Below are 89,884 nucleotides of genomic sequence, written 5' to 3' on the forward strand. Positions count from 1 at the left end.
CTCGCCGGCGGGATCGACGCGGCTGTCGAGCCTCGGCACCTATTCGGCCGCCTTCAGCTCCGTGCCGAAGCGGACCTTCGGCAGCGTTCCCATATATTTGCAGATGATCGAGAGCATCACCTCGTCCGCGCCCGCGCCGATCGAGGTGAGGCGGCTGTCGCGGTACATGCGGCTGATCGGCGTCTCGTTCATATAGCCCATGCCGCCATGGAACTGCAGGCAGGTGTCGGCGACCTCGCGCAGCAGGCGGCCGCACTTCAATTTGGCCATCGAGGCGAGCAGGGTCGCGTCCTCGCCGCCGACGAACTTGTCGACCGCGCGGTAGACGAGCGCGCGCAACGCCTCGACCTCGGTCTTGAGCTCGGCGAGGCGGAAATGAAGATACTGGTTGTCGATCAGCGGCTTGCCGAAGGCGACGCGCTGGCTGGTATAAGCGATCGTCTCGTCGATCGCGATGTCCATGCCGCGGAGGCTGGTGGCCGCGCCCCACAGGCGCTCCTCCTGGAACTGGAGCATCTGGTAGACGAAGCCCATCCCCTCCTGCCCGATCAGGTAACGCTGCGGCACGCGCACGTCCTCGAAGAAGATCTGCGCGGTGTCGGAGGAATGCATGCCGAGCTTGTCGAGCTTGCGCGCGACGGTGACGCCCGGCGTCTTCATCGGGAGGACGATCAGCGACTTGTTCTTGTGCGGCGCGCCCTCGGAGGTGTTGGCGAGCAGGCACATATAATCGGCCTGGGTGCCGCTGGTCGTCCACATCTTGCCGCCGTTGATCACATAGTCGCCGCCGTCCTTGCGGGCGACGGTCTTGGTCGAGGCGACGTCGGAGCCGGCGCCGACCTCGGAGACGCCGAGGCACCAGACCACCTCGCCGGCGATGGTGGGCGGCAGCAATTCGGCCTTCAGTTCGTCCGATCCGAAGCGGGCGAGCGCGGGCGTCGCCATGTCGGTATGGACGCCGATCGCCATCGGCACGCCGCCGCAGCGGCAGGTGCCGTAAGCCTCGGCCGCCGCGGCGGCATAGCTGAAGTCGAGCCCCAGGCCGCCATATTCGACAGGCTTGGTGATGCCGAGCAGGCCGGCCTTGCCGAGCTTGGGGAACAGCTCGTGCGCCGGGAAGATGCCGGCTTTTTCCCATTCGTCGACATAGGGGTTGATCTCGTCCGCGATCACCCGCTCGACGGTGCGGGAGAGCTGCTCATGCTCGGGGGTCAGGCGCATTCAGACGCTCTCCACTTTCTCGCGCAGCTCGCGCCGCAGGATCTTGCCGACCGGGGACTTGGGAAGATCGGCGACCAGCTCGAACTGCTTGGGGACCTTGTAGGCGGTGAGCTGCTCCCGGCAATGCGCGCGCAGCTCCTCCTCGGTCAGCCCCGCGTCGCCGGCGACGACGAACGCCTTCACCCGCTCGCCGGCCTCCGGGCAGGGGATGCCGATGGCGGCGCATTCCACCACCTTGGGATGGCTCGTGATCACCGCTTCCACCTCGGACGGGTAAACGTTGAAGCCGGACACGATCACCATGTCCTTGGCGCGGTCGACGATGCGCAGCACGCCGCCCGGCTCCTTGACCACGATGTCGCCGGTGTGGAGCCAGCCGCCGGCCAGCGCCTTTTCCGTCTCCTCGGGCATGTCGAGATAGCCCTTCATCAGCTGCGGACCCTTGAGCAGCAGCTCGCCCGGCTCGCCGTCCGGCACGTCGTTCCCGTCCTCGTCCACCACGCGGATGTCGATGCTCGGCAGCGGCTTCCCGATCGTCCCGGTATAGTCGCCGCCGTCGAGCGGGGTGCAGGTGGCGAGGCCGCATTCGGTCATGCCGTAAAGCTCGTGGATGGGCACGCCGGTCAGCTCGCGCCAGCGCCGCTGCGTGGCGGGCGCGAGCGGGGCGGCGCCGCTGAGGCAGAGCTTGAGATCACGCGCGAAGGGAAGGAACCACTCCTCGTTCATCAGATTGGCGAAGAGGGTGGGAACGCCCGGCAGGAAGGTCGGGCGGAACTTCTCGAACGCCGGCTTCAGGTTGGTGAGCGGGCGCGGGTTCGGGATGAGGATGATGTGCCCGCCCTGCGCCGCCGCCTGCAGCATCATGCCCATGCCGAAGACATGGTAGAAGGGCAGCACGAGCAGGGTGCGCATCTCGTTGCCCGCGCGCCAGGGGCCGCCGAGATGCTCGACCAGCTGGTCGATGCTCGACACCATCGCGCCGTGCATCTGCATCACGCCCTTGGAGCGGCCGGTGGTGCCGCCGGTGAAGGACAGGCCGACCAGATCGTCCGGGCCGATCCCGGCCGAATAAGCGTCGATGCCGCGGCCGACCCGCCGCGCGTGTCGGCGGCCGGTCTTCAGCACGTCGCGGAAGCGGCGGTGGGGGACCCGGGTGGCCGGCACCATCTTCTTCACCCGGCGGAGCATGAAGTCGATCAGCCGCGCCTTCAATGCCGGGAACAGGTCGCCGACCGACAGTGTCACCACCTCGATCGGGCCGGTGCGGGCGACCACCGCCTCGAGCTCGCCCGCCAACGCGTCGAGCACGAACAGCACCTTGGCGCCCGACATCTCGATCTGGTCGGCGACTTCGCGGACCGTGTAGAGCGGATTGATGCCGGTCGGGACCATCCCGGCCTTCACCACGCCCTTGGAGATGGCCGGGAAGGCGAGGCAGTTGGGCGCCTGGACCGCGATCACGCTGCGGGGCGGAAGCTTCAGCTCCTCGCGCAGGAAGGCGGCGACCGCGTCGGCGGCGTCCTCCAGCTCGTCATAGCTCAGCGTCGCCGACATGCCGTTGGGCAGCACGCAGCTCACCGCCGGCTTGCCCGAATTGCGCTCGGCATAGCCGCGATAGAGCTCGACCAGGTTGCGCGGACCTGAAGCCTCCATATCCTCTCTCCGATCGGCCTTTTCGAGAACCGTTTTGCAAGCAGGATGGATTGCAAAATCGCCCCGGTCAACGCTTTCCGGCAGGGACCGAGGAGCAGCTACTTACCAGCAAATCATATTGTAATTGCCCGGGCGGCGGCGCAGATGTGCCCCTATGGAGGCACAAGCGAGGCAAAGGCGCAGCCAGCAGGAGCGGAGCGCCGCTGCGCGGCGGCGGCTGTGCGAGGCGACGATCGAGGCGCTCGCCCGCCACGGCTATCGCGGCACCACCACCCAGCGGGTGGCGGAGCTGGCCGAGCTGTCGCGCGGCGCGATGCAGCACCATTATGCGTCCAGGGTGGATCTGGTGGCGGACGCGGCCGAGCATCTGCTGAACGGGGCGCTGGCGCGGACGATCGAGGCCGCGCGCCGCCTCCAGCCCGGCAGCGCCGATCCGTTCCGGATCCTGGTCGGGGAGCTGTGGCAGCGGCTGGCGTCCGACTGGCGCTACGACGCGTCGCTCGAACTGTTCGTGGCGCTGCGCAGCGACGCCGAGCTGCGGGCGCGGGTGCAGCCGATGATGGGAAGGCTGGCGGACGCGCTGGCGGAAGGGATCGGCGGCCTGTTCAGGGCGCGGCGGCCCGGCGACGATCCGGAGCTGCTGGTGCGGATGACCTTCACCCTGCTGCGCGGCCTCGCGCTCGAGGCGCCGGTGCAGCGCGACCCCGCGGTCCTGCGCCGGATGCTCGATCAATGGGCGGACCTGCTCGGCGACCGCCTCCGCCTCGCCGGCGAAGCGGAAGTTTAGGAAGGTTCCGCGCTTGGGAAAAATTCCGTCGATCAATCGCGGGGAATTGATCAACCGGATCGATCGAGCGGGCGGAAGAGCGCGCGGGCAACCGCCCCCCTGCGGCCGGGACGGCGCGGCGTGCGACTCGGACGGGCGGGCGAGCTTCATGAGCGACAGAGAACCACATAGGTTCGCCTGTAGGAAAGCCCCCAGTTGCGCTCCGCCTCCTGCCGCCTCAGGCGGCGAGGCGGGCCGTGGTGGCGGCGCAGCCGCCGGCGAAGGCCGCGATCGTGTCGAGCACCTTCTGGGCCGCTTCCTTGCTGAGGCCGTAGAATTCGGTCAGCACCTTGCCGATGTCGTCGACCCCCTCGACGAGCTTCGAGGCGATCGCGCGCGCCCAGAAGTCGACGTCCTTGAAGAGCTGCTCGAGCCATGCCTTGACGGCGTCGAGGATCTTGCCCGGCAGCGCCTTCAGCGTGTCGACCGAGACGTCGAGCGACACCGAGCCCGAGAAGCTCTTGCCCATGAAATCGAGGCCCACCTCGAACTTCGCCCACATGTCGGTCGGCGAAACTCCGATGTCGGCCGCGGCGTGGACATAGGTTCCGACGTTGATCTTGCCCAGCGGACCCAGGTCGATCGTGCCGATACCGACCTTCACCGAGCCCGTGCAGCTCATGTCGGTGACGCCGGCGAAGGAGCCGTGGAAGTCGTAATCGATCCCGACGATGAAATTGCCGGACATGTCGAAGACCGCCCGGCTCGCTCCGACGCTGACATAGAGCCGGCGCGTCAGGCCGAGCATCGTCAATTGTCCGTCGATCAGGACATGCGGGTCCTTGAACGGCGGCGCGCGGTTCGGCTGCTGGTAGGTGGACACCGAGAGTATGGGGCCGGCATCGCCGGCGCTGTTGGTCAGCGAGAAGAGTTCGGGCGTGCCGATCACCACTTCGCTCATCGTGCCATCGACCGCGATGCCGTTCGTCGTGTCGACGCTGACCGTGGCCGAGGCTTCGAACGTCAGCACCTCGACCGCTCCATTCACGAGAAAACCCTGCGGATAGGTCGTGTTGGCGATTTCGACCTTTTGCGGCGCGACGTAGAGCTGCGGATCGAGGGTGACGACGATCCCCGCATCCGTCTTCGTCGCCGTATAATGGCGCATCTGGTTGGCGAGGTTGGTGACGAACCAGTGTTCGCCCGGCGTGCCGACGTTGACGAGCACCTGCGCGGTGGTGGTCGGAAGCGGCACGCCGGCATTGACGAAGGCCGCGGAAATGGCCGGGATGTCCATCTTGTCCAGGCTGTCGGCGGTCGCGGCGGGAATCGTGAAGGCCTGCGTTCCCTTGAGCGCGATCTCCTTCAGCACCGCCTCGATATCGGCGGGTACGTTGCCGTCGCTGAAGGCGTCGACGACGTCGGCCAGGGTGAGGTCGCTGATCGAGCCCGCGAGCAGCGACTGCTTGGGATCGGCGCTGTTGAAGAAGACCGCGACCGAGGAATGAAAGTCGCCGGCGGTGATCGCCCCGGCGGCGCTCACCGAGGGGATGCCTTCCCAATCGACGCCGATGACGAGCCCGAGGTTCGACAGCTGGATGCCGTCAAACGTGACCGTGCCCTTCATCCCGCCCATGAACAGGATGCCGGTCGGGAAGACCTGGAGCGAGAGCATCCAGGCCTGGGCCTGGCCGCCGATATGGGTGACGAGCGTTCCGTCGATGAAAAGGCTGACGTCCTCGTCGAGGATGCGTCCGCCGAAGCGCCCGGTGAGGGGCATGCCGCACAGCGTGGTGTCGATCGACAGGAACAGTGCGCTGTTGCTGGACGGCACGGCGCCGACCTGAAGCGTGATCGAGACGACCGTCTTGAGGCCGAGCAGGTCGCGCATCAGCTTCTGGTCCTGGGCGGACAGGTCGAGCGTCCAACGGCCGTAGGCGTTGAGGCCGCGGATCACGCCGCCCTTAGCGATCTGGACGCCCGGGCCCGGAGGCAGCGAGGGCGTGTCGAACGCGGAGGCGGGGACGAACTGGAAGGCGGGATCGTCGAACGACGAGACGAGCAGGAGGAGCTCGTCCATGTGGAACACGCTCTCGAGCGGCGCCAGTCCGCCGAGGCCGGGCAGCTTCGACAGACGCGGGTCGACGAGGTCGAGCCCGAAGGCGAAGCCCCAGGTGCCGCTCGCCCGCCGCGCCTCGAAGCCCACCCAGCCGAGACCCTCTATGTCGGTGGCGAGCAGGAATTTGAGATCGGCGCCAACCTTCTCGATCATCGCGACATTGTCGAGCAGGACGATGTCGAAGCCGCCGGGCAGGAAATCGAGGCTGCTGCCGGTGAGGTCCTTGGCGAGGCCGACCAGGGAGATTTCGGGGAATTCGCTGCGCAACAGGAAATCGCCCGGGCTCTGGTAGCTCACGCCGAGCTTGACGCCGGCGATCGTGAGCGCGCCGCCGAAACGGGCGGACGCCGTGCCGCCGGCCGGCCGGACGATGCTCGCCATCACGTCCGAGACGGTGAGGCTCGTCGGGCCGAGGGCGATCGTCCAGGGCGGATCCTGCGCCGCGGCGACGGCGAAGGCGACCGTGCCCGCCTTGTCGACGTAGAAATCGAGCGCGTTGAGGGTCAGATCGGGCAGCACGTCGGGAACGTCGAAGCCCACATATTGGGCGACCTTCGACAGCGGGATGGCGGCCGGAGCAGCAAGGCTCGCCCGGGCCGACACCTCGGGATAAGCGAGGTCGATGTCGAAGACGGCGCCGAACAGCTCGACCCGGCCGCCGATCGTCAGGGTGATGGCGCGATCGCTCCCGAACGGATCGGCGACGCTGAAGCTGGCGATCAGGCTGTCGATCGTGAAGCCCGGGAGCACCTGGGTGTCGAGATCCGGGATGCCGACCGCGATCGAGACCGATTCGACCTTCAGCGAGGGACCGATGTCGAGCACCGCCGCGATCAGGCTGAGCTTGCCCAGCGTCTTGGCGAGGCCCGCCTGGACGTCGGACGGGAGAACGCCGGCGAGGTCCTGGCCGCCGACGGCGTCGGTCATGTCGGCGAGCTTCTGGAAGTTCACGCCGCTGAACGCCCCGATGGCCGAGACCCGGCTGGCCGACAGGGCGCCGATCAGCGTCACGTCCGCCGCGATGCCGGCGCTCGGGATCGACAGCGTGGCGCTGCCGGCCGCGATCGGGGAATAGGTCGGGTTCGCCGCCATCCAGTCGGCGTCGGTCGGCGAATAGAAGCGGATGCCGACCGCGTCGAGGCCGAGCTTGTCGCCGAGCGTCGCGTGGCCGATCTCCGCGAACAGGTCGATCCCGGGCGACGGCCAGGTCGTCTGCCAGGGCATCGTCGGGATCGGCGCGGAGGGGAGCGGCGGCGTCGTCTCGCCCTTGAGCGGGATGAGGACCGGTCCGACCAGCGGGATCTGGAGGGTGGAGGGCGGGATGAGCTTGCCGAGGATGCCGAGCATGCCCGCAGGCTGGAAATCGCCGGCGAAGCTCACGCCCACCGGCAGCTCGGCCCCGGTCACCGGATCCTGCTCCCCCTGCGCGGTGGCGATGAAGAAAGCGGGGGTGGCGATCGTCAGCCGGTCGAGCAGGCTTGCGCCGTTCGATCCGGCGCCCTGCGACCCTCCGGCGAACGGCGGCAGCGAGGCGAAGCTGTCCGAGAAATGCCAGCCGTCGGCGGCGGCGAAGCGGGCGTTGAGGCTGGCGCCGTCGCTCAGCGCGGTGGCCGAGACCGTTGCCTTGACGCTCCCGCCGAGCAAGGTGGCGTTGCCGACCACCGTGACCGTCTCGCCGTCGACGCTGCGGTCCGCGCCTGTGACCAGGATCGGCTTGCCGCCCGTGAGTCGCTGCAGCGCGTCGGCCATCACCGGGCCGAAGCCGTCCGCGCCGAGCGTCAGCGTGCCATCGACGACTGGAATCAACTGGCTGGGATCGGTCATCTCGGTCTCCTGGAAAGGGGAGGACGGGGAATAAAGGTCGGATCAGATCGTCGCGCGGATCGCGGCATGATCGGAGGCGAAAGCGGCGCGCGACTGGGCGAACACGCGCACGTTGGCGAGCGGCACCGGCGCCGGATTGCTGAGCAGCCAGTAATCGTAGCAATTGACCGCCGTGGTGTTGACGAGGGCGCCCGCGATCGCGTCGCCCACCCGCTGTGCGCGATAGGTGAGCAGCGGCATGTTGCCGCGCCGCTTGCGAAGATCGCGGGGAAGGACGTTGTAGTCGCCGCCGATATAGATCGTCGCCGCGGCATAGGGGCCGGGCAGGGCGTTCCGGATATTTTCCGCGCAGGACTGGAGCCCGGAAAAACCCGTGGAGCGATCACCGAGATTGTACATGTTGTGCATGAACATGACGACGACGTTGCCGTAGCCGCCGGCCAGCGCCCCGGCGATGAAGGCGGGCCCGCGGCTGTCGACTGCCTGGAACGGAGCGCCGGGGATGGTCAGCACCGGCGCTGCCGGCCCCGCCGGCGGTGCCGGGGACACGTAGGGCGTCCAGGTCCGCGTCATGTTGTTGTAGACGACCATCCCCGCATGGGTCGCGGCGAGTTGGACCGGGTCCCAGGTGATGCCGATATATTCGGTGAGGCCGAGCGCCGAGGTGCCGACCTGCATCACCGCGATCCGGGTGAGGCCCGCCCCGAGGATCGCGGAAAACCCGAGCAGCCGGTTCCTGAGCGTCAGGTTCGGATTGCTGATCTCGGTGAAGCCGGCGACGACGACGCCGGCACCGACGCCCGCGGCCATCGCCCCGAAGGCCGCCGTGAAGGCCGCGTTGCGGCCGGCCGATCCGCCGCCGAAGGTGCGCATGTTCTGGTGGAAAATGGCGGTCATGTCGGCACCTCCGCGTGGAAATGGGAGCAGGGACGGATCGCGTTCACAGGACGAGCCCGATGCCCGAATGGTCGGACGCGTTGGCCACCCGCGTCTGCGGGAAGACGTGGGCGTTGGCGGCGGCGACCAGCGGATCGGTGACGAGCCAGTAATCGTAAGGATTGGCCGCGGTCGTGTTGATGGGAACGCCGAACGCCATCGCCGCGCGGGCGTAGAGATCGACGCCGCGGCCGTTGGCCATGTCGTGCGGCTCGGCGTTGAAGTCGCCGCCGATCAGCACCGGCGCCGCCCAGCGCCGTGCGCACCATCGCCGCACAGCGGCGCAGGCCGGAGAGGCCGCCGCTCCGGTCGCCGAGATTGTACATGTTGTGCATGAACATGAAGATGCCGGCGACGCCGCCGATCGTGCCCGCCACCCAGGCCGGCCCGCGGCTGTCGAGCGCGCCATAGGCCATGTGCGGGGCGGGGATGTAGGCGTTGGCGAAGGGCGCGAGTTGGCCGTTCGCGACCCACGAGCGCGAGAGATTGTCGTAGGTGACCTGGCCCGCCGCCGCCACCGCGATCTGCAAGCTGTTCCACGTCACCACGATATATTCGGTGGTCCCGAGCGCCGTGGTGCCGACCTCCATCACCAGCAGGTTGTCGATGCCGGCGTCGAGCGTCGTCGCGAGCACCGCCATCTGCGCCTGGAGGCCGATCCCCGCCCCCGTGATCTCGGTGAAGCCGGCGACGGCGACCGCCGCCGGAAGCACGGCCGCGATGCCGCCGAAGCAGACGCCGTAGACGGCGTTGCGGATCGCCGAATGGCCGCCGAACACCCGCATGTTCTGGTGGAAGAGCATCGGCATGAGGCGGGGTTCCGGTCGATCCGCGCGGGGGGGGTTGCTCAGCTCGCCGTCACGTCGGCGTTGCCGGTGAGGACGAGCTGGCTGCCCTGTCCGGCGACGGCGAGGTCCCTGGGCGTCAGCGTGATGTTCACGCCTTCGAACGCGCCGTTCAGCACCGGCACGTCCATCAGGGTCCGGTTGAGGTTGCCCCGGATGCTGTCCTGGATCTTCCCGCCGATGACGTCGTTGAGGATGGCGGTGATGATCGCCGTCACGATGCCGCCGCCGATCGTGTAGACCCAGGCCAGCCAGTTGGACGGATTGAGCGAGACGCTCGGCCGCGAGACGTCGCCGCCGCGGATGACGAGGCTGCGGCCGTCGACCGCGATGTTGAGATTGACGTTGACGGTGCCGATGTCGATGTCCCAGTCCGCCCCGGCGGAGCTGTAGGTCCCCGAAAGGTGGAGGTTCAGCCACAATTGCCCGTTGGCGAGGCCGGCCTCGTAGCCGTTGAGGTGCACGTCGGCGCCGCTCGCCGAATAGTCCTTGGGCACCTGGGCCCAGAAGGTGGTCTGGACGATATATTGGAGGAGCGGCTGCGAGATGTAGGCCGCGAAGTCGGTCGAGAGCCCGGGAGTGGGGGGGATGGTGACCGGCATCTGGAGGCCGCCCGCGGCCGCGCCCTGGCCTTGCCCGATCTGCAGCGCGTAGCCGGCGAAATGGACGCCGTCGATGACGTTGAGCTGGATTGCGAGGGTGGAGACGAAGTCGTTCACCTGGGCGGTGATGTCGGCTTTCTTGGCGTTGAGCACCGCCTGGAGGAACGGGTCGGCCGAGGTGAAGCTGATGTCCGCGACGCTGAACTGCACGCTGCCGGCGGCCACCACGATCGCGCGGCAGCTCGCCACCACGTCGCTCGTCCCCTGCTGCGACGGCCCGCCGTCCGGCGTGGTGGTGACGTCGAGCGGCATGGTGAGGGTGAACATCTGTCCGCCGCCCGCGCCGGTGAACTGGAACTGGGGCGGCGCGCTCACGCCCCAGGAGACGGTGAGCTGCATGGACGGGATGGTTCCCGAGCGGCTCATCTTCGGCTGAATGGCCGGGAAGACCGACTGGCTCGCCCGGTTCAGGAACGCGGCCGAGAAGGACAGGATGAAGTCTGCGGACATGGTGGGGATCTCCTTTTCAGCTCGAGCCGAGCGCCGCGCGCGCCTCTTTCGTCGCCACTTCGGACAGGCTCGAGAGCACCGCCTGGCTCGAAAGCTGCGCGTTGACCTTGTCGAGGAAGCTTGCCTGCATGTCGGGCTGGTTGAGGATGTGGTTGATGGTCTGCTTGAACACGGTCGGGAGGTCGACCGCGATCGTCATCACGCCGGCGGGAAGGTCGAGCGCGATCGACAGGGAGGTGAAGGCGATCTCCACCGTCGAGAGGCCTCCATCGCCTTCGGTCGCGGTGAAGACGCCGGTCAGGTCCTCGACGGCGCTGATCGTGAGCAGGATCGTCCCGGGCGGCATCGGCTGCCCGGCGATCGTGACGTCGAGGTCGCCATGGGCGGCTGCGACCGCGGGGACGTCCGGGGGACGCGTATAGCCGGGTTGCTCGTTGGGCAGGACGGCGTGGAAGGTGACGGTGTCGCCGTCGACGCTGATCTCCGGATTGCCGTCGGCGTCGAAGGCGACCTGGACGTTGCTGAGCCCGCGCACGACGAGGTTGCGGATGACAATGCCGATCTGCACGCCCTGGATGTCGATGGTGCCGAGATCGATGCTGTCGATCGTCCGCGGGTCCAGCGCGCCGCCGTTCGGATCGTGCAGGATGGTCGCGATGTAGAAGTCCGAGCTGGGCGTCAGCAGGATGTTCTCGATCATCTCGATGAGCTGGTTGTCGTCGGCCATGATGTTCAGTTTCCAAGTTGCGAAAGGATCGCGTTGCGGGCGATCTGGGTGAACTGTTCCGAAATCGCCCCCTGCTGCTCGGCGAGGGCGGTGTTCAGGGCGGCGAGGACCTGCTGCTGGACGTCGGACTTGGCGAACAGGGCGTCGAGTATCTGTTCCAGCGGGCCGTTGGGCGGATCGAGCGAGACCGAGGGCGCGATCCGCGCCGCGCTGACATCGGCCGAGACCTGGCTCATCGTCATCGTCAGATGATCGACGTCCGCGCCCGAGGGCGTCATCGTCAGGTTCACGAAGACGTTCTCGATGGTCGCCACCAGGGTGCCCTTCAGCGGGACCGGCTTGAAGCCCTGCTGGACGAGCGAGAAACGCGCGGAGAAGGTGAGCGGCGGTGCCGGCGGCACCGGCATCGAGACCGAGCCGCCCTGACGCGGAACCTGGTGCGCCGGACCTTCGGGCAAGCTCCCGAGCGCGACCCGCGTCGAAAAGCTGGTGGTCGCGAGGATCGTCTGGTCGAGCGGCGCGGCGGCGTTGGAGGCGCCGGCTAGCAGGACGTCGGTGAGGACGATGCCGCTATAGACGAGCCCCTTTATCGTCTGGTCGGGAACGTCGACCTGCGGGTTGGAATAGGGCTCGAGCACCGGGTCGTCGCTGCTCGCCAGCTGGAGGGGAAGGAACCAGCTGCTGCCGGGATCGGCGAGCGACAGGCGGACACGGTCGAACAGGAATTGATCGACGGGCGTCAGCGCTTTCTGATCAGGCCCATCGACCGGCAGGCCGGAGGCGGGCAGCGGACCGAAGATGCCGTCGAGCACGCCCGTCGTCTTGTCCGAGAGAAGGCGATTGACGCTTTCCAGATTTTCCTGCGCGGACAGCATCTCGTTGATCGCCGAGAGGAAGGCGCCGGCCGCCTGCGGATCGCTGAGGGCGTCCTGGATCGTCGCCATCAGCTGCGCCTTCTGCGGCAAGTCGTCGTCGAGGGTGAGGTTCGTGAAATTCAGAGCCGGTCCCGTGGGCGACGTTCCGACGATCTCGAGAGCGCTGACGGCGATCGTGTTGACCCGGCCGGCGCCGGTTCCCGAGATCGTCGCGCCCGCCGTCGCGACCAGCTTGCAGTCCGTCACGACCACCGTGAAGCTGCCATGGCCGGTGATGGTCACTTTCTCGCCGGTGGCGATGACCTCGAGCTTCTGCTCGATCTCGTAGCGCCCGCTGAAGGTGAGCGGAGGCATGGGATTGCCGCCGACCTCTCCCTGATAGGCGTCGAAGGCGAGATCGATGTGCACGACATAGCCGTCCGGCGTCGGCTGGTTGCTCGTATCGGCGAGCTTCATGTTCTGAAGCCCGTCCAGGGTGACGTTGGGCAAGGTCAGCAGCGGAAACATCGCGTCCGGGTCGGGTTTGGTGTCAACCTGGTTCATGATCGAATAGACGCTGTTGAACGTATCGGCGACGAAGCCGCCGTTGGTGCCGGTGAGCGCGCCGAGATCCTGCCGGCCGGCATGAATGGGCAAGGTCGGGCTGCCGTCGTCATTGCGCAGCTGCATCAGCAGCGCCGGAAGCCACATCCTGGTGTTGGCGGGATCGTTGACGCGCGGCTGAACGGTATTGAGGATGAATCCCATGAGGGTGGTCATGATCGGCCTTCCTCCTAACGGTTGAGCGGCCGGTCGACGGTGTCGCGGGCGATCCGCCGCAATGCGTCGCGAAACGGGCTCGGTGGGAACGGCTCAAGGTAGAACAAAGCGTCCTCGGCCTCGCGGCGCGCATCGGCGTAAGCGGCATCGACGGCCCCGCAATCCCGCAGCATGTCGAGCGTGTCCTCGAGCGCGGCGCCTTCGGGCGCTCCGAGGCCCCGCATCGCCCTTCCGACCGGCGAGTCCGGTCCAAGCCGATCATATGCATAGAGGAGAGGCAGCGAATGGCGGCCGAGCGCGAGATCGACGCCGGCCGACTTGCCCGCCATCGCGTCGAGTTCGACGATGTCCCGCACGTCGTCCATGATCTGGAACGCGCGGCCGAGCGCGCGCCCGAAGAAGCCGCCGCGGCGGATGTCGCGCGTGCGGCCGCCGGCGAGATCGATCCCCGCCTGGCAGGCGAGGCGGAACAGGGCCGCGGTCTTGCGGTCGATGGTCTTGAAATAGCGTTCCCGCCGCTGCTCGCTGGTTTCGGGAAGGAAGCGGTCGAGCTCGTCGAGCTCGCCGCGGCAGACGTCGAACGCGGCGTCCATCACGCGCCTCACCAGCGCCATGTCGCTTTCGGTCTCGACCGCGGCGGCGAAGCCGCGCAGCGCCTGGACGAACTGGAGATCGCCGACGAGCACGGCGATCTTCGTGCCGCGCGCGGCGGAGACGCTCGGCAAGCCGCGGCGCATCGGCGCCTCGTCGATGACGTCGTCGTGGATCAGGGTCGCGACGTGCAGCATCTCGAGCGACGCCGCGCCCTTGTAGACCTTGTCCGGCAGCGGCCCGGTCCAGGCGACCAGGCGGGCGGCGAGCAGCATGACGCGCGGCCGGATCTTCTTGCCGTTGGCGAACATCGAGAATTCGAGCTCGGTGAGATAGGGCGCCTGCGGGTCGAGCGCCGCCTCCACCTCGGCGCGGAAGCGCGCCATGTCCGCTCGCTGGAGCTCCTCCGCGTCCGCCGCGCGGTCGCGGGTCAGCACGGCCTGGCCGGACCCGGTCACGCCGGATGCGCCGCGAGCCCGCGCACCAGGCGGGTCAGCTGGCTGTTGATCCGATCCTCGATGATGCCGCGCAGGAAGGCGGCGCTTTCGAGCCGCTCGCGCGCCACTTGGCCCGCCTCGCCCGGCCATTGCGCGCCGCCATAATCGAGCCCGTCGAGCGAGAGGGTCGACTGGACGAGCTTCACCGTGATCGCCCCGTTGGCCTGGCGGGTCAGCCGGAAGCGGTAGGCGGTCCGGCCGACGGCCACCGCGCAATTGCCGGCGGCGATGGTGAGGCGGGCCGCCGGATCGCGCACGCGCAGCGATTCGGCATAGATTTCCTGGAGCGCCTGCACCTCGTCGTCGTTGAGGTCCATGCCGCGTGCCGCCAGCATGTCGAGATGGCGCTCGTCATGGCTGTTCTGGACGATGCTGAGCAGCGGCGCATGAAGCGGATGTTCCTCGGGCGAAGCCAGGAGCATGACGAGAGGAGCGGGCTTCGTCTCGTTGACCGTCGAATAGACGTCGTCGCCGGTCATCGGATTGACGTTCGTCTTCGAGTTGCCGGTGCCTTCCACCGTCGTGCCGAACTTCAAGGCGGCCGCCGCAGCGTCCGGATTGCTGTTCACGCAGGCCGCCCACACGTTCAACTTCTGCTGAAACGCGTTCATGTTGTAATTGACGCCGCTGGTGCCGAACGTCTTGTCGGGCGGGTTCACGACCGTGCCCTGATCGAGCGCGTCCGACGTGTGGTCGCTCATTTCCGCGACCGCGCCATTCGCCGACCAGTGCTGACGGAGATAGGCATTGCTCTTGAAGGCGTCGTGATAGACGTCGTTGAACTGGTTGTAGGCGTCGAGCATTTGCTGGCCGGCCGCCGATTGGGCGAGCTTCGGCTTCTGCTCGTTGGCCTGCATGATCTGGTCGTACTGCTTCTCCGTGATCGCCGGCGGATCGTCGGTCGCACCGGCCACCGCGCCCAGGCTGAGCGCGTCGAGCGCGGGAAACGGCCGGACGGCGCCGCCGATATCGAGATCGATGCTGGGCGACTCCAGGCCGAACAGCTCATAATGCCCCTGAAGCTGGGCGGCGCCGAGCGTGACGGTGACCTCCTGCGTGCCTTCGTCCTCATCGGGTCCGAGCGCCACGTCGGCGATGGCCAGCGGTCCGAATTCGAGCCTGGCGAACTCGATCATCAGCGAGCCGCCGATCTCGCTTCCGGGGACGGCGACATGGCCCGCGAGCGGGAAAGGTCCGGCGCTCGTCACCGAAAAATGAATCGGCAGCGCGCCGGCGAGGGTCCCCGGACCGCTGTTCGCGGAAAGACGCGTGAAGAAGGACTGGATCGAGGCCATCAGCCGTTGCTCCCGCTGGTTGGATTGACGGCAACCGAGAGGGTGGCGGTCACCTTGAGGTAGTCGGTTCCGCCGAGCGTGGCGCCGCCGAGCGCGAGCCCGCTCGCGGTGATCGTCACGTTATCGACGGGGATGGGCGGGATTTTGCCCAGGTTCATCGTCTTGCCCTGCAACATGTCGCGGGGCTTGGGATTGACGGCGGCGACGATCAGCTCCGCGATCGGGATCAGCACGGCGGAGATGATCTTCTGGACGAAATTGCCGGAGGGCGTCAGCGACAGCCCGATGTCGGGGACGTTCGTGACGGTCGCCGTGAGCGCATCCTCCACCACCGTGACCGAAATGCCGATCGTGGCCGGAGACGGTTTGAACGAGACGTCGTAGGAAATGGCGTCGGACATTTCGGCATCCCTCTCCGGTTCAGATTGCGAGCAAAGCGGCGCCGGCGGCGCAGCCGACCGCCGCGAGCGCCATGCCCGCCGGCGTCAGCGAGCCGCCGACGTTGAGACTGGCCGTGATCGAGGCGTTCACCGTCAGCGGCGACAGGGTGCCCACGGTCGCGCTGATGGAATCGAGGCTGCCGTGGTAGTTCCAGTCGGCCAGGCCCTTGAAATTGCCGCTGTCGCTGAACGTCTGGCCGACATAGGGCTGCACGCCGGCCGCGAGTGCGGAATCGATCAGCGGCTTGCTCGCCAGCACGAAGACCGGATCGGTCGGCCATGCGACGCCGCTTGTGTCGAGCGGCGCGGCGTTGGTCGTGAGCGTGGCGGCGGCGACGAGCTGGTTGCCTGAAAGCGCGATCTGGAGCGGATTGAGCGAGACGCCGTGCCAGCTGAGCGCCGGCACGTGGATGACGCCGAGCATCTCGGTCACCGCCTTGAACAGGGCGGGGACCAGCATGGTGTTGAAGATGGCCTTGTCCCAGGGCGCGAAATCGCTCTCGTCGATCTTCAGACCGACCAAAGTCACATCGATCTCGCCCGCCGGAAAGGCCAGCGTCGCATAAGCGACGACGTTCCAAGTCTCTCCGCCGACCGGATCGATCCCGGGAGCGGTGTAGCTCGCCGTCATGTCGGGGATGGTAAGCGCCGCCATCGGGCCGGTCGGCAGCGGTTTCTTGTCGGCGCCGTTGGTGTTGCCGGCCGAATCGAGCGAAGCGTCCCAATCCGCTTGCGACGGCGCTCCGAAGGCGAGGACGGGCGCGTTTTTCAGCTTCCAGGTGACCGTCACGTCGCCGAGCGGCGGCACGTTCTTCGTCGTCGTTCCGTCGAACGGATTGTTGCCGGGCGCAGCCTGTTCGGCGGACGAGTAATATTGTGAAAGCAACGAGTTCAGGGGATCGAGCCCAATACCTCCCGCGGCGTCGAAATTCGCCATTCCCCCCTCCCTGTACGCAGCGCGACATCTTTAAGCCGTCACTGGAGCCAGTGACGGGCCGAGTCTTTTCGTCGACATGCCTGTGATTCGGGACGTTAAATCTTTGAACGCGGCGTTTCAAGCGGCTCTGGCAGATTCTTTACTGCAGTTCTTCTAAAGCGGAAAAGTTGTGGTGGAGGAGGTGAGGAGATGAAGGTCCATGATTATGCTAACGTCTTCATAAACCACTTTTGTTCTGAGGGTGGCGGTACAACATTCATGACATGTGGGCGATCGGGTGACTTGGGAGCGCAAGCATGCCGATGCTGAAACCCGCCTGACGCGAAGTCGTAACGGGGCCGCGCCTTCAGCCCGGCTGGCCGCTTTCGCTCCGCTCGACCAGCGCGCGGACGATCTCGTCCACCGTCCGCTCGTGCGGGGCGCCCTGGCTGCGGATGCGGATATGGGCCTGGGCGTAGAGCGGGTTGCGGACGGCGGCGAGGTCCTGGAGGACCGGCAGCGGATCGCGGTTGCGGAGCAGCGGGCGGTGGTCGCGCCGGCCGACCCGCTCGGCCAGCGTCGCGGCGTCGGCGTCGAGCCAGACGGCGACGCAGCGGTCGAGGATGAGGGCGCGGGTGGCCGGGTTCATGAAGGCGCCGCCGCCGGTCGCGATCACCTTGGTCGAGCCGTCGATCAGGCGGGCGATCACCCGCCGCTCGCCGTCGCGGAACTGCGCCTCGCCGAAGCGGTCGAAGATTTCGGCGATGCTGCGCTGGGCGGCGCGTTCGATCTCCTCGTCCGCGTCGACGAAGGGGAGGCCGAGCCGGCGGGCCAGCCGCCGCCCCACCGTCGTCTTGCCGGCGCCCATCAGGCCGACGAGCACGATCGGGCGGCCAAGGCGGGGAAGCGCTGAAGTCATTGCTTCTGGGGCTATACATAGGCCCGCCTCGTGGGGCAAAAGGCCCGCCATGCGTAGGACCACTTTCGCCCCGACGCGGCGGCGGCGCTCGCCGTTGCCGTTCCTCCTCCTGCTTGTGCTCGTTCTGCTGATCGGCGGCGCGATCTGGCTCTCCACCGTCGACACAGAAGTGCCGCAGTCGCGGATCGAGCAGGACGTCACGAATGAGATTCAGGGCTAAGCTTCTCCTGCTCGGGGGGGCATCGTCGCTTCTCCTCGCGCTCCCGGCGCTGAGCCAGAGCGCGCCCGAATCGCTGCTTCCGCCCGGCTTCGGCGATCCCGAGCGGCCGGCGCCGGCGCCGACGCCCACGCCGCGCGCCGAAACGCCGCCGCCGGGATTCGGCGATCCGGAGCGGCCGGAGCCGGCGCCGCGCGCGGCCCCGCCGCCGCCGCCGCCCGCCGTCGAAGCCGCGCAGCGCGACCTCGTGGTGGTGGAGCCGATCTCGCCGCGCCAGTTCGACATTCCCGACAGCGCCCGCCGCCCGGTCGAGGTGGTGGGCGTGCTCGGCCCCGGCAATTGGGGCGTCGGCGCCGATCCGTGGGGAGGCGCCAATGGCGGCTTCCTGTCGACGCTGATGCGGCGGCTGGACGCGCCGCTCCCGTCGCGCTGGACCTCCATGCTGCTGCGCCGCGCGCTGCTCACCCGCGCGCCGGCGCCGTCGCTGGTCGATCCGGTCGACTGGGTCGCCGACCGCGCCTGGCTGCTGGTGCGGATGGGCGAGGCGGACGCGGCGCGGATGCTGGTCGAGGCGGTGGACGTCGACCGCTACACGCCGCGGATGATCCAGGTAGCGGTGCAGACGGCGCTCGCCACCGCCGATCCCGCCGCGCTCTGCCCGCTGGTGGAGCCGGGGCGGGCGGGCTCCAACGAGCCGGTCTGGCCGCTGGCCGACGCGATGTGCGCGGCGCTGGAAGGCGAAGCCTCGCGGGCGAGCGCGCTCATCGACCAGGCGCGGCGGCGCAGCGGCGCGCGCGGCATCGACCTGCTGCTCGCCGAGAAGATCGTGGGGGCGGGCACCGACACCCGGCGCGCCGTCACCATCCAGTGGGACGAGGTGGACAGCATCAACAGCTGGCGCTTCGGCCTCGCCAGCGCCACCGGCATGGCGATCCCGGACCGGCTGATGGCGGCGACGGGGCCGCAGGTCCAGGCCTGGCTCGCGCGCGCGCCGATGGTGCCGCTGCAGCAGCGCATGGACGCGGCCGAGGTCGCCGCCTCGCTCGGCGTCTTCTCGCATCAAAGCCTGGTCGAGATGCACAGCCTGATCCTCGACGGCACCGATCCGGCGGAGGCGGGCGGCACCACCGCGGCGCGCCTGCGCCAGGCCTATGTCGCCGCCGCGCCGGGCGACCGGATGGCCGCGATCCGCCGGCTGTGGGACGAGGCCGAGGCGCCGCACCAGCGCCACGCCCGCCGCATCCTCACCGCCGGCGCCGCGGCGCGGCTGGAGCCTTCCGAGGAGCTGGCCGAACATGCCGGCGAGCTGATCGCCTCGATGCTGATCGCCGGGCTCGACCAGCAGGCGGCGCGCTGGGCAGAGATCGCCGACGCCGCGTCGGGCACGAACGGCGACCGCGCCTGGGCGCTGCTGGCGGTCGGCGCGCCGAATGCGGCGGTGGACGTGTCGGCGAGCCGGATAGAGGCGTTCCGGGGACGCGACAACAGCCGCGACCAGCACCGCTCCCGCATCCTGCTGGCGGCGCTCGCCGGGCTCGACCGGATCGACCGCAACGCGGCCGGGCGGCTCGCCGGATCGATGGGCGTCGATCTCGGCCGCGACAGCCCGTGGAGCCGGGCGCTCATCTCCGCGGTGCGCAACCAGCAGCGGGGCACCGTGATCCTGCTGTCGGCGGTCGGGATGCAGACCGGCGACTGGCGCGGCGTGCCGCCCGAGCATCTGTTCCAGATCGTGCGGGCGCTGCGGGTCAGCGGCATGGAATATGAGGCGCGGATGATCGCCGCCGAGGCGCTGAGCCGGCTGTGACCAGCGGGGCCGGGGATCGCCAGCTGATCGCCGCCTTCCTGGAGATGATGGCCGCCGAAGCGGGCGCGGCGCGCAACACCCTGCTCGCCTACGAGCGCGACCTGCGCGGCGCGTCGGAGCTGATGGACGGCGGCCTCGCGGCCGCGCCGGCCGAGGCGCTGAAGCGGCTCGGTGAGGCGTGGCTGCCGCTCAGCCGGGCGACGGTCGCCCGCAAGGCGGCGGCGCTGCGCCGCTTCTTCGCCTTCCTGCACGAGGAGGGGCACCGCGCCGACGACCCGTCCGCCGCGCTCCCCCGCCCGGCGACCCGGCGGCCGCTGCCCAAGGTGCTGGACCGGCAGGCGGTGGACAGGCTGTTCGCCGAGATCGAGCGGCGGAAGGCGGAGGAGGGCGGACCGGCGGCGCTGCGCATGGCGGCGCTGGTCGAGCTGCTCTACGGATCGGGCCTGCGCGCGACCGAACTGGTCTCGCTCCCCCGCAACGCCGTCTCCCCCGACCGGCCGTTCCTGATCCTGAAGGGGAAGGGCGGGCGCGAGCGGCTGGTGCCGATCTCCGACCGGGCGCGGGCCGCCGTCGCGGAATATGCGGGGCTGGTGCCGAAGGACAGCCTCTGGCTGTTCCCGTCCGGCAAGCGCCATCTCAGCCGGGTCCGCCTCTACCAGCTGGTGAAGGAACTCGCCGCCGCGGCGGGGGTGCCGCCGGAGCGGATCAGCCCGCACGTGCTGCGCCACGCCTTCGCCACCCACCTGCTGGAAGGCGGGGCGGATCTGCGCGCGCTGCAGCTTCTCCTCGGCCATGCCGACATCGCGACGACGCAGATCTACACCCATGTCGATTCGCGCCGGCTGATCGATCTGGTGAACAGCCGCCACCCGCTCGTTGACGTGAAGCGCAAGGGGGCCTAACCGGCCCGCTCCATGGCGACCACCTTTCTCGACTTCGAAAAGCCGATTGCCGAGCTCGAGGCCCGCGTTGCGGAGCTTCGCGAGACGGCCGAAGGCACCGACATCAACATCGACGCCGAGATCGAGCGGCTGCAGGGCAAGTCCGAACGGCTGCTGCGCGACATCTATGCGCGGCTGACGCCGTGGCAGAAGACGCAGGTCGCGCGGCATCCGGAGCGGCCGCACTTCAAGGACTATCTCACCGGCCTGGTCGAGGATTTCGTGCCGCTGGCGGGCGACCGCAACTTCGCCGACGACCAGGCGATCATCGGCGGGCTGGGTCGGCTCAGGGGCCGCAAGGTGATGCTGATCGGCCATGAGAAAGGCGACGACACCGCCTCGCGGCTCAGGCACAATTTCGGGATGGCGAAGCCGGAAGGCTATCGCAAGGCCATCCGGCTGATGCGGCTCGCCGACGATTTCGGGATCCCGGTGGTGACTTTGGTGGACACGGCCGGCGCGTTCCCGGGCGTGCAGGCCGAGGAGCGCGGCCAGGCGGAGGCGATCGCCCGTTCGACCCAGCAATGCCTGGAGCTACGCGTGCCGCTGGTGGCGGCGATCGTCGGCGAGGGCGGATCGGGCGGCGCGGTGGCGATCGCGGCGGCCAACCGGGTGCTGATGCTGGAACATTCGATCTATTCGGTGATCTCGCCCGAAGGCTGCGCCTCGATCCTCTGGCGCACCGCCGACAAGGCGGCCGAGGCGGCCGAGGCGATGCGGGTGACGGCGGACGATTTGAAGCAGCTCGGCGTCATCGAGCGCGTCGTGCCGGAGCCGGTCGGCGGCGCGCACCGGCGGCCGGAAGAGGCGATCTTCACGCTCGGTCAGGCGATCGGCGAGGAGCTGGACGCGCTCGGCAAATTGTCTGGCGACGAGGTGCGGGCGCAGCGCCGCGCCAAATTCCTCGCCATCGGCTGAGGCGACGGCAACGGAACTGCGGGGCCGAAACGGTGTTCAAGCCGCGACGGCGGCGTTTGGCCGCCCCGCGTTAGGAGTACCGTTCCCATGAAGATGAAAGCGCTCATCGCGCTCTCCGCCTCGTTCGCGGCCATCGGCTGCGCGACCGGCGGGCTGGTCGGCACCGGCGACCAGCGTGCGATCTCTCCCCAGGTCGCCCAGCAGGCGGCCCAGCAGCACCCCCAGATCGTCCAGGAGTTCGGCGGCGAGCTCGGCGGGCAGCGCGGCGCCTATGTGCAGGAGGTCGGCCGGCGCATCGGCGCCCAGTCCGGCATCCAGGGCGCCGGAACCGGCGGCTACAACTTCACGGCGCTGAACTCCCCGGTGATGAACGCTTTCGCCGTTCCGGGCGGATATATCTACATCACCCGCCAGCTGATGGCGCTGATGAACGACGAGGCGGAGCTCGCCTCGGTGCTCGGCCACGAGGTCGGCCACGTCGCCGCCGACCATGCGCGCGGCCGCCAGCAGCGCGGCATTCTGACCCAGCTCGGCGCGCTCGCGGTGGGCGTGCTCACCGGCTCCGGCCAGCTCGCGCAGATCGCCGGCACCGTCGGCCAGGGTGTGCTCAACACCTATTCCCAGGCGCAGGAATTCGAATCGGACGCGCTCGGCATCCGCTACATGACCGCGGCGGGCTACGATCCGATGGCGTCGCCGTCGATGCTGGCCTCGCTCGGCGCGCATTCGGCGCTAGAGGCGCGCTTCACCGGCCGCCAGGACGACCAGCGCGCGACTCCGTCCTGGGCGCGCACCCACCCGCTGAGCGCCGACCGCGTCGCGCGCGCCACCCAGCAGGCGCAGGCGACGGGCCGCGCCGGCCAGGGCGAGCGCAACCGCGACCGGCATCTGCAGATGATCAGCGGCATGATCTTCGACGACGATCCCGCCCAGGGCGTGATAGAGGGCCGCGACTTCCTGCATCCGGACCTCCGCCTCGCCTTCACCGTGCCGCAGGGCTTCGGCATGCAGAACGGCACCCGCGCGGTCGCCGTGATCGGCCAGAGCGGGCAGGCGCAGTTTTCGACCGGGCCGTTCCAGGGCAATCTCGGCACCTATATCGGACAGGTGTTCCAGGGGCTGACCGGCGGGCAGGGCCAGGCGCAGGTGCCGCAGGTCCAGTCGACGACGGTGAACGGCATCCCCGCCGCCTTCGCCACCACCCGGGCGCAGACGCAGCAGGGTCAGGTCGACGTCACCGTCTTCGCCTATCAGTTCGAGAACAACCGCGCCTACCATTTCGTCACGCTGACCCAGGCGGGGACCGGGCTCGGGCCGTTCAGCTCGATGGTGCAGTCGGTCCGGCGGCTGACCGCCCAGCAGGCGGCCGCGATCCGGCCGCGCGTGGTCCAGATCGTGACGGTGGGCGCGAACGACACCGTCCAGAGCCTCGCCAACCGGATGGCCTATACCGAGCATCAGGTCGACCGCTTCCGCGTGTTGAACGCGCTCGGGCCGAACGACGGCGTACGGGCCGGCCAGCGGGTGAAGCTGGTCGTCTACGGCAACCGCTGAGGCGGACGCGAAAAGGGCGGCGGAACCGGGTTCCGCCGCCCTCATGCTTGCCCCGAAGGACGAAGGCTTAGTTGCTGAAGCCGCGCGAATTGGCGTCGGACATCTCGTTGCCGACACCTTCGAAGGTCTCGGTCAGCGTGTTGCCGAGGGCGCCCATGGCGGTGATCGCGGCGACGGCGATGAGGGCGGCGATCAGGCCGTACTCGATCGCGGTGGCGCCTTCTTCGTTCTTGATCAGCTTGCGAAACAGTTTCATTTTCCGGTCTCCTTGGTTCCAACCTGTGGAAGTCCACACTTCCCCGCCGCCCGCCTCTTCTTCGGGTCAGCAGTCCGGGTTTAGGGGAAGGAAGTTTCCAAACATTTAAGCGGCGCGAGGGGATTCGACGGCTTTGCGGACATCGGCGGGGCGGCGCGCGACCGTCCGGGCGCCCCGGCGCGTCTGCGCCAGCGCTTTCAGGTCGTGCAATCAACGAAGCATTTCGCGAAGGATCAGTCGCTCGCCGCGACGACGTCGTTGGAGACGCCCATCCACATGTTGATGACCACGTCGGCGAAGGAATTGACGGCGCCCACCATCGCGAGAAACACGAGCGCCAGGATGAGGCCATATTCGATGGCCGTGGCGCCGCGCTCGTCCTTGAAAAGCTCACCGAAACGACGCATCGCAATAGGCCCTTCGCGGCGGGCGGCCAGTCGCCCATCCAGAGCCGGAATAGAACGGGCGTCGTTAACGATTCGCTAGCGCGGAGGGTGAACCTGCAAAATTTTCCGACAATGACGGTGGTCGCGGCGGCGCTGATCGATGGGGAGGGACGCATCCTCCTTCAACAGCGGCCGCCCGGGCGGGCGATGGCCGGCCTGTGGGAATTTCCGGGAGGCAAGGTGGAGCCGGGCGAGCGGCCGGAGCAGGCGCTCGCCCGCGAACTCGGCGAGGAATTGGGGATCGAAGTGGCGGAGGACGATCTCGCGCCCGCCTGCTTCGCCAGCGCGCCGGTGGGGGAGCGCCACATGATCCTGCTCCTCTATCTCTGCCGCTCCTGGCGCGGGGGCGATCCGCGGGCGCTGGAGGCGACGGGGCTGCTCTGGCGACGCCCGGCGGAGATGCGCGGCCTTGCCATGCCGCCGGCCGACGCGCCGCTGATCGACCTGCTCGAAGCTTTGCTGGGCGCGTGAGCTAGCGCCCGATCGCCCGGGCCAGCGAAGCGGTGGCGCTGCCGCGGCGCGCGGGTTTGGGTTGATCCGGCGAGGGCGCCCAGCCGGACAGATAGAGAATGTCGAACCGCTCGCGCACCTTGCCGTCGGCTTCGGCATGGGAGTCGAAATCGGCGATGGCGGCGGCGAGGCCGAAGCGGCCGACCGGCCGGCGCGAGCGCCCGGCGAGGACGTTGGTCGCGCCCATCGCCCGCAGGTCCGCGACGAGAACGGGAAGGGCGGGGTAGCGCACTTCCACCGTCTCCGTGTCGACCACCGGGAGGGCGAAACCGGCGCGGGTGAGGAGGTCGCCGGCCGCGCGCACGTCGATCTGCGGGTGGACGCGCGGCGACACGCCGCCTTCGGCCGCGTCGCCGGCGAGCATCGCGGTCTTGAGCCGCGGCAGGCTTCCGGCGCCCGCGAAGGCGGCGAGGAACAGGCCGTCGGGCCGCAAGGCGCGGCGGACCAGCGTCAGCGCGCCGGGCAAGTCGTTGACGCTGTCGAGCGCGCCGACAGAGACGACGAGATCGAAGGCGCCGTCGCCGAACGGCAGCCGGTCCTCGTCGCACTGGACGCCGCCGGCGCCGGCCGCGAAGCGCGCGCCCGGATCGGCGGGAAGCACGTCGAGCCCGCGCGCGCGCAGCCGCTCCGTCAGATAGCCGCCGGCACAGCCGAGATCGAGCGCCCGGCGGAAGGGGCGGGTGACGAGATCGAGCCGCTCGACGATCTCGTCGGCGGCGCGGCGGTGCAGGAAATCGGCCGCGGCGAAGCGCGGCGCGGCGCGGTCGCGGCGGAGCCGGCGCAGTCCGCGGTCGAAAGGGGTGTCGGCGCTCACCGGCGCCTCTTGCTCCGCCCGCCGCTTCGCCGCAAGCTTCGCCGCGCCATGCACGCCCCCGCCGTCCTCGCGCGCGCCGCATTTCGCCGCCTCGTCGATCTGGCGCTGCCGCCGCGCTGCCCCGGCTGCGGCGCGGTGACTCGCGAACCGCACAGCTTCTGTCTCGCCTGCTGGTCGGCTTTGTCCTTCCTCGGAGAGCCCTGCTGCGGCCGATGCGGCCTGCCGTTCGAATATGACGCCGGCGACGGCGCGCTGTGCGGCGGCTGCCTGAAGGCGCCGCCCGACTTCGACCGGCTGCGCGCCGCCGTCGCTTATGGCGACATTTCCCGGAAGGTGGCGATCCGGCTGAAATATAGCGGCCGGCCGGGGATCGCCGTCACCATGGCGCATTTCATGGCGCGGCATGTCGGGGAGGGCGATCCGCCGATCCTGGCGCCGGTGCCGCTCCACCGCTGGCGCATCTGGAAGCGCGGCTACAACCAGGCGGCGCTGATCGCCTCCGCGCTCGCGCGGCGGTGCGGTGGAGAGGTGGAGCTGGCGCTGCTGGAGCGGGTGAAGGCGACCCCGCCGCTCAAGGGCATGAACCGGCGCGAGCGGGCGCTCGCGGTGCGCGGCGCCTTCCGCGTCGCCGGAGAGGCGAAGGCGCGGATCGCCGGACGGCGGGTCGTGCTGGTGGACGACGTCTATACCAGCGGCGCCACCGCCAATGCCTGCGCGCGGGCGCTGCGCAAGAGCGGCGCGGGGCGGGTGGAGATCGTCTGCTGGGCGCGGGTCGTGCGCGGCGGCGATCATTGACAAGCCGGGCCGCCCGCATCACCTCCCCGGAACAGGGGGCAGCGCTCGGGAGCGAACATGGCACGCGTTGAAATCTACACCAAGTTCCTTTGCCCCTATTGCAGCCGGGCCAAGAAGCTCCTCGAGACCAAGGGCGCTTCGTACGAGGAATATGACATCTCGATGGGCGGGCCGAAGCGGCAGGAGATGATCCAGCGCGCCAACGGCCGCACCACCGTCCCGCAGATTTTCATCGACGACCGCCATGTCGGCGGATCGGACGATCTCGCCGCGCTCGACCGCGACGGCAAGCTCGACCCGCTGCTCCAGGCCGGATGAAGGTCGCGCTCTACCAGGCGCGGACCGGGATCGATCCCGCCGCCAATGCCGACAGACTGGTGAAGGCCGTCCGCGACGCCGCGGCGGGGGGCGCGGCGATGCTGTTCACGCCGGAGATGAGCGGGCTGCTGGACCGCGACCGCGCGCGCGCCGCCGCGCATCTGCGGAGCGAGGCGGAGGATCCGGTGCTCGCGGCGGTGCGGGCGGCGGCGGCCGAGGCCGGGATCTGGGTCCATCTCGGCTCGCTGGCGCTGCGCGCCGAAGCGGGCGACAAGCTCCTCAACCGGGGTTTCGTGATCGACGCGGAGGGCAAGGTCCGCGCGCGCTACGACAAGATGCACCTGTTCGACGTCGATCTTCCGACCGGCGAGAGCTGGCGCGAATCGGCCGCTTATGCCGGCGGCGAGCGGGCGGTTGTGGCGGACACGCCGCTTGGGATCCTCGGCCTTTCGATCTGTTACGACCTGCGGTTCGCCGGGCTCTACGGCGCGCTCACCGATGCGGGCGCGACGGTGCTGAGCGTGCCGGCGGCCTTCACGGTGCCGACCGGCGCGGCGCACTGGCACGTCCTGCTGCGCGCGCGGGCGATCGAGGCGGGCGCCTTCGTGCTCGCCGCCGCCCAATCGGGCCGGCACGAGGACGGGCGCGAGACCTACGGCCACAGCCTCGCCATCGATCCCTGGGGCCGGGTGCTGCTCGACATGGGCGAGGGGGAGGGGCTCGGCTTCGCCGAACTCGACCTTGGCGAGGTGGACGAAGTGCGCGGGCGGCTTCCCGCCATAAGCCATCGCCGGCCGATCCCGGCGGCGGAGCGGGCACCATGATCGTCTTCGACCTCAAATGCCCGTCCGACCATGTGTTCGAAGCCTGGTTCGGATCGAGCGGGGATTATGAGGCGCAGAAGGCGCGCGGCCTCGTCTCCTGCCCGATCTGCGGCGCGGGCGAGGTGGACAAGGCGGTGATGGCGCCGAACGTCGCGCCCAAGGGCAATGCGGGCGGCTATTTCTCCTCAGACCCGGCGGAGGTGAAGCGGATGCTGGCGACGCTCGCGGCCGAGCAGAAGAAGGTGGTCGATTCCTCGGAATATGTCGGCGACCGCTTCGCCGACGAAGCGCGCGCCATCCATCTGGGAGACTCCGCCGCCCGCTCGATCTACGGCCGCGCCACCCGCGCGCAGACCGAAAGCCTGCTCGACGAGGGCATCCCGGTCGCCCCGCTTCCCTTCCCGGTGGCGCCGCCCGGCGAGGAGAATTGACGCAGGGCCGCTGCTCCGCCGCCCGACTTGCCGCAGCGGCGGGATGGCTGTAGCGAAAAGCCGTCAAGGTGCGGCCCCGTAGCTCAGCAGGATAGAGCGACTGATTCCTAATCAGTAGGCCACAGGTTCGAATCCTGTCGGGGTCACCACCACATCTCTTATTATTCCCAAGCGCTGGCAGGTCGTCCTTTCCTGCGCGACAGCTCGTTCTTTACGCCCCGTGCCATGCTCTCTAGGACGGCGGGAGGATCGGCGGCGAGGAAGCGGGCGATGTGCGAGCGGGATCAGCTTGAGGCTTGGCCAAGCGGCGGAGCATCGGACTGGGCGGTGAACCGGCGGCAGGCCGCGCTGGCGGGCCTTGGCGCGCTGGCCGCCTGCGCGACCGGGCCGGGCGATCCGGGCCGCGGGCTGACCGAGGATCGGGTGCGCTTCGCCGGGGCGGACGGCACCGTCGACGGCTTTTTCGTCGCTCCGGCGCGCGGCGCGCATCCGGGGATCGTCACCTGGCCCGACGTCGCGGGGGTGCGGGAGGCGTTCGAGATGATGGCGCGGCGGCTGGCGGCGCAAGGCCATGCGGTGCTGGCCGTGAACCCTTATTACCGGCACGCGCCCGCCCCTCAATTCGCCGATTTTCCCCAGTTCCGGGCCTCCGGCGGGTTCGAGAAGGTGGCGCCGTGGCGCGCGGCGCTCACGGCCGAAGCGATCGGGTGGGACGCGCGCGCCGCCATCGCCTGGCTCGACGCGCGGCCGGAGGTGGACGGCGCGCGCGGCATCGGCACCCACGGTTACTGCATGGGCGGGCCGTTCGCCGTCTGGACCGCCGCGGCCGTGCCGGAGCGGGTGCGGGCGGCGGCCTCGCTCCACGGCGGCGGGCTGGTGCGGGCCGACGATCCGCGCAGTCCCCACCGGCAACTCGCGGCGAGCCGGGCCGGCTTCCTGTTCGCGATCGGCCGGGACGACGACGCCCGCGCGCCCGAGGTGAAGACCGCGCTGCGTGAGGCCGCCGCCGCGGCCGGGCGGGAGGCGGAGGTGGAGGTCTATCCGGCGGACCATGGCTGGACGGTGCCCGACAGCCCCGCTTACGACACCGCCGCCGCCGAGCGGGCCTGGGCGCGCATGAGCGCTTTGTTCGCCGCACTCTAGCTGGAGGTTCTGGGTCCCGAGCCAGGCCGGCCGCGGTCGTGGAAAACTGGCGCGCCCGGCAGGATTCGAACCTGCGACCCCAAGCTTAGAAGGCTCGTGCTCTATCCAACTGAGCTACGGGCGCCCGGCCCGATGCTCTAGCGCGCTTTGCGGCTGAACGGAACCGCGCTAACGGTCGGGCATGGACGGGGGAGAGGTAAGGGCGCTGCCGGCGGCGGCGATCGAGGGGCGGCGCCTCCTTTATTTCGATTATGTGATGGCGGCGTTCGTCACCATCCTGCTCCTTTCCAACGTGATCGGCGCGGGCAAGGTCGCCGTGGTGGGCCTGCCGGTGATCGGCGACTGGCCGTTCGGGGCCGGCATTCTCTTCTTCCCGATGGCTTATGTGATCGGCGACGTGCTGACCGAGGTCTACGGCTATGCGCGGGCGCGGCGCTGCATCTGGGCGGGCTTCGCCGCCTTGCTGTTCATGGCCGGCATGGCCTGGGTGGTGGTGGCGCTGCCGCCGGCCGCGGGCTGGGGCGGGCAGGCGGCCTATGAAGCGGTGTTCGGCCAGGTGCCGCGCATCGTGCTCGCCTCGATCATCGCCTTCTGGGCCGGCGAGTTCGTCAATTCCTATGTGCTCGCCCGGATGAAGGTGTGGACCAGGGGCCGGCATCTGTGGACCCGGACGATCGGCTCGACCATCGCGGGGCAGGGGGTGGACAGCCTGCTCTTCTACCCGATCGCCTTCTACGGCGTGTGGGACAACGACACGCTGGCGATCGTGCTGGTGACGCAGTGGGTGCTGAAGGTCGGCTGGGAAGCGGCGCTTACGCCGGTCACCTATCTGGTGGTCGGCTGGCTGAAGCGGCGCGAGGGCGTCGACGTCTATGACGAGGCGACCGACTTCACGCCGTTCCGCACCCGCGTCTAGCGCGGCCATCGGCTAGGGGCTTTCCCTTACGGGCATCTTCGTAATGCGGGCGGCGGGGCGGCCGGGCAGAAGGACGTGCATCCAAGGTCCAGCCAGCAAGGAAGCCTGCCATGGTCGTCCATCAGTCCGCCCGCGAAATCTCCCGCCATGCGCGGATCGTCCCGGAGCCCGTGCTTCGCCCCAATCGCGGCACCCGCGTCTTCGACCTCCACCCGGCCGTTCATCTGATGGTCGCGGGGGCGTGGTTCGCCTTCGTCGCGATCCTCGCCACCGCCTTCATGAACGCCGAGTTGGTCGTCCCGGCGGCGATCTTCGCGATCGGCGTCGTCGCTCTGTTCGTCACCCCCGCTTTGTGGAGCCGGGTGGTGCCCGAGGACGGGCTGCGCCGGCCGAGCTGGTCCGAATTCCTGGCCGAGGGGGTCGATTGCCACACCGGCCGCCTGACCTCCGGTCAGGCGCTGGCGCAGATCCTCGTCCTCCCGGCGATGCTGCTCGGCCTCGGCCTGTTCTTCGCGGTGCTGAAGGCCTTCGTCTGAACGCTCACTCGGCCGCGGCGGCGCGGGCGGCGAGCGCGGCCTGGACCTCGGCGAGTTCGCCGGGGCCCAGGCGCCAGCGCGCGACCACCCAGGCCGCCGCCGCCATCAGCAGCACCGGCGGGAGGACGAACAGCACCGTCATGCCCAGGATCGCCCCGTCGCTGTTGCCCGCCCCCGGCCGGGGATCGAAGCCGATCAAAGCGAGCAAGGGATAGATGAGCGCCACCGGCGTGGCATAGGCCACCTTCTGGGTGGTGGTGAGCACCGCCTGGAGGAGGCCGTTGCGGTCGAGGCCCGTCTCCAGCCGGTCGGCGTCGGCGACGTCGGCGAGCATGGCGCGCAGCAGGAAGGGGGCGGCGGCATAAGGCACGCCCGCGATCATCATCGCCGGCAGCGCCACCCAGAAGCCCGCCGAACCCAGCAGCCCCAGCGATCCGTGCGCGACGCAATAGAACAGGCAGGCCGCCGCCATCGCCTTGTGCTTGCCGATCCGGCGCGACAGGCCGATCCAGAGCGGCGCCGCCGCCAGCCCGGCGAGGAAATAGACGAGCAGCAGCAGGCTCGCCTCGCCCGCCGCGAAGCCCAGCCGATGTTCGAAATAGAACAGGAACATGGCGCCCGTGATGCCCGGCGCGACGCTCGCCAGCACGTCGAGGAGGAGCAGGCGCAGGATCAGCGGGTTGCGGGCGAGGGCGCGGAAATCGGCGAACGTCGCCTTCTGCCGCTCGGCCGCGTGCGGGCGCTCGGGAAGGCGCGCGGCGGCGTAGAAGGCGGTAAGGGGGGCGAGCAGGATGATGAACCAGCCCATCGCGTGAATGCCCGCCGACGCATCCTCTCCGCCCGCCATCCGCACCGCGAGCGGCGCGATCGCGAGGATCAGCACCATCGACAGGATGGTCGTCGCCTGGAACCACCCGAACACCCGCGCGCGCTGGTGGTAGTCGTCGGACAGGGTCGCGCCCCAGCCGAGCAGCGCCACCACCATCAGCGAGAAGCCGAAATAGAGCAGCATCAGCTGCGCGAAGGCGAGCCCCGCCGAAATACCGGGCGCGGCCATGAAGACCAGCCAGGTGCCGAGCGCCATGACGAAGCCGCCCGCCACCAGCCAGGGGCGGTAGCGGCCGAAGCGGCTGCGCGTCCCGTCCATCAGATGGCCGAGCAGCGGATCGAGCGGCAGATCGAGCAGGCGCACCAGGAAGAAGATGAGGCCGACGACCGCGAGGTCCATGCCGAGCGTCCCGGCATAATAAGGCGGAAGATAGACGATCAGCGGCAATCCGATCGCCCCGACGGGCAGCGAGGGCGCCGCGAAGGCGAATAGGGTCGATCGCTTCAGCACGCTGCCTCCCCGGCCCACAGGTCAGGCGACAACTATGCCCGCCCGAGCGGCGGGCGCAAGGGGCCCGGGGAAGGGCTGCGGGATCAGGCTTCGAGCCGGACCCAGGTCGGCGCGTGGTCGCTCGCTTTCTCGCGGCCGCGATAGTCCTTGTCGACGCCGGCGTCGGCCAGGCGATCGGCGGCGATTGGGCTCAGCAGCAGATGGTCGATACGAAAGCCGGCGTCGCGCTGCCAGCATCCGGCGGTATAGTCCCAGAAGGTGTAGACCGGCCCGTCCGGGTGCCGCGCGCGGATGGCGTCGGTCCAGCCCTGATGGAGGATGCGGCGGAAGGCTTCGCGGCTTTCGGGCTGCATCAGGGCGTCCTTGGCCATGGCGCGGGCGGAAAAGACGTCGTCGGGCTCGGGCGTCGGGATGACGTTCCAGTCGCCCGCCAGCACGACCGCGCGCTCCTCGCGCAGCAGGTCGGCGGCGTGCAGGCGCAGCCGCTCGAACCAGGCGAGCTTGTAGGCGAACTTCTCCGTGCCGACCGGATTGCCGTTGGGCAAATAGATGGACGCGACGATCGTCCCGTCGACCTCGGCCTCGATATAGCGGCTGTGGCTGTCGTCCGGATCGCCGGGCAGGCCCATCCGGCGCAGCGTGGGCGCCGTGTCCCCGCGGGACAGGATGGCGACGCCGTTGAAGCCCTTCTGGCCGTGCCAGACGGCGCGATAGCCGGCGGCTTCGATGTCGGCGGCGGGGAAGGCCTCGTCCGCGCATTTCAGCTCCTGCAGGCAGACGATGTCCGGCTGCTGCTCGGCCAGATATTCGGCGAGCCGATCGGCCCGCGCGCGGATGCCGTTCACATTGTAGCTGACGATCTTCATGACCGCAGCGCTTAGCCCCTGCGGTGCGGGCGCGCCAGTCAGACGCTGAAGCTGGTGCCGCAGCCGCAGCCCGAAGCGGCGTTGGGATTGCGGACCTGGAAGGCGGCGCCGCCGAGCGATTCGACGAAGTCCACCGCCGCGCCGCGCACGAGATCGAGGCTGATCTCGTCGACGACCAGGGTGACGCCGTCCCGCTCCGCGACCGTATCTTCCGCCTCGACGCCGTCGGCGAGGCCGAAGCGATACTGGAACCCGGCGCAGCCGCCGCCTTCCACCGACAGGCGCAGGATGGCGGGTTTGCCCTGCCGCGCCGCGATGGCGGCGACCCGCGCCGCGGCCGAGGGAGTGAGGTCGATGTCGCGTGGCTCGCTCATGCCTTGCGAGATAGGATGCGGCGCGGCCCGCCACAAGCGCGCCCGGCTTGTGCGCCGGAGCGCGAGCGGCCATATGGCGCGCATCCCCGTTCGCGCCTCAGGAGATCCTTTGCCATGAAGACCCGCGTCTACGTCACGCTGAAGAACGGCGTTCTCGATCCGCAAGGCAAGGCGATCCACCATGCGCTCGAGGGACTCGGCTTCAGCGGGGTGAACGAGGTGCGCCAGGGCAAGCTCATCGAGCTCGATTTGGCCGATCATGTCGGCGACGAGGAGGTGGAGGCGATGTGCCGCAAGCTGCTCGCCAACACCGTCATCGAGAATTTCCGCATCGAACGGGGCGACGCGCGATGAAGAGCGCGGTCATCGTCTTTCCCGGGTCCAATTGCGACCGCGACATGGCGGTGGCGCTGCGCGAGGTGACGGGCCGCGCGCCGCAGCTCGTCTGGCATCGCGAGACCGAACTTCCGGAGGGGCTGGACCTGATCGCGGTGCCCGGCGGCTTTTCCTATGGCGACTATCTGCGCTCGGGCGCGATGGCCGCCAATTCGCCGGTCATGCGGGAAGTGAAGGCGGCGGCGGGGCGCGGGGTGCCCGTGCTCGGCGTCTGCAACGGCTTCCAGATCCTGACCGAGGCCGGCTTGCTTCCCGGGGCGCTGATGCGCAACGCCGGCATCAGCTTCGTCTGCCGCGACGTGCCGATCCGGGTGGAGAACAGCCAGTCGATCTTCACCTCGCGCTACGCGGCGGGGGAAGAGATCGTGATCCCCGTCGCCCATCATGACGGCAATTACCAGGCGGACGCGGCGACGCTGGACCGGCTGGAAGGCGAGGGCCGGGTGGCCTTCCGCTACGCCGCCGGCTGCAACGGCTCGGCCCGCGACATCGCCGGCATCCTGAACGATGCGGGCAACGTGCTCGGCATGATGCCCCACCCCGAACGCGCCGTCGAACCCGCCCACGGCCGCGAGGACGGCCGCCGCCTGTTCGAAGCCCTGATGGAAGCCGTCAGCGAACCCGCCTGAGCCGGCCGGGTCCCGATCCTGAACCCTGGCGGACGGTGGCGTTCAGGGGGGCGTCACGCGTCTGTGGATAAATGCAGGTTGGTGTTGCTCCGGCATTTCCGGCTGCGTTATCGTCGCGGCGGGACGGGGAGGGTGATGTGAACCAGTGCGTCAGGGACTTTATCGAGCTTGGAGATGCGGTGTCGCTCGATGCCGCGATCGACCGGCTGACCGCGCTTCGGGCGCAGCTCGGGCCCGATGCGCGGGCCGAGCTGTCGGTGCGTGGCGGCGGGCCGGACGGTCCCCGGATCGGCGTCGCCTTCGACCGCCCGCAGACGGCCGAAGAGGAAGCGCGGGACGCGCGCTATGCCGCCGCCTATCGCGAGGCGCGGGCGCGGGAGATGCGGCTTCTCGGCGAGGCGCTGGGCGGCGCCCGCCGCCGCAGCGTCGCCTGACGACCGGCGCCGGCGTTGGATCGCCGGCGCAATCGCTTACCTTTCACCGACAGCGCAGATCGTTGTTCTGCTCGACCGCGCGGCCGAGCAGCGCCCCGAGCGCGCCGCCGATCAACGTGCCGGCCGCCCGGTTGCGCCCGCCGTCGATGACGTTGCCGAGGATGCCGCCCGCCGCGCCGCCGATGACGAGGCCGGTGGTCCCGTCCGAGCGGCGGCAATAGTAGCGTCCGTCCGAGCCGCGATAGACTTCGTCCCGTGCGGTCAGGGCCCGCTCGGGCGCGCGCGGGTCGTGGCGATAGTCGCGCGCGGCGTCATAGTCCGTCGCAAAAGGGTCGCCATAAGCGGAGCCGGCGCGCCCGTCGCGGTGGCGCGCCGCCTCGTAACGGTCGCGCTCCGCCTCGTAGATGCTGCGCTCGCGGTCGAAGCGGCGCTGGGCGTCCTCCCAGCGCTGCTGGTCCGCGCGGCTTTGCGCCGCGGCGGGCGCGGCGAGGCCGAGCGTGGCGGCGGCGGCAAGCACCGCGGCAATGGTGACCTTCTTCATGCCCTTTCCTCCCTCGTTTCGCCTCCGCATCGAAGCCGATCCCACATGAAGGAGAGATGAAGAAGCGTCGGCAGTCGCCCTCGTTGTGGCAAGGCCGGCGTACCTGTATACCGTAGTAAGCCGTCCGACCCCGCACTGGCGGTCGCGGCCGGCAAGCTGCGCGCCCGCACCCGGCGCCTCGGCCTGTCGCTCGGCGACCGCGCCTGCCTGGCGCTCGCGATCGCGCGGGGAGCGCCGGCGGTGACCACCGACCGCAGCTGGGCCACGCTCGACATCGGCGCGGACGTGATCGTCGCGCGGGGCTGAGCGACGATCGTCCGGGCGGCTTTCAAGCTGAGGCGGAGAGGCGCGACGCCGGGCGACGCGCGTTAGACCAGCTCCACCGCCACCGCCGTCGCTTCGCCGCCGCCGATGCACAAGGTGGCAACGCCGCGCCTGGCGCCTTGCTGCTGGAGGGCGGAGAGGAGGGTGGCCATGATGCGCGCGCCGGAGGCGCCGATCGGGTGGCCGAGGGCGGTGGCGCCGCCATGGACGTTGATGCGGTCGCGCGCGATGTCGAGGTCGCGCATCGCGATCATCGCGACGCAGGCGAAGGCCTCGTTCACTTCGTAGAGGTCGACGTCGCCCGCGCTCCAGCCGGCTTTGTCCAGCAGCTTGCGCACCGCCGGCACCGGCGCGGTGGTGAACAGGTTGGGCGCCTGGGCGTGGGCGGCATGGGCGACGATGCGGGCGACGGGCTTCGCGCCGAGCCGGTCCGCCACCGACTGGCGGGTGATCACCAGCGCGGCCGCGCCGTCGGAGATGCTCGAGGCGTTGGCGGCGGTGATGGTGCCGTCCTTGGCGAAAGCGGGTTTCAGGTTCGGGATCTTCTCCGGGTTCGCCTTGCCGGGCTGCTCGTCGGTCGCGATCTCGACGTCGCCCTTGCGGCTCGAGACGGTGACCGGGACGATCTCGCGCTCGAAGGCGCCGGACCGGATCGCGTTCGTGGCGCGGCTCAGCGATTCGATCGCATATTCGTCCTGCGCGGCCCGCGTGAACTGATATTCGCGCGCCGCGTCCTCGGCGAAAGTGCCCATCGCGCGGCCGCTGTCATAGGCGTCCTCGAGCCCGTCCATCATCATATGGTCGTAGACCGTGTCGTGGCCGATGCGGGCGCCGGCGCGGTGCTTCTTCATGAGGTAAGGCGCGTTCGACATCGATTCCATGCCGCCGGCGACGATGAGGTCGGCCGATCCGCCGGCGATCATGTCGTGGGCGAACATCGCCGCCTGCATGCCCGATCCGCACACCTTGTTGACCGTCGTCGCCTCGACGGAGCGCGGCAGCCCGGCGCCGAGCGCCGCCTGACGCGCCGGCGCCTGGCCGAGCCCGGCGGGCAGGACGCAGCCCATGAAGATCTTGTCCACCGTCTCGCCCGCGACTCCCGCCCGCTCCACCGCGGCCCGTACCGCGGTCGCACCGAGCTCGGTTGCGCTCGCGCCGGCGAGACAGCCCTGGAAGCTCCCCATCGGGGTGCGGGCATAAGAGAGGATGACGATGGGATCGGTGGTCATGAACGGGCTCCTGAATCGATCCTCCCCGAGCTTGCTCGGGGAGGTGGCAGCGCGAAGCGCTGACGGAGGGGCAGGCGCGCCGGGGATCGCCCCTCCACCATGCTTCGCATGGTCCCCCTCCCCGAGCGAGCTCGGGGAGGAATTGAAGTGCCCTTAGCCCTCCACCCCGCCTTGTTCAAACCTTTCGCCCTCTGCTAGGGCGCTCGCCGAACAGGAGGAACTTGCATGTCCGACACGGGCCTCGACTTCGCGCTCGGCGAGATGGCCGACACGATCCGCGACACCACGCGGCGCTTCGCGGAGGACCGGATCGCTCCGCTCGCCGCCCGCATCGACGAGGAGGACTGGTTCCCCGTCGAGCTGTGGCCGCAGATGGGCGAGCTCGGCCTCCACGGCATCACCGTCGAGGAGGAGCATGGCGGGCTGGGCCTCGGCTATCTCGAACATGTCGTGGCGCAGGAGGAAGTGGCACGCGCCTCGGCCTCGATCGGCCTCAGCTACGGCGCCCATTCGAACCTGTGCGTCAACCAGATCCGCCGCTGGGCGAACGACGAGCAGAAGAAGAAATATCTCCCCAAGCTCATCTCGGGCGAGCATGTCGGCAGCCTCGCCATGTCGGAAGCCGGCGCGGGCTCCGACGTCGTGTCGATGAAGCTCAGGGCCGACAAGGTGCAGGGCGGCTATGTGCTGAACGGCACCAAATTCTGGATCACCAACGCGGCCTATGCCGACACCCTGGTCGTCTATGCGAAGACGGGCGAGGGATCGAAGGGCATCACCACCTTCCTCATCGAAAAGGACATGCCCGGCTTCTCCATCGGCCAGAAGATCCCGAAGATGGGGATGCGCGGCAGCCCGACGGCCGAGCTCGTCTTCAACGATTGCGAGGTGCCCGAGGAGAATGTGATGGGGCCGCTGAACGGCGGCGTCGGCGTGCTGATGAGCGGGCTCGATTACGAGCGCACCGTGCTCGCCGGCATCCAGCTCGGCATCATGCAGGCCTGCCTCGACGTCGTGCTGCCCTTCGTCCGCGAGCGCAAGCAGTTCGGCAAGCCGATCGGCGCCTTCCAGCTGATGCAGGCCAAGGTCGCGGACATGTATGTCGCGCTCAATTCCGCCCGGGCGTATGTTTATGCAGTGGCCAAGGCGTGCGACGCAGGGAAGACGACCCGTTTCGATGCGGCGGGCGCCATCCTTTATGCATCCGAGAACGCCTTCCGCGTGGCGGGCGAGGCGGTGCAGGCGCTGGGCGGCGCCGGCTATACCAAGGACTGGCCGGTCGAACGCTTCCTGCGCGACGCCAAATTGCTCGACATCGGCGCGGGCACCAATGAGATCCGCCGCATGCTGATCGGCCGCGAGCTGATCGGGGCGGCATGATGAGGCGCAACGCGTCATCCCGGCGCCACGCGTCATCCCGGCCCCACCCGTCATCCCGGCCCCACCCGTCATCCCGGCGAAAGCCGGGATCTCGTGGGGTGAAGAGCGCGGCGCCTTCGCGGCCTGAGATACCGGCTTTCCCCGGGATGAGGGGGGTAAGATGACCTTTCCCGAAATCCTCGAATGGTATGCCACCATCTCCGGCATCGTCGCCGCGCTGATGATCGCGGCCGACCTCAATCGCAAGGTGACCGGCTGGGGCTTCGTGCTGTTCTGCACGATGAACGGGGCGTGGATCTGGTTCGCCCTGATCGACGAGACGGGCGGGCTGATGACCCAGAACATCGTGCTCTTCTTCATCAACGTGCTCGGCATCTACCGCTACCTGATCCGCAGCAAGCCGGTGGAGGCGCCGCTGTGACCGTCCTCACCTCGAAGGTCGACGACGGATCGGACTCGTTCCGCCGCCATTCCGCGCACAATCGGGCGCTCGTCGCCGAGCTTCGCGACAAAGTGGCGCGGGCGGCGCTGGGCGGGCCGGAGAAGCATCGCGAGCGGCACGTGTCGCGCGGCAAGCTGCTGCCGCGCGACCGGGTGCGGCGCCTGCTCGATCCGGGCGCGCCCTTCCTCGAAATCGGCCAGCTCGCCGCCGGCGGCATGTATCGCGACGAAGCGCCCGGCGCGGGGATGATCGCCGGCGTGGGACGCGTGTCGGGCCGCGAGTGCATGATCGTCGCCAACGACCCGACGGTGAAGGGCGGTGCTTACTTCCCGATGACGGTGAAGAAGCATCTGCGCGCCCAGGAGATCGCCCGCGAGAACCGGCTGCCCTGCGTCTATCTGGTCGACAGCGGCGGCGCCAACCTGCCGCACCAGGCCGAGGTCTTCCCGGACAAGGAGCATTTCGGGCGCATCTTCTACAACCAGGCCAACATGTCGGCCGAGGGCATCGCCCAGATCGCCTGCGTGATGGGGAGCTGCACGGCCGGCGGCGCCTACGTCCCCGCGATGAGCGACGAGACGGTGATCGTCCGCAACCAGGGCACGATCTTCCTCGGCGGACCGCCCTTGGTGAAGGCCGCGACCGGCGAGGTGATCAGCGCCGAGGATCTGGGCGGGGGCGAGCTTCACGCCCGCCGCTCCGGCGTGGTCGACCATCTCGCGGAGAATGACGATCATGCGCTGGCGACGGTCCGCTCGATCGTCGCGCGGCTGAACGGGGTGAAGACGGTCGACCTCGACCTCGCCGATCCGGTCGAGCCGAAGCACGATCCGAGCGAGCTGTACGGTATCATCCCGGACGATGTGCGCACGCCCTATGACGTGCGCGAGGTGATCGCCCGCATCGTTGACGGATCGGAGCTGCACGAGTTCAAGCCGCTCTACGGCACCACCTTGGTGTGCGGTTTCGCGCGCATCTGGGGCATGCCGGTCGCGATCCTGGCGAACAACGGCATCCTCTTCTCGGAAAGCGCTCTCAAGGGCGCGCATTTCATCGAGCTCGCCTGCCAGCGACGCGTGCCCTTGCTGTTCCTTCAGAACATTTCCGGCTTCATGGTCGGCGGCAAATATGAAGCGGGCGGCATCGCCAAGGACGGCGCCAAGCTGGTGACGGCGGTGGCGACGGCGCAGGTGCCCAAGGTCACCGTGCTGATCGGCGGCAGCTTCGGCGCCGGCAATTACGGCATGAATGGCCGCGCCTACGGCCCGCGCTTCCTGTTCACCTGGCCGAACTCGCGGATCAGCGTGATGGGCGGCGAGCAGGCCGCATCGGTACTCGCCACCGTGCATAAGGATGCGGACAGCTGGACCCCCGAGGAAGCCGAAGCCTTCAAGGCCCCGATCCGCCAGCGCTATGAAGACGAGGGCAACCCCTATTACGCCACCGCCCGCCTGTGGGACGACGGCATCATCGATCCGGCGCAGACCCGCGACGTCCTCGGCCTCGCCTTCAGCGCCTGCCTCAACGCGCCCATCCCCGAGCGCGCGCGGTTCGGGATTTTCCGGATGTGATGGGGGAGCAGGGCACCTCTTCATTCCTCCCCGAGCTTGGCTCGGGGAGGGGGACCGCCCGGCGCAGCCGGGTGGTGGAGGGGCAGGCGCGCCGCCGCCGCCGCCATCACGCCACGCAGCACCGCGTCGAGATCTTGCAATATTTCCACGGCCGGTATGCGCAGCGTCTCGACCCCTGCCGAACGCAGCCAACGATCGCGTGCTTCGTCTCGAGCGGGACGGTCGCCCCAATCATGGGCTTGTCCATCCACCTCGATGGCGAGCCGCGCATCGCTGCAGAAGAAATCCAGGACGTAAGGTCCGGTCGGATGCTGCCGGCGGAAATTCAGTCCCTCCGGACTGCTGCGCAGCACCTGCCAAAGAAGCACTTCAGGCAAGGACAGGCTGCGGCGGAGACGGCGCGCCCGGCTGGTGGTGAGCTTTCTCGGCTTCGGCGCGACGTTCCTGAACATGGTGCTTGCCCCTCCACCATGCTTCGCATGGTCCCCCTCCCCGAGACAAGCTCGGGGAGGATTTGCGGAGCCTTCCAATGATCGCCCCTTCTCTCCCTCGCACCCAGGCGGAATCATCCGATGGGCCCCGGAAATCGCTTTCCTACAGTGGGTCAGTGGCTGCAGGATCGGCGGCTATGGCTCGGCGGTTCTCATCCAGGATGCTCACGGGACATGCCCGGAACTGCGTCTCCCGTCCGAATGCGCCATTCCCGGGGAACTTTGAGAACTTTCGCGGGGAAATGTCCGCATGATCGCCTCCCTCCTCATCGCCAATCGCGGCGAAATCGCCTGCCGGATCATCCGCACCGCGCGCAGGCTCGGTATCCGCACCGTTGCGGTCTATTCCGATGCCGATGCGCGGGCGATGCATGTGCGGGAGGCGGATGAGGCGGTGCATATCGGGCCTTCCGCGGCGCGGGACTCCTATCTGGTCGGCGAGAAGATCATCGCGGCCGCCCGCGCCAGCGGCGCCGAGGCGGTGCATCCGGGCTACGGCTTTCTCTCGGAAAATGCTGAGTTCGCCGAGGCGGTGCAGGCGGCGGGACTGGTGTGGGTGGGGCCGAACCCGGCCTCGATCCGCGCGATGGGCCTCAAGGACGCGGCCAAGAAGCTGATGCAGGAGGCCGGGGTGCCGGTCACGCCCGGTTATCTGGGCGAGGACCAGTCGCCGGAGCGGCTCCGGCGCGAGGCCGACGCGATCGGCTATCCGGTGCTGATCAAGGCGGTGGCCGGCGGCGGCGGCAAGGGCATGCGCAAGGTGAACCGCGCGGCCGAGTTCGAGGAGATGCTGCAAAGCTGCAAGCGCGAGGCGGCCGCCTCCTTCGGCGACGACCGGGTGCTGATCGAAAAATATATCGAGCGGCCGCGCCACATCGAGGTGCAGGTGTTCGGCGACGGCCACGGCGATGTCGTCCATCTGTTCGAGCGCGACTGCTCGCTTCAGCGGCGCCACCAGAAGGTGATCGAGGAAGCCCCCGCGCCGGGCATGGACGACGCGACCCGCGAGGCGGTCTGCGGGGCGGCGGTGAAGGCCGCGCGCGCCGTGGACTATGTCGGCGCCGGCACGATCGAATTCATTGCCGACGCCTCGGAAGGTCTTCGCGCCGACCGCATCTGGTTCATGGAGATGAACACGCGTCTCCAGGTCGAGCATCCGGTGACGGAGGAGATCACCGGCCAGGATCTGGTCGAATGGCAGCTGCGGGTCGCGAGCGGCGAGCGTTTGCCGCTGCGCCAGGAGGAGTTGGCGATCCGCGGCCATGCCGTGGAGGCGCGGCTCTATGCCGAGGATCCGGCGCACGAATTCCTGCCGTCGACCGGCCGGCTGGACCATTTCGTGCTCGGCCGCGGCGTCCGGGTCGACACCGGCGTCGAGGAGGGGGACCGGATCAGCCCCTGGTACGACCCGATGATCGCCAAGCTGATCGCGACCGGCGGATCGCGCGAGGAGGCGATCGACCGGCTGGTGGCGGTGCTGGAGGAAGTGGAGGTGTGGCCGGTCCGCACCAACGCCGCCTTCCTGGCGCGCGCGGCCGACGATCCCGACTTCCGCGCGGGCGAGGTCGACACCGCCTTCATTCCGGGCAAGATCGACGGGCTGGTGCCCGATCCCGCGCCGTCCGAGGCGGTGTGGAACCTCGCTGCGACCGCGCTGCTCCATTCCGATTTCGGCGCGGCGGCGGAAAGCGATCCCTGGTCGGCGCTGCAGGGCTTCCGCGCCAACGCTCCGGACGATCCCGACGTCAGCCTCGCTCATGGCGGGACGGTGCGGACGATCGCCGTCAGGCCCGGCGCGGCGCTCGAGGGGATCGCCACGGCCGAAGGGCAGAGCGTGCTCGCTTTCTCCCGCGGCCAGGCCTTCGCCTTCACGCTCCCGGGCGCCGGCGGCGCGGCGGGCGGCGCCGCCGCCAGCGACGGCGCCATCCTGTCGCCGATGCCGGGCCGCGTCATCGCGGTCGCGGTCGGGCAGGGGGAACGGGTCGTCAAGGGCCAGAAGCTGGTGACGATCGAGGCGATGAAGATGGAGCACAGCCTCGCCGCGCCGTTCGACGGCGTGGTGGCCGAGCTCGACGTGACGCAAGGCGCGCAGGTGAGCGAGGGCGATCTGCTGGCGCGGGTGGAGAAGGGGGAAGGGGAATGAGGCGAATGTTTCTCACTCCTCCCCGGGACGGGGAGGGGGACCAGCCGAAGGCTGGTGGAGGGGGCCCGCCGTTGTGCCGCCCCCAGCGCTGGGCCCCCTACACCGCACTTCGTGCGGTCCCCCTCCCCGTACCGGGGAGGAATTGATGCCCGGCCGCTTCTATGACGAATGGACGATCGGCGACCGGCTGGAGCACCAGCCGCACCGCACGGTGACGGAGACGGACAATCTCCTCATCTCCACCCTTACGCACAATCCGCAGCCGCTCCATCTCGACGCCGAATATGCCGGCGGCACCGAGTTCGGGCGGATCGTCGTCAACGGCACCTTCACCTTCGCCTTGCTGATCGGCCTGTCGGTGGGGGACACGACGCTCGGCACGCTCGTCGCCAATCTCGGCTACGACAAGGTGCGGATGCCCAAGCCCGTCTTCGTCGGCGACACGCTGCGCGCGGAGACGGAGGTGATCGGGCTCAAGGAGTCCCGCTCCCGCCCCGACGCGGGTATCGTCACCTTCGTCCATCGCATGTACAATCAACGCGGCGAACTGGTCTGCGAAACGGAGCGCACGGCGCTGATGCGGCGGAAGAAGGCGTGACGAGGGGGAGGGATTAAGTGAGACTTCGCTCGTTGCTGTTCGTGCCGGGCGACCGGCCGGACCGGATGGAGAAGGCGCTGGGGCTCGGCGCCGACGCGCTGATCCTCGACCTCGAGGACGCGGTCGCGGCGGAGCGCAAGGCGGAGGCGCGGCGCCAGGTGGCGGCGTTCGTCGCGGCGAACCCCGCGGCTCATCTCTGGGTGCGGATCAATCCGCTCGACGGATCCGATTGCGACCGCGATCTCGACGCGGTCCTGTCCGCCCGGCCCGACGGCATCGTGCTGCCCAAGGCGGAGGGCGGCGCCTCGGTCGCGGAACTGGTCAAGCGCCTTACGCAGCGCGGCAACGTCACCGCGCAGGTGCTTGCGATCGCGACGGAAACGCCTGCCGCCATCTTTCAGCTCGGCAGCTATGGCGGCGCCAAGCGGCTCGCCGGCCTGACGTGGGGCGCGGAGGATCTTCCGGCGGCGATCGGCGCCTCCACCAGCCGCGAGGGGGACGGGCGCTTCACCCCGCCTTACGAGCTCGCCCGCTCGCTCTGCCTGTTCGGCGCGGCGGCGGCGGGGGTGGCGCCGATCGAGACCGTCTATCCCGCCTTCCGCGACCTCGACGGGCTTGCCGATTATGCCGCCCGCGCGCGCCGCGACGGCTTCACCGGCATGATGGCGATCCATCCGGCGCAGGTGCCGGTGATCAACGCGGCCTTCACGCCCAGCGCGGAGGAGGTCTCCCACGCCGAGGCGGTGGTCGCGGCCTTCGCGGCCAATCCGGGCGCCGGGGCGCTGTCGCTCGACGGCCGGATGATCGACCGGCCCCATCTCGTCCAGGCCCGCCGCACCCTCGCCGCCGCCGGCCGCTGACGCCTCCTGATCGCCGGCAAGGCTCCCGTTCCGCACCGGAACGGGGCCCCTGACGCGCGCATATTGTCGGTCGAGTCGCAAAGGTGTAATCTCCGCGTCACAGAAATGTCACGGATGGATGTGGAGAACGATAATGAGGATGCCCGCAACCGCCGCCCTCCTGGCTTCCCTCGCGCTGTCGGCCTGCGCCACGGGTCGTCCAGCGCCGATGGTCGAGAATGGCTATGCGCCCGGCGCGCTGGCGCTCGCCGCGATCGAGCGCGAGGACTGGGCGACCGCCGAGCGGCTGCTGACCAGCGGCCGCGGCGCCCAAGCGGACGATCCCGCGCGGCTCATCAATCTCGGCCGGGTCTATATGGCGACCGGCCGGACCGGCGAGGCGCTGTCGACCTGGCGCCTGGCGCTCGCGTCGGACCGTCACGACGATGTGGAGACCCGCGACGGGCGGATCGTCAACACCGCCGATCTTGCCCGCGAAGCGCTCGCCCATCACGACCGGGCGGTCCGCAGCGCCACCCGCTGACGGCGCCGGGAGGCGTTGAACCGGCTCCCTTGCACGCCTAGAGCGGAGGCGAAGGGAGACTGTACATGATGCGCATCGGCGCCATCTGCGCCCTGGCGGCGCTCGCCGCGGGCTGCGGCCCGGCCGCGGAAACCAACGAAAGCGCCCCGGCCCTGGTCGGCACCGCGCGCGACGCGGCCGAGGCCGAGAAGATCGCGATGGAGCGGCGGCAGGCGACGCGCTTCGACTGGGAGGGCCGCTTCGCCGCCACCGCGGAGCTCTGCGAAGGCGGTGTCTGGAACATCCGCCGCGACGGCATCGCCACCGACGGCGAGACGTCCTGCGAGGTCCGGAACATCGACAGCGGCGCGGATCGCGTCGACCTCGATCTCGCCTGCACGGCGGAGGGCATGGCGAGCGAGGAGCGTTGGACCCTGACGCCGCGTGACGGCGGCGGCATGCGGGTCGTGCGCGCGCCCACCGGCGGGGCGATGGTCGCGGTCGATCTTGTACGCTGCTGAATCCCTCATTGCCGAAAGCCTGTGGCTGCGTGCGGCGGCCGGGCTGGTGCTGGGCGCGATCGCGGGGAGCTTCGCCGCCACCATCTTCGTGCGCTGGCCGGAGCGGCGCAGCGTCATGCGCGGCCGTTCGCGCTGCGACATGTGCCATGCACCGCTTGGCGCGCGCGATCTGGTGCCGATCGTCTCCTTCTTCGCGGCGCGCGGCATGTGCCGCCGCTGCGGCGCGGCGATCGATCCGCGGCACATCGTGGTGGAGCTGGCGGCGGCGGCGCTCGGCATGCTGGCGCTGGTCGCCCATGGCGGCTGGCTGGGCCTCGTCGGCGCGCTGCTCGGCTGGTGGCTGCTGCTGATCGCTCTGCTCGACCTCCAATATCAATGGCTGCCGGACCGGCTCACTTTGCCGCTGGTGCCGCTGGGCCTGGCCGCCGCCTGGGCGGGACTCGGACCGCCGCTTCTCGATGCGGCGATCGGCGCGGCGGCGGGCTACACCGTTTTGTGGCTGATCGCTTTTCTCTACCGCCGGCTGCGCGGACGCGAGGGGATGGGCGGCGGCGATCCGAAATTGTTCGCCGCCATCGGCGCTTTCCTCGGCTGGCAGCAGCTGCCGCTGGTGATGGTGGGGGCGGGTCTGCTCGGACTTTTCGCGCTGCTGCTGATGCGGGCCCGGGGCAAAGCGGTCTCGCGGCTGGACAGGCTTCCGCTCGGCACCTTGATGGCGATTGCCGCCTGGCCGGTCTGGCTCATCGCCCAAGGCTGATTTTCATTCAGGCTGCAGCCAGAAAAACCATGTAGAAGAGCATCTTGAGGGCGGCGTTTTTCCCTAGAGACGCCGCCCGACCCTTTTCCCGCCACGGCTTCCATCGCGAATCGAATCGGCTTGCGCCCGGGTGCGAAAGCTGTGAACCTCCCCCGTCCAGCGACTCTTCCGGGGGGAAGGGGCTTTTCGACGCGGTTTCAAGAAGATGGAGGGGCCCTGTCGCTCCACTGTCTTAAATCGGTCATCAGCCCGGAATAGGCGAACTGGGTGAGCGCCGGGGTGGGGATTCGCTGATGCCGTCAGCCATGGGACAAGGTGCGGGGCGCCTGCTGCGGCGGCTGCCGCGCACGACCGCCTTCTCGCTCGTCGAGCTGCTCCTGCTCACGCTCCTTGCTTATCAGTGCGCCAGGCTTCTCTGGGCGCTGGTGACTCCGATCGGCCCCGTCGGCGACTGGAAGGCGGCGAGCCGCATCGGCCCGCCCGCCACCGCCGCCCTCGGCGACTTCGACCCCTTCTTCCGGCTGAGCGGCGCGGCCGGGCCGGCGGTCGTCACCTCGCTCGACCTGAAGCTGTACGGCGTGCGCGAAGACCGCGCGTCCGGCCGCGGCTCCGCGATCATCGGCTCGGCCGACGGCGCGCAGTCCAGCTATGCGGTGGGCGATGAGATCATGCCCGGCGTGACGCTCGCCGCCGTCGGCTTCGATCATGTCACCATCTCCCGCGGGGGCGTGCTGGAGCAGATCTACCTCGATCAGTCGCCGGAAGCCGAAGTCGTCGCGACCGAGCCGGCTGCCGCCCCCGCGACCGATCTCGCCGCGCCGCCGGCGCAGGCCGAGGCCGCGCCCGCCCCCGGCGGCCGCCCGATCAACTTTCGCCCGCGCCAGAGCGGCGGCCGGGTGACCGGGATACTGGTCGCCCCCGGCGGCGACGGCAGCGCCTTTCGCGCCGCCGGCTTCCAGCCGGGCGACGTGATCGTGGCGGTGAACGGCCGCCGCATCGAATCGGCCGATCAGCTGCGGGCGCTCGGCGCGGGCGGCGAACTCAACATCCTTGTCGAACGGGCGGGCACCGCCGTCCCCTTGCGCGTGAGGCTCGATCCGTGAAGCGTTTCCATCTGCTCGCCGCCCTCGCTTTGTCCGCCGCCTTGCCGCTCCAGCCGGCCGGGGCGCAGCATGTGCTGAACCTGCGCGATGCCGACGTGCGCGCCTTCATCCAGGACGCGGCGCGGGTTACCGGCCGGACCATCATCATCGATCCGGCGGTGCAGGGCCGGGTGTCGGTGGTGACCGACCGCCCGGTGTCCCGCTCCGAATATTTCGAGCTGTTCCTGTCGACCCTGCGCGCGAACGGGCTGGTGGCGGTGCCGGTCGCGGGCGGCGCGCTGCGGGTGCAGCCCGTGGCGGGCGCGGCCCAGACGGCGCCGGCCGGCGGCGCGCGCGGCGCCAGTCCGCACAATTTCGTGACCGAGATCATCCGCGTCCGCAACGTCGAGCCCGCCTCGCTGGTGGAAAGCCTGCGCCCGCTGGTGAGCGCGTCGGGATCGATCACCGCCAGCCGCAATTCGATCGTCGTCGCCGACTTCGCCGACAATGTCGCCCGCATCCGCCAGCTCGTCGGGCGCATGGACCAGGACAGCTCGGCGACCCGCGTGCTGGCGCTGCGCAATGCCGGCGCGCGCGAGATCGCGGAGTCGCTGACGGCCCTCGTCGGCGAGGATCGCGTGTCGATCGTGGCGGTGGACAGTTCCAATTCGCTCGCCTTCCGCGGCGATTCGGCGACGGTCGCCCGGCTGATGGCGATCGCCGAGGAGCTGGACCAAAGGGCGGCAAGCGGGACCGAGATCCGCGTCATCTTCCTGCAGCATGCCGACGCCGAGCAGTTGCTTCCGGTGCTGCAGCAATTGCTCGGCCAGCCGGCCACCCCGGCGGGGCAGCGCACCGCGCTCGGCGCCCGCGGCGAGGCGCAGTCCGCCCGTCCGGCCGCGGCCCAGACCGCGCCGCCGCCGCCGCCCGCCGCCGCCGGCGGGACGGGCGGCGCGATCGGCGCGTTCGGCGCCCGCAGCGCGGTCGTCACCCGGTTCGAGGGCGCCAACGCCATCATCATCGCCGCCCCGCAGGACGTGCAGCGCATGCTCGGCGAAGTGGTGCGCCAGCTCGACACGCGGCGCGAGCAGGTGCTGGTCGAAGCGATCATCGTCGAGATTTCCGACAGCGCCGCCCGCCAGCTCGGCGTTCAGCTGCTGCTCGCCGGCCTCGAGGGAAGCAACATCCCCTTCGCCGTCACCAATTATTCCAACGCCGCTCCGAACATCACCACCGTCGCCGCGGCGGTGGCGGCCGAGCGGCTGCGGCGCAACGGCAGCGAGTCGCCGATCCTCGACACCATCCAGGAGGCCGCGCTGGCGCAGATCAGCGGGGCGACGGGGGGGATCGGCGGGGTGGCGCTGCGCAGCGGCAACGCGATCTTCGGCGCGATCATCAACGCGGTCCAGTCCGACACGGAATCGAACGTGCTGTCGACGCCCTCGATCATGACGCTCGACAATCAGGAAGCCCGCATCCTCGTCGGCCAGGAAGTGCCGGTGACCACCGGCGAGGCGCTGTCGCCCAATTTCGACAACGCCTTCCGAACCGTCCAGCGGCAGAATGTCGGCATCTCGCTCGAGGTGCGGCCGCAGATCAACGCCGGCGGCGCGATCAAGCTCGACCTGCGCCAGGAAGTGAGCTCGATCGCCGGGCCGGTGTCGCGCAACCAGGCCGATCTCATCCTCAACAAGCGCGAAATCCAGACCACCATCACCGTCGACGACGGCGAGATCGTCGGGATCGGCGGCCTGCTCGACGACAATGAACGGCGGACGCTGGAGCGGGTGCCGGTGCTCGGCGACATTCCGGTGGTCGGCAACCTGTTCCGCTCGCGCGGGCGGGCGCGGGCGAAGACCAACCTGATGGTGTTCATCCGGCCCACCATCCTGCGCACGACCGAGGATGCCCGGCGGCTGAGCGGCCAGCGCTGGGACTATGCGCGCGGCCGCCAGGCGCTGCAGAACCCCAACCGCGAGCCGAGCATGGACGAGCTGTTGCGCGAGTATATGCTGGCGCTCCCGCCGTCCGCGCTCACCGCGCCCACCCTGATCGGGCCGGGCGACGAAGTGGTGACCCCGGTCCCGCTTCCCGAAAGCCAGGTGCCGCAATGAGGATCGCGCGCGGCGGCGAGGATGCGGCGGCGGAGCCGCTTTCGGCCCCACCGGCGCCGCGCATCCCCTATGCCTTCGCCAAGCGGTTCGGCGCCGCGGTCGTCGGGGAGGAGGACGGCGCGCTGGCGGTGGCGCTGCGCGAGGGCGGAGACCCCCGGCGCCTGATCGAGGTGCGCCGCTTCCTCGGCCGCCCGTTCGCGATCTCGTTCGCGGCGCCTGAACAGTTCGACCGGATCCTGTCCGACCGCTATGCCGCCGACGGCCAGGCCGCCGCGGAATCGCTCGGCGTGGGCGACGATCTGCGCTCGCTCGCCTCAGACCTGCCGACCGCCGACGACCTGCTCGACAGCGCCGACGACGCGCCGGCCATCCGCCTCATCAACGGCATCATCGCCGATGCCGCGCGCCAGGGCGTCTCCGATATCCATATCGAACCCTATGAGACCGGGCTGGTCGTTCGCATGCGGATCGATGGCGTGCTGCGCGAGACCTTGCGCATGCCGCCCCACGTGGCGCCGGTGGTGGTGAGCCGGATCAAGGTGATGGCGCGTCTCGACATCGCCGAGCGGCGGGTGCCGCAGGACGGGCGGATCGGCCTCACGCTCGGCGGCAAGCTGCTCGACGTGCGCGTGTCGACGCTGCCGAGCCGGGCCGGCGAGCGGGTGGTGCTGCGCATCCTCGACAAGGAGAATGCCGGGATCGGGCTCGACCAGCTCGGCATGCCGGAGGCGGTGAACCGGCTCTACCGCGAGGCGCTTGGGGAGCCGAACGGGATCGTGCTCGTCACCGGCCCGACCGGTTCGGGCAAGACGACCAGCCTCTATGCCGGCCTTCGCCTGCTCAACGACGGCAGCCGCAACCTGCTGACGGTGGAGGACCCGGTCGAATATGCGATCGAGGGCGTGGGGCAGACGCAGGTCAACGCCAAGGTGGGGCTGAGCTTCGCGGCCGGGCTTCGCGCGATCCTGAGGCAGGATCCGGACGTGGTGATGGTGGGCGAAATCCGCGACCGCGAGACGGCGGACGTCGCCGTCCAGGCCGCGCTCACCGGCCATCTGGTGCTTTCGACCGTCCACACCAACGACGCCGTCGGGGCGATCACGCGGCTGCGCGACATGAAGGTGGAGCCGTTCCTGCTCGCCTCCACCATCCGCGCGGTGATCGCGCAGCGGCTGGTGCGCCGGCTCTGCCCCGCCTGCAAGGCGCCGGTCGAAGCGGGGCCGGAACTCGGCGCGCTCGGCATCGCGCCCGGCACCCTCCTGTTCGAATCGCGCGGCTGCGGCGAGTGCGCGCAGTCCGGCTTCAAGGGCCGGATCGGCGTCTTCGAGGCGGTGCGGGTGGACGATACGATCCGCCGCCTCGTGAACCACGGGGCCGACGAGACGGAGATCGCCGCCCACGCCTTCCGCGACGCGCCGAACCTCGCCGCCGCGGCGCGCGACCTGGTGCTGGCCGGCGTCACCACCGCCGGCGAGGCGGTGCGGATCACCCGCCGCGAGGACGGCAATGTCTGAGTACGACTATCTCGCGCTCGACCCGGCCGGGCGAGAGCGGCGCGGATCGGTGCGCGCGCCCAGCATCGAGGAAGCGCGCGCGCGGCTCGGGGCGCGCCGGCTGTTCGTCGTGCGGATCGAAAGCGGCGGCGGCCCCGGCGGAGCCGCGCCACTCGCCTCCCGCCGTGCCCTGTTCACGCCGCGGCTCGGCGCCAAGCAGCTCACGCTCTTCACCCGCCAGCTGGCGACGCTGACGCAGGTGAGTCCGCTCGAGGAAGCGTTGCGCACCATTGCCCGGCAGGACGAGCGCGAGGCAGTGCGCCGGATCCTCGGCACCGTCCACGCCGCGGTGCTGGAAGGGCGCCGCCTGTCCGACGCGATGGCGCGGGAGCCGGCGAGCTTCCCGCCGCTCTATCGCGCGATGGTCGCGGCCGGCGAGGCATCGGGCACGCTGCCGCAGATCCTGGAACGGCTCTCCGCTTTGCTCGAACGCCAGGCGGAGGTGAGGGGCAAGGTGCTGTCCGCGCTTGCCTATCCGATCGTGCTCGCCTTCGTCGCCTTGTTCGTCGTCATCGCGCTGATGATGTTCGTGGTGCCGAAAGTGGTGGAGCAGTTCGACACGATCGGCCAGCAGCTGCCGCTCCTCACCCGCCTCGTCATCGGCCTGTCCGGCTTCTTGACGAGCTGGTGGTGGGCGCTCGCCCTCGCGCTCGGTGCGGCGGTCCTGGTCGGGGTGCAGGCGCTGAGGGACGAGGCGCTGCGGCTGAAGTTCGATACGGCCTGGCTGCGGCTGCCGCTGATCGGCCGGCTGACCCGCGACCTCCACGCGGCGCGGATGGCGCGGACCTTGTCGACGATGGTCGCTGGGCGGCTGCCTTTGCTCGAAGGGCTGAAGCTGACCACCCAGACGGTGCACAACCGCGCCCTTCGCGCCGCTTCGGCGGACATCGCGGAGGCGGTGCGGACCGGCGGCAGCCTGTCGGCGGCGCTGCGCAAGGCGGGCATCTTCCCGCCGCTCCTCGTTTACCTCGCCACCAGCGGCGAGGCGTCGGGCAAGCTCGACGTGATGCTGGAGCGGGCGGCCGACTATCTGGAACGCGAATTCGACGGCTTCACATCGACCGCTCTGTCGCTGCTGGAGCCGCTCATCATCATCGTCATGGGCGCCGTCGTCGCGCTGATCGTGCTGTCGATCCTGCTGCCGATCCTGCAGCTCGACACTCTTGCCGGAGGAATGTGAGATGAAGACCCTTCGCCGAGCCCTGCGCCTTCGCCACGCGCGCGCCGCGCGCCGCTGGGAGGCGGGCTTCACCCTGGTCGAGCTAATGGTGGTGATCGTGATCATCGGCCTGCTCGCGACCGTGGTGGTGATCAACGTCATGCCCGCATCCGACCGCGCGGCGGCGACCAAGGCGCAGGCGGACATCGCCACGCTCGAACAGGGCGTCGACATGTACCGGCTCGGCAACATGCGCTATCCGACCAGCGCCGAAGGGCTGCAGGCCCTGGTCGACGGCGGCTACGTCCGGCGGCTGCCGGACGATCCGTGGGGCAATCCCTATCGCTATGCGGCGCCCGGGCGCGACGGCGCCGCTTATGAGATCTATTCCTATGGCGCCGACGGCCGCGAAGGCGGCGAGGGCGAGAATGCCGACATCGGTACCTGGAACCGCTGAGCGCGGCTTCACGCTGGTGGAGCTGATGGTGGTGCTCGCCATCTTCGGCTTCGTCTCGGCCGCCGTGGTGCTCACCATGCCTGATCTGCGCGGCAGCGTGACGGCGGAGGCCGAGCGCCTCGCCGCACGCACCAAGGCGGCGCAGGACCAGGCGGTGATCGATGGCCGGGCGACGGCGCTGCGGTTCGACCGGACCGGCTACGTCTTCGAGCGCCGGTCGGGCGGCGAATGGGCGCCGTTCGGCGAGGGCCGGGCGTGGGAGACGGGCACCGAGGTGGCGCCGGCGGAGGGCAGGGTGCTGTTCGATTCCGCCGGGTTCGCGGAGCCGATGCGCCTCACGCTGTCCCGCGGCCGGGACCGGGCGGCGGTGGAGATCGGCCAGGACGGGCGGCCCCATGTCCGGCGATAGGGGTTTCACCCTGGTCGAGATGCTGGTGGCGCTCGCCGTCTTCAGCCTGGCGGCGCTTGCCCTGCTGCGCCTCGGGGGCGCCACGGCGGGCAATGCGGCGCGGATCGAGGAACAGGCCTTCGCGCAGATCGTCGCCCGCAACATCGCGGTCGAGACGCTGACCGACCCGGCGCCGCCCGCGTTCGGACGGGAGAACGGAGAGGTCGTCAATGCCGGCCGCCGCTGGCGCTGGAGCCGGGAGGTCGGCCGCTCCCCCGAATCGCGGATCCAGCAGGTCGAGATCGCGGTTGCCGGGGTCGACACGCCCGGTACGGCGCGGCTCACCCTGTTCCGGAGGGCCGAGCCATGAGCGGCGACCGCGAATCCGGCTTCACCCTGGTCGAGATGCTGATCGCCTTGATGATCTTCGGCATGCTGGCGGGTTCCAGCGTCGTGCTGCTCGGCTTTGCGATGCGGGCGCAGGAGACGGCCGATACGCGCCTCGACGGGGCGGCGGCGCTGCGGCGGCTCGGCGCCCTGATGGGCGCGGATCTCGCCCAGGCGGCGCCGCGGATCAACCGCGCGGAAAGCGGCGAGATGCGGCCGGCCTTCATCGGCACGCGTGGCGAGGCGGGGCAGCCGCTGCTCGCCTTCGTCCGGCGCGGATGGGATCATGGGGGGGCGGACGAGCGGCCGGCGATCCAGAAGGTGGAATATCGGCTGACCGCCGGCCGGCTGGAGCGCGTCGCCTGGCCGATGGTGGACGGCGCGGCGCCGATGGAGCCCGTCGCTCTGGTGGACGGCGTGCGCGGGCTGCGGCTGCGCTTCCGCGACGAGGCCGGCAACTGGCACGTCGCCTGGAACCCGGAGGATCCCACCCTGCTGCCCCGCGCCGTGGAGCTTGCGCTCGACCTGGGGCAGGGGCATGTCGTGCGCCAGCTGTTCCTCGCCGGGAGCGACCTGTGATGCGGGTGCCGGAGAAGGAGCGCGGGGCGGCCCTGCTGGCGGTGCTGCTGCTGGTCGCCGTTACCGGGGCGCTGGCCGCGGCCGGGATGGAGAAGCTGCGGCTGTCGACGGCGCTCGCGGTGAACGGGGCGGCGCTCGATCAGGCGCGGGCCTATGCGCTCGGCATCGAACAGCTCGCCGTGCTGGCGATCGGCGACGCGCAGGCGGCGAGCCCGGACAAGACGACGCCCGCCGGCGGGTGGATGGACGCGCCGCGCCGCTACCCCTTTCCGGACGGTTCGGTCGCAACCGCCCGCATCCGCGACGGCGGCAACTGCTTTAATCTCAACAGCGTCGCCATGGGCGACGACCCGGCGGAGCTCAGCGCCCGACCCGCGGGCATCGCCCAATTCGCGGAGCTGCTGCGGCTGATCGAAGTTCCCGAGCGGGAGGCGGAGCGGATCGCCGAGAGCGCGGGCGACTGGGTCGACGCCGACGACCGGCCGAACCGGCTCGGTGCCGAGGACGGAGTCTATGGCGCCCGCGCGCGGCCCTATCGCGCCGCCAACACCCTGTTCGCGGACGTCAGCGAGCTGCGCGCCGTCGCCGGCGTCACGCCCGAAATTTTCGCGAGGGCGCGGCCGTTCCTCTGCGCCTTGCCGGTCGCCGAGCTGTCGCCGATCAACGTCAACACGCTGACGCCGGATCAGGCGCCCTTGCTCGCCATGCTGGCGCCGCGGCGGCTGGGGGTGGACGGCGCGCGGCGGATCATCGCGGCACGGCCGCAGGCGGGCTGGGACGATGTGGGCGCTTTCTGGCGTGTCGGCGGGCGCATGGCCGCCGACCTGCCGTCCGACATATTGGGGCAGGTGAAGGTCGCGACCTCCTGGTTCGCGCTGGAGACGAGAGTGGAGACGGAAGGGGCGGAACTGGTGCAGACGGCGCTGATCGACGCGCGTTACCGCCCCGCGCGGGTGGCGGCGCGGCGCTGGGGAGCGGCGGAATGAGCGTCCTGCTCCTGTTCGCGGGCCGCGCGGGCGGCATCGAAGGCTGGTACCTGGCCGAAGAAAGCGGGGTGACCGGCCGGGGCACCGGCGCGGAACCGCCGCCGCGCGCGGACCGCACGGTGCTGGTCGTCCCCGGCGAGGATGTGGCGCTGCACTGGCTGGAGCTTCCGTCCGGCCTCACCCGCCCGCAGGCCGCGGCGGCGGCGCGGCTGATGGCGGGCGAACTCAGCGCGGAGCCGATCGGCGAGATGCACGTTGCGGTCGGGCGCGAGCCGGAGGAGGGCGCGCGCCGCTGCACGGCGCTGGTGCCGAACGCGCGCATGGCGGCCTGGGTGGCGCTGGCGCCCGAAGCGGACGCGGTCGTCCCCGAGACGCTGCTCCTTCCCGCGCCGGAGACCGGGTTCGTCCGCTATGACGGCGGCCCGGTGCCGGTCTTCCGCGGCCCGGACGAGGCGTTCGCGATGGAGCCGGAACTGGCGGCGCATCTCGTCGGAGCGGCCGAGGTGCGGACGCTGGAGCAGAAGGACTTCGAAGCGGGTCTGGCGGCGGCGGCGCTTCGCCCCGACCTCGACCTGCGCCAAGGCGCGTTCGCGCGGAAGCGGCAATGGGGGCTCGACTGGCCGCGGATGCGGCGGGCGGCGCTGCTGGCGCTGGCGCTGGTCGGCGTCACCCTCGCCATCCAGATCGTCACCATCCTCCGCTACACCTACGACGCCGACCGGCTGGAGGCGGAGGCGAGGACGATCGCGGGCGGGGAGGATCTCGGCAACCGGATGGACGCCCTGGGCGGCGGCGGGGGCTATGGCGCGGCGGCGTCCGCGCTGTTCGCGGCGGTGCGGCAGACCGGCAATCTGGAACTCGGCGCGATGACCTACGATGCCGGCGTTCTGCGCGCGACGCTCCTCGCCGACCAGCCGGCGACGATCGCCGCCGCCGGGGAGCGGGTGGAGGCGCAGGGGCTTGCCGCGGATATCGGGCCGCTGCGCACGGTCGAGGGACGCAGCAGCGCCGAAATCTTGGTGAGGACGCGATGAACGAGGCTTTCCTGCGCTGGTGGCAGCAGCGCTCGACGCGCGAGCGGCGCCTGCTGGTCGGCATGGTTGTGCTCGCGGTGCTCGTCCTGCTGTGGCTGCTGGCGGTGCGGCCGCTGGGGCAGGGCCTCGCCGAGGCGCGCCAGCGCCATGCAGTCGCCGTGCTGCGCCTCGCGGAGACCCGCGCCGCCGCCGAGGCGCTGCGGCAGATGGAGACGGCCGCGCCGGCGCCGCTCGGCGAGCCGGTGGAGGGGCTGCTCAGCCGCTCGGCCGCCGAAGCGGGGCTGCCGATCGCGAGCCTCACCGCCGACGGCCCCGCCGCGGCGCGCATCGCCATTCCGGCCGCCCGTCCGCAGGCGGTGTTCGCCTGGGTGGCGGACATGGAGGCGCGGGGCCTCTCCGTCGAGCGGCTCAGTGCCACGCCCAACGAGGACCGCACGCTCGCCGTCGAAGCGACGTTCCGGGCGCGGGGCGGCTGATGCGGGTCCGGCTTCCGGTGGGGCGTACGCTCTTCTTCCTCGGCGCCTTCGCGCTGGCGCTGCTCGTCTCGCTGCCGCTCCGGCTGGCGCTCGACTGGCTGAACCTCGGCGACCGCGGCCTCGCCGCGCGCGAGGCGCGGGGAAGCGTCTGGTCAGGGCGCCTGGCCGAGGCGCAATATGGCCATGTGCCGCTCGGCGACGTCGATGCCGGCCTGTCGCCGCTGCCGCTCGTCATCGGCCGGGCGCGGGTGGAACTGGAGCGGGGCGGGCGGGAGCAGGGCTTCCGCGGCGCGGCCACGGTCGCGTCGGGCGGCTTCAGCCTCGACGACCTGCGCGGGCGGATCGCGATGGGAGCGGCGCTGGCGCCGCTGCCGGTCGCCGCGCTCGACCTGCGCGACGTGACCGCCCGTTTCGCCGACGGCCTGTGCGCCGCGGCGACCGGCGCGGTGGAGGCGACGCTGACCGGCGACGCGGCGGCGCTGATGCTCCCCGCGACCCTCACGGGCACGGCGCGCTGCGCGGAAGGCGCGCTGCTGCTCCCGCTCGCCAGCCAGTCGGGCATGGAACAGCTCAGCCTTCGCATCTGGGGCGACGGCCGCTTCCGCGCCGATTTGATGGCGCGGCCGTCCGATCCCGCGCTGTCGGCGGGGCTGGAGGCGGCGGGCTTCCGCCCGATGGGCGGCGGCTATGCGGCGCGGGCCGAAGGTTCGTTCTGAGCCGCCATCCGGCCGGCGATCCAGGCGCAGACGATCAGCTGGACGGTGTGGAAGACCATCACCGGAAGGATGACCAGCCCCGCCGCCGGCCCGGGGAAGAGGATGCGCGCCATCGGCACGCCGCTCGCCAGCGACTTCACCGAACCGCAGAAGAGGATCGCCGCCCGGCTCTCCCGCGAAAAGCCGCCGAGCCGCCCGATCGCCACCGTTCCGCCGATCACGAGAGCGAGGATGAGGAGGCACAGGCCGATCACCAGCGCGATCTGCCCCGGCGGGATGCGTGTCCAGATGCCTTCCACCATCGCCGCCGAAAAGGCGCCGTAGACGGCGAGCAGGATCGTGCCCTTGTCCACCAGAGTGGTGAGGCCCGGCCGGTCCTTGATCAGCGGGAAGATGAAGCCGCGCAGGGAATGGCCGAGCAGGAAGGGAAGGAAGAGGAGGGGCACGATCTTGCCGACCCCGCCGAGCGAGACCTGGGCGCCGCCCGCCTGCAGCATCAGGGCGATGAGGGCGGGGGTGAGGAACACGCCGAGCAGGTTCGATCCGGCCGCCGCCGCGACGGCGCACGCGACGTTGCCGCGCGCCATCGAGGTGAAGGCGATCGAGCTCTGCACCGTCGAGGGGAGCGCGCACAGGAAGAGGATGCCCGTCCACAGCTCCGGCGCGAGCAGGCCCGGAAAGGCGGCGGATAAAGCGAGGCCGATCAGCGGGAAGAGGGCATAGGTCGCCGCGAGGATCGCGACGTGCAGCCGCCAGTCCGCGATCCCCTTCACCATCGCCTCGCGCGGGAGCCGGACGCCGTGGAGGAAGAAGAGGGTGAAGATCGCGGTGAGCGTCAGCGCGTCGACGGCCGCCGCCGCCGCGCCGGAGACGGGCAGCAGGCTCGCGAGCGCGAGCGTGCCGAGCATCCAGAAGATGAAGCGATCGGGGAACAAGCGGGCGAGCACGCCCGCCGCTGTGGCGGGTGAGGCGGCGGCGGGCAAGCCCCGAGCCGCCGCCTGCCCCCTCTAGAAGTTGATGCTGAGCCCCAGGCTGAACGAGCGGCCGAGGCGATAGCTGTTGGTATCGATGCGGCTGTCGTTCAGCGTCTGGAACTCCTCGTAATTCTCTCCGGTGAGGTTGCGCGCCTCGAACTTCAGCTCGCCCTCGACGCCGAACAGGCGGACGCCCTCGCGCATCACGAAGTCGAGCTGGATGCCCGGCTCCTCGAACAGATCGGGCTGGCCCGAGGGGCCGCGATTGGTGACGCGGCGGCTCGCGTAGGTGAAGAGGATCGTCTGTTGCGACAGCCGGTCGGTATTTTCGAGGCCGAGCTGCAGGTTGACGAGGTGGCGCGACTGGCCGGTGAGCGGCGTTCCGTCGATGAACAGGTTGAACGCCGGCACCGGCACGCCGCCGCTGCCGACCGGCACCGTCGTGTCGCCGTCGCGCACCCGGATCTTGGAGTCCGAATAGGTGTAGTTGCCGATCACCACCGCGCGGCGGGCCGCGAAGAAGGGGGCCTGCGACAGATGGTCGAGCGCGAAATATTTCTGCAGCTCGAGCTCGGCGCCGTAGAGGGTCGCCGTCGGCGCATTGGCGAAGGTGGTGAAGAAGGTGCCGCCCTGCTGGAACGCCACCGCCTCGATCGGCCGATCGATCTTTTTCCAGAAGCCCGCCAGGCTGAAGCGCTGGTCGCGGTCGAAATACCATTCGTAGCGCGCTTCGGCGTTGGTGAGTTCGCTGTCCGACAGGAACTGGTTGCCGAAGAAGGTGCGGCTCGTCTCGGTGTCGAGATATTGCTGCGGCGCCTGCTCGCGGAATTGCGGGCGGGCGATGGTCTTCGAACCGTGCAGCCGCAGCTGCTGATCGGGCGCGAAATTCCAGGTGACGGTGGCGGCCGGCAGCCAATAGCTTTCGTTGATCCGGCTCGGCAGGATTTCCGGTCCGCCGAGGCCGAACAGATCGAGCGGGGTGACGCTCTGGCGGCCGTCCTCGTAGCGGACGCCCGCGACGACGCGCACGCCGCTCACCGGCTCCGCCTCCGCCTGGAAATAGCCGGCATGGACCCGCAGGTCCGCCTCGTAGGCGGCGACGCCGGCCGAACCCGACACGTCGGTCAGGAGGATGCCGTAGGTGTAGACGTTGTAGTCGGACAGCAGGAAGTCCGGCCGCTGCTGCGCCACCGCGAAGGGAAGGGCGGTCAGCGGATTGTAGCGGAAGTCCCGCCGCGTCGAGTTGCGGACATTGTCGAGATAGGCATAGCCCGCCGACAGGACGAGGTTGGAAAGTTGCGGCAGCCGGTAGCTGAGATCGGCCGCGCCGGAGACGACCGTGTCGTCCAGCTCGCTGAAGGCGATGCGTGCGAACTGGCCGTTGGAGCGCAGATCGTTGACGAAGTCTTTCGCGATGTCCGACCAGCGATAGCTGATCTGCCGCTCGTAGGGCGAATTGCGCTGCGACTGCGCCCAGGCGCCGCGCAGATCGACGCTGAGGTCGCCGAAGCGAAGCTCGCCGACGCCCTGGGTGGAGACGAGTTGGCGCTCGAACCAGGCGGTGTTCGAGATGTTGACCCGGTCGGAGCCGACGTTGATCTCGTTAACGCCGTCCTGGATGCGCGCTTCCTTCAGGCTGTCGCGAATGTAGAGGTTGGTCCAGCGCAGGCGGTGCGGGCCGAATTCGAGACCGACGCCGAACAGGCCGTTAACGACGATGCGGTTGCGGGTGCTGAGGAAGCGATAGTCGATGTCCGGCTGCAGCGTGTCGATGCCGTTGATCGGGGTGAGGCCGGCCGCGACCTGCTGCAGGCCGCCGCGGGTCGACCAGCTGTTGCTCCAACCCGCCGCGCCGACGAGGCCGAGCGTCGCGCCGCCCAGATCGAAATTGGTACCGGCGGACAGGTTGACGCCGAAATTGGCCGGGATGTTGTTGTTGCGCTGGATGAGGGTGGTGCGGGCGTTCGACAGGCTGGCGGTGATGTCCTGGATGTCGCGGACGCTGAAATTCTGGCCCGGGACGATGAGGTTGCCGCTGTCGAGCGCGGCGCGCAGCGGGCGCGGAACGGACCGCTCGCCGCTGTCGAAGCCGGTGAAATCGGTGGGGCTGCCGAAATAGGTGTAGCCGAGCTGGCCCGTCGTCTCGGTGTCGCCGCCTACGCTGAAGCCCAGGTTGATGAAGCTTTCGCGCGGGATGGCGCGGGTGGTGAGATTGATCACGCCGCCGCCAAACTCGCCGGGATAGGCGACGGAGTAGCTCTTCTGCACGACCGAGCTCGCAATCACGCTGGTCGGGAAGAGGTCGAGCGGGACGACGCGGCGCAGCGGCTCGGGCGAAGGCAGCGGCGAGCCGTTGAGGAGCGCGAGCGAATAGCGCTCGCCAAGGCCGCGGACGTAGACGAAGCGGCCCCCGACCACGCTGAGGCCGGTGACGCGCTGCAGCGCGCCGGCGATGTCGCCTTCGCCGGTCCTGGCGATGTCGGCGGCGGACAGGACGGAGATCACCTCCGGCGTGCGGCGGATGGCATTGGGGATGTTGCGGCCGGTGACGACGATCTCGCCGCCGGCGGCAGCCGCGCCGGGACCGGAAATCTCGACATCCTCCTCGGTGTCGGGGCCGGCCACCGGCGCGTCGGGCGCCTGCAGCTCGGGCTGGACCGGCGGGGTGGCGATCGGCGGGGACTGTGCGGGCGGGGAGCCCTGCGCGGCGGCCATGGCGGCGGGCGCGGTGAGCGCGGTGGAAAGGAGGAGCAGGCTCCCGAAAGCGGCGTGCCTCATGGCAAGAACCCCCGAATTTTGCGTCAGCTTGGTAAAGCGGCGGCGGCCGGAGCCGCCGCCGGTCGTCAATTCGCGTCGATGCCGATCAGCCGCTGATCGGCGAAGCGGCGCAGGACGGCGTGTTGAAGCCGAGGCCGCACGCCCAGCCCTGGAACCAGAGGTCGGCGGCGTCGCGAACGGCGCCGATATAATTGACGTTCTGGAAGAAGCTGCTGATCGTCGACGCCTGGAAGGCCGGGCGGGCGCTTTCGTTGGCGCCGTTCACGAACACGTTCTGCAGCGTGGTGGTGCCGCGGGCGACGTTGTTGGAGCCCGAATTGAAGATCGTCTCCAGCTGGGCGGCGCTCACGTCCGCGCGGTCGCGGAACGGCGAGGGGCAGCCGAAGAAGACCGATTCGAAGCGCGGCGGGCCGGCTTCGTCCAGCGCCGGATTGGCGGCCTGGACCGTCACCTGCTCGTCGACGCGCAGGCAGATCGGGCTTCCGGTGACGACCGAGTTCACCAGCGCGAAATCGGTGCCGCCGCGCAGGTGGAGCGCGTCGTTGCTGGTGCGGCCGACCATGGTTGCGTTGGCGATCTTCGGGAAGGAGCGCGGCGTCGCGTTGCCGTTGCCGGTCGTGTCCGCTTCCAGCATCTTGTCGCCGCCGGCCTGACGCTGGACGACGATCGCGAACTGGATCGCGCCCTTGAAGCCGAAATCGGTGTCGAGGCTGTCGTCGTCGGCGCCGGTCACGACGATGTAGCGCTGGTTGACGGTGCCGCCGAACCACTCGAAGCCGTCGTCGGAGCTGTTGTGCACCTGCACATATTCGATGGTGGTGCCGGTGCCGACGCCGCCCAGCGTGATGCCGTTCAGCTCGTTGCCCGGCGACACTTCGAAGCCCGGGAAGCGGACCTGGACGTAGCGCAGGCGGCCGGAATTGTCGTTCGGCGACGCGCCGCCGTAGAAGGCGTTGCTGGTGCCTTCGATCTGCGACTGGCAGCCGACGGTGCCGCCCTGGACGTTGCCGATGCAGCGCTGGATCGGCGCACGGCCGAGCAGGACGAGGCCGCCCCATTGCCCGATCGAATCCGGGCCGGTCTGGCCTTCGATATTCTGGCGGCTGGTGAAGATGATCGGGCTGTTCGCCGTGCCTTCGGCGAAGATCTGCGAGCCGCGGTTGATCACGAGGAAATCGGCGCCGGAGGAGCCGAAGATCACGACGCCCGGCTCGATGGTGAGGATGCCCTGCGCGCCGCCGGCGAGATTGCCGTCGCCACCCACGTCCCGGCCCACGTCGACGCGGCCCGACAGCGAGTAGACCACGCCCGGCAGGTTCTGGATGACCCGGTTGCCGACGATGACGCCCGAGATCTGGCAGTTGCGGCGGTTGGCGATCACGCCGACATTGGCGGTGCCGTCCGGGCAGCCCGCGGCGGGTCCGCCGGCGGGCGGCGTCGGCGTCGGTGTGGGCGTCGGAGTCGGCGTCGGCGCGGGCGCCGGCGGGGCGACGATCACGCCCTCGCCGGGCGAGGCGACGTCGTCGGCGCCGCAGGCGGAAAGGCCGAGCGCGGTGGTGGCGAGAAGCAGCAGGCGAAGCTTGGACATGATTGCCCCCTTTTGGTTGACCGTCGTTGCGGGAGACGACTCGGCTTTTGTCCGGTCCGTCCTCAGGGGCAGCAGCTAAGCGGCTTCTGTGATCCGGCTGTGACGGTTATGCGTACGTCCACAGTAATGTTGCGGTCATTCGCCTGAAGCGGTCGCGTAACGGGGATGTAACAATCCCGCTCAGCGCGGGTTGACCACCAGCGTGCGCGTCATCCTGCGGCCGCCGCGCTCGATCTCGAAGGTGGAAGTCACCGAACCGGCGATCTCGTCGTGAAGCTCCAGCACCTTTTCCTCGCTGTCGAACGCCTGGCCGTTGACGGAGAGCAGCACGTCGCCGGGGAGAAGGCCCGCGCGGGCAAGGACGGGCGGCGCCCCGGGGCGCAGGGTGAAGCCGGCGATGCGGCCCCCGTCGCGCCGCGGCTCGAAGGCGAGGCGATAAGCGAGCTTGTCCTCGGCCCGCGCGCCGCCCTCGGGCGCCGACGCTTGCTGCGCCGAGGGCGTAGAAGGCGGGGAGGGCTCGGCGTCGGCGAAGCCCAGCCGGATCTCTCCGCCCGGATGGGTGAACAACGCGTGGTCTTGGGCGACCGCCGCCAGCGTCAGCCCGCCCGGCAGCGTACGGCCGACCGGCACGAACGTTTGGCCCTGCCCCGGCGCCGACAGCACCGCTCCGCCGGCGAGCAGGCCGTGCAGCACATAGCCGTCGAGCGAAGGGGAAGGGGGCGCGGGCTCGGCCATCGCCGGAGGGGGCGGCACGACGGACGCCGGCGACTCCGCCGCCGGCTCGGCCACGGCCGTGCTTTCGGGTGCCTCGGAGCAGCCGGCGAGCGCCGCGAGCAGCAGCAGTTCAGGCCGTCTCATCGTCGAGCGCGTAGCCCGCGGAGCGGACGGTGCGGATGAGCTCCGTGCCCCCGCTCGTACCCAGCGCCTTGCGCAGGCGGCGGATATGGACGTCGACGGTGCGCGGCTCGATATCGGCGTCGCGGCCCCACACCGCGTCGAGCAGCCGCTCGCGCGAGAAGACGCGGCCGGGATGTTCGAGGAAGTGGCGCAGCAGTCGATATTCGGTCGGCCCGATCGGCACCAGCCGCCCGTTGCGCCGGACCTTGTGCGCGACGAGGTCCATGTGGAGGTCGGCGAAGGCGAGCTGCTCCCCGGCAAGGCCCGGCCGCACCCGGCGCAGCACCGCGGACACGCGCGCCACCAGCTCGCGCGGCGAGAAAGGCTTGGCGACATAATCGTCGGCGCCGGTCTCAAGCCCGCGCACCCGGTCGGTCTCGTCGCCGCGCGCCGTCAGCATGATGATCGGCACGTTGGCCGTGGTCGCGCCGCGGCGCAGGCGGCGGCACACCTCGATCCCGGACAGTCCCTCGATCATCCAGTCGAGCAGCACGATGTCGGGCGGCGTTTCCTGCGCCAGCATCAGCGCCTCGTCGCCGTCCGGTGTATGCTCGACGTCGAAATCCTCGCGCTCGAAATGCCAGCGCAGCAGCTCAGACAAAGCGGGATCGTCCTCGACCAGCAGCATGCGTCCGCGCGCCATGGCCTCACTCCTCCTCCGCGTAGGAGCCGGTCGCCGCGAAGCGCACGATGCGGGCCATGGCGGCCGCATGGTCGCCGATCCGCTCCAGCTTCTGCGCGACGAACAGCAGATGGGTGCCCGACGTGATGCTGCTGTGGTGGCGGGTCATATGTTCGACGAGGGCGCGGAACACGGCGGCGTAGAGGGCGTCGACCTCGTCGTCGCGGGCGATCACCTGGGCGGCGGCGACCGGGTCGCGCGCGGCGAAGGCGTCGAGCGCGGCCTTCACCATTTCCAGCACCCGGCGCTCGAGCTCCGGGATGAGCCGCAGATGGCCGACCTCGGCGCAGCCCGACAGCGCGTCCACGCGACGGGCGATGTTGAGCGCGCAGCCGCCCATCCGCTCGGCAAGGCCGGCCATGCGCAGCGCCGCCACCACGGCGCGAAGATCGTCGGCGACCGGCGCGCGCGTGGCGATGATGCCGACCGCGCGGCGCTCGATCTCCTCGGCCATGGCGGTGATGCGCGCGCCGTCGCCGACGATCGCGGCGGCGCCGTCCACGTCGCGGTTGCGCAGCGCCGCCATTGCGCCGCCGATCGCGACTTCCACCCGGCCGCCCATTTCGCACATCGCTGCGCGCAGGTCGTCGAGATCGCGGTCGAACACCTTGACCGTATGGGCGCCGGGCGCGGCGCCTTCCCTTATCCGTTCCAGACCTGCCTCCATCGAGCGGCTCACCTTCTCCGCCTAGACGGGCTCGGGGGAAGATCAGTGACGTTCGCGTTACGGTTCGATGACCGCCGCTCGCGGAGCGAGTCTTCTGCGTGCAGGGAGGGGAGGGAGGTGAGGTCGGCCATTGCGGAGCGTGCGTTCCCATCCTAGGCGGCCGCATGTCCCGATCCCCCGCAGCCGCTCCGGAACGCTTCGACGCGATCGTCCTGGGCGCGGGCGGCGCCGGCATGATGTGCGCCGCCATGGCCGGCCAGCGCGGGTGCCGGGTGCTGCTGGTCGATCATGCCGACCGGCCGGGCAAGAAGATCCTGATCTCGGGCGGGGGGCGCTGCAACTTCACCAACCTCCACACCGCGCCCGATCGCTACCTCTCGGCCAACCCGCACTTCGCCAAATCGGCGCTCAGCCGCTACCGCCCGGCCGATTTCCTGGCGCTGGTCGAACGGCACCGCATCGCCTGGCACGAAAAGACGCTGGGCCAGCTCTTCTGCGACGGCTCGGCGCGGCAGATCGTCGACATGCTGCTCGGCGAATGCGCGGCCGGCGGGGTGGAACTCGCGCTCGGCGCGGCGATCGGCGCGGTGGACCATGCCGACGGGCGTTTCCGCGTCGCGTTCGGCGGGCGGACGGCGGAGGCGCCGGCGCTGGTCGTCGCCACGGGTGGCCCCTCCATCCCGAAGATGGGCGCGACCGGCTTCGCCTACGACCTCGCCCGCCGCTTCGGCCTCAAGGTTGTGGAGCCGCGTCCCGCGCTCGTCCCGCTCACGCTGGGCGGCGAGGAGGTGCTGTTCCGCACCCTCTCCGGCGTCTCGGCCGATGTCGTCGCGCGGGCGGGCAGGGCGTCCTTTCGCGAGGCGGCCCTGTTCACCCATCGCGGCCTGTCCGGCCCCGCCATCCTCCAGATTTCCTCTTACTGGCGCCATGGCGAGGAGATCGGCGTCGACTTCCTGCCGAAGAGGGAGGCCGGCTGGCTCGCCGCGGCGAAGCGGAGCGCGCCCAGAACAAACCTCCGCCGCCTGCTCGGCGCGGCCTTGCCCGACCGGCTCGCCGACACGCTCGCGGACCGGATCGGCCTTGCCGGCGATCTCGCGAATCTTCCCGACCGCAAGCTCGAGGAGGCGGAGCGGCGCCTGCGGGACTGGCGCTTCCGCCCGAACGGCACGGAGGGCTTCGCCAAGGCCGAAGTGACGCTCGGCGGCATCGCCACCGCGGAACTTTCCTCTCGAACCATGGAGTCGCGGCGCGTCCCCGGTCTCTACGCGATTGGCGAGGCGGTGGACGTGACCGGATGGCTGGGCGGCTACAATTTCCAATGGGCCTGGGCCAGCGGCTGGGCCGCCGCCCAGGCGCTCCCGCGCGACGACGCAGCCGCGTGAGGTGGCGCTTCACTCGATCGGAACGGAGCGCCCTACCGTTTCCGTATCAGGTCGCGGACAACGAGGCAGGTAAATCCCAACAGGGCAGCGGTTATCGACACGTAAACGATGGCGCCGAACTCGAACGAGGCGAGCGCAGACACGAACCTCCAGAAGTGAGAAGGAGTGTCGAAAAGGATCAGTGTGAGCAGCGCCCAGAACAGGACGCCGCAGCCGACGCATCCCAGCTGATCCTTGGTGGAAAAGTCGTCGTCTTCTTCTTCAAGTCGGCTAGTCACTTGCAACAGGCGCCATGGGCGCGCTCCCCTGTCTGGCGTGATGCGGGCCTTGTAGTAATACATGCCGAGTTCCGGGATCCAGGTCTGCCCCGTATCGAGCAGGCCGCCCTGTCCCCCGGACAGGGCTGCGGACTGCCGGGGGCAGTCCGCACCTGCTCGATTGGAACCGCCCGATGTTGGTCGAGGCCGGAATGCCATTGAGCAGGCCGCCCTGTCCCCCGGACAGGGCTGCGGACCGCCGGGGGCAGTCCGCACCTGCTCAATTCATCGTATGCGTTGATCGCGATCGCGGCGCCCGTGCCGTTCGTCACCGCCACGATCGAGCCGCGTTCGTCGGCGTGGAGCCAGCGGCGGTCGCCGGTGCCCGCGCCTTCGTACCAGACCAGCGGCTCGTCCACGCCCGGGCCGTGGACGTAGCGGCGGGCAATGAAGGGACCGCCATATTCCAGGATCAGGTTAGGGCCATCATAGTAGTAGCTGCTCTCCTGTCCCGTCACATAGCTCAGGGTCGCCCGCAGCCTCCCGACCGGGTCGTAAAGCATCGCGATCCGCCCCGGGCTCATCGTCAGCTGGTTGGTCGCCGTATAGATGTAGCTCGCCGGACCCGCCGAGGTGAGGTTGCCGCGCGCATCGTAGGTCGGCGTCACCCCGCCCGCCGCCGTATATTGGTTGAGTCCGTTCGACGTGTAGGGCCGGTTCACGTTGTAGTGGCTCGTCCAGGCATAAGCGTCGTTCGAACGCGTGTTCTGCGCGATCTGGCCGGCCGGGTTGTAGGTGAAGCCGAGCGTCGTGTCGTGCGCCGTCCCCGCCAAATTCTGGGTCAGCGACGTGAGGCGCGAGGCGGCGTCGAAGCCATAGCTCGTCACCGTCCCGTTGCCGCGCGTCAGCGAGGTGCGGCGGCCCAGATTGTCATAGGCGAACGTCGCCAGCACGTCCGCGCCGCTCGTCGCGCCATATTCGCGCACATGCGTCATATCGTTCGCCAGGTTCCAGTCATATTGGACCCAGAACCGTCCGGATAAGTGAGCCGCGTGCGCCGCCCGGCAAGGTCGTAAAGATAGGACACAGTGCCCGCCGCGGTCGTTTCCGACACCTGCCGGCCCAGCGCGTCATAGCCGTAGAGGATGCTGGTCTCGCCCACATTGTGCGGTTTGATGCGTTACTTGAAGGTGCTTGAGGTTTCAGTCATGGAAGCTTGCAGCAATTCTAATAATATGCCGAACGAGTATGTAGATCAAAACCATACCCGGAAGTATTACAATCAAAGATACCACATCTACTAGGTTGTATCCCATTCCCAATTCAAAAACATAATCACTCAGTACGACAATGAAAAAAAACAAGCTCAGAGGAAACATAAACATTATGAGCCGGTCTGCGGCTCGTTCTCTTTTCCTGAAGAAATCTTTCATGACTACATCCTATGGGCCGAGTTGCAAATCGTCCACGCCCGGGCCGTGGACGTAGCGGCGGGGCGATGAAGGGACCGCCATATTCCAGGATCAGGTCCTGCCCGTCATAATAGTAGCTGCTCTCCTGTCCCGTCACATAGCTCAGGGTCGCCCGCAGCCGCCCGACCGGGTCGTACAGCATCGCGATCCGCCCCTGCGTCATCTCGTTCTCTAGGTTCCAGTCATACTGGACCCAGAAGCCGTCCGGAAGGTGAGCCGGGTGCGCCGCCCGGCAAGGTCATAAAGATAGGACACGGTGCCCACCGGCGTTGATTTCGACAACAGCCGGCCAAGCGCGTCACGAGCGAAGTAGTATCGTTCCCAAATCTACCGTTCGGTGACCGACTGATGTAGCATCGCTTCGCAGCAAACCGGACATTTCTCGAGGACCTTCAGATCAAAACCTTTCACGTAGGGCGCGATCCGCTGATCATAAATAGGAGTGCGGCAGTTTCGGCATCTAATTAAAAATATCGGAAACAAAACAATGGTCAAAAATATGGTTGTAAAAGCCGTTCGGACAACAAAATATTCTATAAACAACACGACTATCAAAATCGCTGCTATTCGAACGAGAGTTCTGGCTTGTCTGATTGAGTATAACATTATCGGCAGCCTGGAGCGATGCGAAACGCGGTTCCACCCCGAACACTCAGATTGGCATTCGCACTGAGGCCGCCTCCGGCCCGAACTCCACCATTTAATCCGTTATATCGCGGATTGAACCCGGAGTGGGCAATCAATGTTGCAGCTGCGCCAAAGCGAGTTGGCCCTGCAGAGATTGCCGCATTCGCGCCGACGCTTCCAAAAACGGCATCGCTTGAAATGCTCCGACCTGTGTTGGCAGAACCCGCAGCTGAAAAACCGACACCTACACCGACGTTCAGCCCACCGGAAAGAGAGACTCGCCCGCTGCTCGGATCGAACCCGAACTCACCTGTAACTCCACCCCCTAAGCCAGCATAGCCTCCAGCGGTCGCGCCTCCCCCGAAGGAGGGTAGCGAGCAGTAGAGACGCTTAGCTTGATCTCGCAGCTCTCGGATGAGCGGCTCCAATATCAGGTCTGTAGGAACTGCACTCGGCGGGCCATATTCTCGTCCCAAAGAGGGGTCGCCGTATTCGACTCTCGGCGTCCAATCCGCGATGTTGAACGTGAACGTGGGGATGCAGACGCTGCCAATCATTATGCCTCCGCATCCGGTAACGACGATCGTCCCGCCGTCGACCGGCTTGACCGCCAGCAATTCGTCTAGCGTTTGAAATCTCAGCCCGCTCGGGTCGATGCGGTTCACCGGATCGCCGCCGACATAAGCGTAGAGGTTCATGCCGTCCGCATAGCCGACCGGATCGGTCTGCAGGAACCGGCCGAGCGTCGGCGAGTAGATGCGGGGCCGCGCTCGTCGGCGTGGAGCCAGCGCCGGTCGCCGTTGCCCGCGCCTTCGTACCAGACAAGCGGCTCGTCCACGCCCGGACCGTGGACGTAGCGACGGGCTGCGGAAAAGGTGATCTCAATCACCGTCCCGCTCGGAATTCAGGCTGCCGGCAGGCCTTCGCCGGCGAACAGTTTTCCAGATGAGGAAGATGAGTTCGCAAGCCCCGATCCAGAGCGCCACACCGAGAATCACCGTCGCGGCAACCGACAGGGTGTCGAGGCAGGCCAGTCCATAGATTCAGCCCCTCCTGTCCCTGCGGCCCGATCACGCAACCTGGTAGCCGTCCCTTCGCGCGCACCTTTGCCGAGCGCCGGGCCGGGACGATATGTTACAAGCTACATGTTTTTGGCGTGGTGAGTTTTTCCGCTTGCATTTCCGGTACAAATGTACCTAGGTACAAATGTAACGGGGAGAGTCGCGATGATCGACCGTATACCGCCACGCGAACGACAGGTCTTCGAGACCCTGTTGTCGCTCGGCGACGCCACCGTCTCGGACATCGAGGAGAATATGCCGGACGCGCCGACCAGCTCGGCGATCCGCGCGATGCTCGCGAGGCTGGAGCGCAAGGGCTTCGTCAGCCGGCGTCTCGTCGAACAGAAGAATCTGTGGTCCGCGGTGGTCCCCGAGGCGGCTGCGCGCCGATCGGCGCTGAGCCAGCTCGTCCGCACCTTTTTCCAGAATTCCCCCGCCAGCGCCGCCACGGCGCTGCTGGGCATGCAGGAAAAGATCGAGCCGGAATATCTGGACGAGCTTGAGAAGCTCATCCGGAAGGCGAGGGAGGAGCAGGCGTGATGGGAATGGAACTGTTCCTGGAACTGGTGTGGAAGAGCAGCCTGTGCGCGGGCCTCACCCTGCTGCTGCTCCGGGCCATGCGCGGCCGGTCCGCCGCCGAAAAGTCGATGGCCGCCCATTTCGGCCTGGTCACCGTGTTGCTGCTTCCGCTCGGCACCCTGCTCCTGCCGCGGGTCGAGCTGGCGGCGCCGACCGCCATCGCCGACACGCTGGCGATGTTCCCGTCCGAGTCGCAGCAGCTGGGCGAGGCGATCGCGCTCCCCGCCGCGGCCGAGACGCTGGCGGCGATCGACTGGTCCGGCCTGATGGCCGTCGCCTATCTGCTGCCCGCCGCCGGTTTGCTGCTGTTCACGCTGGCGGGCCTGTTCCACCTTGGCCGCATCCGCGACCGCGCGCAGCTGGTGATGGACTCGCGTTGGCTGGAAGCCCTGGCCGGCGCGCAGAAGCGGCTCAATTCCGACCAGTCGGCCGAGCTGCTGGCGAGCGGCGAGCTCAAGTCGCCGGTCAGCTGGGGGCTGCTGCGCCCGGTGATCATCGTCGATGCCGAAGGCGCGAAGGATGCCGCCAGCGCCGAAGCGATCATCGCCCATGAACTCGCGCATTTGTCGCGGCTCGACTGGCTGAACCTGCTGATCGCGCGGCTGACGACGGCGCTCTACTGGTTCAACCCGCTCGTCTGGGTGCTCGCCCGCACCGCCGGCGAACTGGCCGAGCAGGCCGCCGACGATGTGGTGCTGCGCAGCGACATCGGACGCGCCGATTATGCCGAGTTGCTGATCAGCGCCGCCCGCCACGCCAATGGCGGCAGCCTGCGCCACGCCAACGGCATCGCGCCGGAGGCCCGCGCGCTCGGCCGCCGGGTGATCGGCATTCTCGATCCCAAGCGCAGCCGCGTGCCGGCCCGGCTCGGCTGGTCGGCCGCCTGCCTCTCCGGCGCGCTCGGCGTCGGCACCTCGCTCGCCGCGGTGCAGCCGACCGTGTCCGCCGCCGCGGAGGAGCTGGCCGCGATCGGCACCCGCCAGGTCGAGGCGATCGCGCCGCCCGTGCTCGTCAAGACGATCGAGGCGCTGCGTCAGGACAAGCCCGCCGTCGCGCCCGTCGCCGACCTGGTGGTCGTGGCGCGGCGCGAGGCGCCCGCGGCCAAGCCGGTCGCGGAGAAGACGGTCGCCGCCGTCTCGGCTGAGGCCAAGACTGTCGCCAAGCCGGTCGTCCCGCCGATCGTCGATGCGCCGGTCGCGCCGAAGGTCGCCGCGGTGACGCTGGCGCCGCCCGCGCCGCAGCTTCCGCAGCCGGAGCCCGCCCCCGCGCCGCCCGAGCCGCGCGTCGTGGAAGCCTCCGCGCCGGTCCAGAAGCCCGCCACCATCACGCTGGAAGGCACGCCGGACGACCATCCGGATTGGCAGCGGGTGACCTGCCGCCGCTATGCGATCACCGGCTCGCGCACCCAGTTCGAGCGGATCTGCATGACCCAGCAGGAATGGTTCAAGCGGGAAGGGCGTATCCGGGACGACTGGCGTGGCAACACGTCGGCCCGTCGCAGCTAGTCAGGGAGAGCGCAGATGTTGACCGAAACCATCATCATGAAGCGGACGGAGTATCTGATGGCGGCCAAGGACGTCGAGCCGATCCTCACCCGCCGCCAGCTCGAATGCCTGAGCTGGGTGCAGAAGGGGAAGAGTTCGCCGGTGATCGCCGAGATCATGGGGATCGCGGCCGCGACCGTCGACGAACATGTCTCCGAAGCCTGCCGCCGGCTCGGCGTCCGCACTCGCATCCAGGCGGTGATGGAAGCCTATAAGAGAGGCCTGATCGACTGATCCGCGCCTCCCGGAAAACGGCCGCCGCAGCTGATCCCGGCGGCCGCCTTTCCGGAGTTCCCGCCGGCTGAACCCCGGCTTACATTTCCGTTCAGGGCCGAAACATTCTCCCTCGACTATTTCTCGCTTCATGAGTGTGAGTGAAGGAGTAGTTCAGATGCGTAAATTCTTGATTTCGGCCGCTCTCGTAACCGCCACCGCGATCTCCGCGCCTGCATCCGCCCAGCCTTGGGACCAGGGCCGCCACGGCTGGTCGCAGCCCGCGCCCCGCAACGCCGAGCGCCAGATCCACCGCGACATCGAACGGCTGGAGGAGCGTATCCTGCGCGCCCAGGACCGCCGCCGCCTGCACCCGCGCGACGCCGTTCAGCTGCGGCGCGAGGTGAATCACATCCGCCAGCTCTTCTTCCGCTACAGCCGCAACGGCCTGTCGCATCGCCAGTTCGTCGAGCTGCGCCAGCGGATCGACCAGGCCGAGGAGCGGCTGCGCTGGCTGCAGCGCCGCTAAGCCTGCGGGCAGGGGCAGAAGGGAAGGGCGGTCCCCATCGGGGGCCGCCTTTTTTCGTGCGGTTTCCTGGCCAGGCATCTGAATAGAAGCTGTCGGGCGCGTTCAGCCCCGCGGCAGCCATCATCAGCTACTTAGATGCCGTCAGTTCAGTTCGAGGAGCAGTGTCATGCGTAAGCTCGTTCTTTCCGCCGCTTTGGCGTCGGCCTTCGCTCTCTCCGCGCCGGCCGCGGCGCAGGATTGGGGCCGTCATCCGGGCGGCCAGCAGAATTACGGTCAGTCGCGGCAGGCCGAACGGGAGATCGGCCGCGATCTCGGCCGGCTGGAGGACCGCATCTTCCGCGCGATCGATCGCCGCCAGGTGTCGCGGCGTGAAGGCGAGCGGCTGCTGCGCGAGCATGAGCGGATCGCCGACCGCTTCGATCGCTTCCGCTACGATGGGCTGTCCCGCTGGGAGTATCAGGAACTGAGCGGCCGGATCGACGCGTTGCGCCAGCGGCTGCGGTTCGAACGGTGGGACGATCGCCGCGATCCGTGGGAAGAAGAGCGGCGGTGGGACGATCGCCGGCCGGACGAGCGGCGCCGCTGAGCTTCGCGCCGGGCGTCGCCCCGCGTTGACGCGGCGCCCGGCCCCTTCCTATAGGCGGGCCGATCCCACGGCGGCGCAACGCCGCCGTCACCGTGCGACCGTCCGCCCGCGAAGGAGCTTTTCATGGCCATCACCCCGCTCATGCCCGTCTATCCGCGCTCCCCGGTGCGGCCGGTCAGAGGGGAGGGGGTCTATCTCTACGGCGAAGGCGGCGAGAAATATCTCGATTTCGCGAGCGGCATCGCCGTCAACCTGCTCGGCCACGGCCATCCGCATCTGACCAAGGCGATCCAGGAGCAGGCGGCGACGCTGATCCACGTCTCCAACCTCTACGGCTCGCCGCAGGGCGAGGCCTATGCCCAGCGCCTCGTGGACCTCACCTTCGCCGATACGGTGTTCTTCACCAATTCGGGCGCCGAGGCGGTGGAGGGCGCGATCAAGACGGCGCGCCGCTACCACCATCATCACGGCAATCCGCACAAGCACACGCTCATCACCTTCAAGAACGCCTTTCACGGCCGCACGCTCGGCACGATCAGCGCGACCGACCAGGAGAAATTGCGCGACGGCTTCGCGCCGCTGCTGCCCGGCTTCAAGGTGGTCGCCTTCGACGATCTCGACGCCGCCCGCGCGGCGGTGGACGAGCATACGGCCGGCTTCCTGCTGGAGCCGGTGCAGGGCGAGGGCGGCATCCGACCGGCCAGCCCGGAGTTCATCCGCGGCCTTCGCGAAACCTGCGACGAAAAGGACCTGATGCTGGTGTTCGACGAGGTCCAGTGCGGCGTCGCGCGCACCGGCAAGCTCTACGCCTACGAACATTATGGCGTCGAACCCGACATCCTCGCCACCGCCAAGGGGATCGGCGGCGGCTTCCCGATGGGCGCCTTCATGGCGACCGAGAAGGCGGCCGTCGGTATGGTGGTCGGGACCCACGGCTCCACTTATGGCGGCAATCCGCTGGCGATGGCCGCCGGCCAGGCGGTGCTCGACGTGGTCGCGAACGAGGAGTTCCTGGCCCACGTGTCGCGGATGGGCGAGCGGCTGCGCGGCGCGCTGGAGCAGATGATCCCCAATCACGACCATCTGTTCGAAAGCGCGCGCGGCATCGGCCTGATGCTCGGCGTCAAGATGAAGACCGACAGCCGCGCCTTCGTCACTTATTTGCGTGAGCATGGCCTCCTCACCGTCGCGGCGGGCGACAATGTGATGCGCGTGCTGCCGCCGCTGGTGATCGAGGAGGCGCATGTGACGGAGTTCGTCGAACGCCTGTCGGACGCCGCCCGGCGATATGAGGCGCCGCGGGCGGGCTGAGCGCCGCGGATATTGAACGCAGCCGCGGCGTTGCCACATGGCAGCCATGTCCTATTCCGATCCCGAAGCGTCGGCGGCCGTTGCCGCCAATCTCGACGAAGCCGTCGGCTTTGCCCTCCCGACCCGCAGCGCGCGGGGCCGGCTGGTGCGGCTCGGCCCGTTGCTCGACGACGTCCTCTCCGCCCACGATTACCCCGCGCCGATCGCGCGTATCCTGTCCGAGGCGCTGACGCTCACCGCCTTGCTCGGGGCGATGCTGAAGGATGCCGGCGGCCAGCTTACCATGCAGGCGCAGACGGAGGCCGGCATCGTCGACCTGCTCGTCTGCGACTATAAAGCCGGCGAGCTTCGCGGCTATGTGCGCTTCGACAAGGAGCGGCTCGCCGAGGCGGCGGGCTTGCCGACCCTCGCCTCCCTGTTCGGCAAGGGATATCTGGCCATCACGTTCGACCAGGCCGTGACCAAGGAGCGCTACCAGGGGATCGTGCCGCTGGAGGGCGACAGCCTGGCCGATGCCGCGCAGCACTTCTTCAGCCAGTCCGAACAGATACCGAGCCTCGTCCGCCTCGCGGTCAACGATACCGGCCATATCGCGGGCGGCATCCTCCTCCAGCACCTGCCGGAGGGGGAGGAGGGGCGCGAACGGCTCCACACCCGGCTCGACCATCCCGAATGGGAGCATGTCCGCATCCTCGCCGAGACGATCCGGGCGAACGAGCTGTTCGACCAGGAGCTGCCGCTCGAGAATTTGCTGTGGCGCCTGTTCCACGAGGAAGAGGAAGTGCGGGTGCTGAGCGCGGTGCCGCTCCGCAAGGGCTGCCGTTGCAGCTTCGAATATGTGCGCGACGTGATCGGCCGATTCGGCGCCGACGAGCGCGCGGACATGGTCGACGAAGACGGCTTCATCAGCGTCGATTGCGAATTCTGTTCCCGGGTTTTCCCGATCAAAATGAGCGACTTCGGCGATCCCGCCTGAGCGCGCGGCCGCATTGTCGCCAGCGGCGCCCACTTCTGCTATGGGCGGGCTGTCCGGGCGGTCGCCCCTCCGGACGCTTCTGGGCGGGGGGCTCCGCCTTATTTGGAGTGGCCGATGGCCAGAGGGAACGGCAGCAGGCGCCGGGCGATGATCGCGCTCGCCGCCCTTTTGACGGCCGCCGCGCCTGCCGCGACGCAGGCGCCGGGCGGCCTGGCCGTGCTCGCCCGCATGGAACCGGGGCTGTGGACGCTGAAGGACCGCGACGGCGCGCGTCCGCTGCCGTCCATCTGCATCGCGCAGGACCGCGGCATGCTGATGCAGATCCAGCATGGCAGCGCCGCCTGCACGCGGCTGGTGATCGCGCAGGACGCGAAGAGCGCCACCGTCCATTATACCTGCCCGGGCGCCGGCTTCGGCCGCACCAGCCTTCGGCTCGAGACGCCGCGGCTCGCCCGGATCGACAGCCAGGGCATCCATGACGGGGCGCCCTTCGCCTTCCGCGCCGAGGCGCGCCGCGCCGGTCCGTGCCCGCGCGGCGGCGGACGGCGTCCAGCCCGTTAACGGCCCGTTTACCATGGCCGGCCTATAAGGAGGGTGTGCCGCGCGAGTGCGCACGCTTTCCTCCCTAGAAGGCTTGCACAGCCTCACTGGGCCGCCCTCCGGGCGGCCCGCTTTTTTGAGCAAGCCGCCCTTCGGGCGACCCGCTTTTTTGGGGCAAGCCTTGCGCCCCGCCGTGCCGAAGTCTAGCCGCGCCTGCCATGAACGAAACCGCTCCCATCGCCGTCTGTCTCCTGTCCGGAGGGCTCGACTCCATGGTGTCGGCTGCGATCGCGCGCGAGCGGGGTTTCCGTCTCTACGCGCTGACGATCGACTACAATCAGCGCCACCGGGTGGAGATCGCGGCCGCCGGGCGGATCGCCGCGGCGCTCGGCGCGGAACGGCACATCGTCCTGCCGCTCGACCTGACCGCGTTCGGCGGATCGGCGCTCACCGCCGATCTGGACGTGCCGAAGTGCGGGGTCGTGGAGGGCGCGATCCCGATCACCTATGTGCCCGCCCGCAACACCATATTCCTCTCGCTGTCGCTCGGCTGGGCCGAGGCGGCGGGGGCGTCGGACATGTTCATCGGGGTCAACGCGCTCGATTATTCCGGCTATCCCGATTGCCGCCCCGACTTCATCCGCGCGTTCGAAGAGCTCGCGGCGATCGCCACCGCCGCCGGGGACCGCGGCGCCCGCTTCACGGTCCACGCCCCGCTCCAGCATATGAGCAAGGCCGACATCGCCGCCGAGGCGGCACGGCTCGGCCTCGACGCGGGCATGAGCTGGTCCTGCTACGATCCCGCTCCGGACGGGCGGCATTGCGGCCTGTGCGACAGCTGCCGGCTGCGTGCGCGCGGCTTTGTCGAGGCGGGGCTTCCCGACCCCACCCTCTATGCGGCGGCGCCATGAGCTACGCGGTCAAGGAGATCTTCCTCACGCTGCAGGGTGAGGGGATGCAGGCGGGGCGCCGCGCCGTCTTCCTGCGCTTCTCGGGCTGCAACCTGTGGACCGGGCGGGAGGAGGACCGGGCGGAGGCCCGCTGCCGCTTCTGCGACACCGACTTCGTCGGGATGAACGGCGTGAATGGCGGCCGCTACGAGGCCGACGCGCTGGCCGCCAAGGTCGCGGAGCTGTGGGGCGAGGCGCCGCGCCCGCTCGTGGTGATGACCGGCGGCGAGCCGCTGCTGCAGGTCGATGCGCCGCTGATCGCCGCGCTTCGCGCCCGCGGCTTCGAGCTGGCGGTCGAAACCAACGGGACGATCGCCGCGCCGCCGGGCATCGACTGGATCTGCGTCAGCCCCAAGGCGGGCAACGAGGTGGTGCAGCGTCGGGGCAACGAGCTGAAGCTGGTCTGGCCGCAGCAGGGCATCGATCCGGCCGAGCTGCTCGGTTGGGACTTCGACCATTTCCTGATCCAGCCGATGGACGGCGCCGACGCCGCCACAGCGCGGGCGGCGGCGATCGACTACGTCCTCGCCGATCCGCGCTGGCGCCTGTCGATCCAGACGCACAAGCTGCTCGGCCTTCCCTGAGGCGGGATCAGGCCTGCGCCTCGCACTGGCGGCGCTGACGGCCGCGGAGCCCGGAACAATCGGGCAGCGGGATCACCCGCGGAATGGTCTGCGTGACCAGATAGGGATTGTAGACGCCGAGCCGCGGATGCGCCGGAACGAGGCTGCTCCGAAGCTCGCGCATACGCGACACCGCCACCTGGTGGAGATCGCCCTTCGGCTTGGTCAGCGCTTCCTTGGTGATGGCGGACGCCGTCTGGCAGAAACCCTGCTGCGCGTAGAGCGTCGAGAAATTGTTGTAGGTGGTCGTCGTATAATCGTCGAACATCCGCAGGCCCTCGCGCTGGCCGTGGACGCGCCGGAAATAGGCGATCATCGTGTTGTAGGCGGTGGCAAGCTCGCCCGAATGGTGGGCGAGGAGGGCATTGTAGTTCGGCACGGCCCGCAGAAAGGGCGAGAATTGGCACTGCAGCGCCGCCACGTTGAGGCCGGAGCGCAGGTTCCACAGCAGATGGGCGCGATATTCGGCCGGGGTCGCGCCCGGGATCGGAAGCCCGACCAGCGGATCGCTCGGCTCGATCGGTCCGCGCTCGAAACCCGGATCCTCCAGGAACAGCTGGGCCCCCGCCGGGCCGGGATCGGCAAGCGCCGCCGAGCTGGCGAGCGCGATCGCGGCCGCCTTGATGCCGAATTTCAGAGACTTCATGTTACCACCCCTCCGCGACGCCGGCGAACTGCTTTTCCGCCCCTGCGCCTGTCCTTAGGATTAACCATGCCGGCGCCGCAAGCCAGCATTTTCGCTTGGAATCCATCGCGCTAGGAAAACGGCTCGTCGGACGCGAGGGTGGAACCGCGGACATGAAGAGGCCCCGGAAGACGGATCGGCGCCTACGCCGTCCGTGTTCCGGGGCCGTGCCTTGCGGGTCGGGCGCTCGGCCCGACCTGTTACATGCCGACGGTGTTGCCCTCGGTCGTCTCGTTGCCGGCGGCGTCGGTGGCGTTGCCGGCCGGCTGGGTGCCCACGCCGGTCCCGACATTGGTGGTGGCCGGCTGGCCGCCGAGCAGCGGATCGCCGGTGCCGCCGCCCGCGGCGTCGATGGCGGTGACGTCGTTGCCGACCGTGTTGTCGAACATCGGATCGGTGTCGATGCCGGTCGCGGCCTGATTGTTCGCGGCCGTGTCGTCGGCCCCGCCGCCGCAGGCGGAGAGGGCGAGCGCGGCGCCGGCGATCAGCGATCCGGCGAGAATTTTGGGAAGACGCATGTCGATTGCCTCCTTGGCAGTGGGGGAGCGGCTGCTCCTTGGATCATGACGGCGGCGCAATGTCCAGCCGGGAGGAGAACGATCGCGCCTCCTCCCAAAAAAGGAAGGGCTGCCGGGTTTCCCCGGCAGCCCCGCCTGAATTCGGACATATCCGAAGCGCGATTACTGCGCGTTCTGGAGTTCCTGCTGGGCGTTCTGCAGGTGGTCCTGGGCATTGTCGATGGCGTTGCCGCCCATGTCGTTGCCCATGCCCATGCCGGTATTGTCCATGCCCATGCCCATGTCGTTGCCCATGCCCATGTCGTTGCCCATGCCCATGTCATTGGCCCACGGGTCTTCGGCGCCGACCGCCGTGTTGTTCGTGGTCGCGGTGTCGTTGCCGCCGCCGCAAGCCGCGACGAGGAGGGCCGCGCCGGCGATCATCGAACCGGTGATGGCTTTCGAGAAAATGTCACGCATTTGAGAAAACTCCCTAGATTGGTGATTTGGTTGGGATGCCCCTTGTTCTGGCCAAATCGGTTTGCACGATAAACGGAAAGGATGCGGCTCTCAACCCTCAGCGCCACTCCCCCCCAGAGACGCGAGGAACCGGTGGAGCCTTCGCTTCAGTGCCAAGTCGAAACGCAGCTGTCCGTCGGACACTCCCATCTCAGTCATACTGGTCACTGGAAACTCAGCGATACCGCAGGGCACTATGCCTGAGAAGTGAGAAAGTTCCGGCGCCACGTTGACGGCGAAGCCGTGCATCGTGATCCAGCGCCTCACGCGGACCCCGATTGCGCCGATTTTCGCCTCCGTCCCGTTCCGGTCCACCCAGATGCCGATCCGTCCGGGCGCCCGCCGCGCGGCGATGTCGAGATCGCCGAGCGCATCGATGAGCCAGCCTTCCAGCGCATGGACGAACGCCCGGACGTCGCGTCCGCGCGCGCCGAGATCCAGGATCAGATAGCCGACCCGTTGTCCCGGTCCATGATAGGTATAGCGCCCGCCTCGGCCGGCCTCGTAGACGGGAAAGCCGTCGGGGTTGAAAAGTTCCCGGGGATCGGCGCTGGTGCCGGCGGTATAGAGCGGCGGATGTTCGAGCAGCCAGACGAGTTCCGGCGCCCGGCCTTCGAGCACCGCGGCCGCCCGCTCCTCCATCTCGGCCAGCGCGTCGGGATAGGGAACGAGCCCGGGAGAGACGCGCCACTCGACGCCGCCGGTTTCCACCGTTACCTCCGCGTCCCGATGCGTTGCGCCTGTCATCGGGGCCGCGCATAACAAAGCAGCGCGGCCGTGGGGAGAGAGAAGAATGTCGAGAATTTCGGTGAGCGACGCCTGGAGCGAGAGCGCCGCCTTCCTGCGGCGGGAGGCGCGCCTCGTGCTGCCGGTCGCTTTCCTGCTGGTCGCGCTGCCGCAGGCGCTGGTCCAGTCGCTGAGCGGCGGCGCCGTTCCCGGCCAGCCGCAGGCGGAGCCGAGCGTGGTCGGGGGTCTGCTGATGCTGCCGATGATGTCGGTGACGCTGATAGGAACGATCGCCTTGTGCGCCCTCGCGCTCCGCCCCGGCCTGTCGGTGGGCGAAGCGATCCGCGTGGGTGGGCGCCGCTTCCTGCCCTTGCTGGGCGCGCTGCTGCTGGCGGCGCTCGGCCTTGCCCTCCTTTTCCTGCCGATCTTTGTGGTCATAGGCTTCAGCGCAGCCAGGGGCGCGACGGGCGCCGGGGCGGTCGTCGCCGTTTTGCTGTTGATCGCGGCCGGCGTTACGATCGGCGTGCGGCTGCTCCTCACCACGCCGGTGGCGGCGGTGGAGCCGGGCGGCCCGATCGCCATCCTGAAGCGCAGCTGGAGCCTGACCGGCCCGGTCTTCTGGAAGCTGCTCGGGCTCCTCCTCCTCGTCCTGCTCGCCATGCTGGTCGTCATGATGGCGGTCGGCGCCGTGTTCGGCTTGCTCGTCATCCTCGTCGCCGGCCCGCCCCAGCCGGGCGGCGGCTTCGGCTCCTTCCTGATCCTGCTGGTGACGGCCGTGATCCAGGCGCTGGTCACCGCCTTCATGATGACGCTCTTCTCGCGCGTTTACGCCCAGCTGGTGGGCGGCGGCCCGGACGATATGGAAGGCATTTTCGGCTGAGCTGCACCGCGGCGGCGTGAAGGTCCGCGCTTGCGCGTGCCGGTCTCCACGGGCACGCTTGCAGGATGGTGGCTCACTTCACGGCTGGCATGGCGCGATCCTCCCGCAATTTGCGGTTGGCGGGACTGGTCGCGTTCGCGGCCCTGATCTCCGGCGGTGCCGAGGCTGCGCCGATGGCGGCGGCACTGGAGCGGCTCGGCAAGGAAGGGATCTTCACCGGTGCCGTGGTCGTCCGAAACGCCGACGGCGTGCGTTTTTCAGCCGCACACGGCCTTGCCGATCCCGTTTCCGGCGCGGCCTTCACCGCCACCACGCCGGTCGACAGCGCGTCGCTGGCCAAGCCGATGACGGCGGCGGCCGTCCTGTCGCTGGTTGTCGAGGGACGGGTGCGGCTCGACGCGCCGGTGCGGGACTATGTCGCCGAATATCCGCACGCCGACACCCGCGTGCGCGATCTGCTCGCCCATTCGGCCGGCCTGCCCGATTATGAGCCGCTGCAGCCGGTGGCGGGCAGGACCAATGCCGACCTCCTGTCGCGGATCGGGGAGCTGGAGCCGGCGCCGCGCTTCGCCCCCGGCAGCGCCTTTTCCTACTGCAACATCTGTTACGACACGCTGGCGTTGATCGCCGAGCGGGTGACCGGCCGTTCTTATGTGGAGGTCCTGCGCGAACATGCCGGGTTGCCCGACGGCATCCGACCACGCCCGGTCGCGCTGGCGGACTGGAGCGGCAGGGCGGTGGGCCATCGGCGGATGGCGGACGGACGCAGCGAACCCGCCGACAGCGGGGAGAATGAGGCCTTTTACGGTGGGAGCAACGTCAGCGTCAGCGCCGCCGCGCTGGCCGAATGGGGCGCGGCCTGGTGGTCCAGCCTCGCGCATTTGCGCCCGCTCGCCGCCGCGCCGGTGGACCTGCCGGGAGGACGCTCGGGCCTGACGCTGGGAAACTGGTATTGCGCGGCCGACCGCCGCCGCTGCCATTATGTCGGTCACCATAGGGGCTTCCACCACATGCTCTATTGGGATGCCGAAGCCCGCATCAGCGTCGCGATGGTGACCAACAACACACTCGCGCCCGAGTGGCAGCAGCGGCTGCAGCGGGCGCTCGTCGCGTTCGCCGCGGACAAGGGGGAGGCGGCGGAGGCCGAACTCGCCTCGCCGATACGAGGCGCGGCGGCGGCGCCGGGAACCTACCGGACGCCTGCGGGCGAGATCGTCGTCCTGGAGCCGGGCGAGGGGCCGGTCCTTCAGCTCTCCCGCGCCGGCGTGACTTACGCCGTCTATCCGGTCGGCGAGGGCATCGGCTACGCACCCGGCCTCGACATCTACGTCTCGGGCGCCTCGGGCGGCGGCCTGCACCTGCTCAGCTTGTACGAGGATTCGCGCGCCGAACCCGAGGTTCGATGATCAGCGGATGACCGGGATCTGGGGGGCGATATCGGCGGGCAGCAGCCCGGCGAGCCGCGGATCGGGAAAGGTTTCGAGGGCGCGGCGAAAGGCGGTGAAGCCGGCCTTCAGGTAAGAGGGCAAGGCGGCCGCGTGGTCGAGCGAGCAGGTCGTGACATGGACCCGCTCCACGCCCTCGCGCCAGGCGAGCGCCATCACCTGCGCGAACAACCATCGGCCGTGGCCCTTGCCGGCGAGTTCGGGGACCAGGCCGAGGAAGCGGATCAGGCATTCGCCCGCGGTGCGGAAATCGAGCTCCAGCATGCCGACCTCGACGCCCCTCGGATCGATCACCGCATGGACCTCCGCCATGTTCGCCCGCAGCGTCGCATCGTCCATCGCGAGGCGCGAATACCAGAGCCAGCGCCCGCCCACCCGCTCGAACAGCAGCCGGTAGCGCGCCGGATCGGGGTCGTGCCACCGGGCCATGCGAAGGGGGGACGACGGCACCGGCCGGGGGCGCGGCCGTTCGCGCATTTCGAGAAAGGTGACGACGGTGGCGACATGGCCGCTGGGCACGGGGCTGAGCATCGGATCCGCGGCGGTCAGTTCCAGGTCGCGACCGGGGGAAGGCTCATCAGGATGGCGTCGACATTGCCGCCGGTCTTGAGGCCGAACAAGGTGCCGCGGTCGTAGATCAGGTTGAACTCGGCATAGCGGCCGCGATATTCGAGCTGCCGCGCCTTGTCCTCCGGCGTGAACGGCGTCTCCATCCGCCGCCGCACGATCCTCGGGAAGACGTCCAGAAAGGCCTCGCCCACGTCGCGGGTGAAGGCGAAGGTCTCTTCGAACGGCCCTTCCAGATGGTCGTAGAAGATGCCCCCCACGCCGCGATGGACGCCGCGATGCGGGATGTAGAAATAGTCGTCCGCCCATTTGGCGAAGCGATCGTAGAAGGTCTGGTCGTGGGCGGCGCAGGCGGCGCGCAGGCGGGCGTGGAAGGCGGCCGTGTCCTCTTCATAGGGTATGGGCGGGTTGAGGTCGGCGCCGCCGCCGAACCAGCGCCGCGTGGTGGCGAGGAAGCGGGTGTTCATGTGGACGGCCGGCACGTGCGGGTTCGCCATATGGGCGACGAGGCTGATGCCGGTGGCGAAGAAGCGCGGATCGTCGGCCGCGCCGTGGATGGTGCGCGCGAACTCCTCCGAAAAACGGCCGCCGACGGTGGAGACGTTGACGCCAACCTTTTCGAACACTTTGCCCTTCATCAGCCCGCGCACGCCGCCGCCGCCCGGCGCGCCGTCCGGATCGGTCCGGTCCCAGGACGTGTAGCCGAAGGCCGCGTCGCCGCCCGCCTCCCGCTCGATCGCCTCGAATTCCGCGCAGATGCGGTCGCGCAGGGTTTCGAACCATGTGCGGGCGCGCTGCTGTTCGTCGTCCAGTTCGATCATCACTGCCTCCAGCCCTTGCCGATGCCGCGCCCGGGCCCGGGATGCAAGCCGCCGGCGGCCGGCGCGCGGATCAGGTCGGGAACTGCCGGTTCTCGCGCAGCACCTCGCCGGCGAGGTAGAGCGAGCCGAGGATGAGGACGATCGGCGGGCGGGCGCGGTCGGCGTGGCGGGCGATCCAGCCGAGCGCGTCCGCGGGCGAGGCGGCCTGGAGCGCGCTCATCCCCGCCTCGCGCGCGCGGGCCGCCAGATCGGCCGGCGCGTGGCAGGCGTGGCCCGGCACCGGAATGGCGTGCAGCGTGATGGCGCGGCCGCGGAAGGGCTTCAGCACCCCGGCCGCATCCTTGTTGGCGAGCAGGCCGAAGACGATGTGGAACGGCCGGTCGGCCGGCACGTGGGCGCGGAAGAAATCGGCGACGGCGCGGGCGGCGGCGGGATTGTGGCCGCCGTCCAGCCACAGCTCGGCATCGCCGGGGAGGAGATCGCGCAGCGGTCCGGGGCCGAGCCGCTGCAGCCGGGCCGGCCATTCCGCCCAGCCCATCGCCGCCCGCAGCGCCGCCTCGCCCACCGGAAGCGCGCGCTGGTGGCGCAGCATGGCGATGGCGAGGCCGGCATTCGTCGCCTGGTGCGCGCCGGCCAGGCGCGGCAGCGGCAGGTCGAGCCGGCCGGCCTCGTCGCGATAATGGAGGCGCTCGCGATAAAGCGCGGCGTCCCACCGGCCGCCGCGCGGCAGCCAGTCGGCGCCGGCGCCCGCCGCGGCGGCTTCGATCCGTTCGGCCATTCCCGGCGGATAGTTGAGCGTGACGAGCGGAGCGCCGGGCTTGGCGATTCCGGCCTTTTCCGCGGCGATGTCCTCGATCCGGTCGCCGAGAAAGGCCTGGTGGTCGAGGCCGAGCTGGGCGATGCCGCAGACCAGCGGATCGGGGACGACATTGGTGGCGTCGAGCCGGCCGCCGAGCCCGACCTCCACGATGCAGGCGTCGGCCGGAATGCGGGAGAAAGCGAGGAAAGCGGCCGCGGTGGTGGCTTCGAAGAAACTCACCTCCATGTCGCCCGCCGCGTCCAGCACTTCGGCCAGCAGGGCGGCGAGCGCCGCATCCTCGATCAGGCGGCCGGCGATGCGGATGCGCTCGTTGAACCGGACGAGATGGGGGCTGGTATAGACATGGGTCTCCAGCCCCGCCGCCTCGATCGCGGCGCGCAGGAAGGCGCAGACCGACCCCTTGCCGTTGGTCCCGGCGACGTGGAGCACGGGCGGCAGGCGCCGTTCGGGATGGCCCAGCCGCCCGAGCAGCGCGGAGACGCGGCCGAGGCCGAGCGTGTCGGCCCCCGGCGACAAGCGGGCGAGCCGGTCGAGCTGCGCCTGGACGGCGGGATCGTCGGAGACGGCGCGGTCCATCTAGCCGCGCCTCGCGGGCGGCCGACGGGATCTCTTCGCCGTTTCCGTTCCCCTCCGACGGAGGGGGGGCGGGTTCACGCCGCCTCCCGCTCGGGCGCGAGGTAGGAGATGAGGAGGGACAGGCGCTGCTTGAGCTCGTGGCGGTGCACCACCATGTCGACCATCCCGTGATCGAGCAGATATTCGGCCCGCTGGAAGCCCTGCGGGAGCTTCTCGCGGATGGTCGATTCGATCACCCGCTGCCCCGCGAAGCCGATCAGCGCGCCGGGCTCGGCGATCTGCACGTCGCCCAGCATTGCGTAGGAGGCGGTCACGCCGCCGGTCGTCGGATCGGTGAGGACGACGACATAAGGCAGGCCCGCCTCGCGCAGCTCGGCGATCGCGACCGTGCTCTTGGGCATCTGCATCAGCGACAAAATGCCTTCCTGCATCCGCGCCCCGCCGGCGGCGGTGAACACGATGAAAGGTGCCCGGTCGTGAATGGCGGCGCGCGCGCCGGCGACGAAGGCGGCGCCGACCGCCATGCCCATCGATCCGCCCATGAAGGCGAAATCCTGCACCCCGACGACGGCGCGCCGCCCGTCGATGGTGCCGCGCGCGTTGAGGAAGGCGTCATGCTCGGACGTCTTCTGCCGCGCCTCGCGGATGCGGTCGGTATAGCGCTTGGTGTCGCGGAACTTCAGCGGATCCTCCTTCACCTGCGGCGGGGCCAGCAGGGTGAAGCCCGGATCGAGCAGCATCTGGAAGCGCTGCCGGGCGCCGATGCGGCCGTGATGGTCGCAGCGCGGGCAGACGTTGAGATTTTCCTCCCATTCGCGGGTGAACACCATCGCGCCGCATTCGCGGCACTTGTGCCACAGATTGTCCGGCGTCTCGCGCTTGGGAAGGAAGGGTATGCTGTTGCGGACTCGGTTGAGCCAACTCATCGGGTCGTCTCCTCGGGGAGGCGGATAAGGCGGGGGAGGAGGCGTGTAAATCCTCCCTGCGTGCAGGAAGGGGAGAGTGGAGACGAGGGCTCCTCCTCGATCGCGTGGGTGGCGTGCTCGGGATCCTGGGTGGTGGTGATCGGGCGGCCGCCCACCAGCACCGACGCGCCGGCGTCGAGCGCCTGGCGCGGGGTCACCACCCGCTTCTGGTCGCCGACATGCGCGTCGGCGGGCCGGACTCCGGGCACGACGAAGAAGCCGTCCGGCCACAGGCGCCGCGCCGACGCCACTTCGGCTCCCGAACAGACGACGCCGTCGAGGCCGGCGGAGCGGGCAAGGCCGGTCAGGCGCTCGACCTGGCCGTGCGGATCGCCGGAAATGCCGGTCGCGGACAGATCGTCGGCGTCGAGACTGGTGAGGACGGTGACGGCGACCACCTTGGTGCCGGTCGGCGCGGCGGCCTTGGCATCCTCCATCATCGCGCGACCACCGGCGGCGTGGACGGTCAGGATGGCGGGCTCCAGCGGGCGCAGCGCCTGCACCGCCTTGGCGACGGTGTTCGGGATGTCGTGCAGCTTCAGATCGAGGAAGAGGGGAAGACCGAGCTCCGCCATCTCGCGCACGCCGGCGCGGCCGTTGGCGCAGAAGAATTCGAGGCCGAGCTTCAGCCCGCCGACATGGTTGCGCACGCGGGCCGCGATGGCCCTGGCGCGGGCGAGGTCGGGCGTGTCGACGGCGACGAAGATCGGGCTCTTCATCGCGCCGGCCAGACGTCGCTGTCGGTCGCAATCCGGTCTTCGTCGGCGGGGGAGGCGGTGGCGGGGCGCGGGGCGGGCGGGTTGACCACGGTCACCCGGTCCTGCGTCTCCTGCCGCCTCCGGATCGACCAGAGCTTGGCGCGGTGCACCGCGAACATCGGCAGGAAGCCCAGCAGGAAGGCGGCGATCACCAAAGCGGGCAGCTTCACGTCCGCCTCGAGCCCGCCCCACAGGCGGATCGTCACCGGGACCCAGTTGACGCTCGCGAACAGCACCAGGCCGACCGCCACGACCACCCAGAACAGGGTCTTCAGAAACTGCATCGCAAAGCCTCCCGAGCGGCCCTACCTCTATCAAAATCGCCGGTGCGTCCAGTGCGGCGTGGCCATCGCCGGCTAGCCGATCTCCCGATCCAGCTCCTCGAACAGGGCGGGGACCGAGGTGAGGCGATCCTTCTCCTCCTCGAGGATCGCGCGGAACGCCTGCCGCTTCAGCTCCGTCGTTCGTCCCGGCGGGAGGTGGACGCCGTCGGGCAGGGCGGAGACGGCGATGTCGATCAACCGCTCCGCGCCGTGGAGCCGGCCCCACAAATAGTCGTTCTCGCGATAGGCGCGGCTGAAGAAGGCGCCGAAGCTGTTGAACTGGATGCCCTTCAGCGTGGCTTCCGCGCCGCCCGACCGGATCGCGGTCGCGTCGTCCGGGGAGATGCGGTCCACCTTCACCGGATCGAATTCGTCGAGGCCTTCGCCCTGCAGCAGCGGCAAAGTGGCGATGTCGTAGACGGGATAGCCGAGATAGGTGAGGATGAGCGCCCTCCGGTCGGCGCGGCTCAGCCCGGTGAGGGCGGCGGTGAAGCGGGCGTCGGCCTCGTCGTCCAGGTGGCGCAGGTCGAGCGTTCGGGCGAACGCCACGAGCGCCGCCTCCGGCGCTTCCGCCACGGCGGCGAAATCGGCGCGGGCGGCCGCGTCGGCACGGCCGCCGTCGGCCGCGTCGCGGTAGCGGCCGATCAGGTCGTAGAGCGTGCGCCGCACCCGTTCGCGCGCCTCGGGCGGCGAATCGAAGCCGTGATCCTCCTCGGTCAGCTGCCGGGCGACGAAGCGCAGGCGGCGGCTGCGGAAGGGAAGATCGAAATTGCGCAGGAATTCGACGACGTCGACGCGCGCGCCCGTCGCGGTCATCGCGTCCGGCGCGGTGAGGCGGGCGGCGCGCACGGCGTCCCAGATCGCCTGGCGGACGATCCGGCACCGCTCGGCGCTGCCGCCGCCGCCCAGGCGGAAGATGCGGGCGGCGACTTCCTCGACCACGTTGGACATCTTGAGCTGGCCGTAGGCGGCATAAGCGAAGCCCGCGCCGCGCGCCGCCTCGACCTGCGCCCTCGCCCGCCAGGCCGCGAAGCGCCTCGGCGTCGGGCTGGCGAGGAAGAAGGTGGTGCCGAACGTGCGCTCGATCGCCGCCTCCACCTCGGGGCGCATCGAGGCGACGATCCGCCGCAGCCGGCGGATGCGGGACGAGCGGCGGTCGATCGCCTCCAGATTGTCGCGGATCGGCTGTTCGCGCGGAATGTCGGACATCGCGCCGAAGATGGTGGCGAAGAAGCCGGGAAGGTCGTTCTCGCCGGTCGCGCCGAGCCGGACGCTGAACAGCCCCGGGCGCGGATCGATATAGACGAAGCGGCGGTCCACCTCGCGCCGGGCCGGCCGGTTGTGGAGCGCGGCCATGGCCGGGCCGAAGGGCGCGTTGGCGAGCACCGACCCGTCGATCAGCACCGCCTGCTCGGCATCTCCGACGGCGGCGTGGCGGGGGAGGGCGCGGAGCAGGAAGTCGGTGCGCCCGGGCCATGCCCGCCCCCGTTCCTCCAGCACCGCGTCCAGTTCGCCGACGCGGAAGGGCGGGAAGGCGCCCGGGAAGCTGGCGGTCGCCCGGGCGGCGAAGGCGAGCTCCGCCGCGTCGGCGAGCCCCCGCTCGGCACCGCCGGCGTCGCGGAAGGAGAGGGTGAGGCGGTGTTCGGTCTCAATCACTTCGGGCGGTGAGTTGAGGCGCAGTCGCTGGGGATGGCCGTGAAAATCGGTGACGGTGACGAACAGGTCCAGCGGCTGGTGATCGGGCAGCAGCGGCGGCCCCTGCGGCCCGGCGCGCATCGCGTCGAACGCGTCGAGCAGCAGCCGGGTGAAGCCGGCCCCGCCGAACGGCGGCGCGAACCAGCGCGAGCGCACGAAATTGGCGAGCTTGGCCCGCACCTCCTGGCGGTGGTCGGCCTCCACCGTCTGCTCGACCGCGCCGCCGCGGCGGGCCGAAAGCGCCCAGGCGAACGGCACCGCCGCCGTCTTGGCGAGCCGCGAGACCTTGCTGACGTCGGGATCGATCAGCCGGTCGACATCCGCCGTCTCCAGCCACAATTCGGTGAGCGGTTCCAGGGACCGGCCGGTCGAGACCGCGTCGGCGAGGAAGATGGCGTTGATCCCGCCCGCGCTCGCGCCGGCGAGGATGTCGGTGAAGACGCGCAGCTCCAGCCCGCATTCCTCGGCGAGCGCTTCCAGCAGGCGCCGGTAGACGCCCTCGCTGCCCTCGCGGCGCGGCTCGCGCGCATGGTAGGCGCGGCTCGCCCGGGCGAGGTGCCAGATCTCCTTGGTGATGCCGTGCATGTAGACGGCAAGGCTGATCCCTCCGTAACAGACCAGCGCCAGCCGCAATTCCTTTTCCCGCATTGCGCGAGCGTGGCAAAGCGGCGCCCCGCTGTCGAGGTGCCGCGTCTAAACCCTTGCCACCGGACCTATCTTTCGGCGGCCGCCGGGTCTAAGGGCAGGAACCGGGAGCGGCCGCGCGGGGGCGAACCGCCGGGGGGAGAGTTGAGAGGGTGTCGGTGCGGCGTTTTGCCTGGATTTTCGTACCGGTTCTGTTGTTCGCCGGCATCGTCTGGGCCGCCACCGGTATCCGCTTCGTCGAGCCGGACGAGGGTCCCAGCGCGGTCGAGCAGGAGATCGAGCGCGCCACCGCCGATCCGGGCAGCTTCCAGGCGACGATCGGCGAGGCGGCCCACGCCCGTCCGCGCGGCGCCATCGACTATGCCCGCATCGATGCGCGGCTGCGGCTGCTGATCGAGCGCAACAATATGGTGGGCCTCGCCGTCGGCATCGTCGAGGACGGGGAGATCCGCTTCCTCAAGGGCTATGGCGAGACGATCGCCGGGAGCCGCGATCCGGTTACGCCCAACACGGTGTTCCGCTGGGCCTCCCTGTCCAAGGGCGTGGCCGGCGACATGGTCGCCTTGCTCGCGGAGGAGAACAAGCTGTCGCTCCACGAGCCGGTCAGCCGCTATTCCTCGACGCTCAGGCTGCCGGAGGGGAAGGAGCAGGTGGCGACACTCGCCGACGTGCTCGCCCACACGCTCGGCATCTTCGCCCATGCCAACGATTCCAAGCTCGAGGACGGGCTCGATCCGCGGATGCTTCGCGCTTCGCTGAACGAACTCAGCCTGATCTGTCCCGTCGGCCAATGCCATGCCTATCAGAATGTCGCGTTCGACGCGGCGGCCGAGGCGGTGGAGCGCGCCACCGGCAAGACCTATGCCGATGCGGTGCGCGAACGCTTGTTTCTGCCGCTCGGCATGACCGGCGCCTCGATGAGCATGGAGGGGCTGATGACCGCGCCGAGCTGGGCGCGGCCGCATGTCGGCGGCAGGAACTCGAAGCCGGTCGAAGTGACGGAGCCCTATTACCGTGTGCCGGCCGCGGGCGGGGTTAACGGATCGATCAAGGATCTGGCCATCTGGCTGCGCGCGCAGATGGGGGCGGAGCCCGAGGTTCTGAACGAACGGGTGCTGGCGCTCGCCCACGCGCCGCGCACCGCCACGCCGGGCGAACGGGCGCGGCGCCGCAAGTATCAGGAGCGGATCGCCGATGCCCGCTACGGCCTTGGCTGGCGCGTCTTCGACTATGCGGGGAATGAAGTGGTGGCGCATCGCGGCGGCGTCCGCGGCTACCGGTCGCTGATCATGTTCGATCCGCGGCGCCGGTCGGGCGTGGTGGCGCTGTGGAATTCGTCCGCCTCGCAGCCGGGCGGGCTCGAATATGAAGTGATGGATATGCTCTACGGCCTGCCGTTCAGGGACTGGCTGGAGCTGGAGAAGTTCGCGCCGCGAAGCGCGGAAGAGCCCACCGAGGTGGTGGACGAGGGTGGAAC

The 89,884-nt window shown here is 69.6% G+C and carries 95 protein-coding genes, 2 tRNA genes and 2 pseudogenes (1 of these 99 only partly in view); 54 read left to right on the top strand and 45 right to left on the bottom strand.

The annotated features are described in order from the left end of the window. The 3 genes in view from ACK4K7_RS10715 to ACK4K7_RS10725 are tightly spaced (each overlapping or abutting the next) and all read right to left on the bottom strand, a layout consistent with a single transcriptional unit that may run on beyond the window. On the bottom strand, nt 1–39 hold the start of the coding sequence (locus ACK4K7_RS10715; RefSeq protein ID WP_431865892.1) for an acyl-CoA carboxylase subunit beta. The gene continues 1,578 nt to the left of window position 1, outside the view; the window shows 39 of its 1,617 coding nt (coding positions 1–39); it begins with the start codon at nt 37–39; its stop codon lies beyond the left edge, outside the window. Then, nucleotides 40–1,221 (bottom strand): acyl-CoA dehydrogenase family protein, encoded by a 1,182-nt coding sequence (locus ACK4K7_RS10720; RefSeq protein ID WP_431865893.1) that lies wholly within the window; start codon nt 1,219–1,221, stop codon nt 40–42. Continuing rightward, nucleotides 1,222–2,874 (bottom strand): AMP-binding protein, encoded by a 1,653-nt coding sequence (locus tag ACK4K7_RS10725; RefSeq protein WP_431865895.1) that lies wholly within the window; start codon nt 2,872–2,874, stop codon nt 1,222–1,224. Between the two features lie 154 nt (nt 2,875–3,028). Between ACK4K7_RS10725 and ACK4K7_RS10730 the strand changes: the two genes are divergently transcribed. Then, nucleotides 3,029–3,661: a TetR/AcrR family transcriptional regulator gene (locus ACK4K7_RS10730; protein ID WP_431865897.1), complete on the top strand. Its 633-nt coding sequence runs from the start codon at nt 3,029–3,031 to the stop codon at nt 3,659–3,661. Between the two features lie 217 nt (nt 3,662–3,878). On the opposite strand, the gene ACK4K7_RS10735 is transcribed toward ACK4K7_RS10730, so the two are convergent. From ACK4K7_RS10735 to ACK4K7_RS10785, 11 genes are all read right to left on the bottom strand, one after another. Next, entirely contained in the window at nt 3,879–7,583 is a 3,705-nt protein-coding gene (locus tag ACK4K7_RS10735) for a hypothetical protein (protein WP_431865899.1), read from the bottom strand. A 42-nt stretch (nt 7,584–7,625) separates the two neighbouring features. Continuing rightward, nucleotides 7,626–8,480: a hypothetical protein gene (locus ACK4K7_RS10740; protein WP_431865900.1), complete on the bottom strand. Its 855-nt coding sequence runs from the start codon at nt 8,478–8,480 to the stop codon at nt 7,626–7,628. Continuing rightward, complete coding sequence (locus ACK4K7_RS10745) at nt 8,477–9,328, bottom strand: hypothetical protein (protein WP_431865901.1); 852 nt, start codon at nt 9,326–9,328, stop codon at nt 8,477–8,479. Before ACK4K7_RS10745 ends, ACK4K7_RS10740 begins: the two co-directional genes overlap by 4 nt. A gap of 38 nt (nt 9,329–9,366) precedes the next feature. Continuing rightward, entirely contained in the window at nt 9,367–10,476 is a 1,110-nt protein-coding gene (locus ACK4K7_RS10750; RefSeq protein WP_431865902.1) for a hypothetical protein, read from the bottom strand. A 16-nt stretch (nt 10,477–10,492) separates the two neighbouring features. Beyond that, nucleotides 10,493–11,203, bottom strand: coding sequence for a hypothetical protein (locus ACK4K7_RS10755; RefSeq protein WP_431865903.1), 711 nt, complete (start codon nt 11,201–11,203; stop codon nt 10,493–10,495). A gap of 5 nt (nt 11,204–11,208) precedes the next feature. Further along, entirely contained in the window at nt 11,209–12,837 is a 1,629-nt protein-coding gene (locus tag ACK4K7_RS10760) for a hypothetical protein (RefSeq protein ID WP_431865904.1), read from the bottom strand. Between the two features lie 14 nt (nt 12,838–12,851). Next, nucleotides 12,852–13,886 carry a polyprenyl synthetase family protein gene (locus ACK4K7_RS10765; protein ID WP_431865906.1) on the bottom strand — a complete coding sequence of 345 codons (1,035 nt, stop codon included), beginning with the start codon at nt 13,884–13,886 and terminating at the stop codon, nt 12,852–12,854. Further along, nucleotides 13,883–15,220, bottom strand: coding sequence for a hypothetical protein (locus ACK4K7_RS10770; RefSeq protein WP_431865908.1), 1,338 nt, complete (start codon nt 15,218–15,220; stop codon nt 13,883–13,885). The genes ACK4K7_RS10765 and ACK4K7_RS10770 overlap by 4 nt, the downstream gene beginning before the upstream one ends. Further along, on the bottom strand, nt 15,220–15,621 hold the full coding sequence (locus tag ACK4K7_RS10775; protein ID WP_431865910.1) for a hypothetical protein: 402 nt from the start codon (nt 15,619–15,621) through the stop codon (nt 15,220–15,222). Before ACK4K7_RS10775 ends, ACK4K7_RS10770 begins: the two co-directional genes overlap by 1 nt. A gap of 19 nt (nt 15,622–15,640) precedes the next feature. Next, nucleotides 15,641–16,597, bottom strand: coding sequence for a hypothetical protein (locus tag ACK4K7_RS10780; RefSeq protein WP_431865912.1), 957 nt, complete (start codon nt 16,595–16,597; stop codon nt 15,641–15,643). A gap of 346 nt (nt 16,598–16,943) precedes the next feature. Then, the gene (locus ACK4K7_RS10785) at nt 16,944–17,495 is read right to left on the bottom strand and encodes a shikimate kinase (RefSeq protein ID WP_431865914.1); all 552 of its coding nucleotides are present in this window, start codon (nt 17,493–17,495) and stop codon (nt 16,944–16,946) included. A gap of 49 nt (nt 17,496–17,544) precedes the next feature. On the opposite strand from ACK4K7_RS10785, the gene ACK4K7_RS10790 reads away from it, so the two are divergent. The 5 genes from ACK4K7_RS10790 (at nt 17,545) to ACK4K7_RS10810 (ending at nt 22,932) form a co-directional block, all read left to right on the top strand. After that, nucleotides 17,545–17,715 carry a hypothetical protein gene (locus ACK4K7_RS10790; protein WP_431865916.1) on the top strand — a complete coding sequence of 57 codons (171 nt, stop codon included), beginning with the start codon at nt 17,545–17,547 and terminating at the stop codon, nt 17,713–17,715. After that, nucleotides 17,699–19,519 carry a hypothetical protein gene (locus tag ACK4K7_RS10795; RefSeq protein ID WP_431865918.1) on the top strand — a complete coding sequence of 607 codons (1,821 nt, stop codon included), beginning with the start codon at nt 17,699–17,701 and terminating at the stop codon, nt 19,517–19,519. Before ACK4K7_RS10790 ends, ACK4K7_RS10795 begins: the two co-directional genes overlap by 17 nt. Further along, nucleotides 19,516–20,421, top strand: coding sequence for a tyrosine recombinase (locus ACK4K7_RS10800; protein WP_431865920.1), 906 nt, complete (start codon nt 19,516–19,518; stop codon nt 20,419–20,421). The genes ACK4K7_RS10795 and ACK4K7_RS10800 overlap by 4 nt, the downstream gene beginning before the upstream one ends. 12 nt (nt 20,422–20,433) lie before the next feature. Continuing rightward, nucleotides 20,434–21,378, top strand: a complete 945-nt coding sequence (locus ACK4K7_RS10805; RefSeq protein WP_431865922.1) for an acetyl-CoA carboxylase carboxyltransferase subunit alpha — start codon at nt 20,434–20,436, stop codon at nt 21,376–21,378. 93 nt (nt 21,379–21,471) lie between these two features. Next, nucleotides 21,472–22,932 carry a M48 family metalloprotease gene (locus ACK4K7_RS10810; protein ID WP_431866049.1) on the top strand — a complete coding sequence of 487 codons (1,461 nt, stop codon included), beginning with the start codon at nt 21,472–21,474 and terminating at the stop codon, nt 22,930–22,932. Nucleotides 22,933–22,999: 67 nt separating this feature from the next. On the opposite strand, the gene ACK4K7_RS10815 is transcribed toward ACK4K7_RS10810, so the two are convergent. Together ACK4K7_RS10815 and ACK4K7_RS10820 are read right to left on the bottom strand one after the other, a co-directional pair. Next, complete coding sequence (locus ACK4K7_RS10815; protein ID WP_431865924.1) at nt 23,000–23,188, bottom strand: Flp family type IVb pilin; 189 nt, start codon at nt 23,186–23,188, stop codon at nt 23,000–23,002. A 233-nt stretch (nt 23,189–23,421) separates the two neighbouring features. Then, nucleotides 23,422–23,595, bottom strand: coding sequence for a Flp family type IVb pilin (locus tag ACK4K7_RS10820; RefSeq protein ID WP_431865926.1), 174 nt, complete (start codon nt 23,593–23,595; stop codon nt 23,422–23,424). 111 nt (nt 23,596–23,706) lie between these two features. On the opposite strand from ACK4K7_RS10820, the gene ACK4K7_RS10825 reads away from it, so the two are divergent. After that, a complete protein-coding gene (locus ACK4K7_RS10825; protein ID WP_431866050.1) occupies nt 23,707–24,105 on the top strand; it encodes a (deoxy)nucleoside triphosphate pyrophosphohydrolase in 399 nt (132 codons plus the stop codon). 1 nt (nt 24,106) lies between these two features. Here ACK4K7_RS10825 and ACK4K7_RS10830 read toward each other — a convergent pair whose 3' ends face one another. Continuing rightward, nucleotides 24,107–24,958, bottom strand: a complete 852-nt coding sequence (locus ACK4K7_RS10830) for a class I SAM-dependent methyltransferase (RefSeq protein ID WP_431865928.1) — start codon at nt 24,956–24,958, stop codon at nt 24,107–24,109. Between the two features lie 48 nt (nt 24,959–25,006). On the opposite strand from ACK4K7_RS10830, the gene ACK4K7_RS10835 reads away from it, so the two are divergent. The 6 genes from ACK4K7_RS10835 to ACK4K7_RS10860 all read left to right on the top strand — a co-directional run bounded on the left by ACK4K7_RS10835 (nt 25,007) and on the right by ACK4K7_RS10860 (nt 28,469). Beyond that, complete coding sequence (locus tag ACK4K7_RS10835; protein ID WP_431865930.1) at nt 25,007–25,753, top strand: double zinc ribbon domain-containing protein; 747 nt, start codon at nt 25,007–25,009, stop codon at nt 25,751–25,753. A 57-nt stretch (nt 25,754–25,810) separates the two neighbouring features. Beyond that, nucleotides 25,811–26,071, top strand: coding sequence for a glutaredoxin 3 (gene grxC, locus ACK4K7_RS10840; RefSeq protein WP_431865932.1), 261 nt, complete (start codon nt 25,811–25,813; stop codon nt 26,069–26,071). Further along, the gene (locus tag ACK4K7_RS10845; protein ID WP_431865934.1) at nt 26,068–26,895 is read left to right on the top strand and encodes a carbon-nitrogen hydrolase family protein; all 828 of its coding nucleotides are present in this window, start codon (nt 26,068–26,070) and stop codon (nt 26,893–26,895) included. Before grxC ends, ACK4K7_RS10845 begins: the two co-directional genes overlap by 4 nt. After that, nucleotides 26,892–27,326, top strand: a complete 435-nt coding sequence (locus ACK4K7_RS10850; protein WP_431865936.1) for a DUF1178 family protein — start codon at nt 26,892–26,894, stop codon at nt 27,324–27,326. The genes ACK4K7_RS10845 and ACK4K7_RS10850 overlap by 4 nt, the downstream gene beginning before the upstream one ends. Before the next feature lie 72 nt (nt 27,327–27,398). Next, nucleotides 27,399–27,475, top strand: a tRNA-Arg gene (locus ACK4K7_RS10855). Between the two features lie 121 nt (nt 27,476–27,596). Continuing rightward, nucleotides 27,597–28,469, top strand: coding sequence for a dienelactone hydrolase family protein (locus ACK4K7_RS10860; RefSeq protein WP_431865937.1), 873 nt, complete (start codon nt 27,597–27,599; stop codon nt 28,467–28,469). A 47-nt stretch (nt 28,470–28,516) separates the two neighbouring features. On the opposite strand, the gene ACK4K7_RS10865 is transcribed toward ACK4K7_RS10860, so the two are convergent. Beyond that, a tRNA-Arg gene (locus tag ACK4K7_RS10865) sits at nt 28,517–28,593 on the bottom strand. A gap of 57 nt (nt 28,594–28,650) precedes the next feature. Between ACK4K7_RS10865 and ACK4K7_RS10870 the strand changes: the two genes are divergently transcribed. Both ACK4K7_RS10870 and ACK4K7_RS10875 read left to right on the top strand, forming a co-directional pair. Then, a complete protein-coding gene (locus ACK4K7_RS10870) occupies nt 28,651–29,385 on the top strand; it encodes a queuosine precursor transporter (RefSeq protein WP_431865939.1) in 735 nt (244 codons plus the stop codon). Nucleotides 29,386–29,495: 110 nt separating this feature from the next. Then, nucleotides 29,496–29,921 carry a hypothetical protein gene (locus ACK4K7_RS10875; protein WP_431865941.1) on the top strand — a complete coding sequence of 142 codons (426 nt, stop codon included), beginning with the start codon at nt 29,496–29,498 and terminating at the stop codon, nt 29,919–29,921. Nucleotides 29,922–29,925: 4 nt separating this feature from the next. Here ACK4K7_RS10875 and ACK4K7_RS10880 read toward each other — a convergent pair whose 3' ends face one another. From ACK4K7_RS10880 to ACK4K7_RS10890, 3 genes are all read right to left on the bottom strand, one after another. Beyond that, nucleotides 29,926–31,260 carry an MFS transporter gene (locus ACK4K7_RS10880; protein ID WP_431865942.1) on the bottom strand — a complete coding sequence of 445 codons (1,335 nt, stop codon included), beginning with the start codon at nt 31,258–31,260 and terminating at the stop codon, nt 29,926–29,928. A gap of 83 nt (nt 31,261–31,343) precedes the next feature. After that, a complete protein-coding gene (xth, locus tag ACK4K7_RS10885; protein ID WP_431865943.1) occupies nt 31,344–32,126 on the bottom strand; it encodes an exodeoxyribonuclease III in 783 nt (260 codons plus the stop codon). Nucleotides 32,127–32,164: 38 nt separating this feature from the next. Further along, a complete protein-coding gene (locus ACK4K7_RS10890) occupies nt 32,165–32,500 on the bottom strand; it encodes a HesB/IscA family protein (RefSeq protein WP_431865945.1) in 336 nt (111 codons plus the stop codon). A 114-nt stretch (nt 32,501–32,614) separates the two neighbouring features. On the opposite strand from ACK4K7_RS10890, the gene purS reads away from it, so the two are divergent. From purS to ACK4K7_RS10905, 3 genes are all read left to right on the top strand, one after another. Continuing rightward, on the top strand, nt 32,615–32,854 hold the full coding sequence (gene purS / locus ACK4K7_RS10895) for a phosphoribosylformylglycinamidine synthase subunit PurS (RefSeq protein ID WP_431865946.1): 240 nt from the start codon (nt 32,615–32,617) through the stop codon (nt 32,852–32,854). Then, complete coding sequence (purQ, locus tag ACK4K7_RS10900; RefSeq protein ID WP_431865948.1) at nt 32,851–33,525, top strand: phosphoribosylformylglycinamidine synthase subunit PurQ; 675 nt, start codon at nt 32,851–32,853, stop codon at nt 33,523–33,525. Before purS ends, purQ begins: the two co-directional genes overlap by 4 nt. 179 nt (nt 33,526–33,704) lie before the next feature. Next, nucleotides 33,705–33,959, top strand: coding sequence for a hypothetical protein (locus ACK4K7_RS10905; RefSeq protein WP_431865949.1), 255 nt, complete (start codon nt 33,705–33,707; stop codon nt 33,957–33,959). A gap of 43 nt (nt 33,960–34,002) precedes the next feature. Here ACK4K7_RS10905 and ACK4K7_RS10910 read toward each other — a convergent pair whose 3' ends face one another. Continuing rightward, nucleotides 34,003–34,500 carry a glycine zipper 2TM domain-containing protein gene (locus tag ACK4K7_RS10910; protein ID WP_431865951.1) on the bottom strand — a complete coding sequence of 166 codons (498 nt, stop codon included), beginning with the start codon at nt 34,498–34,500 and terminating at the stop codon, nt 34,003–34,005. A 132-nt stretch (nt 34,501–34,632) separates the two neighbouring features. Between ACK4K7_RS10910 and ACK4K7_RS10915 the strand changes: the two are divergent. Continuing rightward, nucleotides 34,633–34,806: pseudogene (locus ACK4K7_RS10915) on the top strand (PIN domain-containing protein); the annotation flags it as partial. Between the two features lie 62 nt (nt 34,807–34,868). Here the strand turns inward: ACK4K7_RS10915 and ACK4K7_RS10920 are convergent. Continuing rightward, a complete protein-coding gene (locus ACK4K7_RS10920) occupies nt 34,869–36,053 on the bottom strand; it encodes an acetyl-CoA C-acyltransferase (protein WP_431865952.1) in 1,185 nt (394 codons plus the stop codon). 225 nt (nt 36,054–36,278) lie between these two features. Between ACK4K7_RS10920 and ACK4K7_RS10925 the strand changes: the two genes are divergently transcribed. The 3 genes from ACK4K7_RS10925 to ACK4K7_RS10935 all read left to right on the top strand — a co-directional run bounded on the left by ACK4K7_RS10925 (nt 36,279) and on the right by ACK4K7_RS10935 (nt 39,446). Beyond that, entirely contained in the window at nt 36,279–37,433 is a 1,155-nt protein-coding gene (locus ACK4K7_RS10925) for an isovaleryl-CoA dehydrogenase (RefSeq protein WP_431865954.1), read from the top strand. A 160-nt stretch (nt 37,434–37,593) separates the two neighbouring features. Then, the gene (locus ACK4K7_RS10930) at nt 37,594–37,854 is read left to right on the top strand and encodes a hypothetical protein (RefSeq protein ID WP_431865955.1); all 261 of its coding nucleotides are present in this window, start codon (nt 37,594–37,596) and stop codon (nt 37,852–37,854) included. Further along, on the top strand, nt 37,851–39,446 hold the full coding sequence (locus ACK4K7_RS10935; RefSeq protein ID WP_431865957.1) for a carboxyl transferase domain-containing protein: 1,596 nt from the start codon (nt 37,851–37,853) through the stop codon (nt 39,444–39,446). The genes ACK4K7_RS10930 and ACK4K7_RS10935 overlap by 4 nt, the downstream gene beginning before the upstream one ends. Before the next feature lie 20 nt (nt 39,447–39,466). Here the strand turns inward: ACK4K7_RS10935 and ACK4K7_RS10940 are convergent, their stop codons facing one another. After that, nucleotides 39,467–39,898 (bottom strand): endonuclease domain-containing protein, encoded by a 432-nt coding sequence (locus ACK4K7_RS10940; RefSeq protein ID WP_431865959.1) that lies wholly within the window; start codon nt 39,896–39,898, stop codon nt 39,467–39,469. Between the two features lie 289 nt (nt 39,899–40,187). Between ACK4K7_RS10940 and ACK4K7_RS10945 the strand changes: the two genes are divergently transcribed. The 18 genes from ACK4K7_RS10945 to gspN all read left to right on the top strand — a co-directional run bounded on the left by ACK4K7_RS10945 (nt 40,188) and on the right by gspN (nt 56,249). Further along, nucleotides 40,188–42,080, top strand: coding sequence for an acetyl/propionyl/methylcrotonyl-CoA carboxylase subunit alpha (locus tag ACK4K7_RS10945; RefSeq protein ID WP_431865960.1), 1,893 nt, complete (start codon nt 40,188–40,190; stop codon nt 42,078–42,080). Nucleotides 42,081–42,225: 145 nt separating this feature from the next. Beyond that, a complete protein-coding gene (locus ACK4K7_RS10950; RefSeq protein WP_431865961.1) occupies nt 42,226–42,678 on the top strand; it encodes a MaoC family dehydratase in 453 nt (150 codons plus the stop codon). A gap of 17 nt (nt 42,679–42,695) precedes the next feature. Further along, a complete protein-coding gene (locus tag ACK4K7_RS10955; RefSeq protein ID WP_431865963.1) occupies nt 42,696–43,538 on the top strand; it encodes an HpcH/HpaI aldolase/citrate lyase family protein in 843 nt (280 codons plus the stop codon). Nucleotides 43,539–43,671: 133 nt separating this feature from the next. Further along, a complete protein-coding gene (locus tag ACK4K7_RS10960) occupies nt 43,672–44,061 on the top strand; it encodes a hypothetical protein (RefSeq protein WP_431865965.1) in 390 nt (129 codons plus the stop codon). A 65-nt stretch (nt 44,062–44,126) separates the two neighbouring features. Next, on the top strand, nt 44,127–44,561 hold the full coding sequence (locus ACK4K7_RS10965) for a hypothetical protein (protein WP_431865967.1): 435 nt from the start codon (nt 44,127–44,129) through the stop codon (nt 44,559–44,561). Continuing rightward, a complete protein-coding gene (locus ACK4K7_RS10970) occupies nt 44,548–45,318 on the top strand; it encodes a prepilin peptidase (protein WP_431865969.1) in 771 nt (256 codons plus the stop codon). The genes ACK4K7_RS10965 and ACK4K7_RS10970 overlap by 14 nt, the downstream gene beginning before the upstream one ends. 293 nt (nt 45,319–45,611) lie before the next feature. Then, entirely contained in the window at nt 45,612–46,421 is an 810-nt protein-coding gene (locus ACK4K7_RS10975; RefSeq protein WP_431865971.1) for a type II secretion system protein N, read from the top strand. Further along, complete coding sequence (gene gspD, locus ACK4K7_RS10980; protein ID WP_431865973.1) at nt 46,418–48,514, top strand: type II secretion system secretin GspD; 2,097 nt, start codon at nt 46,418–46,420, stop codon at nt 48,512–48,514. Before ACK4K7_RS10975 ends, gspD begins: the two co-directional genes overlap by 4 nt. Continuing rightward, complete coding sequence (locus ACK4K7_RS10985) at nt 48,511–50,028, top strand: GspE/PulE family protein (protein WP_431865974.1); 1,518 nt, start codon at nt 48,511–48,513, stop codon at nt 50,026–50,028. The genes gspD and ACK4K7_RS10985 overlap by 4 nt, the downstream gene beginning before the upstream one ends. Continuing rightward, entirely contained in the window at nt 50,021–51,247 is a 1,227-nt protein-coding gene (gene gspF / locus ACK4K7_RS10990; protein ID WP_431865976.1) for a type II secretion system inner membrane protein GspF, read from the top strand. The genes ACK4K7_RS10985 and gspF overlap by 8 nt, the downstream gene beginning before the upstream one ends. A 1-nt stretch (nt 51,248) precedes the next feature. After that, entirely contained in the window at nt 51,249–51,683 is a 435-nt protein-coding gene (gene gspG / locus ACK4K7_RS10995; RefSeq protein WP_431865978.1) for a type II secretion system major pseudopilin GspG, read from the top strand. Then, complete coding sequence (locus tag ACK4K7_RS11000) at nt 51,655–52,092, top strand: GspH/FimT family pseudopilin (protein ID WP_431865980.1); 438 nt, start codon at nt 51,655–51,657, stop codon at nt 52,090–52,092. The genes gspG and ACK4K7_RS11000 overlap by 29 nt, the downstream gene beginning before the upstream one ends. Continuing rightward, nucleotides 52,079–52,441, top strand: coding sequence for a type II secretion system minor pseudopilin GspI (gene gspI / locus ACK4K7_RS11005; protein ID WP_431865982.1), 363 nt, complete (start codon nt 52,079–52,081; stop codon nt 52,439–52,441). Before ACK4K7_RS11000 ends, gspI begins: the two co-directional genes overlap by 14 nt. After that, complete coding sequence (gene gspJ / locus ACK4K7_RS11010) at nt 52,438–53,037, top strand: type II secretion system minor pseudopilin GspJ (protein WP_431865983.1); 600 nt, start codon at nt 52,438–52,440, stop codon at nt 53,035–53,037. Before gspI ends, gspJ begins: the two co-directional genes overlap by 4 nt. Continuing rightward, nucleotides 53,037–54,023 (top strand): type II secretion system minor pseudopilin GspK, encoded by a 987-nt coding sequence (gene gspK / locus ACK4K7_RS11015; protein WP_431866051.1) that lies wholly within the window; start codon nt 53,037–53,039, stop codon nt 54,021–54,023. The genes gspJ and gspK overlap by 1 nt, the downstream gene beginning before the upstream one ends. Beyond that, a complete protein-coding gene (gene gspL / locus ACK4K7_RS11020) occupies nt 54,020–55,057 on the top strand; it encodes a type II secretion system protein GspL (RefSeq protein WP_431865984.1) in 1,038 nt (345 codons plus the stop codon). Before gspK ends, gspL begins: the two co-directional genes overlap by 4 nt. Next, nucleotides 55,054–55,533, top strand: a complete 480-nt coding sequence (gene gspM, locus ACK4K7_RS11025; RefSeq protein WP_431865985.1) for a type II secretion system protein GspM — start codon at nt 55,054–55,056, stop codon at nt 55,531–55,533. Before gspL ends, gspM begins: the two co-directional genes overlap by 4 nt. Then, complete coding sequence (gspN, locus tag ACK4K7_RS11030; RefSeq protein WP_431865986.1) at nt 55,533–56,249, top strand: type II secretion system protein N; 717 nt, start codon at nt 55,533–55,535, stop codon at nt 56,247–56,249. Before gspM ends, gspN begins: the two co-directional genes overlap by 1 nt. Here gspN and ACK4K7_RS11035 read toward each other — a convergent pair. From ACK4K7_RS11035 to phoU, 6 genes are all read right to left on the bottom strand, one after another. Then, nucleotides 56,219–57,196 carry a bile acid:sodium symporter family protein gene (locus tag ACK4K7_RS11035; RefSeq protein WP_431865988.1) on the bottom strand — a complete coding sequence of 326 codons (978 nt, stop codon included), beginning with the start codon at nt 57,194–57,196 and terminating at the stop codon, nt 56,219–56,221. The genes gspN and ACK4K7_RS11035 overlap by 31 nt on opposite strands. A gap of 60 nt (nt 57,197–57,256) precedes the next feature. Next, a complete protein-coding gene (locus ACK4K7_RS11040) occupies nt 57,257–60,001 on the bottom strand; it encodes an outer membrane beta-barrel protein (RefSeq protein ID WP_431865990.1) in 2,745 nt (914 codons plus the stop codon). A gap of 85 nt (nt 60,002–60,086) precedes the next feature. Next, nucleotides 60,087–61,589 carry a hypothetical protein gene (locus tag ACK4K7_RS11045; protein WP_431865991.1) on the bottom strand — a complete coding sequence of 501 codons (1,503 nt, stop codon included), beginning with the start codon at nt 61,587–61,589 and terminating at the stop codon, nt 60,087–60,089. A 180-nt stretch (nt 61,590–61,769) separates the two neighbouring features. Then, complete coding sequence (locus ACK4K7_RS11050; RefSeq protein WP_431865992.1) at nt 61,770–62,447, bottom strand: hypothetical protein; 678 nt, start codon at nt 62,445–62,447, stop codon at nt 61,770–61,772. After that, complete coding sequence (gene phoB / locus ACK4K7_RS11055) at nt 62,434–63,129, bottom strand: phosphate regulon transcriptional regulator PhoB (RefSeq protein ID WP_431865994.1); 696 nt, start codon at nt 63,127–63,129, stop codon at nt 62,434–62,436. Before phoB ends, ACK4K7_RS11050 begins: the two co-directional genes overlap by 14 nt. A 4-nt stretch (nt 63,130–63,133) precedes the next feature. Then, complete coding sequence (phoU, locus tag ACK4K7_RS11060; protein ID WP_431865995.1) at nt 63,134–63,847, bottom strand: phosphate signaling complex protein PhoU; 714 nt, start codon at nt 63,845–63,847, stop codon at nt 63,134–63,136. A 152-nt stretch (nt 63,848–63,999) separates the two neighbouring features. Here phoU and ACK4K7_RS11065 point away from each other — a divergent pair, with 152 nt between their 5' ends. Beyond that, the gene (locus ACK4K7_RS11065) at nt 64,000–65,217 is read left to right on the top strand and encodes an NAD(P)/FAD-dependent oxidoreductase (protein ID WP_431865997.1); all 1,218 of its coding nucleotides are present in this window, start codon (nt 64,000–64,002) and stop codon (nt 65,215–65,217) included. 32 nt (nt 65,218–65,249) lie between these two features. Here ACK4K7_RS11065 and ACK4K7_RS11070 read toward each other — a convergent pair whose 3' ends face one another. From ACK4K7_RS11070 to ACK4K7_RS11085, 4 genes and pseudogenes are all read right to left on the bottom strand, one after another. After that, a complete protein-coding gene (locus tag ACK4K7_RS11070; RefSeq protein WP_431865999.1) occupies nt 65,250–65,558 on the bottom strand; it encodes a hypothetical protein in 309 nt (102 codons plus the stop codon). Then, nucleotides 65,492–66,469 carry an RHS repeat domain-containing protein gene (locus ACK4K7_RS11075; protein WP_431866001.1) on the bottom strand — a complete coding sequence of 326 codons (978 nt, stop codon included), beginning with the start codon at nt 66,467–66,469 and terminating at the stop codon, nt 65,492–65,494. Before ACK4K7_RS11075 ends, ACK4K7_RS11070 begins: the two co-directional genes overlap by 67 nt. A gap of 1,082 nt (nt 66,470–67,551) precedes the next feature. Then, nucleotides 67,552–68,271 (bottom strand): hypothetical protein, encoded by a 720-nt coding sequence (locus ACK4K7_RS11080; RefSeq protein WP_431866003.1) that lies wholly within the window; start codon nt 68,269–68,271, stop codon nt 67,552–67,554. Then, a pseudogene (locus ACK4K7_RS11085) lies at nt 68,272–68,394 on the bottom strand (hypothetical protein); the annotation flags it as partial. Nucleotides 68,395–68,799: 405 nt separating this feature from the next. On the opposite strand from ACK4K7_RS11085, the gene ACK4K7_RS11090 reads away from it, so the two are divergent. The 10 genes from ACK4K7_RS11090 (at nt 68,800) to queE (ending at nt 76,446) form a co-directional block, all read left to right on the top strand. Next, entirely contained in the window at nt 68,800–69,174 is a 375-nt protein-coding gene (locus ACK4K7_RS11090; RefSeq protein ID WP_431866004.1) for a BlaI/MecI/CopY family transcriptional regulator, read from the top strand. Beyond that, nucleotides 69,174–70,718, top strand: a complete 1,545-nt coding sequence (locus tag ACK4K7_RS11095) for a M56 family metallopeptidase (RefSeq protein ID WP_431866052.1) — start codon at nt 69,174–69,176, stop codon at nt 70,716–70,718. Before ACK4K7_RS11090 ends, ACK4K7_RS11095 begins: the two co-directional genes overlap by 1 nt. 15 nt (nt 70,719–70,733) lie before the next feature. Then, complete coding sequence (locus tag ACK4K7_RS11100) at nt 70,734–70,991, top strand: LuxR C-terminal-related transcriptional regulator (RefSeq protein ID WP_431866006.1); 258 nt, start codon at nt 70,734–70,736, stop codon at nt 70,989–70,991. 157 nt (nt 70,992–71,148) lie between these two features. Next, the gene (locus ACK4K7_RS11105; protein ID WP_431866007.1) at nt 71,149–71,499 is read left to right on the top strand and encodes a hypothetical protein; all 351 of its coding nucleotides are present in this window, start codon (nt 71,149–71,151) and stop codon (nt 71,497–71,499) included. Between the two features lie 166 nt (nt 71,500–71,665). After that, on the top strand, nt 71,666–72,085 hold the full coding sequence (locus ACK4K7_RS11110) for a hypothetical protein (RefSeq protein ID WP_431866008.1): 420 nt from the start codon (nt 71,666–71,668) through the stop codon (nt 72,083–72,085). A gap of 123 nt (nt 72,086–72,208) precedes the next feature. Next, nucleotides 72,209–73,396 carry an aspartate aminotransferase family protein gene (locus ACK4K7_RS11115; RefSeq protein ID WP_431866010.1) on the top strand — a complete coding sequence of 396 codons (1,188 nt, stop codon included), beginning with the start codon at nt 72,209–72,211 and terminating at the stop codon, nt 73,394–73,396. Nucleotides 73,397–73,433: 37 nt separating this feature from the next. Then, on the top strand, nt 73,434–74,372 hold the full coding sequence (locus tag ACK4K7_RS11120; protein ID WP_431866012.1) for an Hsp33 family molecular chaperone HslO: 939 nt from the start codon (nt 73,434–73,436) through the stop codon (nt 74,370–74,372). Between the two features lie 114 nt (nt 74,373–74,486). Further along, nucleotides 74,487–74,933 (top strand): DUF3617 domain-containing protein, encoded by a 447-nt coding sequence (locus tag ACK4K7_RS11125; protein WP_431866014.1) that lies wholly within the window; start codon nt 74,487–74,489, stop codon nt 74,931–74,933. Between the two features lie 197 nt (nt 74,934–75,130). Next, entirely contained in the window at nt 75,131–75,823 is a 693-nt protein-coding gene (gene queC / locus ACK4K7_RS11130) for a 7-cyano-7-deazaguanine synthase QueC (RefSeq protein ID WP_431866016.1), read from the top strand. Continuing rightward, nucleotides 75,820–76,446 (top strand): 7-carboxy-7-deazaguanine synthase, encoded by a 627-nt coding sequence (queE, locus tag ACK4K7_RS11135; protein ID WP_431866018.1) that lies wholly within the window; start codon nt 75,820–75,822, stop codon nt 76,444–76,446. The genes queC and queE overlap by 4 nt, the downstream gene beginning before the upstream one ends. Nucleotides 76,447–76,453: 7 nt before the next feature. Here queE and ACK4K7_RS11140 read toward each other — a convergent pair whose 3' ends face one another. The 4 genes from ACK4K7_RS11140 to lipB form a co-directional block, all read right to left on the bottom strand. Continuing rightward, on the bottom strand, nt 76,454–77,131 hold the full coding sequence (locus ACK4K7_RS11140; protein ID WP_431866020.1) for a hypothetical protein: 678 nt from the start codon (nt 77,129–77,131) through the stop codon (nt 76,454–76,456). Nucleotides 77,132–77,370: 239 nt separating this feature from the next. Then, nucleotides 77,371–77,688 carry a hypothetical protein gene (locus ACK4K7_RS11145; RefSeq protein WP_431866022.1) on the bottom strand — a complete coding sequence of 106 codons (318 nt, stop codon included), beginning with the start codon at nt 77,686–77,688 and terminating at the stop codon, nt 77,371–77,373. A 162-nt stretch (nt 77,689–77,850) separates the two neighbouring features. Continuing rightward, complete coding sequence (locus ACK4K7_RS11150; RefSeq protein ID WP_431866024.1) at nt 77,851–78,147, bottom strand: hypothetical protein; 297 nt, start codon at nt 78,145–78,147, stop codon at nt 77,851–77,853. Nucleotides 78,148–78,237: 90 nt separating this feature from the next. Next, nucleotides 78,238–78,897, bottom strand: a complete 660-nt coding sequence (gene lipB, locus ACK4K7_RS11155; protein WP_431866026.1) for a lipoyl(octanoyl) transferase LipB — start codon at nt 78,895–78,897, stop codon at nt 78,238–78,240. Nucleotides 78,898–78,979: 82 nt separating this feature from the next. Between lipB and ACK4K7_RS11160 the strand changes: the two genes are divergently transcribed. Both ACK4K7_RS11160 and ACK4K7_RS11165 read left to right on the top strand, forming a co-directional pair. Continuing rightward, nucleotides 78,980–79,792 (top strand): hypothetical protein, encoded by an 813-nt coding sequence (locus ACK4K7_RS11160; protein ID WP_431866028.1) that lies wholly within the window; start codon nt 78,980–78,982, stop codon nt 79,790–79,792. A gap of 89 nt (nt 79,793–79,881) precedes the next feature. Next, nucleotides 79,882–81,198: a serine hydrolase domain-containing protein gene (locus ACK4K7_RS11165; protein ID WP_431866030.1), complete on the top strand. Its 1,317-nt coding sequence runs from the start codon at nt 79,882–79,884 to the stop codon at nt 81,196–81,198. Here ACK4K7_RS11165 and ACK4K7_RS11170 read toward each other — a convergent pair whose 3' ends face one another. The 7 genes from ACK4K7_RS11170 to ACK4K7_RS11200 form a co-directional block, all read right to left on the bottom strand. Continuing rightward, nucleotides 81,199–81,768, bottom strand: a complete 570-nt coding sequence (locus tag ACK4K7_RS11170; protein ID WP_431866032.1) for a GNAT family N-acetyltransferase — start codon at nt 81,766–81,768, stop codon at nt 81,199–81,201. It lies immediately after the preceding gene. A gap of 14 nt (nt 81,769–81,782) precedes the next feature. Then, on the bottom strand, nt 81,783–82,625 hold the full coding sequence (hemF, locus tag ACK4K7_RS11175) for an oxygen-dependent coproporphyrinogen oxidase (RefSeq protein ID WP_431866034.1): 843 nt from the start codon (nt 82,623–82,625) through the stop codon (nt 81,783–81,785). 70 nt (nt 82,626–82,695) lie between these two features. Further along, nucleotides 82,696–84,021 carry a bifunctional folylpolyglutamate synthase/dihydrofolate synthase gene (locus ACK4K7_RS11180; protein WP_431866036.1) on the bottom strand — a complete coding sequence of 442 codons (1,326 nt, stop codon included), beginning with the start codon at nt 84,019–84,021 and terminating at the stop codon, nt 82,696–82,698. A gap of 74 nt (nt 84,022–84,095) precedes the next feature. Continuing rightward, nucleotides 84,096–84,947 (bottom strand): acetyl-CoA carboxylase, carboxyltransferase subunit beta, encoded by an 852-nt coding sequence (gene accD / locus ACK4K7_RS11185; RefSeq protein WP_431866038.1) that lies wholly within the window; start codon nt 84,945–84,947, stop codon nt 84,096–84,098. Beyond that, on the bottom strand, nt 84,944–85,705 hold the full coding sequence (gene pyrF / locus ACK4K7_RS11190) for an orotidine-5'-phosphate decarboxylase (protein ID WP_431866040.1): 762 nt from the start codon (nt 85,703–85,705) through the stop codon (nt 84,944–84,946). The genes accD and pyrF overlap by 4 nt, the downstream gene beginning before the upstream one ends. After that, nucleotides 85,702–86,028: a hypothetical protein gene (locus ACK4K7_RS11195; RefSeq protein ID WP_431866042.1), complete on the bottom strand. Its 327-nt coding sequence runs from the start codon at nt 86,026–86,028 to the stop codon at nt 85,702–85,704. Before ACK4K7_RS11195 ends, pyrF begins: the two co-directional genes overlap by 4 nt. A gap of 72 nt (nt 86,029–86,100) precedes the next feature. Further along, nucleotides 86,101–88,410, bottom strand: a complete 2,310-nt coding sequence (locus ACK4K7_RS11200) for a patatin-like protein (protein WP_431866044.1) — start codon at nt 88,408–88,410, stop codon at nt 86,101–86,103. A 155-nt stretch (nt 88,411–88,565) separates the two neighbouring features. On the opposite strand from ACK4K7_RS11200, the gene ACK4K7_RS11205 reads away from it, so the two are divergent. Further along, on the top strand, nt 88,566–89,884 hold a 1,319-nt coding region (locus ACK4K7_RS11205; protein ID WP_431866046.1), incomplete at its 3' end, for a serine hydrolase domain-containing protein.

The sequence above is a fragment of the Allosphingosinicella sp. genome (assembly GCF_046295735.1).
In the GTDB taxonomy this organism is placed as follows: Bacteria; Pseudomonadota; Alphaproteobacteria; order Sphingomonadales; family Sphingomonadaceae; genus Allosphingosinicella.

What these genes read in the sequence shown, in the direction of transcription:
- ACK4K7_RS10720 (WP_431865893.1), bottom strand. Translation starts at nt 1,221, where the DNA reads ATGCGCCTGACCCCCGAGCATGAGCAGCTCTCCCGCACCGTCGAGCGG.
- ACK4K7_RS10725 (WP_431865895.1), bottom strand. Translation starts at nt 2,874, where the DNA reads ATGGAGGCTTCAGGTCCGCGCAACCTGGTCGAGCTCTATCGCGGCTAT.
- ACK4K7_RS10730 (WP_431865897.1), top strand. Translation starts at nt 3,029, where the DNA reads ATGGAGGCACAAGCGAGGCAAAGGCGCAGCCAGCAGGAGCGGAGCGCC.
- ACK4K7_RS10735 (WP_431865899.1), bottom strand. Translation starts at nt 7,583, where the DNA reads ATGACCGATCCCAGCCAGTTGATTCCAGTCGTCGATGGCACGCTGACG.
- ACK4K7_RS10740 (WP_431865900.1), bottom strand. Translation starts at nt 8,480, where the DNA reads ATGACCGCCATTTTCCACCAGAACATGCGCACCTTCGGCGGCGGATCG.
- ACK4K7_RS10745 (WP_431865901.1), bottom strand. Translation starts at nt 9,328, where the DNA reads ATGCCGATGCTCTTCCACCAGAACATGCGGGTGTTCGGCGGCCATTCG.
- ACK4K7_RS10750 (WP_431865902.1), bottom strand. Translation starts at nt 10,476, where the DNA reads ATGTCCGCAGACTTCATCCTGTCCTTCTCGGCCGCGTTCCTGAACCGG.
- ACK4K7_RS10755 (WP_431865903.1), bottom strand. Translation starts at nt 11,203, where the DNA reads ATGGCCGACGACAACCAGCTCATCGAGATGATCGAGAACATCCTGCTG.
- ACK4K7_RS10760 (WP_431865904.1), bottom strand. Translation starts at nt 12,837, where the DNA reads ATGACCACCCTCATGGGATTCATCCTCAATACCGTTCAGCCGCGCGTC.
- ACK4K7_RS10770 (WP_431865908.1), bottom strand. Translation starts at nt 15,220, where the DNA reads ATGGCCTCGATCCAGTCCTTCTTCACGCGTCTTTCCGCGAACAGCGGT.
- ACK4K7_RS10775 (WP_431865910.1), bottom strand. Translation starts at nt 15,621, where the DNA reads ATGTCCGACGCCATTTCCTACGACGTCTCGTTCAAACCGTCTCCGGCC.
- ACK4K7_RS10780 (WP_431865912.1), bottom strand. Translation starts at nt 16,597, where the DNA reads ATGGCGAATTTCGACGCCGCGGGAGGTATTGGGCTCGATCCCCTGAAC.
- ACK4K7_RS10785 (WP_431865914.1), bottom strand. Translation starts at nt 17,495, where the DNA reads ATGACTTCAGCGCTTCCCCGCCTTGGCCGCCCGATCGTGCTCGTCGGC.
- ACK4K7_RS10790 (WP_431865916.1), top strand. Translation starts at nt 17,545, where the DNA reads ATGCGTAGGACCACTTTCGCCCCGACGCGGCGGCGGCGCTCGCCGTTG.
- ACK4K7_RS10795 (WP_431865918.1), top strand. Translation starts at nt 17,699, where the DNA reads ATGAGATTCAGGGCTAAGCTTCTCCTGCTCGGGGGGGCATCGTCGCTT.
- ACK4K7_RS10805 (WP_431865922.1), top strand. Translation starts at nt 20,434, where the DNA reads ATGGCGACCACCTTTCTCGACTTCGAAAAGCCGATTGCCGAGCTCGAG.
- ACK4K7_RS10810 (WP_431866049.1), top strand. Translation starts at nt 21,472, where the DNA reads ATGAAAGCGCTCATCGCGCTCTCCGCCTCGTTCGCGGCCATCGGCTGC.
- ACK4K7_RS10815 (WP_431865924.1), bottom strand. Translation starts at nt 23,188, where the DNA reads ATGAAACTGTTTCGCAAGCTGATCAAGAACGAAGAAGGCGCCACCGCG.
- ACK4K7_RS10820 (WP_431865926.1), bottom strand. Translation starts at nt 23,595, where the DNA reads ATGCGTCGTTTCGGTGAGCTTTTCAAGGACGAGCGCGGCGCCACGGCC.
- ACK4K7_RS10825 (WP_431866050.1), top strand. Translation starts at nt 23,707, where the DNA reads ATGACGGTGGTCGCGGCGGCGCTGATCGATGGGGAGGGACGCATCCTC.
- ACK4K7_RS10835 (WP_431865930.1), top strand. Translation starts at nt 25,007, where the DNA reads ATGCACGCCCCCGCCGTCCTCGCGCGCGCCGCATTTCGCCGCCTCGTC.
- grxC (WP_431865932.1), top strand. Translation starts at nt 25,811, where the DNA reads ATGGCACGCGTTGAAATCTACACCAAGTTCCTTTGCCCCTATTGCAGC.
- ACK4K7_RS10845 (WP_431865934.1), top strand. Translation starts at nt 26,068, where the DNA reads ATGAAGGTCGCGCTCTACCAGGCGCGGACCGGGATCGATCCCGCCGCC.
- ACK4K7_RS10850 (WP_431865936.1), top strand. Translation starts at nt 26,892, where the DNA reads ATGATCGTCTTCGACCTCAAATGCCCGTCCGACCATGTGTTCGAAGCC.
- ACK4K7_RS10860 (WP_431865937.1), top strand. Translation starts at nt 27,597, where the DNA reads ATGTGCGAGCGGGATCAGCTTGAGGCTTGGCCAAGCGGCGGAGCATCG.
- ACK4K7_RS10870 (WP_431865939.1), top strand. Translation starts at nt 28,651, where the DNA reads ATGGACGGGGGAGAGGTAAGGGCGCTGCCGGCGGCGGCGATCGAGGGG.
- ACK4K7_RS10875 (WP_431865941.1), top strand. Translation starts at nt 29,496, where the DNA reads ATGGTCGTCCATCAGTCCGCCCGCGAAATCTCCCGCCATGCGCGGATC.
- xth (WP_431865943.1), bottom strand. Translation starts at nt 32,126, where the DNA reads ATGAAGATCGTCAGCTACAATGTGAACGGCATCCGCGCGCGGGCCGAT.
- ACK4K7_RS10890 (WP_431865945.1), bottom strand. Translation starts at nt 32,500, where the DNA reads ATGAGCGAGCCACGCGACATCGACCTCACTCCCTCGGCCGCGGCGCGG.
- purS (WP_431865946.1), top strand. Translation starts at nt 32,615, where the DNA reads ATGAAGACCCGCGTCTACGTCACGCTGAAGAACGGCGTTCTCGATCCG.
- purQ (WP_431865948.1), top strand. Translation starts at nt 32,851, where the DNA reads ATGAAGAGCGCGGTCATCGTCTTTCCCGGGTCCAATTGCGACCGCGAC.
- ACK4K7_RS10910 (WP_431865951.1), bottom strand. Translation starts at nt 34,500, where the DNA reads ATGAAGAAGGTCACCATTGCCGCGGTGCTTGCCGCCGCCGCCACGCTC.
- ACK4K7_RS10920 (WP_431865952.1), bottom strand. Translation starts at nt 36,053, where the DNA reads ATGACCACCGATCCCATCGTCATCCTCTCTTATGCCCGCACCCCGATG.
- ACK4K7_RS10925 (WP_431865954.1), top strand. Translation starts at nt 36,279, where the DNA reads ATGTCCGACACGGGCCTCGACTTCGCGCTCGGCGAGATGGCCGACACG.
- ACK4K7_RS10930 (WP_431865955.1), top strand. Translation starts at nt 37,594, where the DNA reads ATGACCTTTCCCGAAATCCTCGAATGGTATGCCACCATCTCCGGCATC.
- ACK4K7_RS10940 (WP_431865959.1), bottom strand. Translation starts at nt 39,898, where the DNA reads ATGTTCAGGAACGTCGCGCCGAAGCCGAGAAAGCTCACCACCAGCCGG.
- ACK4K7_RS10945 (WP_431865960.1), top strand. Translation starts at nt 40,188, where the DNA reads ATGATCGCCTCCCTCCTCATCGCCAATCGCGGCGAAATCGCCTGCCGG.
- ACK4K7_RS10950 (WP_431865961.1), top strand. Translation starts at nt 42,226, where the DNA reads ATGCCCGGCCGCTTCTATGACGAATGGACGATCGGCGACCGGCTGGAG.
- ACK4K7_RS10960 (WP_431865965.1), top strand. Translation starts at nt 43,672, where the DNA reads ATGAGGATGCCCGCAACCGCCGCCCTCCTGGCTTCCCTCGCGCTGTCG.
- ACK4K7_RS10965 (WP_431865967.1), top strand. Translation starts at nt 44,127, where the DNA reads ATGATGCGCATCGGCGCCATCTGCGCCCTGGCGGCGCTCGCCGCGGGC.
- ACK4K7_RS10975 (WP_431865971.1), top strand. Translation starts at nt 45,612, where the DNA reads ATGCCGTCAGCCATGGGACAAGGTGCGGGGCGCCTGCTGCGGCGGCTG.
- ACK4K7_RS10985 (WP_431865974.1), top strand. Translation starts at nt 48,511, where the DNA reads ATGAGGATCGCGCGCGGCGGCGAGGATGCGGCGGCGGAGCCGCTTTCG.
- gspF (WP_431865976.1), top strand. Translation starts at nt 50,021, where the DNA reads ATGTCTGAGTACGACTATCTCGCGCTCGACCCGGCCGGGCGAGAGCGG.
- gspG (WP_431865978.1), top strand. Translation starts at nt 51,249, where the DNA reads ATGAAGACCCTTCGCCGAGCCCTGCGCCTTCGCCACGCGCGCGCCGCG.
- ACK4K7_RS11000 (WP_431865980.1), top strand. Translation starts at nt 51,655, where the DNA reads ATGCCGACATCGGTACCTGGAACCGCTGAGCGCGGCTTCACGCTGGTG.
- gspI (WP_431865982.1), top strand. Translation starts at nt 52,079, where the DNA reads ATGTCCGGCGATAGGGGTTTCACCCTGGTCGAGATGCTGGTGGCGCTC.
- gspJ (WP_431865983.1), top strand. Translation starts at nt 52,438, where the DNA reads ATGAGCGGCGACCGCGAATCCGGCTTCACCCTGGTCGAGATGCTGATC.
- gspK (WP_431866051.1), top strand. Translation starts at nt 53,037, where the DNA reads ATGCGGGTGCCGGAGAAGGAGCGCGGGGCGGCCCTGCTGGCGGTGCTG.
- gspL (WP_431865984.1), top strand. Translation starts at nt 54,020, where the DNA reads ATGAGCGTCCTGCTCCTGTTCGCGGGCCGCGCGGGCGGCATCGAAGGC.
- gspM (WP_431865985.1), top strand. Translation starts at nt 55,054, where the DNA reads ATGAACGAGGCTTTCCTGCGCTGGTGGCAGCAGCGCTCGACGCGCGAG.
- gspN (WP_431865986.1), top strand. Translation starts at nt 55,533, where the DNA reads ATGCGGGTCCGGCTTCCGGTGGGGCGTACGCTCTTCTTCCTCGGCGCC.
- ACK4K7_RS11040 (WP_431865990.1), bottom strand. Translation starts at nt 60,001, where the DNA reads ATGAGGCACGCCGCTTTCGGGAGCCTGCTCCTCCTTTCCACCGCGCTC.
- ACK4K7_RS11045 (WP_431865991.1), bottom strand. Translation starts at nt 61,589, where the DNA reads ATGTCCAAGCTTCGCCTGCTGCTTCTCGCCACCACCGCGCTCGGCCTT.
- ACK4K7_RS11050 (WP_431865992.1), bottom strand. Translation starts at nt 62,447, where the DNA reads ATGAGACGGCCTGAACTGCTGCTGCTCGCGGCGCTCGCCGGCTGCTCC.
- phoB (WP_431865994.1), bottom strand. Translation starts at nt 63,129, where the DNA reads ATGGCGCGCGGACGCATGCTGCTGGTCGAGGACGATCCCGCTTTGTCT.
- ACK4K7_RS11065 (WP_431865997.1), top strand. Translation starts at nt 64,000, where the DNA reads ATGTCCCGATCCCCCGCAGCCGCTCCGGAACGCTTCGACGCGATCGTC.
- ACK4K7_RS11070 (WP_431865999.1), bottom strand. Translation starts at nt 65,558, where the DNA reads ATGTATTACTACAAGGCCCGCATCACGCCAGACAGGGGAGCGCGCCCA.
- ACK4K7_RS11075 (WP_431866001.1), bottom strand. Translation starts at nt 66,469, where the DNA reads ATGACGCATGTGCGCGAATATGGCGCGACGAGCGGCGCGGACGTGCTG.
- ACK4K7_RS11080 (WP_431866003.1), bottom strand. Translation starts at nt 68,271, where the DNA reads ATGAACCTCTACGCTTATGTCGGCGGCGATCCGGTGAACCGCATCGAC.
- ACK4K7_RS11090 (WP_431866004.1), top strand. Translation starts at nt 68,800, where the DNA reads ATGATCGACCGTATACCGCCACGCGAACGACAGGTCTTCGAGACCCTG.
- ACK4K7_RS11095 (WP_431866052.1), top strand. Translation starts at nt 69,174, where the DNA reads ATGGGAATGGAACTGTTCCTGGAACTGGTGTGGAAGAGCAGCCTGTGC.
- ACK4K7_RS11100 (WP_431866006.1), top strand. Translation starts at nt 70,734, where the DNA reads ATGTTGACCGAAACCATCATCATGAAGCGGACGGAGTATCTGATGGCG.
- ACK4K7_RS11105 (WP_431866007.1), top strand. Translation starts at nt 71,149, where the DNA reads ATGCGTAAATTCTTGATTTCGGCCGCTCTCGTAACCGCCACCGCGATC.
- ACK4K7_RS11110 (WP_431866008.1), top strand. Translation starts at nt 71,666, where the DNA reads ATGCGTAAGCTCGTTCTTTCCGCCGCTTTGGCGTCGGCCTTCGCTCTC.
- ACK4K7_RS11115 (WP_431866010.1), top strand. Translation starts at nt 72,209, where the DNA reads ATGGCCATCACCCCGCTCATGCCCGTCTATCCGCGCTCCCCGGTGCGG.
- ACK4K7_RS11120 (WP_431866012.1), top strand. Translation starts at nt 73,434, where the DNA reads ATGGCAGCCATGTCCTATTCCGATCCCGAAGCGTCGGCGGCCGTTGCC.
- ACK4K7_RS11125 (WP_431866014.1), top strand. Translation starts at nt 74,487, where the DNA reads ATGGCCAGAGGGAACGGCAGCAGGCGCCGGGCGATGATCGCGCTCGCC.
- queC (WP_431866016.1), top strand. Translation starts at nt 75,131, where the DNA reads ATGAACGAAACCGCTCCCATCGCCGTCTGTCTCCTGTCCGGAGGGCTC.
- queE (WP_431866018.1), top strand. Translation starts at nt 75,820, where the DNA reads ATGAGCTACGCGGTCAAGGAGATCTTCCTCACGCTGCAGGGTGAGGGG.
- ACK4K7_RS11140 (WP_431866020.1), bottom strand. Translation starts at nt 77,131, where the DNA reads ATGAAGTCTCTGAAATTCGGCATCAAGGCGGCCGCGATCGCGCTCGCC.
- ACK4K7_RS11145 (WP_431866022.1), bottom strand. Translation starts at nt 77,688, where the DNA reads ATGCGTCTTCCCAAAATTCTCGCCGGATCGCTGATCGCCGGCGCCGCG.
- ACK4K7_RS11150 (WP_431866024.1), bottom strand. Translation starts at nt 78,147, where the DNA reads ATGCGTGACATTTTCTCGAAAGCCATCACCGGTTCGATGATCGCCGGC.
- ACK4K7_RS11160 (WP_431866028.1), top strand. Translation starts at nt 78,980, where the DNA reads ATGTCGAGAATTTCGGTGAGCGACGCCTGGAGCGAGAGCGCCGCCTTC.
- ACK4K7_RS11165 (WP_431866030.1), top strand. Translation starts at nt 79,882, where the DNA reads ATGGCGCGATCCTCCCGCAATTTGCGGTTGGCGGGACTGGTCGCGTTC.
- ACK4K7_RS11170 (WP_431866032.1), bottom strand. Translation starts at nt 81,768, where the DNA reads ATGCTCAGCCCCGTGCCCAGCGGCCATGTCGCCACCGTCGTCACCTTT.
- hemF (WP_431866034.1), bottom strand. Translation starts at nt 82,625, where the DNA reads ATGATCGAACTGGACGACGAACAGCAGCGCGCCCGCACATGGTTCGAA.
- ACK4K7_RS11180 (WP_431866036.1), bottom strand. Translation starts at nt 84,021, where the DNA reads ATGGACCGCGCCGTCTCCGACGATCCCGCCGTCCAGGCGCAGCTCGAC.
- accD (WP_431866038.1), bottom strand. Translation starts at nt 84,947, where the DNA reads ATGAGTTGGCTCAACCGAGTCCGCAACAGCATACCCTTCCTTCCCAAG.
- pyrF (WP_431866040.1), bottom strand. Translation starts at nt 85,705, where the DNA reads ATGAAGAGCCCGATCTTCGTCGCCGTCGACACGCCCGACCTCGCCCGC.
- ACK4K7_RS11195 (WP_431866042.1), bottom strand. Translation starts at nt 86,028, where the DNA reads ATGCAGTTTCTGAAGACCCTGTTCTGGGTGGTCGTGGCGGTCGGCCTG.
- ACK4K7_RS11200 (WP_431866044.1), bottom strand. Translation starts at nt 88,410, where the DNA reads ATGCGGGAAAAGGAATTGCGGCTGGCGCTGGTCTGTTACGGAGGGATC.